Source organism: Streptomyces sp. NBC_01306, assembly GCF_026340465.1.
GTDB lineage: Bacteria > Actinomycetota > Actinomycetes > Streptomycetales > Streptomycetaceae > Streptomyces.
The window spans coordinates 1266376-1362500 of the sequence record NZ_JAPEPC010000001.1; the positions used below are offsets into that span (position 1 = coordinate 1266376).

72 protein-coding genes, 1 tRNA gene and 2 rRNA genes (2 of these 75 only partly in view) are annotated in these 96125 nt (G+C 69.5%); 22 read left to right on the plus strand and 53 right to left on the minus strand.

Features of this window, described 5'->3' with window-relative positions; translation table 11 throughout:
* Positions 1–296, minus strand: partial view of a CcdC protein domain-containing protein gene (locus OG385_RS05325; protein WP_266852301.1) — the 5' portion only. It extends 226 nt beyond the left edge of the window; 296 of the gene's 522 nt are visible here — the first part of the coding sequence; its start codon is at positions 294–296; the stop codon falls past the left edge of the window.
* 168 nt (positions 297–464) lie between these two features.
* Positions 465–2585 carry a type IIA DNA topoisomerase subunit B gene (locus OG385_RS05330; RefSeq protein ID WP_266852302.1) on the minus strand — a complete coding sequence of 707 codons (2121 nt, stop codon included), beginning with the start codon at positions 2583–2585 and terminating at the stop codon, positions 465–467.
* 432 nt (positions 2586–3017) lie between these two features.
* On the opposite strand from OG385_RS05330, the gene OG385_RS05335 reads away from it, so the two are divergent.
* A complete protein-coding gene (locus OG385_RS05335; RefSeq protein ID WP_266852304.1) occupies positions 3018–3248 on the plus strand; it encodes a hypothetical protein in 231 nt (76 codons plus the stop codon).
* A gap of 238 nt (positions 3249–3486) precedes the next feature.
* Here the strand turns inward: OG385_RS05335 and OG385_RS05340 are convergent, their stop codons facing one another.
* The 7 genes from OG385_RS05340 to OG385_RS05370 all read right to left on the minus strand — a co-directional run bounded on the left by OG385_RS05340 (position 3487) and on the right by OG385_RS05370 (position 13723).
* The gene (locus OG385_RS05340) at positions 3487–4314 is read right to left on the minus strand and encodes a trypsin-like serine protease (RefSeq protein WP_266852305.1); all 828 of its coding nucleotides are present in this window, start codon (positions 4312–4314) and stop codon (positions 3487–3489) included.
* Between the two features lie 152 nt (positions 4315–4466).
* Positions 4467–6014 carry an RNA polymerase sigma factor gene (locus OG385_RS05345; RefSeq protein WP_266852307.1) on the minus strand — a complete coding sequence of 516 codons (1548 nt, stop codon included), beginning with the start codon at positions 6012–6014 and terminating at the stop codon, positions 4467–4469.
* A 330-nt stretch (positions 6015–6344) separates the two neighbouring features.
* Positions 6345–7286 (minus strand): FadR/GntR family transcriptional regulator, encoded by a 942-nt coding sequence (locus tag OG385_RS05350; RefSeq protein ID WP_323183633.1) that lies wholly within the window; start codon positions 7284–7286, stop codon positions 6345–6347.
* 105 nt (positions 7287–7391) lie between these two features.
* Complete coding sequence (locus tag OG385_RS05355) at positions 7392–9302, minus strand: ABC transporter ATP-binding protein (protein ID WP_266852310.1); 1911 nt, start codon at positions 9300–9302, stop codon at positions 7392–7394.
* A 100-nt stretch (positions 9303–9402) separates the two neighbouring features.
* The gene (locus OG385_RS05360; protein ID WP_266852312.1) at positions 9403–10173 is read right to left on the minus strand and encodes an NUDIX domain-containing protein; all 771 of its coding nucleotides are present in this window, start codon (positions 10171–10173) and stop codon (positions 9403–9405) included.
* 95 nt (positions 10174–10268) lie between these two features.
* Entirely contained in the window at positions 10269–12194 is a 1926-nt protein-coding gene (locus OG385_RS05365) for a glycogen debranching N-terminal domain-containing protein (RefSeq protein ID WP_266852313.1), read from the minus strand.
* Between the two features lie 233 nt (positions 12195–12427).
* Entirely contained in the window at positions 12428–13723 is a 1296-nt protein-coding gene (locus OG385_RS05370; protein WP_266852315.1) for a DUF4192 domain-containing protein, read from the minus strand.
* Positions 13724–13833: 110 nt separating this feature from the next.
* Here OG385_RS05370 and OG385_RS05375 point away from each other — a divergent pair, with 110 nt between their 5' ends.
* Together OG385_RS05375 and OG385_RS05380 are read left to right on the plus strand one after the other, a co-directional pair.
* Complete coding sequence (locus tag OG385_RS05375) at positions 13834–16002, plus strand: RecQ family ATP-dependent DNA helicase (protein ID WP_266852317.1); 2169 nt, start codon at positions 13834–13836, stop codon at positions 16000–16002.
* Between the two features lie 215 nt (positions 16003–16217).
* Positions 16218–16850, plus strand: coding sequence for a hypothetical protein (locus OG385_RS05380; RefSeq protein WP_266852319.1), 633 nt, complete (start codon positions 16218–16220; stop codon positions 16848–16850).
* A gap of 152 nt (positions 16851–17002) precedes the next feature.
* Here OG385_RS05380 and OG385_RS05385 read toward each other — a convergent pair whose 3' ends face one another.
* From OG385_RS05385 to nrdR, 7 genes are all read right to left on the minus strand, one after another.
* Positions 17003–17665, minus strand: coding sequence for a hypothetical protein (locus tag OG385_RS05385; protein WP_266852321.1), 663 nt, complete (start codon positions 17663–17665; stop codon positions 17003–17005).
* Between the two features lie 96 nt (positions 17666–17761).
* Complete coding sequence (locus tag OG385_RS05390; RefSeq protein WP_266852322.1) at positions 17762–18472, minus strand: ribonuclease HII; 711 nt, start codon at positions 18470–18472, stop codon at positions 17762–17764.
* Between the two features lie 530 nt (positions 18473–19002).
* A complete protein-coding gene (locus tag OG385_RS05395) occupies positions 19003–19932 on the minus strand; it encodes an ADP-ribosylglycohydrolase family protein (RefSeq protein ID WP_266852323.1) in 930 nt (309 codons plus the stop codon).
* Positions 19933–19965: 33 nt separating this feature from the next.
* Positions 19966–20625, minus strand: a complete 660-nt coding sequence (locus tag OG385_RS05400) for a histidine phosphatase family protein (RefSeq protein ID WP_266852325.1) — start codon at positions 20623–20625, stop codon at positions 19966–19968.
* Positions 20626–20677: 52 nt separating this feature from the next.
* The gene (locus OG385_RS05405) at positions 20678–21283 is read right to left on the minus strand and encodes a YdbC family protein (RefSeq protein ID WP_266852327.1); all 606 of its coding nucleotides are present in this window, start codon (positions 21281–21283) and stop codon (positions 20678–20680) included.
* Between the two features lie 301 nt (positions 21284–21584).
* Complete coding sequence (locus OG385_RS05410) at positions 21585–24467, minus strand: vitamin B12-dependent ribonucleotide reductase (RefSeq protein ID WP_266852329.1); 2883 nt, start codon at positions 24465–24467, stop codon at positions 21585–21587.
* A gap of 125 nt (positions 24468–24592) precedes the next feature.
* Positions 24593–25105 (minus strand): transcriptional regulator NrdR, encoded by a 513-nt coding sequence (nrdR, locus tag OG385_RS05415; protein ID WP_266852331.1) that lies wholly within the window; start codon positions 25103–25105, stop codon positions 24593–24595.
* A gap of 554 nt (positions 25106–25659) precedes the next feature.
* On the opposite strand from nrdR, the gene lexA reads away from it, so the two are divergent.
* Positions 25660–26454, plus strand: a complete 795-nt coding sequence (lexA, locus tag OG385_RS05420; protein ID WP_266852333.1) for a transcriptional repressor LexA — start codon at positions 25660–25662, stop codon at positions 26452–26454.
* Positions 26455–26628: 174 nt separating this feature from the next.
* On the opposite strand, the gene OG385_RS05425 is transcribed toward lexA, so the two are convergent.
* The 5 genes from OG385_RS05425 to OG385_RS05445 all read right to left on the minus strand — a co-directional run bounded on the left by OG385_RS05425 (position 26629) and on the right by OG385_RS05445 (position 34932).
* Entirely contained in the window at positions 26629–28599 is a 1971-nt protein-coding gene (locus tag OG385_RS05425; protein ID WP_266852334.1) for an ATP-dependent DNA helicase, read from the minus strand.
* 38 nt (positions 28600–28637) lie between these two features.
* Positions 28638–30443 carry an IucA/IucC family siderophore biosynthesis protein gene (locus OG385_RS05430; protein ID WP_266852337.1) on the minus strand — a complete coding sequence of 602 codons (1806 nt, stop codon included), beginning with the start codon at positions 30441–30443 and terminating at the stop codon, positions 28638–28640.
* Between the two features lie 275 nt (positions 30444–30718).
* A complete protein-coding gene (locus OG385_RS05435) occupies positions 30719–31459 on the minus strand; it encodes a GNAT family N-acetyltransferase (protein ID WP_266852338.1) in 741 nt (246 codons plus the stop codon).
* A 38-nt stretch (positions 31460–31497) separates the two neighbouring features.
* Positions 31498–33456: an IucA/IucC family siderophore biosynthesis protein gene (locus OG385_RS05440; protein ID WP_266852340.1), complete on the minus strand. Its 1959-nt coding sequence runs from the start codon at positions 33454–33456 to the stop codon at positions 31498–31500.
* A 45-nt stretch (positions 33457–33501) separates the two neighbouring features.
* Positions 33502–34932: a diaminobutyrate--2-oxoglutarate transaminase family protein gene (locus tag OG385_RS05445; RefSeq protein WP_266852342.1), complete on the minus strand. Its 1431-nt coding sequence runs from the start codon at positions 34930–34932 to the stop codon at positions 33502–33504.
* A gap of 317 nt (positions 34933–35249) precedes the next feature.
* Here OG385_RS05445 and OG385_RS05450 point away from each other — a divergent pair, with 317 nt between their 5' ends.
* Both OG385_RS05450 and OG385_RS05455 read left to right on the plus strand, forming a co-directional pair.
* The gene (locus OG385_RS05450; RefSeq protein WP_266852343.1) at positions 35250–36476 is read left to right on the plus strand and encodes a serine protease; all 1227 of its coding nucleotides are present in this window, start codon (positions 35250–35252) and stop codon (positions 36474–36476) included.
* A gap of 75 nt (positions 36477–36551) precedes the next feature.
* Positions 36552–37721 carry a serine protease gene (locus tag OG385_RS05455; protein WP_266852345.1) on the plus strand — a complete coding sequence of 390 codons (1170 nt, stop codon included), beginning with the start codon at positions 36552–36554 and terminating at the stop codon, positions 37719–37721.
* A 134-nt stretch (positions 37722–37855) separates the two neighbouring features.
* Here the strand turns inward: OG385_RS05455 and hflX are convergent, their stop codons facing one another.
* From hflX to miaA, 6 genes are all read right to left on the minus strand, one after another.
* Entirely contained in the window at positions 37856–39373 is a 1518-nt protein-coding gene (hflX, locus tag OG385_RS05460; RefSeq protein ID WP_266852347.1) for a GTPase HflX, read from the minus strand.
* 169 nt (positions 39374–39542) lie between these two features.
* The gene (locus OG385_RS05465) at positions 39543–41000 is read right to left on the minus strand and encodes a M1 family metallopeptidase (RefSeq protein ID WP_266852349.1); all 1458 of its coding nucleotides are present in this window, start codon (positions 40998–41000) and stop codon (positions 39543–39545) included.
* Positions 41001–41083: 83 nt separating this feature from the next.
* Positions 41084–43228: a bifunctional (p)ppGpp synthetase/guanosine-3',5'-bis(diphosphate) 3'-pyrophosphohydrolase gene (locus OG385_RS05470; RefSeq protein WP_266852351.1), complete on the minus strand. Its 2145-nt coding sequence runs from the start codon at positions 43226–43228 to the stop codon at positions 41084–41086.
* 139 nt (positions 43229–43367) lie between these two features.
* On the minus strand, positions 43368–44240 hold the full coding sequence (gene dapF / locus OG385_RS05475; protein WP_266852352.1) for a diaminopimelate epimerase: 873 nt from the start codon (positions 44238–44240) through the stop codon (positions 43368–43370).
* A gap of 47 nt (positions 44241–44287) precedes the next feature.
* Positions 44288–44746, minus strand: a complete 459-nt coding sequence (locus OG385_RS05480; RefSeq protein WP_266852354.1) for a hypothetical protein — start codon at positions 44744–44746, stop codon at positions 44288–44290.
* 106 nt (positions 44747–44852) lie between these two features.
* Positions 44853–45791, minus strand: coding sequence for a tRNA (adenosine(37)-N6)-dimethylallyltransferase MiaA (miaA, locus tag OG385_RS05485; RefSeq protein WP_266852356.1), 939 nt, complete (start codon positions 45789–45791; stop codon positions 44853–44855).
* Between the two features lie 182 nt (positions 45792–45973).
* Here miaA and OG385_RS05490 point away from each other — a divergent pair, with 182 nt between their 5' ends.
* Together OG385_RS05490 and OG385_RS05495 are read left to right on the plus strand one after the other, a co-directional pair.
* Complete coding sequence (locus OG385_RS05490; RefSeq protein WP_266852358.1) at positions 45974–46264, plus strand: hypothetical protein; 291 nt, start codon at positions 45974–45976, stop codon at positions 46262–46264.
* 28 nt (positions 46265–46292) lie between these two features.
* Positions 46293–46541 (plus strand): antitoxin, encoded by a 249-nt coding sequence (locus tag OG385_RS05495; RefSeq protein ID WP_266852360.1) that lies wholly within the window; start codon positions 46293–46295, stop codon positions 46539–46541.
* A 188-nt stretch (positions 46542–46729) separates the two neighbouring features.
* Here the strand turns inward: OG385_RS05495 and OG385_RS05500 are convergent, their stop codons facing one another.
* The 3 genes from OG385_RS05500 to OG385_RS05510 form a co-directional block, all read right to left on the minus strand.
* The gene (locus OG385_RS05500; RefSeq protein ID WP_266852361.1) at positions 46730–47440 is read right to left on the minus strand and encodes a class III extradiol dioxygenase subunit B-like domain-containing protein; all 711 of its coding nucleotides are present in this window, start codon (positions 47438–47440) and stop codon (positions 46730–46732) included.
* Positions 47441–47631: 191 nt separating this feature from the next.
* Positions 47632–49134, minus strand: coding sequence for a tRNA (N6-isopentenyl adenosine(37)-C2)-methylthiotransferase MiaB (miaB, locus tag OG385_RS05505; RefSeq protein ID WP_266852363.1), 1503 nt, complete (start codon positions 49132–49134; stop codon positions 47632–47634).
* Between the two features lie 80 nt (positions 49135–49214).
* Positions 49215–49847: a CBS domain-containing protein gene (locus OG385_RS05510; RefSeq protein WP_266852365.1), complete on the minus strand. Its 633-nt coding sequence runs from the start codon at positions 49845–49847 to the stop codon at positions 49215–49217.
* Between the two features lie 243 nt (positions 49848–50090).
* Between OG385_RS05510 and OG385_RS05515 the strand changes: the two genes are divergently transcribed.
* The gene (locus tag OG385_RS05515; protein ID WP_266852367.1) at positions 50091–51086 is read left to right on the plus strand and encodes a TAXI family TRAP transporter solute-binding subunit; all 996 of its coding nucleotides are present in this window, start codon (positions 50091–50093) and stop codon (positions 51084–51086) included.
* Positions 51087–51131: 45 nt separating this feature from the next.
* Here the strand turns inward: OG385_RS05515 and OG385_RS05520 are convergent, their stop codons facing one another.
* On the minus strand, positions 51132–52526 hold the full coding sequence (locus OG385_RS05520; protein WP_266852369.1) for a HAMP domain-containing sensor histidine kinase: 1395 nt from the start codon (positions 52524–52526) through the stop codon (positions 51132–51134).
* Between the two features lie 15 nt (positions 52527–52541).
* The gene (locus OG385_RS05525; RefSeq protein WP_266852371.1) at positions 52542–53231 is read right to left on the minus strand and encodes a response regulator transcription factor; all 690 of its coding nucleotides are present in this window, start codon (positions 53229–53231) and stop codon (positions 52542–52544) included.
* 297 nt (positions 53232–53528) lie between these two features.
* On the opposite strand from OG385_RS05525, the gene OG385_RS05530 reads away from it, so the two are divergent.
* The 8 genes from OG385_RS05530 to OG385_RS05560 all read left to right on the plus strand — a co-directional run bounded on the left by OG385_RS05530 (position 53529) and on the right by OG385_RS05560 (position 60598).
* Positions 53529–54323 (plus strand): amino acid ABC transporter ATP-binding protein, encoded by a 795-nt coding sequence (locus tag OG385_RS05530; protein WP_323183634.1) that lies wholly within the window; start codon positions 53529–53531, stop codon positions 54321–54323.
* A 66-nt stretch (positions 54324–54389) separates the two neighbouring features.
* On the plus strand, positions 54390–55310 hold the full coding sequence (locus OG385_RS05535; protein ID WP_266852372.1) for a glutamate ABC transporter substrate-binding protein: 921 nt from the start codon (positions 54390–54392) through the stop codon (positions 55308–55310).
* 138 nt (positions 55311–55448) lie between these two features.
* Positions 55449–56096, plus strand: coding sequence for an amino acid ABC transporter permease (locus OG385_RS05540; protein ID WP_266852373.1), 648 nt, complete (start codon positions 55449–55451; stop codon positions 56094–56096).
* A complete protein-coding gene (locus tag OG385_RS05545; protein WP_266852374.1) occupies positions 56093–56980 on the plus strand; it encodes an amino acid ABC transporter permease in 888 nt (295 codons plus the stop codon). The genes OG385_RS05540 and OG385_RS05545 overlap by 4 nt, the downstream gene beginning before the upstream one ends.
* A 403-nt stretch (positions 56981–57383) precedes the next feature.
* Positions 57384–59258: an FAD-dependent monooxygenase gene (locus OG385_RS05550; RefSeq protein ID WP_266852375.1), complete on the plus strand. Its 1875-nt coding sequence runs from the start codon at positions 57384–57386 to the stop codon at positions 59256–59258.
* A 47-nt stretch (positions 59259–59305) separates the two neighbouring features.
* Positions 59306–59377: a putative leader peptide gene (locus OG385_RS37355; RefSeq protein ID WP_311136958.1), complete on the plus strand. Its 72-nt coding sequence runs from the start codon at positions 59306–59308 to the stop codon at positions 59375–59377.
* Between the two features lie 169 nt (positions 59378–59546).
* Complete coding sequence (locus tag OG385_RS05555) at positions 59547–60086, plus strand: cysteine dioxygenase (RefSeq protein WP_266852376.1); 540 nt, start codon at positions 59547–59549, stop codon at positions 60084–60086.
* A 104-nt stretch (positions 60087–60190) separates the two neighbouring features.
* Complete coding sequence (locus OG385_RS05560) at positions 60191–60598, plus strand: rhodanese-like domain-containing protein (RefSeq protein ID WP_266860650.1); 408 nt, start codon at positions 60191–60193, stop codon at positions 60596–60598.
* A gap of 118 nt (positions 60599–60716) precedes the next feature.
* On the opposite strand, the gene recX is transcribed toward OG385_RS05560, so the two are convergent.
* The 4 genes from recX to OG385_RS05580 all read right to left on the minus strand — a co-directional run bounded on the left by recX (position 60717) and on the right by OG385_RS05580 (position 64372).
* The gene (gene recX / locus OG385_RS05565; protein WP_266852377.1) at positions 60717–61385 is read right to left on the minus strand and encodes a recombination regulator RecX; all 669 of its coding nucleotides are present in this window, start codon (positions 61383–61385) and stop codon (positions 60717–60719) included.
* A 3-nt stretch (positions 61386–61388) separates the two neighbouring features.
* Positions 61389–62522 (minus strand): recombinase RecA, encoded by a 1134-nt coding sequence (gene recA, locus OG385_RS05570; RefSeq protein ID WP_266852378.1) that lies wholly within the window; start codon positions 62520–62522, stop codon positions 61389–61391.
* Between the two features lie 208 nt (positions 62523–62730).
* The gene (locus OG385_RS05575) at positions 62731–63879 is read right to left on the minus strand and encodes an AI-2E family transporter (protein WP_266860652.1); all 1149 of its coding nucleotides are present in this window, start codon (positions 63877–63879) and stop codon (positions 62731–62733) included.
* A gap of 298 nt (positions 63880–64177) precedes the next feature.
* A complete protein-coding gene (locus OG385_RS05580) occupies positions 64178–64372 on the minus strand; it encodes a DUF3046 domain-containing protein (RefSeq protein ID WP_266852379.1) in 195 nt (64 codons plus the stop codon).
* A gap of 79 nt (positions 64373–64451) precedes the next feature.
* Here OG385_RS05580 and OG385_RS05585 point away from each other — a divergent pair, with 79 nt between their 5' ends.
* The gene (locus tag OG385_RS05585) at positions 64452–65366 is read left to right on the plus strand and encodes a hypothetical protein (protein ID WP_266852380.1); all 915 of its coding nucleotides are present in this window, start codon (positions 64452–64454) and stop codon (positions 65364–65366) included.
* Between the two features lie 62 nt (positions 65367–65428).
* Here the strand turns inward: OG385_RS05585 and OG385_RS05590 are convergent, their stop codons facing one another.
* The 3 genes from OG385_RS05590 to OG385_RS05600 are packed head-to-tail and all read right to left on the minus strand — an operon-like array spanning position 65429 to position 67510.
* Positions 65429–65734 (minus strand): AzlD domain-containing protein, encoded by a 306-nt coding sequence (locus OG385_RS05590; RefSeq protein WP_266852381.1) that lies wholly within the window; start codon positions 65732–65734, stop codon positions 65429–65431.
* Entirely contained in the window at positions 65731–66618 is an 888-nt protein-coding gene (locus tag OG385_RS05595) for an AzlC family ABC transporter permease (RefSeq protein ID WP_266860654.1), read from the minus strand. Before OG385_RS05595 ends, OG385_RS05590 begins: the two co-directional genes overlap by 4 nt.
* Before the next feature lie 16 nt (positions 66619–66634).
* Positions 66635–67510: an AraC family transcriptional regulator gene (locus tag OG385_RS05600; RefSeq protein ID WP_266852382.1), complete on the minus strand. Its 876-nt coding sequence runs from the start codon at positions 67508–67510 to the stop codon at positions 66635–66637.
* A gap of 59 nt (positions 67511–67569) precedes the next feature.
* Between OG385_RS05600 and OG385_RS05605 the strand changes: the two genes are divergently transcribed.
* Positions 67570–72195 carry an ATP-dependent helicase gene (locus OG385_RS05605; RefSeq protein ID WP_266852383.1) on the plus strand — a complete coding sequence of 1542 codons (4626 nt, stop codon included), beginning with the start codon at positions 67570–67572 and terminating at the stop codon, positions 72193–72195.
* A 51-nt stretch (positions 72196–72246) separates the two neighbouring features.
* On the opposite strand, the gene OG385_RS05610 is transcribed toward OG385_RS05605, so the two are convergent.
* Positions 72247–73140 carry an LLM class flavin-dependent oxidoreductase gene (locus OG385_RS05610; RefSeq protein ID WP_266852384.1) on the minus strand — a complete coding sequence of 298 codons (894 nt, stop codon included), beginning with the start codon at positions 73138–73140 and terminating at the stop codon, positions 72247–72249.
* A gap of 256 nt (positions 73141–73396) precedes the next feature.
* Here OG385_RS05610 and OG385_RS05615 point away from each other — a divergent pair, with 256 nt between their 5' ends.
* Together OG385_RS05615 and OG385_RS05620 are read left to right on the plus strand one after the other, a co-directional pair.
* Positions 73397–74263, plus strand: a complete 867-nt coding sequence (locus OG385_RS05615) for a DNA-formamidopyrimidine glycosylase family protein (RefSeq protein ID WP_266852385.1) — start codon at positions 73397–73399, stop codon at positions 74261–74263.
* Between the two features lie 36 nt (positions 74264–74299).
* Positions 74300–75079, plus strand: a complete 780-nt coding sequence (locus tag OG385_RS05620) for an SDR family NAD(P)-dependent oxidoreductase (RefSeq protein WP_266852386.1) — start codon at positions 74300–74302, stop codon at positions 75077–75079.
* A gap of 451 nt (positions 75080–75530) precedes the next feature.
* Here the strand turns inward: OG385_RS05620 and OG385_RS05625 are convergent, their stop codons facing one another.
* The 9 genes from OG385_RS05625 to OG385_RS05665 all read right to left on the minus strand — a co-directional run bounded on the left by OG385_RS05625 (position 75531) and on the right by OG385_RS05665 (position 89673).
* Positions 75531–76001, minus strand: a complete 471-nt coding sequence (locus tag OG385_RS05625) for a Dps family protein (RefSeq protein ID WP_266852387.1) — start codon at positions 75999–76001, stop codon at positions 75531–75533.
* Between the two features lie 126 nt (positions 76002–76127).
* Positions 76128–76511: a helix-turn-helix domain-containing protein gene (locus OG385_RS05630; RefSeq protein ID WP_164266895.1), complete on the minus strand. Its 384-nt coding sequence runs from the start codon at positions 76509–76511 to the stop codon at positions 76128–76130.
* Positions 76512–76620: 109 nt separating this feature from the next.
* Positions 76621–77130, minus strand: coding sequence for a CinA family protein (locus OG385_RS05635; protein WP_266852388.1), 510 nt, complete (start codon positions 77128–77130; stop codon positions 76621–76623).
* The gene (gene pgsA, locus OG385_RS05640; RefSeq protein ID WP_266852389.1) at positions 77127–77783 is read right to left on the minus strand and encodes a CDP-diacylglycerol--glycerol-3-phosphate 3-phosphatidyltransferase; all 657 of its coding nucleotides are present in this window, start codon (positions 77781–77783) and stop codon (positions 77127–77129) included. The genes OG385_RS05635 and pgsA overlap by 4 nt, the downstream gene beginning before the upstream one ends.
* Positions 77780–79243, minus strand: coding sequence for a 30S ribosomal protein S12 methylthiotransferase RimO (gene rimO / locus OG385_RS05645; RefSeq protein WP_266852390.1), 1464 nt, complete (start codon positions 79241–79243; stop codon positions 77780–77782). Before rimO ends, pgsA begins: the two co-directional genes overlap by 4 nt.
* A 48-nt stretch (positions 79244–79291) precedes the next feature.
* Positions 79292–80101: a helix-turn-helix domain-containing protein gene (locus OG385_RS05650; protein ID WP_266852391.1), complete on the minus strand. Its 810-nt coding sequence runs from the start codon at positions 80099–80101 to the stop codon at positions 79292–79294.
* A 230-nt stretch (positions 80102–80331) separates the two neighbouring features.
* Complete coding sequence (locus OG385_RS05655) at positions 80332–83106, minus strand: DNA translocase FtsK (RefSeq protein ID WP_266852392.1); 2775 nt, start codon at positions 83104–83106, stop codon at positions 80332–80334.
* Between the two features lie 144 nt (positions 83107–83250).
* Entirely contained in the window at positions 83251–83931 is a 681-nt protein-coding gene (locus OG385_RS05660) for a two-component system response regulator (RefSeq protein ID WP_266852393.1), read from the minus strand.
* A 255-nt stretch (positions 83932–84186) separates the two neighbouring features.
* Complete coding sequence (locus OG385_RS05665; protein WP_266852394.1) at positions 84187–89673, minus strand: HAMP domain-containing protein; 5487 nt, start codon at positions 89671–89673, stop codon at positions 84187–84189.
* A 268-nt stretch (positions 89674–89941) separates the two neighbouring features.
* On the opposite strand from OG385_RS05665, the gene OG385_RS05670 reads away from it, so the two are divergent.
* Positions 89942–92599, plus strand: coding sequence for a SpoIIE family protein phosphatase (locus OG385_RS05670; RefSeq protein WP_266852395.1), 2658 nt, complete (start codon positions 89942–89944; stop codon positions 92597–92599).
* Positions 92600–92662: 63 nt separating this feature from the next.
* Here OG385_RS05670 and OG385_RS05675 read toward each other — a convergent pair.
* The 4 genes from OG385_RS05675 to OG385_RS05690 form a co-directional block, all read right to left on the minus strand.
* Positions 92663–92735, minus strand: a tRNA-Thr gene (locus OG385_RS05675).
* 95 nt (positions 92736–92830) lie between these two features.
* Positions 92831–93517, minus strand: coding sequence for a DegT/DnrJ/EryC1/StrS family aminotransferase (locus OG385_RS05680; protein WP_266852396.1), 687 nt, complete (start codon positions 93515–93517; stop codon positions 92831–92833).
* Between the two features lie 96 nt (positions 93518–93613).
* Positions 93614–93730: ribosomal RNA gene (gene rrf / locus OG385_RS05685) — 5S ribosomal RNA — on the minus strand.
* Positions 93731–93824: 94 nt separating this feature from the next.
* Positions 93825–96125 (minus strand): 23S ribosomal RNA (locus OG385_RS05690) (it continues 823 nt past the right edge of the window).

The following is a 96125-nucleotide window of genomic DNA, read 5'->3' on the forward strand; positions in this document are numbered from 1 at the left end:
TTCGTGCCCCTGGTCCAGACCGACCCGTCCGGCTCACTCCACACCTTGGTGGTCCAGGCCCAGCCCGCGCCCATGAGCAGGCCGGCCAGCAGCTCGCCCCCGATCACCAGGACGGACAGAGCGGGGTGATGCGCGTCGAGCAGGCCGTGCTGGCGCAGGGCGACGAAGACCAGGATGGCCGGCAGCAGCCACCAGCGCCTGTCGTGATTGACCTGCTGGGGCCGGAACTGCCGCACGAGCACCAGGGCGATGACTGCGACAGCCACCGCGACGTCGGTGAGCGTGGACGCTGACATGGGGGCCTCCGGTGAGCGGGGAAGGTTGATGCCTTCGACGCTACGGAAACCGACGGGTCAGCAGATCGGAGCAGAGGTGGACTCCGGGTGGAGCTTGCGGCTCCACCCACGGGTGGAGACCCCGTGGGTGGAGCAGAGCCAGTGGGTGACTCGGAGCCGGCAAGTGACTCAGGCGTCGATCCGCGAACGGTCCAGCGTCGCGGCCGAGCTGGTGATGAACTCCTTGCGGGGCGCGACCTCGTTGCCCATCAGGAGGTCGAAGACCTGCTCCGACGACTCCAGGTCGCCGATGTTGATCCGTCGCAGCGTACGGAACCGCGGGTCCATCGTGGTCTCCGCCAGCTGATCGGCGTCCATCTCGCCCAGGCCCTTGTAGCGCTGGATCGAGTCCTTGAAGCGGACGTTCTTGCGCTGGAATTCCAGCAGCTTCTGCCGGAGCTCGTTGTCGGAGTACGTGTAGACGTACTTGTCCTGGCCCTTCTTGGGCTGGATCAGCTCGATGCGGTGCAGCGGCGGTACCGCGGCGAAGACCCGGCCCGCCTCCACCATCGGCCGCATGTACCGCTGGAAGAGCGTCAGCAGCAGGATGCGGATGTGCGCGCCGTCCACGTCGGCGTCGACCAGCAGGACGATCTTGCCGTACCGCGCCGCGTCGATGTCGAAGGTCCGCCCGGAGCCCGCTCCTATGACCTGGATGATGGCGCCGCACTCGGCGTTCTTCAGCATGTCCGAGACCGACGCCTTCTGGACATTCAGGATCTTGCCCCGGATGGGCAGCAACGCCTGGAATTCTGAATTCCGGGCGAGCTTGGCCGTACCGAGCGCTGAGTCCCCCTCGACGATGAAGAGCTCGCTGCGCCCCACGTCGTCACTGCGGCAGTCGGCGAGCTTCGCCGGCAGCGACGAGGACTCCAGGGCGGTCTTACGGCGCTGGGCGTCCTTGTGCTGGCGGGCCGCGATCCGGGTACGGGCCGCCGCGACGGCCTTCTCCAGTACCGCACGTGCCTGCGCCTTGGAATCGCGCTTGGTGGAGGTCAGGAAGGCCTTGAGCTCCTTGGCGACGACGTTGGACACGATCCGGTTGGCGGCGGAGGTGCCGAGCACCTCCTTGGTCTGGCCCTCGAACTGCGGCTCGGCGAGGCGCACGGTGACCACGGCGGTCAGCCCCTCCAGCGCGTCGTCCTTCACCACGTCGTCCTCGGCGACCCGCAGGAGCTTCGCCGAGCGCAGCACCTCGTTGACCGTCCTGGTCAGTGAGCGCTCGAAGCCCGAGACATGCGTGCCGCCCTTGGGCGTCGCGATGATGTTGACGAAGGACCTGACCGTGGTGTCGTAGCCGGTGCCCCAGCGGAGCGCGATGTCCACGCCGAGATCACGGGTGACCTCGGTCGGGGTCATATGACCGCGGTCGTCCAGGACCGGGACGGTCTCCTTGAAGGTGCCCTGCCCGGACAGCCGCTGCACGTCGCAGACGGCCTTGTCCTGGGCGAGGTACTCGCAGAATTCGCTGATGCCGCCGTCGAAGCGGAACGTCTCCTCGGTCTTCCCCGCGCCGTCGAGGCCGCGCTCGTCGCGCACGACGAGCGTCAGCCCGGGTACCAGGAACGCCGTCTGGCGGGCCCGCTGGTACAGGTGGTCGAGGGAGAGCTTGGCGTCCTTGAGGAAGATCTGGCGGTCCGCCCAGTACCGGACACGGGTGCCCGTCCTCGCCTTGGGTACGCGCTTGCCCTTGAGTAGCCCGTTGGCCGGGTCGAAGGGGCTGTCGGGGCCCGCCTCGGTGAAGATCCCGGGGACGCCGCGGCGGAAGCTGATGGAGTGGGTGGCACTGCTGCGGTCGACCTCGACGTCCAGCCGGGCGGAGAGGGCGTTGACGACAGAGGCACCGACACCGTGCAGACCGCCGGAGGCCGCGTACGAGCCACCGCCGAACTTTCCGCCCGCGTGCAGCTTGGTCATCACGACCTCGACGCCCGAGAGCCCGGTCTTGGGCTCGACGTCGACCGGGATCCCCCGGCCGTTGTCCCGGACCTCGACGGAGCCGTCCTCGTGGAGGATCACATCAATGTGGTCGCAGTAGCCACCGAGAGCCTCGTCGACCGAGTTGTCGATGATCTCCCAGAGGCAGTGCATCAGACCGCGGCTGTCGGTGGACCCGATGTACATCCCGGGCCGCTTCCGGACCGCTTCGAGCCCTTCGAGTACGAGCAGGTGCCGCGCGGTGTAGTTGGAGCCGTCACGGTCTGCACCGCTCAGCAGCGCAGTGGAAGGCACGGACGTATCGGCGGTCACGCGGTTCGCTCCTCGCTGAATTTATTTTGGGACCCAATGGGTAAGGCCCGGGCGTCGGTCGCCCGTCAGAGCCTACCGAGCCCTGGTAGAGCCGTTGTTACGCCACCCTAGAAGAGACGGGCGCCAAACCTGCACCGTACACCTGTTCGATAGCTCGATGGAGTGAAGCACACATCACGTTCCCTTCGAGGCATGAACCATTTAGGCTCCGGGCACGTCCTCATCAACAACCGGCAGCCAGTCGGGAGGATCAACCGAAGACAAGCAACGCGAAACCGTAAAGCCACCGCAATACGGCTTATTCGCCGCCAACCGGCAGCTGACAGCCACCTTGACAAAAAGTTTCAAGGAAAAGCCCCGAGCGGGAACGTTTTGGGCCTGGTTGGATGTTGACCCTGGTACGACAGCTCGTCGAGCTAGAGAAGAGGCGACGTGACTACTGTTCTGACCCCCGCGAGCCCGCTGACGGCCGCTGACCGCTGCGACCGATGCGGCGCCCAGGCATACCTGCGCGTTGTCCTCACCAGCGGTGGCGAACTGCTCTTCTGCGCCCACCACGGTCGCAAGTTCGAGCCAGAACTCAAGAAGATCGCCGCGGACATCCAGGATGAGACGGATCGCCTGACGGCCGTCCCGAGCCATTCCGAAGAAGAGGACCGCTGACACCTCGCACCCACGACGAGCCAAGGACCGGTATCAGCCCGGTCGACGGGCGGCCCCGCCTGCACTCCACAGGAGAGGCCGCCCGTTCTCATGCCCGGGCCCGGAGAGCACCCACCGGGCCCCCGAGGGCGTCGGCCGGGGCTCTGACGCGTCACGTGCGGCGCCAGGGCCCCACCGCCCGTGTGTCCGGTGGTGGGGTGGCCAGTGACCAGGCACAGCCGCCGCCAGGCGTCCTCCGTCAGCTGTGCGACTCCACAGCCTGAGCCATCGCGGACATCCGCGTGTAGACACCCGGGCTCTTCGCCCTGCCGCAGCCCGCACCCCACGAGACCAGTCCGATGAGCCGCCCCCGAGCAACCAGCGGCCCTCCGCTGTCGCCCTGACACGCATCGTGACCACCCTGAGGCTCACCGGCGCACAGCATGGTCTCCGACTGGAAGGTGCCGCTCGACGACCCGGGGTACGCGGATGCGCACTGCGCGTCCGGCAGCACCGAGACACGGGTGGCGTGCAGCCCCGACGGATAGTCCCCCGTACCGGCCGTGTCCCCCCAGCCGTAGACGGTCGCATCCGTGCCGGGCTCCTCAGCAGGGTCGTGCGGATCGGCGATTCCGATCGCGTACGAGCGGGGCAGCGCCCGGGAAAGCCTCAGCACGGCGAGGTCTGCCGCGTTGCTGACCCGGTCGTACCGCGGGTCGGTCCAGGTGGACCGCACGCGGATCTCACGGCCGGCCGACGTACGCAGATCACTGCGGCCCGCAACGACCGACAGATCACGCACTTGGCCCAGCGGGGCCCCGAGGACTTCCTGGCTCAGGCAGTGGGCCGCCGTCACGACCGCCCGCGGCGACACCACCACTCCCCCGCAGAACTGGCCCGCCCTGCTCCCTCCGAAGCGCTCACGGCTGGATACCGCGACCACCCAGGGGCTGTCGGTCACGGACACCCCCTGGCCACCGATCACCGCCATCCCGGCGGCGGACGCGGACCCGGGCACGCCCAGCGGCAGCGCTGTCGCGGCCAGCGCCAGCACGCCTGTCAGTGCTCGGACGATAGGACGACACATACGACTTCCTGACTCTCCAGTGAACTTGTCTCACTCAGAGTGAATCAGTCTCGTGGCGCATACACCCACACCGGAAACGCGAAGCGGGCCCGCATCTCTCGTTACGGAGAGGTACGGACCCGCTTCGGCGCATCCTGTGACGGACTGACGGACTAGTCGAGGTAGTCGCGCAGTACCTGCGAACGCGACGGGTGCCGCAGCTTCGACATGGTCTTCGACTCGATCTGGCGAATTCGCTCACGCGTCACGCCGTAGACCTTGCCGATCTCGTCCAGCGTCTTCGGCTGACCGTCGGTGAGACCGAAGCGCATGGAGACCACGCCGGCCTCACGCTCGGACAGCGTGTCCAGGACCGAGTGCAGCTGCTCCTGGAGGAGCGTGAAGCTGACCGCGTCGGCCGGGACGACTGCCTCGGAGTCCTCGATGAGGTCACCGAACTCGCTGTCACCGTCCTCGCCCAGCGGAGTGTGCAGGGAGATCGGCTCACGGCCGTACTTCTGGACCTCGATGACCTTCTCAGGGGTCATGTCGAGCTCCTTGGCCAGCTCCTCCGGGGTGGGCTCGCGGCCCAGGTCCTGGAGCATCTGACGCTGGACGCGCGCGAGCTTGTTGATGACCTCGACCATGTGCACCGGGATACGGATGGTGCGGGCCTGGTCGGCCATGGCGCGGGTGATCGCCTGACGGATCCACCAGGTGGCATACGTGGAGAACTTGTAGCCCTTGGTGTAGTCGAACTTCTCGACCGCGCGGATCAGACCGAGGTTGCCCTCCTGGATCAGGTCCAGGAAGAGCATGCCGCGGCCCGTGTAGCGCTTGGCGAGCGAGACGACCAGACGGAGGTTGGCCTCAAGCAGGTGGTTCTTGGCCCGGCGGCCGTCCTCCGCGATGATCTCCAGCTCACGCTTGAGCTTCGGCGCGAGCTTGTCGGCGTTGGCCAGCTTGTCCTCGGCGAAGAGGCCGGCCTCGATGCGCTTGGCGAGCTCCACCTCCTGCTCCGCGTTGAGGAGCGGGACCTTGCCGATCTGCTTCAGGTAGTCCTTGACGGGGTCCGCGGTGGCGCCGGCGACAGCGACCTGCTGCGCGGGCGCGTCGTCCTCGTCGTCGTCGGAGAGGACGAAGCCCTTGGCCTCGCCGCCCTCTTCCTCCTCCTCGCCGGACTTGGCAACCGGGGTCTCCTCGGCGGCCTCGTCGCCGTCGTGAAGCTCGTCGGCGTCCTTCTTGGAGGCGGTCTTCTTGGCCGCGGTCTTCTTGACTGCCGTCTTCTTCGCGGCGGTCTTCTTGGCAGCCGTCTTCTTGGCAGCGGCCTTCTTCGCGGGCTCGGCGTCGTCAGCCACAGCGTCCACACTGTCGGCAGAAGGAGCGGCAGTGGCCGCCACCGTCCTCGCCGCGGTCGTCTTGACCGCGACAGTCCTGGTGGCGGTGCGCTTCACCGGGCTCTTCGCTGCGACGCTCTTGCGGGGGCGCTTCGGCGACTCCGCGGCACTGACCATCAGAGTCACACCCTCTTCCTCGAGGATCTGGTTGAGGCTGCGCAGAACGTTCTTCCACTGGGTGGCCGGAATCTGGTCAGCCTCGAAGGCCCGGCGTACATCGTCGCCGGCGATCTGCCCATCAGCCTTTCCCCGCTCGATGAGCGCCATGACAGACTCGGACTCGGCGATCTCCGGCGGGAGAGTACGGGATGTGCTGGCCGACACGAACAACCTCTCGAAACGATGGAAACGGCTTCCGGCTCCGCCCTTGACGGGCCTGGAACCGACGACCGCCGGCTGGGGATGACCGACGGCGCGGGCTGAGCTTCGGAGCTGTACAGCGCCGCCAACGACGCCTGCATTCCCTCTTCGGCTACCACCTCTTAGGTCATCGCGCTGCCTCAAAGAGTGTTACGCCCAATCCGCGTGGCCCGAGTCACACCCTATTCGCGACATACGGCTCTCCAAGGGACGCATACCCATAATTACGCCGCCGGACCCCCCTGGGATCCGGCGACACCGGGTTCAGCCCCGCACCCCGGCCACGCCGCGGGATCAATGCACGCGCGGCGCGGGAACGACGCGCTCCACCTCCGGGTGGACGGTCAGCAGTTGACGCATGGCCGCCTCCGCGGCCTGCGGGTCGTTCGCGGCGAGCGCGTCGGCGATACGGGCGTGGTGGACGAGCGAGATCTCGGTGGGACGATCACACCCTGTGACGGGGCCGCCTGAGACCTGGAGAGCGCCCGAGACGATGCCCGAGAGGTGCTCCAGCATGCGGTTGCCCGCGAGCTGGATCAGCAAGGCGTGGAACTCGGCATCGGCACGGGAAAAGGTGACCGCGTCACCCTGGGCCAGGGCGTGGCTCATGATTTCGACCATGTCCGCGAGGCGCTGCTGCATGTCCTCACGCCCGTGCCCGGCGGCCAGACGCGCGGCCAGCGGCTCGATCGTCCAGCGCAGCTCGCTCAGCTCCCGTCGCTGGTCGTCACGCTGCGGCCCGAATGCCCGCCATTCGATGATGTCCGGGTCCAGCAGATTCCAGTCGCTGACCGGGCGGACCCGGGTTCCGACATTGGGTCGGGCGCTGACCAGGCCCTTGGCCTCAAGGACACGCAACGACTCCCGCACCACCGTGCGGGACACCTCGAAGCGCTGGCCGATCTCCTCAGGAACGAGCGGGCGGTCGGCGCCGAGGTCGCCGGAGACAATCATCTGGCCGAGCTGCTGAACCAGCTGGCCGTGCAGACCGCGGCCGCGGCTGCCCGTCGCCCGTCGGCCCACCCTGCCCATCTCGGCATCGCCGCCGCCCCAGGGAGAAGCTCCGGCACGGCCGGCGCCGGGCGCCTCTGCGTACGGATGGCGGTCGAGTTCACCCGAGCCTGCGAGGCCGGAATCGGCAGAGCGGGCGGTGGTCATCATGGAGTGCGCAAGGGTAGTCACGCATCCTTTGTCGGCGCGCCTCGGGCCCCCCTTGAGGTCTTTGGTGAAAAGCACACGAAAGGGTGATCATCGACCTCCCTGCAATTGACGCCTTATCGGAAAGAACCGGGCATTCTTCTGGGAGTTGTCTGCAAGGCGTCGCCAAGTGAACCAGGACAGTCACCAACGGGCCCTGCGCCGAAGGCCGGTGACCAGATACGCGCAGAGCAGAGCCGTGAGCGACAGGGCGAGGGCCGCACCGACGGGCTGCGAGAGGAGACGGAGAGCCGCGATCAGCCAGCGGTCCGTCTCGTGGGGCCAGACCCAGGCGAGTTCACGGAGCCTGGCGGGGAGCCCCGCGACCGAGCGGGCCGCGGGTGCTGCCAGGGCTGCCTGCACCAGCGGCACGACGGCGACCGGGACCGACAGCACGGCGGCCAGCCCCGCCGTCGTACTCCTGAAGACGCCGGCACCCAGCAGCCCCGCCCATGCGCAGCCGACGGACAGCCCCGACCAACCCACGGCCAGCGAGGGCCAGTTCTGTGGGATACCCGCCAAGTCGCCGCCGTACACGAGCCGTAGGACTCCTGTGTCGGCCACGGCCGTGAGCAGCGCCAGCAGGAGGGCCGTCGCACCCGATACGGCGAGTTTGGCCACCAGCAGGCCGAACCGCCTCGGGACGCCACCGCGGCCCACCGCCAGCGCCGGATACCGGAATTCGTCGCCGAACGCGAGAGCGCCGAGCAGTCCGGACGCAAAGGCCGCGGGCGGCAGCGGAAGCAGATCGGGCCACGCCATCAGCAGATGGGAGACCGGCGTCCGACCGGTCCTGGCCAGCGCGACGGACAGCGCGATGGAGACGGGGAGGATGATGCTCACGACGAGCAGAGCCGTCCGGACGCCGAAGACTCGCCGCAGCTCGTAACGGAGCGGCCTGCTCGGCCCCCTGGCCGGGAGCGGAGTGATTACCGGCTGCTGCTCGGAGAGTTCGGATCGCGCCGCGATCAGGGACTGGAGCTCCGGGAGTGCGGACCGGGCCGCGAGTACGGGGGCGTCGGGAGCGGGGCCCGCGGAGTCGAAGGGTCCGCGGTCGGATCCGTCGTAGGGGTATCCATCACGGCCACCTGCTTCGGAGTGACCTTGGGGCTCGGCAGGTTCGGGCTCGAATGGCTCGGAGCCGGACGAGCCGGCAGCCAGGGCGTCGGCCCCGCCCGTCGGCCCCATGTCGCCGGTCTCGTCGGCGAGCTGATGGATCAGGACCCCGTTCCGGAACGCCGCCTCACCGACCTCGGCACAGCTACTGCCGTAGACGGAGAGCCTGCTGCCGCTCTCGGTGACGACTTCCACGGAGCGGTGCGCCTCGCGGGCCTCGCGGCCGAGCAGTCCGGCAAGGCGTGCCGTGTGGGGTGTACGTACGGCGACCCGGGGGCGGAGCCGGGTGCGGGCGAACTCGGCTCCTTGCTGGTCCGCCACCAGCCGTCCGGCGTCGATGGTGACGACATGGTCGGCCGTACGGGCCGCCGCCTTGGGGTCGCTTGTGGTGTACAGAACGGTGCCCCCCTGGGCCACGTGATCGTGGAGCAACCCGAAGAGCCAACTGTTGTCGCGTGGTGAGAGCCCTTCAGCCGGTTCGTCCAGGACAAGCGTCTGCGGATCGGCGAGCAGGGCGACGGCGAGCCCGAGCCTGCGGTCCATCCCGTGGGAGAGCGTGCCGAGCCGCTGACCCGCGAGGCTGACGAGATCCACGCCTTCGAGCAGTTCATCGGCGCGCGAGGCCGGCATCCCCGTCACCGCACAGAGCATGCGCAGATGTCCGCGCACGGTACGCGAGGGATTTCCGGGCACATCACCGAGCAGGGTTCCCACTTCGGCGGCCGGGCGGGCGATCCGGTGCAGCGGAAGGCCACGGAAATAGGTGACGCCACGCCCGTGGTCCAGTTCGAGCATCAGCCGCAGGGCGGTGGTCTTGCCGGCGCCCGGGGCGCCGAGAAGCGCCGTGATCTGCCCGGGTTCGGCCTCGAAAGTCAGGTCCTCCACCGCGGACGGCAGATCCCGGCGGGGGTGGCTGGTGAGTCCGATGGCCTGGAGCATCGCTTCTCCCGCGAGTAGCAGGGCCGCCGGGCGGCATGGGCGGCTACCGAAGCAAGATAACTCGACATTTAGGACTTTTGGTGCAGCACGGCGGTAGTTCTCAGACCTCGGGGCGGAGCATCGGGGGGTTGAGCAGCGTCGCACCTCCCGCTCTGAACAATTGGGCGGGGCGACCGCCCTGGCGGGTCGTGGTACTGCCCGAGGGCACGAGGAACCCCGGCGTACCGGTGACCTTGCGGTGGAAATTACGAGGATCGAGGACCACGCCCCACACCGCCTCATACACCCGGCGGAGCTCACCGACGGTGAACTCCTGAGGGCAGAAGGCAGTGGCCAGCGACGAGTACTCGATCTTCGACCGGGCCCTCTCCACACCGTCCGCGAGGATCCGCGCGTGATCGAAAGCAAGGGGTTCGGGCGGCTCGGCAGCCCTGGCTACGGCGCCCTCCTGGCCCAGCAGGACCTCGACGGGCGCCCATCGGGCGCTGTGGGCATCGCCACCGGCCCGGGGCGCGGGCAGATCGGGCGCGAGCGCCAGATGAGCCACACTGACGACCCTCATGCGAGGGTCACGCTTCGGGTCGCCGTAGGTGCCCAGCTGTTCGAGGTGCGCACCATTGCCCGGAGCCGGGACAGGGGCGGAGGGATCGAGGGCGCACAGCCCGGTCTCCTCCGCCAGCTCCCGCGCGGCGGCCGCGCCGAGGTCCTCGTCCGTCTTGACGAAGCCGCCGGGCAGCGCCCACCGGCCCTGATAGGGCGCCTCCCCACGGCGCACAGCCAGTGCGCACAGCGCATGACTGCGCACCGTGAGCACGACCAGATCGACGGTGACAGCGAAGGACGGAAAGGCCGACGGGTCGTAGGGCGACATGCCATGATCATAGTCGTCTCTCTGACGATAAACACGCCCTTCGGCATCCACAGTGTTCTCCAATTCACCCGTACTCCGGCGCTCCTCAAGCGCGTTCACAACCCCAGCTGGAGCCCGGCCGCGGCTTCCTCGACCATCCCGAGGCCCAGCCTGCTGACACGCACGGAGAAGGGCTCCCCAGCCACCGACAGCCCTGACAACTGGATCGCGCCGAGCGGGGCGCTGCTCATCGGCCGGAGTGCGACCGTTCCTGCCGGAACATCGGGACGGACACCCGCGAGAGTCGTGAGCAGATGGATCCCCGCAGCAGCGGAGACAGCCGCCGGACGGCAGGCGGCCGGATGCGGGAGGGGGACACTGTCCTCGGTCCGCTGCACCCCGGCATACATCTCGGGAAGCCTGTGGCCGAAGGTATCGGACGCGGCGAGCACTCCACCCAGCAGCGAGCACGCCTCCTTCTCGAATCCCGAGGCCGCCAGCCCGGCTACCGCGAGAGCCGTCTCATGCACGCGTACGGCGCCGCCCCTGTGCCCGAACGGATTGTGGCCCCGCTCCCTGACGCCAAGGCTGCGGAGCCCCCAGCCCGAATCCATCGCCGGACCGCCCAGCAGTCTGGCAACCTGCTCCGTCCGCACCTTGTCCAGCAGCCCCTCGGCGAATCTGCCACCGCCCAGCAGACCGGTGTCCAGAAGATGAGCCGCTCCCCCGCCCAGCTGCGGAACCAGTTGGCCGGCGGGAGTACGCGCGGCCGCGGGCCTGCCCCCTGTCCGGTCCTCGATCCAGAACGCCTCCCGGAATCCCCTGCGGAGCGTGCCGGCCCATTCACGCCAGCCGTCCGCGCCCGGCCGGCCGCATTCGTCGAGCAGCTCGGCCGCGAGCACCGCGGCGCGGTGGGCGTGCGCCTGGGTCTCCGCGCGCTGCAAGCCTCCGGCTCCGGGCTCGCCGAGCAGGCTCTCCTCGTCCGCCGCCGCGCGGAGCCACGCAAGACAGCGCTCGGCCGCAGGAAGCAGCCCCGCCACCTCCCGCTCGGGCAGGCCCCAGCGCCTGGCCTCCGCCAGCAGCACGGGGAAGAGCAGTGTCGCCTCCACCCCGGTACAGGTGGGCGGCAGATGGGGGCCGGCATCCCTGAGGGGCCCCGGAATACGTCCGGCGCCGGGCCCGGTCCCCCCGAGCTGAGTACGGGCGAGCCGGCGCAACGCTGCGGCGGCGAGACGCGTACCGAGGGGAAGGGTCATCCGGGCGGTCCAGAGGATCTCCGCGGGCGCGAACCCGCAGCGCCATGGCACGCCCGCCACCGGATAGATGTCGGCGGGGTGGCCCGGATCCCGGACCAGCATCGCGCGCAGATCCTCCAGGCTGGTGCGCATCAGTGTCTGCGCCCGGGGATCGTCGCTGTCTGCGCTCGCCGGGGACAGCGCGCCTCCGAGCAGCGGGCCCGCAGGGCGGGGCTGCGCATCCGTGCGGATTCGGAGTTCGATGTTCCTGGAACCTCCCGGAGGCAGTTCGAGCTGCCACCTGAGCAGTCCTGTGGCGGCCAGCGCGTCCTCCGGCGGAGGATCTGCCGTGACGACGGCATGGCACCCGTCTCCCGACCAGCGAAGACCGGCTCCGTGGACACTGGCGGGCAGTTCCGCCCCCGGGGAGCCGGCCGCGACGGCTCCCAGGAACGCCAGGTCGGTACCGAGCCCGATCTCCACCGGTACCCGCAGAGTCCGGTCCGATGCACTGCGCAGGGTGATCCGCTCTGTGCCATCGGCGGAGCGCAGGCGCTCCACGACCAGCTCGGGATCGGGCCCCACCGCGCCGGGCAGACGCACCACAGCGACGAACCGGGCCCGGCCGGCTCCGATCAACCCGCCCCGGACGGCGACCGGTTCACGCCCGGACACGCGTACATGGCAGCGGGAGAGGAGCCGTCGCCCCGACTGGTAGTAGCCGTCGAAGCCCTGGCCGGTCAGTTGCCCGTGCGCAGGGGAAATGGCCAGTCCGGGGAGCCCCACGCAGATCAACGCGTTGTGCACGGAAGGCAGTTCACCTCGTCGGCGCGGACCTGCGGGCGCGTCCGCGGGAGCGGGTCCTGGGGAACGGCCCCCGGCCGCCCCGCGGGTTCCTGAAGGGACGCTGAGAGCCATCTTCCGCCTCCTGAGCGCTACGGCCGGTTGCGGCGGAGCTCCCGGCGCGGACCGCCGCGCACCACCATCCGGATGAACGGCGCTGGACGCGGCCGGGTCACGGCCGTACCTGTGTCCCGCTCTCATCGGCCGGTCCGCGACCCGCGGTGACCGCTGCGGCGGCGCGACCGGCCGCGACCGGCCGGCACCCCGGGCCGGCCGGTCCCCGGGAGGGGGTCCTGGCGGGCGCCCGGCGGTTTGGGATGAGTGCGCCGGCCGCTCTGCGCGGGTGCCTCATTCGATGCCACCCGGTTGCTCCGCTCCCGGCGCAGGCAGTGCCGGAGCGCCTCGGGGTCGAGTCCTTCATTGCACGCCTGGTGAAGCAGCCGGGCGAAAATGTAATCGGGGTCGAGGGCCAGAGCACGCCCCAGGGCTACCCGGGCACTCGGTTCGTCCCCTGTCGACCAGGCCACCCAGCCCGCGAGAGTCAGTGGCGCCGCGGCGTATTCGGCGTACGGGCCGACACAGCGGCGCGCCAGGGCCCGCCACAGCCGCACGACCGACGGGGCGGAGGGCCCTTCCATCCACTCGGCGGCGCGGTCACGGGTCGTACGGTCCTGGAGCCCGAGAAGAACCAGAGCGGCCTCATCGTCGGTGATGAGCGCATCGTCCGCCACATCGGCCTCGGCCCAGCCCGGCTTCTGCGGTGTCCGCCCGATCCGGCGGACGAGTCGCCGGGCCACGTCCAGCGTCTCCCGTCCGACCTGTTCACGGTCGGCACCGGCCAGGATCCTCGGCACCAGAGCGCCTGCCGCCTCATCGAGCGCGCGTTCCTGCGCCGCCGTGCGAGGCGGCTGCCACGGGGTGAGCCTGGCCTCCATCTCCTGGAGGGATCCGCGCACCTGGATTCCCGCGTACGCCGCGGCCGCGGCCATCACCGAAGTGCCGGGCAGGGCCATGGGGTTCCCGTCGGAAGGGCAACACCGGGTGTCGGGGCAGCAGTACGAGAAGAATCTGCCGTCGGAGATGCAGAGGGCCTCGGGAACGGGCACGTCCCGGGCGCCGCAGGCCGTACGCAGATGCTGGGCGAACGGGCGAAGCCGCTCCATGACATCCGCCGGGGTCTCCCCCGGGCCCGGATCCTGGCAGAGGAAGACGATGATGCCCTCCGGTCGCCGGCCTCGGTTCTCACTGCCGGTGACCAGCCCGTCGGCGAGCTGGTCGGCGACTGGCTGCCACTCCTGCGGCGAGCGCGGGATACCGAGCCTGAGCCGTCCGCCGAAACGGCCGCGGGCTCCGTGCAGCGCGACCATCACCACCGAGTCGGTCGGATGGAATCCCAGCAGATAGGGCAGTGCGTCGGCGAGTTCGGCAGGGCCGCGCAGCGTGACCTGTTCCTGGACGGGTGAAGGACCGTTGGTTTCGTCGTGCTTGTTCATGGCTCGAAGGTCCCGCGATCGGCCCGAGTCCGCGACCCCTGTGGATAACTTTATCCACAGGCCGGCTTCCTCATTCGCGCATTGTCAGTGCGATCGGGTTGCATGGGGTCATGACCAACTCAGACCGCTCCGGCCTCAGGGCATCGGCCGATTCCGTACTGGCCCGTCTCGTCGGCGACCCCACTGGTGCCGCCACACTGCGCGAGGATCAGTGGCGGGCCATTGAGGCCCTCGTCGCGGACAAGCGCCGGGCGCTGGTCGTGCAGCGGACCGGGTGGGGCAAGTCCGCGGTCTATTTCGTGGCGACCTCGCTCCTGCGGGCTCAGGGCAGCGGCCCCACAGTGATCGTCTCTCCCCTCCTCGCGCTGATGCGCAATCAGGTGGATGCGGCAGCACGAGCCGGCATCAGAGCTCGCACCATCAACTCCTCGAACACGGAGGAGTGGGAGACAGTCCAGGCGGAAGTGGCCGCGGGCGAGGTCGACGTACTGCTGGTGAGCCCGGAGCGGCTGAACAATCCGGACTTCCGCGACGATGTGCTGCCCAAGCTCTCGGCCGCCACCGGTCTGCTCGTGGTCGACGAGGCCCACTGCATCTCCGACTGGGGCCACGATTTCCGGCCCGACTACCGCAGGCTGCGCACCATGCTCGCGGACCTTCCGCCGGGCGTGCCCGTGCTCGCCACCACAGCCACGGCGAATTCCCGCGTCACCGCCGATGTCGCCGACCAGCTGGGGACAGGGGCGGGTACCGATGCACTGGTCCTGCGGGGTCCGCTCGACCGGGAGAGCCTGAGCCTGGGTGTCGTGCGCCTCCCGGACGCGGCGCACCGTCTGGCCTGGCTGGCCGATCACATCGACGAACTGCCGGGCTCCGGAATCATCTACACGCTGACGGTCGCCGCCGCCGAGGAGGTCGCCGCCTATCTGCGCCAGCGCGGCCACACCGTCTCCTCGTACACCGGCAAGACGGAGAACGCCGACCGCCAGCAGGCGGAGGACGATCTGCTCGCCAACCGTGTCAAAGCGCTCGTCGCCACGTCCGCTCTGGGCATGGGTTTCGACAAACCCGACCTCGGGTTCGTGGTCCACCTCGGTTCGCCCTCCTCGCCCATCGCGTACTACCAGCAGGTGGGCCGCGCGGGCCGAGGTGTCGAGCATGCCGAGGTCCTGCTGCTGCCCGGCAAGGAAGATGAAGCGATCTGGCAGTACTTCGCCTCGGTCGCCTTCCCGCCCGAGCAGCAGGTGCGGCGCACCCTCGACGTGCTCGCCCAGGCGGGGAGGCCGCTTTCGCTGCCGGCCATCGAGCCCCTGGTCGAGCTGCGGCGCACCCGGCTGGAGACGATGCTGAAGGTCCTCGACGTCGACGGCGCGGTGAACCGGGTGAAGGGCGGCTGGACCACCACGGGACAGCCCTGGACGTACGACGCGGAGCGCTACGCCTGGGTGGCCCGGCAGCGGGCGGCGGAACAACAGGCCATGCGTGACTACGCGACCACGGACGGCTGCCGGATGGAGTTTCTGCGCCGGCAGCTGGACGACGAGGAGGCAGCGCCCTGCGGTCGCTGCGACAACTGTGCGGGCGGCCGGTTCACCGCAGAGGTTTCCACTGCGGCGCTCGACGGTGCGCGGGGTGAACTGAGCAGGCCGGGCGTAGAAGTAGAGCCCCGGAAGATGTGGCCGACGGGGCTCGCGGCAGTCGGCGTCGACCTCAAGGGCCGCATCGCCAAGGGCGAACAGGCGCTTCCCGGCCGGGCACTCGGCAGGCTCTCGGACATCGGCTGGGGCAACAGACTGCGACCGATGCTCGCACCACAGGCCCCCGACGGCCCCGTGCCCGACGCTGTGGCGGATGCCGTAGTGAGCGTACTGGCCGACTGGGCCCGGGGACCGGGCGGATGGGCCTCGGGCGGGCCGGACGCGCCGCCCCGGCCGGTGGGCGTCGTCACCATCGCCTCGCACACCCGGCCCGAGCTCATCGAGTCGCTCGGCCACCGCATCAGTGACATCGGACGCATGCCCCTGCTCGGCCGGGTCGAGTACGCGCAGTCGGCCTATGAGCGGATCGCGCCGAGCAACAGTGCCCAGCGGGTGCGGGCGCTGCACGAGGCGTTCACGGTGCCACCCGGGCTGGCGGCGGCGCTCGCCTCTGCCGACGGTCCCGTTCTCCTGGTCGACGACCAGTCGGCGAGCGGGTGGACACTCGCCGTGGCGGCCCGGCTGCTGTGCCGTTCCGGAGCGAAGGGGGTGTTTCCGCTGGTCCTCGCCGTTCAGGGGTGACGACAGGAGTCGCTCGGTGCCACGGTGGGCAGAGATATGTGAGCCGTACCCGCAGATTCCCGTCAGCCGCGTGAATTGCTCGTTGCCGCTTGCCCGTTCGGCAGGAAGAATTGGGGCTGCTCCCCGCACGGCCCGCCTGTGTTCGGAAGGGCTGTGTCCCGGTGCGCCTCACCCGACCCTGCCCGCACCATGGGCGGGTATGCGAAGGGAGGACCGTGACCTTCGGATTCACTCCGTCCGCCGCCCTTACAGCCTCTTCGACGTCCATGGCCGCCGACTCGGGAAACCGGATCGGGCGGCTGCTCGAACCTGCCGAGTGGGCCGCCGCGGGCATACCCCTGCTCCGCAGCCCCCGTGACGTCGTGAGCGGTCTGCACTCCAGACACCGCCCCATCCCTTCGACCGCCGTCGTGGCCGTGCTCGATCATGAGGAACGGCTCGTCGCCAGCGCATCGTTCACACGCCGTTCCACTCCGGCGGACGGCTGGGACTTCCGCAACGCACTCCTCGACCATCTGCGCCGGGTCATCCCGCATGACCTCCGCCGGCGCACGCCGGTCCGCACCGCCGTACTGCTCTACTGCCGCGAGGGGGACGAGCGGTGGACCGAGGAGGACGGTGCCTGGATGTGGGGGCTGCGCGATGCCTGCACGTTGCACGGGCTGCGCTGCGGGGCGTACATCACGCTCACCCGGGGCGGCTGGCAGGTGCTGGGCGAAGGCCGTGGCGGGCGGCGGCCCAACTCGCTCTCCCGCCCAGCCGCTATCGGCGGCAGCGGTAACGACTCGCCCCCGGCGCCACTCCGGTCGGGTGCACCGGGCGCGCTCCACCGGGTCGCGGCCCGCTGAGCCAGTCGCCGATCGCAATCAACGACCGCCGCAGCACAGTCCGTTGCGCACCGTGCCACACGGCGTACGCCCGCGGCCGGCCGGCCGTACCGAACGCGCCTCCGCCCGGCCTGCTCCTTGCGGGAGAGGGCCGGGCGGAGGGGACGTACGTTTCAGACGCCTGCGCCGAGTACGGCGTTGACGCGCTGCGGGTCACCGCAGACGATCAGCAGCGCTCCCGCGTACTTCCTGGCCGCAGGCAGCACCTGGGCCACGGATTCGTCGGTTCCGCCGTTGAGCGCGACCACCACGACGGGACGGGCCTTCGCCCGGCCCACTGCGTCGGCGCTCGCGTAGAAGACGTCCTCGCGGGCATCGTGCTGTGCCCAGTAGGCGGCTTCGCCGAAGGACAACTCGTGTGCTGCCCACGGGTGCTGCTCGCCGGTGGTGAGCACCAGGACGTCACCCGGTGCACGACCGGTGTCGAGCAGCAGGTCGACCGCTTCTTCCGCCGCGTCCAGCGCACCGTCCGCCGAAGCGGGGAGCAGCTGGACCTGCGGCGCGGAAGAGTCTCCCGCAGGGGTCTCGGGACGGGCGTCCGGACGGTTGCCCGGCCGGTTGTCCGCACGCTGGGAAGAGGATGTCCGCTGCACGGGAGGCGCGGTGGGCGCAGGCCTGGCAGCAGGACGGGGCCCCGGACGAGCGGGGCGTGGCACGGCCGCGGGACGCGGGCCGGGTACGGGGCGAGGGGTCGACGCAGTACGGCCGGCGGCCGGAACAACGCGGGGACCCTGGGCACTCTCGTGAATCTGAGACTCCTCGGGGATGAGAGGCATGAATGGATGTCTATCAAACGGCGGCGCACGAGGCACCACCGGGTGGGCACGTCAGTGCGATTCGGACGGGGTTTTCTCCGCCGGTCCACTGAAAGTTCAGAAGTCGAAGCCGAGTTGGCCCCCGCTTTCCAACGCGACGGCCTCCGCGGGGAGACGGGTCTTCTTCAGGTGCCGCCACTGGGGCAGCCCATCCAGATAGGACCAGGAGAGCCGGTGGTACGGGGTGGGCCCCCGCTCCTCCAGCGTCGCTTTGTGCACAGGCGAGGGGTAGCCCGCATTGGCTTCGAAGGCGAAGCCCCCGCACACGTCGGACTCCGCGGCGAGCTCGGCCATCATCGCGTCCCTGCGCACCTTGGCGATCACCGAGGCGGCCGCCACGGCAACGCAGGACTGGTCACCCTTGATCACCGTACGGACCCGCCAGGGAAGACCGAGATAGTCGTGCTTGCCGTCGAGGATCACCGCGTCCGGGCGGACCGGTAGCGCTTCGAGCGCCCGCCCGGCGGCGAGCCGCAGCGCTGCCGTCATCCCCAGATCGTCGATCTCCAGCGGAGAGGCGTGCCCGAGCGCGAAGGCGGTGACCCACGACTCCAGCAGCCCCGCCAGCTCCGTGCGGCGCTTGGGGCTGATCAGCTTGGAGTCGGTGAGTCCGGGCGGCGGTCGACGCAGTCCGGTGACTGCGGCGCAGACGGTGACGGGGCCGGCCCAGGCCCCGCGTCCGACCTCGTCGACGCCGGCGACGGTCTTGGCACCCGTAGTGGCGCGCAGTGAGCGCTCGACGGTGTGCGTGGGTGGTTCGTACGGCATGGCGCCAGCAAGGGTACGCCGCCGGACACCTCCTGCGACACCCCGGTACCGGCCATGAATTCAGCGACCGCTTCAGCGCAGCGGCGACACGTTCACTTCGTCAACCATCCGGGCAACACCACAGTCCAGAAATTTGCATACGCATATAAATAGGCGAAACATCATCAACCCTGGGATCCGATCGCAGACCAGATCACTCACCACGTCCGGACAGCCACCGCCACCCGAAATCCCGCAACCTGCAATGCATTTGAAGAGCCGGACAACGGCTCAGCGGCCCGCTGGATGATCAGCACACGGAAGGGCCTCACCGCAGATTTATCACATTCGTGAAGCACGGCACGCGGTGCAAATTCCGGCGTGGAACGTGCGCCGCGGACCCCGGCCCAGCCGACACAGATCCGCGCCCGCACCACCGTCTCCGGGATGACCGGCCACGAGTCCGCGGCCGCGTCCGGGCTGCTCATCAACACCACGCGGGGGGCGCTGGGCGCCGGCCTCACCCGGGCCACCGGAAGCGCCCCCTCACCTCACGACGGGCGCGAAGGTGTCCACTCGGGCAGTTCCTCGGTCCGTTCCAGCCACCCGGCGGGCGGCATACCGCCCAGCCCAGCGGCCACGACACCCCCCGCGATCGCGCAGGTCGTGTCGACGTCACCGCCGACCTGGGCCGTCGTCCAGAACGTCCGCTCGAAATCGCCGAGGCCCCGCGCGGCAGACCACAGGGCGAACGGCACGGTGTCGTGCGCGCTGGTCCGCCGACCGCACCCCAGCACCGCGGCGACCGTACCCGCGTCGTCGTAGTCCAGCATGTCCTTGGCCCGGCGCAGCCCCGCACCCACGGCGCTGCGCGGGACGAGTGCGATCACGCCGTCCAGCAGGTCGGCGGCGGGCGGGGGTCCCGCGGGATCAGCGGCCAGGGCGGCAGCAGCGGCCACCGCCATGCTCCCCACCACCGCCTCACGGTGCTGATGTGTCGTGTACGCGGAGATCTCGGCCTGGTGCGTGGCCTGCTCCGGATCGTGCGCGTACCAGGCGCCGAGCGGCGCGATCCGCATCGCGGCGCCGTTACCCCACGAACCCTGGCCGTTGAAGAGGCCGCTGGCCAGTTCCCGCCAGTCGCCGCCTTCCCTGACCAGCCGCAGCATCCGGTTGACCGCCGGGCCGTACCCTCGGTCGAAGTCATGGTGCGCGGCGAAGGAAGCAGCGAGTACGTCCTGGTCGATCCGGCCCTCCGAGGCCAGCACCGCCAGCACCGAACAACCCATCTCGGTGTCGTCGGTCCACTGCCAGGGGCCTGCGGGCAGCTCGCGCCGGGCCAGCAGCGGATAGTTGTCGGGGACGAAGAACTGGGAGCCCAGGGCATCTCCGACGGAGAGCCCGCGCAGGCTGGCCCGAGCGCGTCCGAAAGCATCGGGAAGAGATCCGGAAACGGAATGAAAAGCGGAGTCAGCGGTCATCTCACCTCCACTCTAACCGGTGACGCCGTACCGTTAACCGGTGACGCCGTACGGTTCCGGAACGCGCCAGTGGTCGAACGGCCGGTCCAGCGTGTACTTGCCGTCCTCGCCCAGCACCAGCGTCCGCGACTCCCCGTTCCCCGGGTTGGACAGCGCCTCGAACTCCGCGACCGACCAGTGGAACCACCGCATACAGAAGAGCCGCATCGTCAGACCGTGCGTGACCAGCAGGACATTCGGCGGGTGGTCAGGAGCCTCGAAGCTCCGGTGGAGGCTCTCCAGGAACGAGCCGACGCGATCGTAGACATCGGCCCCGGACTCCCCCTGCGCGAACCGGTAGAAGAAGTGGCCGTAGGCGTCCCGGTACGCCTTCTGCAGACGCACGTCGTCGCGGTCCTGCCAGTTCCCCCAGTCCTGCTCACGCAGCCGGGGCTCTTCCCTGACCCGGACCTGTTCCGGATCGAGGCCGAAGGCCCGGAAGGTCTCGTGGGTACGGCGGTAGGGCGAGACATAGGTGCTCACCTGTTCCCGGCCGAAGAGTTCCCGCAGCCGCGCCCCGGTCGCCTCCGCCTGGCGCTGCCCGCTCGGGGTGAGCTTCAGCGCGTGGTCGGGTTCGCGTTCGTACACCGTGTCATCAGCGTTGCCCTCCGACTCCCCGTGCCGGACAAGAACGATGCGTTGTGGTCGAGCCATGCCAAAACACTAGATCGGATCGCCGTCGAGTGCGCCGACGCCCCTCATGCGGCTATACGGTCCAGGACGGTTCCAGCTGTACGACGTCCCCCGCCAGCGCCGCCACGTCCGCGTCGGTCTGGGCACGCAGCGACAGCCGCTCGATCCGCTCCGGCCGGTATTTCCCGCGCTCGGCCGCGGACTGCCACATCGAGAGGACGAGGAACTCGTCCCCGGGCGCCTCTCCGAACATTCCGCGCAGCATCCCGGGCGACCCCGCCATCGCGGGGTTCCAGACCTTCTCCTGCATCAGCGCGAAGTGCTCGGCCCGCTCGGGGTGCACACGGGAGTGCGCGACCCGGACCACGTCCGCATCGCCGAAGCGGGGTTCGAACCCTGTTCTCACATCGAAGCGGTACTCGAAGAGCTTGGCCTGCATGTCCTTGAACGTGCCCGCCTGGGCGGCAGCGAGCCGGTCGTGCGCCCGGGCCATGAACGAGTCGTAGAAGGGCCGGCTCTCCCAGAAGGCGAACACATGCGCCACACTCCGCCGACTGCGGCTCCAGCCGCCCCCCTGCCCCCGGAATCCCGGCTCACCCAGCAGCCCCGCCCACCTCCGCTGCCCCTGTTCGAACCCTCTGGGGTCTGTCACCGTGCAGCGAATCCACTTGACCAGCACCGCGCCATCGTACGGCCAGGAGAGTGACGCCGGGTCATGGTCCGGCGGAGCACATCCGGATCAGCTGCCGCAAACATCCGGGCTGTTTCCAATACCGATCACATAGTTGGGAAAACCGGTCAACCGGGCGACCGCAGCGGTCCGTTCACCTGCCCCAACCACTGCACACCACCGGTCCTGAGCACGGGAGCCGGAACAAGAAAAAGAGGGCGCCGACCAGTGGTCGGCGCCCTCTCCAGCGCGGTTCAGCGCCCTCGGCCGTTGGTGCTCAGAGGCGCATCAGCCGCAATCGCAGCCCGTGTCAGCTGCAGCCGCTGGTCGAGCCGCACCCCTCGCAGAGGTAGCAGCTGCCCGCACGGCGCATCTTCGTACCGCAGGAGAAGCAGAGCGGCGCATCGGCGTTCAGACCGAGCGTGATCTCCATCAGCTCGGTCGAGTTGTGCGCCTGCTTCGGAGCGGGCACCTCGGCGGCAGCCTCCGGCTGCGGTGCGGCCGCCTTCGGAGCCTCCACGTGGCGCGGTGCGGACTGGGACAGACCCTCCACATCCACATCGTCGTCGCCCGGCTCGTACGACCCGGTGTCCAGGTGGCGCTGACGCTCCGATGCCGAGTGGATGCCCAGCGCCGAGCGCGTCTCGAAGGGCAGGAAGTCGAGCGCCAGACGGCGGAAGATGTAGTCGACGATCGACTGCGCCATCCGTACGTCGGGGTCGTCCGTCATACCGGCCGGCTCGAAGCGCATGTTGGTGAACTTCGAGACGTACGTTTCGAGCGGAACGCCGTACTGCATACCGACCGAGACCGCGATCGAGAAGGCGTCCATCATGCCCGCGAGGGTCGACCCCTGCTTGGACATCTTCAGGAAGACCTCACCGAGACCGTCGTCCGGGTAGGAGTTGGCGGTCATGTACCCCTCGGCGCCGCCCACCGTGAAGGAGGTGGTGATGCCGGGGCGGCCCTTCGGCAGGCGCTTGCGGACCGGGCGGTACTCGATGACCTTCTCGGTCTTCGGCTCCGTCTTCTCGGCCCCGTCGGCGGACTTGGACTTGGCCGAGAGCGGCTGGCCGACCTTGGAGTTCTCGACGTAGACGGCAAGCGCCTTGGTACCGAGCTTCCAGCCCTGGAGGTAGATCTCCTCGACGTCCTCGACCGTGCTGGACGCCGGCATGTTGACCGTCTTGGAGATGGCACCGGAGAGGAACGGCTGGGCGGCCGCCATCATCCGTACGTGGCCCATGGGCGCGATGGAACGCTCGCCCATGGCGCAGTCGAAGACCGAGTAGTGCTCCGTCTTGAGGCCGGGGGCGTCGACGACATTGCCGTGGTCGGCGATGTGGGCGACGATCGCCTCGACCTGCTCCGGCTGGTACCCGAGACGCTTGAGGGCCTTGGGGACCGTGTTGTTCACGATCTGCATCGAGCCGCCGCCGACGAGCTTCTTGAACTTGACCAGGGCCAGGTCCGGCTCGACGCCCGTGGTGTCGCAGTCCATCATCAGGCCGATGGTGCCGGTCGGTGCGAGCACCGACGCCTGCGCATTGCGGAAACCGTTCTTCTCACCGAGGCGCAGGACGTCCTGCCAGGCCTCCGTGGCCGCGGCCCAGACCGGGCTGTCCAGGTCGTCGGTGCGCGTGGCCGACGCGTTGGCGTCCGCGTGCTGCTTCATGACGCGCTTGTGGGCGTCGGCGTTGCGGGCGTAGCCGTCGTACGGGCCGACGACCGCGGCGAGCTCGGCAGAGCGCTTGTACGAGGTGCCGGTCATCAGCGAGGTGATGGAGCCGGCCAGGGCGCGGCCGCCGTCGCTGTCGTACGCGTGGCCGGTCGCCATGAGCAGCGCGCCGAGGTTGGCGTAGCCGATGCCCAGCTGGCGGAAGGCGCGGGTCGTCTCGCCGATCTTCTCGGTGGGGAAGTCGGCGAAGCAGATCGAGATGTCCATCGCGGTGATGACCAGCTCGACGACCTTGGCGAAGCGCTCGGCGTCGAACGACTGGTTGCCCTGGTCGTCGTCGCGCAGGAACTTCATGAGGTTGAGCGAGGCGAGGTTGCACGACGAGTTGTCCAGGTGCATGTACTCGCTGCACGGGTTGGACGCGGTGATCCGGCCCGTCTCGGGCGAGGTGTGCCACCGGTTGATGATGTCGTCGTACTGGATCCCGGGGTCGGCACAGACGTGCGCGGCCTCGGCCATCTTGCGGAAGAGCGCCTTGGCGTCGACCTTCTCGATGACCTCGCCGGTCATGCGCGAGCGCAGCCCGAACTGGGACCCGGCCTCGACCGCGTGCATGAACTCGTCGTTCACACGGACCGAGTTGTTGGCGTTCTGGTATTGGACGGACGTGATGTCGTCGCCGCCCAGGTCCATGTCGAAGCCCGCGTCGCGCAGGGCGCGGATCTTCTCCTCCTCCTTCACCTTGGTCTCGATGAAGGCCTCGACGTCCGGGTGGTCGACATCGAGGACGACCATCTTGGCCGCACGGCGGGTGGCGCCACCGGACTTGATCGTTCCTGCGGAGGCGTCGGCCCCGCGCATGAACGAGACCGGGCCGGACGCGTTGCCGCCGGAGGAGAGCAGCTCCTTGGAGGAGCGGATTCGGGAGAGGTTGAGACCGGCGCCCGAGCCGCCCTTGAAGATCATCCCCTCTTCCTTGTACCAGTCGAGGATGGACTCCATGGAGTCGTCGACCGAGAGGATGAAACAGGCGCTGACCTGCTGGGGCTGGGCCGTGCCCACGTTGAACCAGACCGGCGAGTTGAAGCTGAAGACCTGGTGCAGCAGCGCGTACGTGAGCTCGTGGTCGAAGAGCTCGGCGTCCTCCGGGGAGGCGAAGTAACCGTTCTCCTCGCCCGCCTTGCGGTACGTCCTCACCACACGGTCGATGAGCTGCTTGAGGCTGTTCTCGCGGTTGTCCGCGCCGACAGCGCCGCGGAAGTACTTGCTGGTGACGATGTTGACCGCGTTCACCGACCAGAAGTCGGGGAACTCGACGCCACGCTGCTCGAAGTTGACCGAGCCGTCGCGCCAGTTGGTCATGACGACATCACGGCGCTCCCAGACGACCTCGTCGTACGGATGCACGCCGGGAGTGGTGTGGATGCGCTCGCTGCGCAGCCCCTGCCGATTAGCAGCCGCCTTGGTCCCCTTCGCGCGGGAACCTCGTGCCGGGCCGCTCGCCGTCTCTGTCATGCCGCCTCCCATATGCGGGCTAAAACGCCCAAAAGTGCCCAGTTCTTCCCATGGCACTGTGTCTGTCTGACACCTGCGGCGCAGGAAGCACCGCAGGCAGGTCTGTGTCCGCCGGCCCCGGAGGGTCAGTCGGTGGCAGTGGCGGGCACGGGGGCCACAGGGGCCCCTCCGCACTCGCATCCCACTGCGGGGGGCTGCGCGTCGCGGAGTTCCGCGATGGCGGCCTCAAAGTCGTCGAGCGAATTGAATGCCCGGTAGACGGACGCGAAGCGCAGGTACGCGACAAGGTCGAGCTCCTGCAACGGGCCGAGTATGGCCAGCCCGACGTCGTGAGTGGTCAGCTCGGCGCCCCCGGTGGCGCGCAGCGCCTCCTCGACCTGCTGGCCGAGTTTGGCGAGGGCGTCCTCAGTGACCGGCCGACCCTGGCAAGCCTTCCGCACACCCGAGATGACCTTCGTACGGCTGAACGGTTCGGTCACTCCGCTGCGCTTGATCACCATCAGCGAGGCCGTCTCCACCGTCGTGAAACGGCGGGAGCAGTCGGGGCACTGGCGACGCCTGCGGATCGACGTGCCGTCGTCCGTCGTACGGCTGTCGACAACGCGGCTGTCAGGGTGCCTGCAGAAGGGGCAGTGCATGGGTTCCGAGCCTCCTTCGCAGTACGACCGAATAGCCTCGCCGGGCCCGGAACGAGCCCCTCGAAGCAGCACCAAGCATAGGCGATGACCCAGGGCGCGAAAGACCAGGGACCACAACTTCTGGGTGGCTGTTTCAATCCAACCACTAGATCTGGGGTTCAGCTCCGCTTTCACGGCAGAGCGTGTCGCGCTCGGCCGCGGAGGCCGTCCGGCTCGGAAGAGGGTACGGGAAGCGTATCGGCGGCCGGATCGGGGGCCACCCCACGGCCACCGGCAAGCGATGGACAGCGACAGACGAACGACAGGCGCCGACAGACCGGGGTCTCGCCGCGACACTCCGCAGCCGACCGCCCCCGCGGCGCGGAACGCAACCGGCGGACGGTACCGTAATCGACCGAATTGCCTTTCGGCCCCGGCCGCGCTCATACACCCGACACCGCGCTCACGTGAAGGGTATTTTATTTTTTCACTCGAACGTGTGTTTGGCGCAACCTTTCGAAAGCCACTACCGTTGTCCAATCTAGGGAGAGAACATCTCGAGAGGGGCCGACGACGTGACCACGACCGCAGACACCGCTACCATCACCGCCCAGGACCGTTCGCAGAACCGACTCGAGCCGGTGCACACCATGAATGACGCAGCAACGGGCCCCGAGGGCCAGCTGCCCCCGCGCCCCGCACGCTCGCTGCCCGGACGGCCCCCCGGTATCCGGGCGGACAGTTCGGGGCTCACGGACCGGCAGCGGCGGGTGATCGAGGTGATCAGGGACTCCGTGCAGCGCCGTGGATACCCGCCCTCCATGCGTGAGATCGGTCAGGCGGTGGGGCTGTCCAGCACCTCGTCCGTCGCTCACCAGCTGATGGCCCTGGAGCGCAAGGGCTTCCTGCGCCGCGACCCGCACCGCCCCCGGGCCTACGAGGTCAGGGGCTCCGACCAGCCGAGCACCCAGACCACCGACACCACGGGCAAGCCCGCCGCGTCGTACGTCCCGCTGGTCGGCCGGATCGCCGCCGGTGGGCCGATCCTGGCTGAGGAGTCGGTCGAGGACGTCTTCCCCCTCCCCCGGCAGCTGGTCGGCGACGGCGAGCTCTTCGTCCTCAAGGTCGTCGGCGACTCGATGATCGAGGCCGCGATCTGTGACGGCGACTGGGTCACGGTGCGACGCCAGCCCGTCGCCGAGAACGGCGACATCGTGGCAGCCATGCTGGAGGGCGAGGCGACGGTCAAGCGCTTCAAGCGCGAGGACGGGCATGTGTGGCTGCTGCCGCACAATGCCGCCTACCAGCCGATCCCCGGCGACGAAGCCACGATCCTCGGCAAGGTAGTGGCTGTGCTCCGACGCGTGTGAGTACCGCGTCGGCCCTGAACAGGGCTCCGGAACTTACTGCGCCGGTTCCGGGGCCCTGCTTGTTTCCCGGCATTTTCCGCGCGCCCTGGTCTCGGCGCGGAACTCGATGCTTCTTCCGTTTCGCGCTCTGTGCCACCGCTTCTCGCTGCGGCTGCACAGGAGAGCATTCCCGGCCTACTGACCGGCCTCCTTGGCCACAGCGTCGATCGCTGCCAGTGACCGACGAATCTGGTTCCGGTCCGTGGTGAACCAGAAATCGGGCAGCGAAGCCCTCAGATAGCTTCCGTAGCGCGCGGTGGCCAGCCTCGGGTCCAGCACCGCGACGACACCACGGTCCCCCATGGCCCTGACCAGCCGGCCGGCGCCCTGCGCCATCAGCAGAGCGGCATGCGTCGCGGCAACGGCCATGAACCCATTGCCGCCGCCCTCCTCGACCGCTTTCTGCCGAGCGCTCATCAACGGGTCGTCGGGGCGGGGGAAGGGGATCCGGTCCATCACCACCAGCTGACAGCTGGGTCCCGGAACATCGACCCCCTGCCAGAGGGACAGCGTCCCGAAGAGGCAGGTCTCAGGATCGGCCGCGAAATTCTTGATCAACTCACCGAGCGTCTCCTCGCCCTGGAGCAGCACCCGCCTGTCCTGCCTGCTGCGCAGCTCCTCAGCGGCTGCCTGGGCGGCACGCATGGAGGAGAACAGGCCGAGTGTGCGTCCGCCCGACGCCTCCACCAGTTCGGCGAGCTCGTCCAGCATGTCGGTACGCGATCCCTCCCGGCCCGGGGCCGAGAGGTGTTTGGCGACGTACAGGATGCCCTGCTTGGCATAGTCGAAGGGCGAGCCGACATCCAGGCCCTTCCACTGCGGGACGTCCTCTCCCTCGGTGCCCTCCGGTGAGAGTCCGAGTGAGGCACCGACCCCGTTGAAGTCACCCCCGAATTTGAGCGTCGCGGAGGTGAGAACGACCGAGCGGTCGGCGAAGAGCTTCTCCCGGAGGAGCCCCGAGACCGAGAGCGGCGCGACACGCAGAGAAGCGCCGAAACGGTCATGGCGCTCATACCAGACGACGTCGTAATCGGATCCGAGGGTGATCCGCTCGGTGACATCGTGGATGGACTCGACGGACGCCAGAGCCTGTTTCCGTACGACGTCCTCGTCCTGCACGGACTTGTCCCGGGTCGCACCGATGGCGGAAATGACCGTCCGAGCCGCGTCGCGCAGGGACATCAGCGCATATCCGAGGTCTTCGGGGATCTCTTCGAGCCGGCCCGGGAGCGCCAGCTCCATGACACGTTCAAAGGTCTCGGATGCGGTCTGGAGGGCGTCTGCCGCCTTCTCGTTGACAAGCTTCGCCGCCCGCCGCACCGCCCTGTTGACCTGGCCCGGAGTGAGCTCGCCCGTGGCCACGCCGGTGACCCGGGAGACCAGTTCATGAGCCTCGTCCACGATCAGCACCTCGTGCTGCGGCAGGACCGGTGCGCCCTCGATCGCGTCGATGGCGAGCAGGGCGTGGTTGGTCACGACGACATCAGCGAGCTTGGCCCGCTCACGGGCGGCCTCGGCGAAGCACTCGGCCCCGTAGGCGCATTTGCTCGCCCCCAGACACTCCCGGGAGGAGACGGAGATCTGGCCCCAGGCGCGGTCGGAGACGCCAGGAGTGAGATCGTCACGGTCGCCCGTCTCCGTCTCGTCCGCCCAGTCCCGCATACGCAGCAGGTCCTGGCCGAGCTTGCTGCTGGGGGCGGCCGTCTCGAACTGGTCGAACAGTCCGTCCTCCTCTTCCTGCGGTACGCCCTCATGGAGGCGGTGCAGACAGAGGTAGTTGGACCGCCCCTTCAGCATGGCGAACTGAGGGCGCCGCCGCAGCAGTGGCTGCAGGGCTTCGACGGTACGCGGGAGGTCTCGCTCCACGAGCTGCCGCTGGAGTGCGAGCGTCGCGGTGGCCACCACGACGCGCTCCCCATGAGCCAGCGCGGGGACGAGATACCCCAGCGACTTTCCGGTACCGGTGCCGGCCTGGACCAGCAGGTGGGCGTTGTCGTCAACGGCTTCGGCAACAGCCTCGGCCATGGTGACCTGGCCGGGCCGCTCCGTACCGCCCACAGCGGTGACGGCGGCGTGCAGGAGCTCGGGGAGGGAGGGCTTCGTCATAGCGGGACCACCCTACGGGGCAGCACTGACAATCGGGGTCACACCTCGTGCAGAGGGTTGGCGACCGTCCCGTGCACGGCGGCGTGCGGCCGGTTCGGGCGGTCGCGGTAGCCGTCGAGGTGGAGCCGGTTGCGGTTCAGGCAGAGCCGCTCGATCCGCGGGGTGAGCAGGTCGAACGTCTCGTAGCGCTCCTTGAGCTCCGGGAACCGGGCTTGATGGCGGAGGATCTCGGCGCGCACCAGCCGCCAGAAATCCGCCTCCGGAACTCCTAGTTGATCTTCACAGAGCGGGGCGAGGTAACGGAACACACCGACGAAGAGCCCGGAGTGGATGAACTGCGTCAGGAAGGCCGGCTCCTCGGTCAGCAGCACGTCCCGCACGTCGGCGGGCATCGAGTCGTGCTCCGGCAAGGGCTCTGCGCTGACGTTGACGTCGTCGACGAAGTCCTTGATCGCGAGCCGCACGGGGACATCGTGGTCGTCGAATACGACGATGGCGTTCTCACCGTGTGGGGAGAAGACCGTTCCGTAGCGGTAGAGGAAGCGCAGCAGCGGGGGAAGCAGCGCGGCGAAGAGCCGCCCGAGCCAGGCGGCGGGCGCGAGTCCCGACCGGGCGACGAGCTCAGCCGTGAAGGAGCGTCCCTGGATGTCGGTGTGGAGCAGGGAGGCGAGCGTACGAGCCCCTTCGCCGGCGGCCAGCTGCACACCGAGCGGCTCGCGCCAGATGGCGCCGAGGAGTTCCCGGTACTGGTAGGGGACTTCCGGCAGGTGGTCGTACAGAGGGTGCTCGACCGCGACGGAGGCGACTTCGCCCAGCAGGATGACGCCGCACTCGTCGCGCAGGAACGCATCGCTGTCGCGCAGTCCCTGGACCCAGGCGGTCACGGCGGGCGCGGCGAGTGTCCGCTCAGTGGGGAGGCCGCGCCAGACCAGGGTGTTGAGGATCGACAGCGGCAGCTTCACCGTGTGCCGCTCGGGGTGTTCAAGGTTGAGGAAGGTCCGGATGGACTGTTGCGGCAGGCGTAGATCGGCATCGGCATGGAGCGGGATGATCTGGTGGTGGGCAATGGCCGGTGCGTAGAGCGGAAGGATCACTTCGTCCCACTGCCAGGGGTGCACGGGCAGGTAGAGATAGCCGTCCGGGTCCAGCCCGCGGGCCCTTAACTCGGCGGCGAAGGACTCCCGGACCGCGGTGTCGAGTTCGCGGCGGTAGAGCCGGTCGGGTGTCGCGAGGCCGGTGACACCCCGGTACTGGGCGAGGTCCGTGCTGACGGCGATCCACGGCAGCCGGGCGGGCCGGCGGGACTCGGGTGTCCAGCGGGCGGCGTCGGCCGCGGAGAATCCGATCCGGCCCTTGTTGAGAACGAGCCAGGGGTGGCCGGTCTGGTGCCCTTCCAGCCGCGCGTAGTCGAGTTCGGCGAGTTCGGCGGCGGGGAGCGCGGTGTGATCGATCCGGACATCGGCAGCGAGGGTGGTGGTGAGCTCGCGGACCAGGTGCCCGAGAGTCGCCCCGTCCAGAGCGAGCAGCCTGCGCGCCAGGACGAGGAAGCGGAGCGGGTCGCTGAACGGTTCGCCCTGGAGCGCGATGGTGTCCGAGTCGATGTGCCAGTGCCCGTAGGCGCCACGCCGGGCCCGGAAGGTCAGCGGCAGGTCGTCGTCCAGGGTGAGCGTGTGACGGCCGCCGGTCCGTGCCACCGGCTCGATGATCTCTTCGTAGGCGAAGGCGCTGAGCATCTTGGCGAGAAGACGGCGGGCCGCACGGTGCCAGTCCTCGGGGTTCAGCTCGGCGGGAGCGAGCAGCGTCGGTTCTGCTTCGGAGTCGAAGCCAGCAGACGGGTTCAGCACGGGGACTCCTCGGGGTGGAACCGATTCGGGACGGGCGGTGTATCAAAAGCAGCAGGTCGTCAGGGGCAGGGAAGGGATGGGCGGGCAGGAGATGTACGCAAGGGAGGCAGGGGCAAAGGAGGCAGGGGCAAGGGGTGAGGCAGTACGGGGTGCACATGTGCCGGGGCAGAAGCGAGAGGTCCAGAAGTGGCGCGAGGTCCAGAGGTAGGGGGTGTACAGGCAGTCGCACGGAGGTGGTCGCCACGGGGCGGTGGCGGGGGTGTCCGGATCGGGGTTCACATCAGGTCGCGGAAGGCGCGGTCGCGGACCATCAGCGCCGCGCGTTTGTCGGGGAGGTCGACTTCGGCCGAGTAGCGGAATCCCGCACCGAGAAAGGCCGAGACCGAGGGGGTGTTGCGCAGGTCCGGCTCAGCGACGACACGGGTGCAGTGGGGTCGGTTGTCCAGTACGAGGTCGGAGACGGCACGCAGCAGGGTGGTGCCGGTGCCGCGTCCCCGGTCGGCCACACCGCCGATCAGGAGGTGCAGACCGGTGTCGTGGGGGTGTGCCGGATAGTGCCGGGCCAGCGGATCGAGGTCGGCGCGGTAGACCTCCCAATAGCTCATGGGGGTGCCCTGGAGCACTCCGAGGCAGGGGACGCTCCGGCCGTCACCGTCCAGTTGGGGGCGCAGATGAGCACGGGTGACCGACTCGGGGCCCGAAAGCTCCCAGAAGGCGGCGACGGCAGGGTCGTTCATCCAGTGGCTGAGGAGAGAGAGATCGCGTTCGATGTCCACGGGTACGAGTTGGAAGACACCGGCCGGGGTGGCGACCGGCCTCCAGGCGCCGGGGCTGTCCAGCAGGTCGCCGGCGGCGGAGCCGGGAGTCGCGGGCCACGGAGCGTGTGCCAGGTCTCCAGCGCGCAGCAGTGACAGCAGGTCCTCGGACAACTGCAGGTCAAGGGTGTCCTCGGACTCTTCGTCGGTCCGTGGGACAGGTCCTGTCCCGGTCTGGGCGCTCGCATCTGTGGAGGGCACAGCCACGCTCCTCATTCTCTGGTCAGCTATCGGTCGGGTCATGCCCCAGTGGGGTGAAGGGGGTTGGTGAGACGGACATAGACGGACTGGGTGTCGACCGGGCCAATGAGCTCGTCGAGCCCGTGGAGTCGGGTCAGCAGATTGGCCTTGGTACGCAGGACGGGGGTGTCGAGGAGTTGAGCAGGCAAAGGGGAGCCGAGTGCGGTGGCTCGGGTGAGGAACTGCCGGAAGGCAGCGAGCAGCAGCCGTTCGTCGGCCAGTCGTTGGGCGCCGAAGGCGCCGATCAGTCCGAATACGTTGTTGATGGCGAGGTAGTAGGCGAAGCGCTCATCGGTGACGTCGTCGGCAACGAAGGTGTCGCTGACGGCTCCGATCCCGGGGAGGCGCTTCTCCAGTTCGGCACGGTGGGACTCCCGGAAGTAGTAGCCCTGGTTGTCGCGGTACCGGCCGCCGACGGGCCAGCCGCCGGGGCCGAGGATGACGATGGTGTTCTGCTGATGTGCTTCGAGGGCGATGCCGGCGGTGCCGTCCAACCACAGCACCGGGCGTACGACGTGATCGAGATAGCGCAGGAACCACTCGGTGGCGACAGCTCCGGTGGACCGCCCGGTCCTGGCCGCGAGTGCGGTCACGATGTCGGCGAGACGCGAGCGCATGGCTCCGCCGCCGGGGCGGGGATGGATCGCGGTGAGACCTGCGACGCAGACGGCGTCGTCGGTGGCACTGAACGGATTGTGGCGCAGGACGACATCGAAGCCGGGAAGCGGTTCGCCGTCAGGCGTGTTCACGCCCAGCCAGGCCGGGTCACGGACGATACCGAAACCGGGGTGGGCTGCCTGCCATGCACCACCGAGACCACTCCGCAGGACCCGGTGGACCTCCACGCCGCGGTGGAGTTCCTTGCGGAGGTTCTCCCGGCGGGAGTTGGTGATGCGGACCCCGAGGGACAGCTTGAGCATCGCTTCGCCGCCCGGCCGGTGGACGGTGCGTACGGAGGAGGTGGGATACCAGCGGTCGCCGTACGGACCGAGGTCGTGCAGCAGCCCCGCGTCGAGAAGGGCGGCGACCGCGGGGCGGTGGGCCAGGTCCCGGGCCTGCCAGGGATGGAGCGGCAGAAGGGCTGTGTTGCCGGGGTGCTGGACGGCACCCGCGAAGCGGGCGGTGAGCCGGTCGGCGGGCAGCGTGCGTCCCCCCTCCGTCCACGCCGAGTCCTGCGCGAGTACGGAGTGGTCGACGGCCATCCAGTGCAGAGCGAACGAGCCGTGCAACTCCGGCGAGTACAGCCGGATTTCGGCGTCCGAGAGTCCCTCCCGGCTCTTCGGGGTGGGGTGCAGCGGGTGACCGAGCAGGAGAGACTGCTCGGCGGTCAGGAAGAGGTCCGCCTCACTGGACGGCTCGGGGCTGCGACGACGCTCCGAAATGAAGGCGGCGGTCCGGTGTACCGAATCGGCGACCCTGCCGACCAGCTCTGTGCTGTCGCTCTGGCCTGCCTCCCGGCCGAGGAGGGCGGCGACGGTGACGGCGTCGGCACGTGGCGCGCCGATCGATCCGCCTTCGAGCACCGGTTTGCCGAACCGGTGCCAGCCGGTGGCCGACGAGTACAGGACCGGGACGAGCAGCGCGATGCCGCTGGCGTTCAGGGGGATGCGCAGTGTGGGCCCGGTGGGCGCGGACAGGTTGGTCTCCCGGACCCAGCAGCGCAGCAGGTTCTCGACGGCCGCAGCTTCGGCTGCCGTCGTGGGGTCCGATACATCGACGGGGTCTTCGAAGAGGCCGGATGCAGGGTGCCCGTCCGGGGTACGGTCCGCCGTCATCTGGCGCGGCACCGTCTCGGGGCCGGCCGAGAGCGAGCCGGTCGACACCGGGCCGACGGTGAGGGAGTCGGCCCGCAGCGGCTGGGCCGGGAGCGAGTGGGCCGGGAGCGGGCCTGCTGTACGGCTGCTGGGGACGGCGGAGTCACCGGTCTCGGGGGCGTCAGGGTCGGGCGTGGGGTTCACAGGGTGCTTCCTTGCGCGGCCGGGGGAAATGGGGGGGAGGTGGCTTCAATGCGGGCGATGGGTCTCATGACGGCTGCGGATGGCGCGTTCGGCGGCGGACAGGGCGTCGGCCAGCCGGTCCAGAACTGCCTCCGCCTGTTCGTCGGTGAGGGTGAGTGGAGGCAGCAGACTCACAACGCTTGTGTGGCGGCCGGCGAGTTCGACAATGAGTCCCCTGGCCAGACACTCCCGCTGTACGGCGGCCGCGAGTACGGGGTCAGCCGGCGCGGGGCCGGCGGCACCCGTCTCCCGGGCATCCGCAGCAACTGTGGCTTCGGCAGATTCGGCGGCTTCCGGGTCGACGAGTTCCAGGCCGATCATCAGGCCCCGGCCGCGTACGTCGCCGATGGCCGGGTGGTCGGCGGCCAGGCCCCGCAGCCTGCGGATCATGCGCGCGCCCAGGTCGGCCGCCCTCTCGGCGAGCCGGTTCTCACGGACATGGGCGAGGGTTGCGGCGCCCGCGGCCATGGCGAGCTGATTGCCGCGGAAGGTACCCACGTGGGCTCCGGGCTCCCAGCAGTCCAGATCCGACCGGTAGACGATGACAGCGAGCGGGAGGGAACCCCCGATGGCCTTGGACATCACCATCACGTCGGGAACGATCCCGCTGTGCTCCACCGCCCAGAAGGCACCGGTGCGGCCGACGCCGGTCTGCACCTCGTCCGCGATGAGTGGAATGGACCGGTCGGCGGTGATCTTCCGCATACGGCGCATCCAGCTGTCCGGCCCGGGGATCACCCCGCCCTCACCCTGTACCGGTTCGAGGATCATCCCGGCCGACGGGACCACCCCGCTCTTCGGGTCATCGAGAAGGGTCTCGGTCCAGTTACCGGCCAACTCCTGGCTTCGGGCGCCGCCGACCCCGAACGGGCAGCGGTAGTCCTGCGGATACGGCAGCCGGGTCACCCGTACATCGGGGGCGCCGCCGGACGCTGTCGGCGCCCCGGCCGTCATTGCCCCTGCTGTCATGCCATGGTCGGCGCCGGTGAACGCGAGGATTCCGCTGCGCCCGGTGGCGGTGCGGACGAGTTCGAGGGCCGCTTCGACCGCGTCCGTACCGGTCGGCCCGCAGAACTGCACGCGTGCGTGGTCGGCGAATTGTCGCGGCAGCGTCTCGAACAGCTCGGTGGTGAACGCGTCCTTGACCGGCGTGGCGAGATCCGGGACATGCAGGGGAGCACCCGAATCGATCACCTTCCTGATCGCTTCGAGGACCACCGGGTGGTTGTGTCCGAGCGCCAGAGTCCCCGCCCCCGACAGGCAGTCGAGATACCGCCGTCCGTCCGCGCCCTCGATAGTGAGCCCGCGCGCGCGTACCGGCACGATCGGCAGCGACCGCGCGTAGGTTCGGGCTGCGGATTCACGTATCGACTGGCGGCGCAGGATCCCCTCGTGCGCTGTTGTCGCCGCCGACGGTGCGATTTCGGTCACGGCCACTGCTGTTGGTCCTCCCGCTGTACGGATCGGCCGGCACGCCCCTCGTCCCACGACCGTCGCCCCCGGCACTGAACGCAGCCCAAAAGCCCCCATCCGTACCAACGATGAAGTCGTCTCGGGATCACGGGTAAGTCGGAAGATCCTTGCGGGGACGGAACCGCTGCCCTGCCTTATGCCGTCCACATCGGCACCGGCATAGTGGGGCCCGCACTTTGGTTCCGATCAGTTCCACAGCTCCAGTTCCAGTTCCGCAGTTCCGCAGTTCCGCACCACAGCGCCGAAGTCCGTTATTCCGGAGTCCCAGGGGGAATCACCACATGCGACCGCTACGCCCGACTTCCACCGAACGCCGCAGGAGGGGCGCGTCCCGGCGAACCGTCCCCGCCATGGCCGCTGTTGGCCTCACGGCGGCACTCGCCCTCACCGCGACCGGCTGCGGTCCCGGCAACGACAACGCCAGTGACAAGCCGGCCGTCACCGCCCCGTCCTCGTCGTCCTCGGACGGCAAGGTCGTCATACCGGACAACGTCAAGGGCGCGCTGAAGAAGCACGGCATCGACCTGGACAAGTGGAAGCACGGCGAGTGGAAGAACTGGAACAAGGACAAGTGGCTGCGTGAGGCGCAGGACTTCGTCAACCCGGTCATCTCCGGGCTCTGGGACCCGTCCAGGATGCGGCACGCGTCCAAGCCCCCGGAGAAGCCGGTCGACAACGACATCTCCGGTGACAAGGGGGTGACCGACCCGACTCCGGCGCCGGTGACCGCGCAGGGCGTGAACGCCCCGTACCACCAGAGCATTCCGGAGGCGGGCAAGGTCTTCTTCGACAGCCCCGAAGGGTCGATGGTCTGCTCGGCGACGGTCGTGGAGGACCCCGCGCACCCAGGGAAGTCCAACCTGGTGTGGACCGCGGGCCACTGTGTGCACGCCGGGAAGAAGGGCGGCTGGTACCGGAACATCGCCTTTGTCCCCTCGTACAACGACAGTGGCGAGTCCGCCGCCCAGTTGCAGAACGCCAAGAAGGACGAAGTCGCTCCGTACGGCGTCTTCTGGGCGGACTGGGCCCAGACCTCCGAGCAGTGGATCAACGACGGCGGCCCCACCGGCGGTCAGGGTGCCCCGTACGACTTCGCGGTCCTGCACGTCACTCCGGAGAAGGGCAGCACCAAGTCCCTTGAGGAGACGGTCGGAGGCGCACTCCCGGTCAACTTCAACGCGCCCGCGGTGCCGAAGATCCCGAGCCTGACGGCGACCGGCTACCCGGCGGCGCCCCCCTTCGACGGCCAGAAGCTGTTCCAGTGCTCCGACCGTCCGGGCCGTCTCTCGCTCTCCGCGGCCGACCCGACGATGTACCGCGTCGGCTGCACCATGACCGGCGGATCCTCCGGCGGCGGCTGGATAGCCAAGGGCGCCGACGGCAAGCCCGCGCTGGTGTCCAACACCTCCATCGGCCCGGTGACCGCAGGCTGGCTGGCCGGTCCGCGCCTCGGCAAGGTGGCCAAGGGCGTCTACGACTCGGTCAGCAAGAAGTACGCGGCCCAGTAGGCGCGGTTCTTGCCTCTCAGACGGCTGTCCCGCGGACAGCGACAACGATCACGCTCCATCAGGGGGAACAGCTCCATGCGATCCATCCGTCCGATACTGACCGCCACCGCAGTGGCCGCCGCCCTGGCGCTGACGGCCACCGCGTGTGGCGGCGGTGACGACAAGGCTGCCGCTCCGGCCGCCGACAAGTCCGCGGCATCCGCGGCGTCCGGCGCCGAAGCCGCGGCCGGTGTGACTGACGCCCTCAAGCGCCACGGTGTCGACCTGGCGAAGTGGAAGAGCGGTCAGTGGAAGAACTGGAACAAGGACAAGTGGCTCCGTGATGCCAAGGACTTCGCCAACCCGGTGATCAAGGGGCTGTGGAAGCCCGACCGGATGGCGACGGCCAAGGACCCGCAGAAGACCATGGCCTACGGCGACAGTTCGGGCAACCAGAACGGGTCGGACCCGGCGCCCGCTCCGGTGAAGGCCCAGGAGGAGAAGCACCCGTACCACCGGTACGCGGCGCCTGTCGGGAAAGTCTTCTTCGACTCCCCCGAGGGCTCCATGGTCTGCTCGGGCACGGTCGTCAAGGACCCGAAGCACCCGGGCAAGTCCAATCTGGTGTGGACCGCGGGCCACTGCGTCCACGCGGGCGGCAAGGGCGGCTGGTACCGGAACATCATGTTCGTGCCGTCGTACAACGACCAGGGCGAGTCGATCGCCCAACTGCGGAGCGCACCGCCGCAGGAAGTCGCCCCGTACGGCAAATACTGGGCCGACTGGGCCATGACGTCCAGCGCGTGGATCAAGGACGGGGGCCCCACGGGCGGGCAGGGCGCGGCGTACGACTACGCCCTGCTCCATGTGAAGCCGGAGAACGGGGGCAAGTCCCTCGAAGAGACCGTCGGCAACGCGCTGACCGTCGACTTCAATGCCCCCGCGGCCAAGAACATCCCCTCGATGGGCGCCTGGGGATACCCGGCCGCGCCACCGTTCGACGGTCAGCTGATGAACAAGTGCGTCGACCGGCCGGGGCAGCTGTCCGTCAATCCCGGCGCGCCGGCGATGTGGCGCATCGGCTGCACCATGACCGGCGGTTCGTCCGGTGGCGGCTGGTTCATCTCGGGCCCGGACGGCAAGTCGGAGCTGGTCTCCAACACCTCGATCGGCCCGGTCACCTCCGGCTGGCTGGCGGGGCCGCGGCTCGGCCAGGGTGCGCAGCAGCTCTACCGGGCGATGAGCGACCGGTACGCGAACCAGTAGCACGGCAAGGCCGGTGTGATCCCACCGGCGTTCCATCGGCAACGGCCGAGGCCCGTCCTCTCACCGGTGAGAGGACGGGCCTCGGCCGTTGCGCAAGAAGGCCGTTGCGCCAGAAAGCTGTCGCGCTGTCGGCGTCAGGGCGCCACGAGTACGTACGGCGCCAGATCGGCGGCCAGTTCCTCGTGCACCAGTGCCTTGAGGAGAGTGCCCTCCGGGGTGTGCTCCTCGGAGATCACTTCGCCGTCGGAGTGCGCACGGGCGACGAGCTGTCCGTGCGTGTACGGCACGAGCACCTCCACCGACACCTGCGGCCGGGGCAGCTGCTCGTCGATCAGCGCGAGCAGTTCGACAATGCCCTGCCCCGAGCGGGCCGACACAGCGATCGCGCGGCGCTCGATACGCAGCAGCCGCTGCAGGACCAGCGGATCGGCCGCGTCCGCCTTGTTGATCACCACGATCTCCGGGACGTCAGTGGCCCCGACCTCCCGGATCACCTCGCGTACGGCGGCGAGCTGCTCCTCCGGAGCCGGGTGCGAGCCGTCCACGACGTGCAGAATCAGGTCGGACTCGCCGACCTCCTCCATGGTGGAGCGGAACGCCTCGACCAGGTGGTGCGGCAGATGCCGGACGAACCCGACGGTGTCCGCCAGCGTGTAGAGACGACCGCTGGGTGTCTCGGCCTTGCGCACGGTCGGGTCCAGGGTGGCGAACAGGGAGTTCTCCACCAGCACCCCCGCGCCCGTCAGCCGGTTCAGCAGCGAGGACTTGCCCGCGTTGGTGTACCCGGCGATGGCGACCGACGGCACCTTGTGGCGCTTGCGCTCCTGCCGCTTGATGTCGCGCCCGGTCTTCATCTCCACGATCTCGCGGCGCATCTTCGCCATCTTCTCGCGGATCCGGCGCCGGTCCGTCTCGATCTTGGTCTCACCGGGACCACGCGTAGCCATTCCGCCGCCGCCACCCGTACCGGCGCCGCCCATCTGCCTGGAGAGCGACTGTCCCCAGCCGCGCAGCCTCGGCAGCATGTACTGCATCTGCGCGAGCGCGACCTGCGCCTTGCCCTCCCGGGACTTGGCGTGCTGGGCGAAGATGTCCAGGATCAGCGCCGTGCGGTCGACGACCTTGACCTTGACGACGTCCTCAAGGTGGATCAGCTGGCCCGGGCTGAGCTCACCGTCACAGACCACGGTGTCCGCACCGGATTCGAGCACGATGTCGCGCAGCTCCTGTGCCTTGCCCAACCCGATGTAGGTGGCCGGGTCCGGCTTGTCGCGACGCTGGACCACACCGTCGAGGACGAGCGCGCCCGCCGTCTCGGCGAGGGCCGCCAGCTCGGCGAGGGAGTTCTCCGCGTCCTGCGCGGTGCCCGAGGTCCAGACCCCGACCAGCACCACACGCTCCAGACGCAGCTGCCGGTACTCGACCTCTGTGACGTCTTCGAGTTCGGTGGAGAGACCGGCCACCCGCCGGAGCGCCGCGCGCTCCGAGCGGTCGTACTGGTCACCGTCCCGCTCACCGTCGATCGAGTGGCTCCAGGCGACGTCCTCTTCCATCAGGGCATCGGCCCGAAGGCTCTCGTTGAAGCTCTGCGCTTCCGGCTCGTGCGCTTCCTGCTGGTGCGCGTCCTGGGAAGGGGAAGAAGAGGAGGGCATTGGATCCTTACGTCGAGCGGATAGAAAGATTCGTTCGTCAGTCACAACGCGTGACGGTCGCCGATGATTCCCGGAGGATCCCCGGATGATTCCGAGAGGCCCCCCTGGTCCGGCAGCGCCGCCGACGCGTCGATAGTGACACGGTGCGCTCAGGCTCGTCACCCGGGTTTCAGCCCTTGTGCGCCTGCGGGGGCTGGGCGCTCCGCCAGTCGGGGTGGCCGGGCATGGGCGGGGTCTTCTTCCCGTACAGCCAGCCCTGGAAGAATCCGGAGAGATCGCGCCCGGCGATCCGCGAAGCCAGCGCGGCGAAGTCGGCGCTGGTGGCCGACCTGTCGCGGTAACGGCTCACCCAGCTGTGTTCGAGCACCGAGAAGGCCGCCGCCCCGATCTCCTGGCGCAGCGCGTAGAGCACGAGCGCGCTGCCGTCGTAGACCACCGGCCGGAAGATGCTGATCTTCTGCCCGTGCACCGGGGGTTTGGGTGCCGCCGGGGGGCCGCCCGCCGCCCGCCATCCGTCGGACTGGCGGTAGGCGTCGCGCATCCGGGTGGCCAGCGGCTTCCCGTCGTGCTCGTCCGCGTAGAGCGCCTCGTACCAGGTGGCGTGGCCCTCGTTCAGCCAGAGGTCGGACCAGCTGTGCGGTGAGACGCTGTCGCCGAACCACTGGTGGGCGAGCTCATGGACCATGACCGAGTCGACGTACCACTCGGGAAAGGAGCCCCCGGTGAACAGCCTCCGCTCGAAGAGGGACAGGGTCTGGGTCTCCAGCTCGAAGCCGGTGTCCGTGTCGGCGATGAGGACCCCGTACGTCTCGAAGGGGTAGCGCCCGGCCTTCGACTCCATCCAGGCCAGCTGGGCGGGTGTCTTCCGCAGCCAGGGCTCCAGCTCCTTCCGCTCGGCCGCCGGTACGACGTCGCGGACCGGCAGTCCGTGCGGTCCGGTCCGGTGGATCACGGCCGAGTCCCCGATCGACACCTGGGCCAGTTCGGTGGCCATGGGGTGGCGGGTCCGATAGGTCCAGATGGTGCGGCCGGCGCGGGTCGTCCGGGGGCCGGGCAGGCCGTTGGCGACCACGGTCAGCTTCTGCGGGGCGGTGATCCGGAAGGTGAAGAAGGCCTTGTCGGAGGGGTGGTCGTTGCAGGGGAAGACCCGGTGGGCGGCGTCCGCCTGGTTGCCCATGGCCAGGCCGTCGGGGGTCCTGATCCAGCCGCCGTCGGCGGCGCCCCGCGGGTCGCTGGTGTGCCGCACGGTGATCCGGAGCGGGCTTCCGGCGCGCACGGCGCGGTGCGGGGTCACGACCAGGTCCTCGTCGGCGGTGGCGAACCGGGCGGGCTCGCCGTTCACCTCCACCGAGTGCACGGTGCCGCGCGCGAAGTCGAGGTTGATGCGCCGCAGTGACGCGGTGGCCCTGGCGTCGATGCTGGTCACGGCCTCCAGCGGGGTGGTGTTGCTGCCGGGATAGGTGAGGCCGATGTTGTACGAGAGGACGTCGTACCCGGGGTTGCCCAGGTGTGGGAAGAGCGGATCGCCGATGCCGAGAGGGACGGGGGCGGGCAGCGTGGCGGCGACGAGGGCCGCCGATGCGGTCGCGAGCAGGACGCCTCGCGAGCGCCGGGAGATGAACAGCATGGACTACGGCTACCAGCCCGTGCCGCGCGCGCCCCGGCGCAGCGCGCCGGGCCACCCGAACGTGTGGTCAGCCGGTCGTGCGGTCAGGCGGTGGCCGGATGCTGGGCGCGGCTCACGTCGTAGACACCCGGTACGTCCCGCATGGTGCGCATCAGGGCGGGAAGCCCGGCGGCGTCCGGGAGTTGCAGGGTGTAGGTGTGGCGTACGCGTTGCTCGGACGGCGGTTCCACAGTGGCCGAGACGACCGCGACGCCTGCCGTGGCGATGGCCTCGGTGAGGTCGGCGAAGAGCTGCGGGCGTCCGAACGCCTCGGCGACCAGTGTGACCCTGCAGTCGCCTGTGGCACCCCAGTTGACCTCGACGGGGGGCCGTCCCAGGGACAGCATCCGGGTCACCGAAGGGCATCCCTCGCGGTGGACGGTGACGGCGCCGCCGCGCACGGTGAATCCGGTGACGGCGTCGGGCGGCACCGGTGTGCAGCAGCCCGCCAGCCGTACCGTCGCGTTCGGCACGCCCACGACGGCTCCGGCGGCCGCCCTGCGCATCGCCCCGCCGGTCACCGAGGCGCTGGGCCGGGGGGCCGCCGCCGGTACCGCCGCCCCCTCCGGATGGGCGTCGAGCCAGCCGGTGATCGCGATCCGCGCGCCGGCGGTGCGCACATGGCCGAGCCAGTCGGGCGAGGGTCCGGACGCGGTGTCCCCGGCCAGCAGCAGCTGGACGGTGTCGCCGTCGCTGAGCACCGTGCTGAGGGTCGTCAGACGTCCATTGACGCGTGCGCCGATGCAGGAGTGCGCCTTCTCCCCGTGCTGCGCGTAGGCCGCGTCCACACAGCTCGCTCCCGCGGGCAGGCCGAGGGTGCCGCCGTCGGCCCGGAAGACGGTGATCTCCCGGTCCTGGGCGAGGTCGGCGCGGAGTGTGGACCAGAACGTGTCCGGGTCGGGCGCCGATTCCTGCCATTCGAGGAGCCTGGAGAGCCAGCCGGGGCGGCTGGGGTCGGCGCGTCCGACGTCCGCGGTGCCGGCGGCGGCGTTCGCGATGGTGGCGGCGGAGTGCGGGCCGTCGAGCGGTACGTACGGATTGCCGAGCGCGACCACGCCGGCCTCGGCGACCTTGTGCATCAGGTGGGTGCGGATGAGGACTTCGGCCACGTCCCCGCCCGCACTGGCGACGGCCGTGTGCAGCGACTGGTAGAGGTTGAACTTGGGCGAGGCGATGAAGTCCTTGAACTCGGAGATCACCGGCGTGAAACAGGTGTGCAGCTCGCCCAGTACGCCGTAGCAGTCCGCGTCTTCACCGACGAGCACCAGGAGCCGGCCGAAGTCGGTGGGACACAGCTCGCCGCGTTTCATCCTGACCCGGTGGACGGAGACGAAGTGGCGTGGCCTGATGAGGACTTCGGCGGCGATCCCCGCCTCCCTCAACACCCTTCTGACGTCCTCGGCGATGGTGACGAGCGGGTCGGCGGTGGCGTCCTGCGCGGCGATGAGGGCACGCGTGATCTCGTACTCCTCCGGGTTCAGGATCGCGAAGACCAGGTCCTCCAGCTCGGTCTTGAGCGCCTGCACACCGAGTCGTTCGGCCAGCGGGATCAGCACATCGCGGGTGACCTTGGCGATCCTCGCCTGCTTCTCGGGGCGCATCACGCCGAGCGTGCGCATGTTGTGCAGCCGGTCGGCGAGTTTGATCGACATGACCCGGACGTCGTCGCCGGTGGCCACGAGCATCTTGCGGAAGGTCTCCGGCTCGGCGGCCGCCCCGTAGTCGACCTTCTCCAGTTTGGTCACGCCGTCGACCAGATAGCAGACCTCGTCGCCGAACCCCTCCCGTACCTGATCGAGCGTCACCTCGGTGTCCTCGACCGTGTCGTGGAGGAGCGAAGCGGTCAACGTCGTGGTCTCGGCGCCCAGTTCGGCGAGGATCAGGGTCACCGCGAGCGGGTGTGTGATGTAGGGCTCGCCGCTCTTGCGCATCTGGCCGCGGTGGGACGTTTCAGCAAGGACGTACGCCCGCCGCAGCACGGCGAGATCGGCATCCGGGAAGTGCGCCCGGTGGGCCTCGGCGACATGGCCGATGGCATCGGGCAGACCACCGCGCGATGCGGGCCCGAACAGTGCGGCACGGCCCAGTCTGCGCAGATCGATTCTGGCGCGACCGCGTCTGCGGCCCGGGTTGTCCACCGGACGGATCTCCGGGGACGCACCGTTGGGGCTGGCGGCCTCTGCACTCATGGCACCTCCGGCAGTGTCGACCGGCGGTGGACTGGCTGCGACTGGGCGCTCCGGGCCGGTGCTTGATGCTACCGAGCCCACCACGCGGTACCCGCCCGCTCCCGCCCAGCGTGAAACGGATCACCCATTCGAGCGAAGTCTAGGAGAGGGCCGTTTCCCGGAACGAGGCGTCGATCGTGCCCTCGGCGACGATCACCGCGGCGCCCGTCATCTCGATCTCGCCGTCCGGCAGCTCGGTGATCACCAGCCGTCCGCCGGGGAGGTCCACGGTGTATGTCACGGGCTCGCCGGTGAGCGCCGGGTCGGTGCCGTCCCTGCGGGCCGCCGCGACGGCCACGGCGCAAGCGCCGGTACCGCAGGACCGGGTCTCGCCGGAGCCGCGCTCGTGCACCCGCATGGCTACGTGGCGTTCACCGCGGTCCACGACGAACTCGACGTTGACCCCGTCCGGATAGACGGACGCGGGGGCGAACTGCGGTACGGAGAGCAGAGCCCCGGCTTCCGCCAGATCGTCGACGAAGGCGACCGCGTGCGGATTGCCCATGTTCACGTTCAGCGCGGGCCAGGCCCGGTCGCCGACCGTGACGGTCACCCCGTCCGCGGGAAGCACGGCCCGGCCCATCGAGACGGTGATGTCGCCGTTCTTGGCCAGGTGGGCCCGCTTCACTCCGCCACGCGTCGCGATGGCCAGGTCTCCGGCGCCCACCAGGCCGGCGCGCTGGAGGTGGCGGGCGAAGACGCGGACGCCGTTCCCGCACATCTCGGCGGTGGAGCCGTCGCCGTTGCGGTAGTCCATGAACCACTCGGCCTCGCCGGCCATCGCCCGCGCCTCCGGGTGCGCCGCGGACCGCACGACGTGCAGCAGACCGTCGCCGCCGATGCCCGCCCGGCGGTCGCACAGCACGGCGACCGCGGATGCGGGCAGGTCGATGACGTTGTCCGGGTCGGGGATGATCACGAAGTCGTTCTCGGTCCCGTGGCCCTTGAGGAAGGCGATCTGCGAGGTGGTCACCCTGCCATCGTACGAGGCGGCCGCCGTTTCGGGCGGGCGGGTGCGGCTCAGCGCAGCCGGGCCACGCGCCCCACGGCGAGCGCCACGATCACGCAGAACGCCAGGACGTACAGGCCGGCGATCCGCCAGTCCGGGCGCGCCCCCGAGCCTCTGGCGGGCAGCCCCGGCCAGGTGTAGCCGACGCGGCGGGCGGCCATCATGCCCCAGCCGGCGGCGCAGCAGCTGATCAGCAGTCCGAGCATGGCGACCACCGGGCCGCCGTCACCGAACTCGAAGGCGAGCGGGAAGGCGAACATCAGCGATCCGACAGCGGCCAGCACCACGATCGGGGCGAGCTGCCAGATGCGGAGCCTGCGCTGCGGCCGCAGTTCGACCTCGACCTCGGGGGCCACCTCGGGGATGTCCAGCGCATCGGGTCCGTCGGGGCTGAGCCGCGGGGCGTCGGGGTGTTCCGGGGCGCCGCCGCGATCTCCGTCGCGTTCGCTGTCGCGAGGGCCGGCCTCCATCGCCACACGCCCTCCCCACTCGGACTCCACTGTCGATCGCAGATTGATGATGGCACGGCCCCCGGCCGCGAACTGACGGGCTGAGCGTCCCGATGCCATCACGTGATCAGGCTGTGACCGCCCGTTCGACCAAGGCCAGCGCCCGCCCTGGAAGTTCCTTCCGGTCGGCGGCCGCACCGCTGAGCCAGTGCACCCGTGGGTCACGTCGGAACCATGAATCCTGGCGGCGCGCGAAGCGTTTCGTGGCGCGTACGGTCTCGGTGCGCGCCTCGTCGTCGGTGCACTCCCCCGCGAGCGCCGCGAGCACCTGCTGGTACCCGAGGGCGCGCGATGCGGTGCGCCCCTCACGGAGCCCCCGGGCCTCAAGAGTGCGGACCTCGTCCACCAGGCCGGCGTCCCACATCCGGTCGACGCGCACGGCGATGCGCTCGTCCAGCTCCGGGCGGGCGACGTCGACGCCGATCTGCACGGTGTCGTAGACCGGGTCGGGGCCCGGCAGATTGGCGGTGAAGGGCTTTCCGGTGATCTCGATGACCTCCAGGGCCCGGACGATCCTGCGGCCGTTGCTGGGCAGGATCGCCACGGCGGCCTCCGGGTCGGCGGCGGCCAGCCGTTCGTGAAGTTCTCCGGGGCCGTGCTGCGCCAGCTCGTCCTCAAGCCGTGCCCGTACGCCGGGGTCGGTGCCGGGGAACTCCAGCGCGTCGATGGCTCCGCGGACGTAGAGCCCGGAGCCCCCCACCAGGACCGGTGTGCGGCCGGCGGCGAGGAGCCGGTCGATCTCGGCGCGGGCGAGCCGCTGGTACTCGGCGACGCTGGCCGCCTCGGTCACGCTCCAGATGTCGAGGAGGTGGTGCGGAACGCCGCCGCGCTCTTCGAGCGTCAGCTTGGCGGTTCCGATATCCATCCCTTCATAGAGCTGCATGGAGTCGGCGTTGACGACTTCGCCGCCGAAATGCCGGGCGATGGCGACGCCCAGATCGGACTTTCCGGCCGCGGTGGGACCGACGACGGCGATGACCCGCGCTGCGGGAGCTGCACTTCTCACCGCCTCAGTCTCGCAAACCCGGAGGCTTGTCCCCGAATGAGTTACGTGACGGCCGGGTGCCCGGATTCGTTTCCTCTTCCGAGGTTCCGGCCGACGGCTTTCGACCGGTGGCCCCGGTCGGCGCAATCAGGCGCTCCGGGGGGCGAGGAATTTCGCCCACACGAGTACGTTATGGAGTGAATATGGGTATTTTTACAATGTTCCGCCGGAAGGCGAAGGACACCGCCGAGGAGCCGGCCGTGGGCGCCCGGGCCGAAGCTCCGGCGCAGAAGCCGGCTGAGGAGTCCGCCGAGGGGGCGGTCGAGTGCTCGGCCCCGGAGCCGGCGTCGGATGACCGGGCCGGGGAGTCCGTGGCGGACGCGCCCGCGGCGGAGGGCGCCGCGAGCGGCACCGCAGAGGGCGTGGAGATCCCGCGTCAGCAGTCCGCGGCTGCGGCGGCCGACAACGAAGCCGGTGAGGGCGTTCGCAAGTAGAACGCCCTCCGGAGGGAAGTAGGTAGCCATGGGATTCCTGGACAACGTGAAAGCCAAGCTCGGACCGGCCAAGGACAAGGTCGCCGACCTCGCGCAGCAGCACGGGGACAAGATCGGAGAGGGGCTCGACAAGGCCGCTCACACGGTCGACACCCGGACCAACGGCAAGTACAGCGAGAAGATCGAGTCGGGCACCGGCAAGGCCAAGGAAGCCCTGGAGCGCCTCTCGCACAAGGACGGCGGCGACGGTACGACCAAGCCGCCCACCGCTTCCTGATCCGGCACAAAAGGTCCGGCACGGCGGATCCGGCACAGCACGGCGGGCGGTCGCGGAGCACCTCGCTCCGCGGCCGCCCGCCGTGTTTCCGGGTTTGCCGTGCCTCCGGGACCGCTGCGCCTCCGGGACCGCTCTGTGTCTCCGGGACCGCTCTGTGTCCGGGACCGCTGTGCCTCCGGGAGCGACGCTCAGGACCAGGTGGCGACGTAGTACCCGACGCCGTACGGAGCGTCGTCGTAGAGCAGCTGCCCACCCGGCTCCATGCCGTCGGCCGCGCCCGCCAGGACCTGCCAGGGCGCTCGGCCCGAGGCCTTCAGTTCGTACGCCGGTCGGGCATCCAGCGCCTTCAGCGCGGCCACATCGGCCGTGCCCAGGGCCCGTGCGGCAGCGGCGTCGAACCCGGCGGCGCGCTCGTCCAGGTATCCGGGGGCCTTCAGAGTGCGGCAGGCGCTGCCGTCGCCCATGACCAGCAGGGCCACGCGTCCGGCGTGGCCGGCCAGCTCCCGTCCGGCCGCCAGACAGCGTTCCGGCTCCAGCAGTTCACCGACGCCCAGCCCCTCGACCGGTGCACCGGCCCACTCCGCGCGGTCCAGCAGCCAGGCGGCGACCGAGAGGGACGGCGGCAGCCGGCGTCCGGATCCGGCGTCGGACGTCCCCAGCCGCACCCGGAGGTCCACACCGAAGCCGCTGAACGATCCGGTGGCGCCCTCGGCGTGCACACCCTGGTCCGCGGCACCGGCGGGCCCCACGGCGATCAGCAGATCGGGCCGGGCCGCGGCGAGCACCCCGACGGCGTCGAGGCAGGCGGCCCTGGCAGAGTCGAGTTCGGACGCCGCACCCGCGGCCACCTCGGGCACGAGCAGGGGCGGACAGGGGCAGACGGCGGCGGCTACGAGCATGATCCGCAGCCTACCCAGTGCCACGGCAGGCGGGTTTTGCCCCGTCGCAGAGCCCGAGCGGCGACCAGCCGGAAACCCCGGCCTTGACCGGACAGGAACCCGACAGGAGCCGGAACAGGAGCCGGACAGCCGTCCGAGCCCGGCCTGATCCGAACGAAAGTCCCCGAAAGACAGGACCTGAACGAAGGGCCCTAGTCGCAGCCACAGCCTCCGGCCGCGGCCGGCTCCGGCGCCGGTGCGCCGATGCCGGGGAGCCCGAGCATGACACCCGCCGGCTTCGCCGCAGCAGCGGTGTTGCGCTTCTCCCAGGCGTCCCCGGACCGCGTGCGCCGTACGGCCACGACCGGCCCCTCGGCGAGCAGATGGTGCGGCGCCGCATAAGTGATCTCCACCGTCACCACGTCACCGGGGCGCACCTCGGTGTCCGGCTTGGTGAAGTGCACCAGCCGGCTGTCGGGCGCGCGCCCGGAGAGCCGGTGTGTCGCGCCGTCCTTGCGGCCCTCGCCCTCAGCCACCATGACGTCCACGGTGCGCCCGACCTGGGTCTTGTTCTCCGCCCAGGAGATCTCCTCCTGGAGCGCCGAGAGCCGCATGTAGCGCTCCTGGACGACTTCCTTGGGGACCTGGCCCTCCATGGTCGCGGCCGGGGTCCCCGGCCGCTTGGAGTACTGGAAGGTGAAGGCCTGAGCGAAGCGGGCCTCGCGGACCGCGTGCATCGTCTGCTGGAAGTCCTCCTCGGTCTCGCCGGGGAAGCCCACGATGATGTCCGTGGAGATCGCGGCGTGCGGGATCGCGGCCCGCACCTTGTCGATGATCCCGAGGAAACGCTCCTGCCGGTAGGAACGGCGCATCGCCTTGAGGACGGTGTCCGAACCCGACTGCATCGGCATGTGGAGCTGCGGCATCACGTTCGGCGTCTCGGCCATCGCCGCGATCACGTCGTCCGTGAAGTCCCGCGGATGCGGCGAGGTGAAGCGGACCCGCTCAAGACCCTCGATCTTCCCGCAGGCGCGCAGCAGTTTGGAGAAGGCCTCGCGGTCGCCGATGTCCGAGCCGTACGCGTTGACGTTCTGGCCGAGCAGCGTGATCTCCGAGACGCCCTCGTCCACCAGCGCCTCGATCTCGGCGAGGATGTCGCCGGGCCTGCGGTCCTTCTCCTTGCCGCGCAGCGCGGGGACGATACAGAAGGTGCAGGTGTTGTTGCAGCCGACGGAGATCGAGACCCACGCGGCGTACGCGCTCTCGCGCCGGGTCGGCAGCGTCGAGGGGAACGCCTCCAGCGACTCGGCGATCTCGACCTGGGCCTCGCCCTCGATGCGGGAGCGCTCCAGCAGCACCGGGAGCTTGCCGATGTTGTGGGTGCCGAAGACGACGTCGACCCACGGCGCCCGCCGGACGATGGTGTCCCGGTCCTTCTGGGCCAGGCAGCCGCCGACCGCGATCTGCATACCGGGGCGCCTGGTCTTCATCGGGGCGAGCCTGCCGAGGTTGCCGTACAGCTTGTTGTCGGCGTTCTCGCGCACCGCGCAGGTGTTGAAGACGACGACATCGGCGTCCCCGTCGGCGCCCTCCGGCGCACGGACGTATCCGGCGTCCTCCAGGAGTCCCGACAGCCGTTCGCTGTCGTGGACGTTCATCTGGCAGCCGTAGGTGCGGATCTCGTAACTTCGGTTCAGGGCGTCCTGCGCGGTCATGTCACCAGGGTAGGCGGTACCGGGCGGAGCTCCCGCCCCGGCCGTGGAGGCGGTCGGGCCAGGCCTCGTTGCGGAAGGCCCTAACTCCCGCCGGCGCTGTCGTCCACGTCGTACTGCAGGCGCTGGGAGACCTCGACCACTCCGTCCACCCCACGGCACAGCCGCACCGCTGCCGGGATCACGCTCCTGCGCTCGACCAGGCCGCTGAGCATCACATGGCCGTCGCTGACATCCACCGTGATCGCGGAGGGCGAGAGACCCAGGGTCCGGGTCAGGACGCCTTCCAGTACTTCCTCCTGGATGGCGCGGTCCCGGCGGAGGAAGACCTGGAGAAGATCACTGCGGCTGATCACCCCGGCCAGCCTGCCGCTGTCATCCACGACCGGCAGCCGTTTGACGCTGCGCGCCTGCATCAGCCAGCCCGCCTCGACGATCGTCCAGTCCGGGTACGCGACCACCGCCGGACTGGTCATCAGCCCTTCCGCCGTGGTCGCTTCGGTCTTGGAGCGGTGGTCGGACTCCTGCCGGACGGCCGGGAGCAGCGCGGTCAGGCCCAGCTGCTTGCGGAGCAGATCGGCCTCGGAGACCACCCCCACCGGACGGTCGTCGTCGTCCACGACGGGAACGGCCGAAATACGGTGTTCGGTGAGGAGCCGGGCGATCTCCTTGAGGAACGTCCCCCGCTGCACCCGCACGACATTCGTCGACATCATCTGTCCGACGGTTCGGCTCGACGTCACTGCGGTCCTCCGGGGTGCGGTCCAGCGGCAATCGGCTGCCGTCCGGTGATCAAGGATCAATAGTGACAGCCACGAACAAGACCGAATAATTCCGGATCCCGGAACAAGCGCACGGCGACCGCGCCTACGGACCGGGGCCGCGCCCCGCCGCCGTCCGCCGTGTCCGCTGCTCCGCTCCCCTGTTCGCCAGGGGCCTGAACTGGCAGGATCGCGCGCATGCCCAAGGCACTGCCCCGCCTCAGCCGCCGTCGCGCCCTCCAGGGGACGGCGGCCTTACTGGTGGTCTCCGGACTGCTGATGTGGTGGCTGCTGCCCATCGGCCCGCCCTCCCCGCACGGGACCGTGACCTTCAGTACCGGGGTGCGGACCGGCGTCTACCAGCTGTACGGGAAGCTGCTCAGCCCCACACTCGCCCACGACATGCCCGGGGTGGACATACATCTCCAGCCGAGCGAGGGCTCCCAGCAGAATCTCGCCAGAGTGGCGACCGGCAAGTCCGACTTCACCATCGCGACGGCCGACGCCATCGCGAAGTACATCGAGGACGGCAAGCCGGGCGCGGACCGGCTGCGCGGCTGCGCACGGCTGTACGACGACTATGTGCAGCTCGCCGTCGACGACAGCTCCACGGTCAAGCGCGCCGCCGATCTGCGTCACAAACGGGTCGCCGTGGGCCAGCCCGGATCCGGCGTACGGCTGATAGCGGACCGGGTGCTGCGGGCCGCCGGCCTCGACCCGGTCAAGGACATCACGGCCGTACCTGCGGGGATCGACACCAGTCCGGGTCTCCTCCAGGCGGGCAGGATCGACGCCTTCTTCTGGTCGGGCGGCCTGCCGACCGACGCGGTACGCGATCTGGCCGCGCGCCGGCCGATCCGGCTGGTTCCGCTCGACGACCTGGTGACCCGTCTGCACGCGGCCGGCGGCACCACCCGCTACTACCGCTCGGCCGTCATGCCGGCCGACGCCTACCGGCAGGCCCGTAACGGCGCACCGGTGCCGACCATCGCGGTTGCGAACGTCCTGGTCACCACCGACCGCGAGGACCCGAAGCTGACCGAGGGGTTCACCCGCAGCGTGATCCGCAGCCGCGACCGCATCGGGCGGCAGGTGCACGCGGCGCAGCTGGTCGACGTACGGACCGCGATCTACACGGACCCGTTGAAGCTGGACGAGGGCGCACGGCGCTACTACCGGTCGGTCAAGCCCTGATCCGGGCGGCGCCGCACGCGAACGGCCGTGGCCGGGCCAGGAGTTCTACGCGTCCGGGGACGTCCGCGGCACCGTCACGGTCACCCGGAGGCCGTGCGGTTCGTTCTGCTCGTACGAGATCGTGCCGCGGCCCGCTGTGAGCAGGGCGCGCGAGATGGAGAGGCCGAGGCCCGAGCCCTTGATGTTCTGGTGCCGGCCGCTGCGCCAGAACCGGTCGCCGATCCGGGCGAGTTCTTCCTGGCTGAGGCCCGGTCCGCCGTCGGCGACCGTGATCCGTGAACAGGAGCCGCAGGAGGCGGCCTCGACGCGCACCTCCTCCCCGTCAGGGGTGAACTTCAGCGCGTTGTCGATCACCGCGTCCAGGGCGCTGGAGAGGGCCACGGGGTCGGCCCAGGCGGTGACGGCCACGGCGCCTCCCCCGGTGAGCCGGACGCCCTTTCCCTCCGCGACCGGCCGCCAGGCCGAGACCCGCTCGGCCGCCAGCTCGGCGATGTCGGTGAGCCGCAGCTCAGCGGCGGTGTGCTCGGCCAGCGCGAGGTCGAGGAGGTCGTCGAGGACCTGGCCGAGACGCTTGCCCTCGGTGCGCACGGAGGCGATCTCCTCGTTGCCCTCCGGGAGTTCGAAGGCGAGCAGTTCGATCCGCAGCAGCAGCGCGGCGAGCGGGTTGCGCAACTGGTGCGATGCGTCGGCGACGAAGGCGCGCTGCTGTTCGAGCACGTCCTCGACGTTGTCGGCCATCTCGTTGAACGACCGGGCCAGGCGGCGCAGTTCCGGCGGACCGCTGCCCGAGGCGACCCGTGACTTCATCAGCCCGGTGGCGATGCCGTGGGTGGCGGCGTCCAGAGTGCGCACCGGAAGCAGCACCCAGCCGGTGAGCCGGAAAGCTGCGCCCACCGCGAGCAGCATCGCCCCCGCCTCGCCCGCGGCGATGAGCAGCCAGCCGCGGAGGGTCCTGGAACGCATCTGGCCGGTGGGCGAGTCGGTCACCACCACCGCGATCACGTCGCCGTTCCTGACGACGGGCGACGCGACGATCAGCCGCCCGTGCTGCCAGGGCCAGATCTGCGCGGGATCCCGGCTGCGCCGTCCCGCGAGCGCGTCCTCGAAGGCGATCCGGCCCTCACCGCCGGCCGGTACCGGCCAGGACTGCGGGGCCGCGGCCATCGCGACGCGGTCACGGGAGAAGACACCGGCCCGGATGCCGTACACCGTCTCGTAGCGGGCGAGTTCCTCCTGGAGCGTGTCGTGCCGCTCCTGCTCGCTCGCCGGTATCTCGGTGACGAACTGCGCCTCCTCGGCCATCCGCGCGGTGTCGTCGATCCGGTCGACCACGACGTTCTGCTGCGCGGCGGCGGCCACGCTCAGCGCGAGCGGGAAGCCGAGCGCGAGCAGCACCCCGGCCATGAGGACGATGAGCAGCGGAAGCAGTCGGGCGCGCACGGGCCGGAACGCGCCTCAGGCCGGGACGACGAGGCGGTAGCCGACGCCGCGCACCGTCTCGATCAGGGCGGGCAGGTGCAGTTTGGAGCGCAGCGACGCGACGTGCACCTCAAGGGTGCGGCCGGTCCCTTCCCAACTGGTCTGCCAGACCTCGCTGATGATCTGTTCCCGGCGGAAGACGACGCCGGGGCGCTGGGCGAGCAGCGCCAGCAGATCGAACTCCTTGCGGGTCAGCTGGATCTCGCTGCCCTCCACACTGACCCGCCGGGTGGGCAGCTGGATCTCGACGGAACCGACCCTGAGTGCGGCCGCCGGGACCGGCCCGGTGTCCTCGCCGGCGCTCTTGCGCCGGCTGACGGCGTGGATCCGGGCGAGCAACTCGCCCGTGTCATAGGGCTTGACCACGTAGTCGTCGGCGCCGAGGTTCAGCCCGTGGATACGGGACCGCACATCGGCCCGGGCCGTCACCATGATCACCGGGGTCGCCGTGCGCTTGCGGATCTTGCCGCAGACCTCGTATCCGTCCAGATCGGGCAGCCCGAGGTCGAGCAGTATGACCCCGAAGGGCTCCTGCTCGTCCGGCAGGAGGGACCGGAGCGCCTCCTCGCCGTTACGGGCGTGCACGACTTTGAAGCCGTGCCTTGCCAGTACGGCGGACAGGGCGGCGGCCACGTGGTTGTCGTCCTCGACGAGCAGCAGTCTCATGGGCTCCTTCCGTGGTGCGCGCTTCTGTCATCCGTGTGTCTCATCCGTACGTCTCGTCATCCATGCCGATGGCTGCCGTACCAGTCAAGAGGGTTCCGGATTCTGCGGGGTTTCCGTTACGCACCCGGTACTCCGGTCATGATCTCGTTCACCAGGAGTGTCCAGCCCATGTCCGCATGCAACCAGATCGTGATGCTCAATTTCCGCTCAGATGTAATGACGCTGGTAGGAGCGCCTCATTACTGTCCTTCCAACCACGACCGCACTTGCGGTTGAGGAGGACGGAGCGAACAGCCGATGAGCGGAGTGCCAGTGACCAAGTCCGCCGAATCCACCGAAAATCCCTTGCCGGTGTCGGACGACCTGGTCGTACTGAGCAACGTCAACAAGCACTTCGGCGCGTTGCATGTGCTCCAGGACATCGACCTGACCATCGCCCGTGGCGAGGTCGTGGTCGTCATCGGACCCTCGGGGTCCGGCAAGTCCACACTGTGCCGCACCATCAACCGTCTGGAGACTGTCGACTCCGGCGCGATAACGATCGACGGAAAGCCCCTGCCCGCCGAGGGCCGGGAACTGGCCAGGCTGCGCGCCGATGTCGGCATGGTCTTCCAGTCGTTCAACCTCTTCGCGCACAAGACGGTTCTGCAGAACGTGATGCTCGGCCAGATCAAGGTGCGCAAGACCGATAAGACAGCCGCCGAGGAGAAGGCGCGTGCGCTGCTGGACCGGGTGGGCGTCGGCGCTCAGGCCGACAAGTTCCCCGCGCAGCTCTCCGGCGGCCAGCAGCAGCGCGTCGCGATCGCGCGGGCGCTGGCGATGGACCCCAAGGTCATGCTCTTCGACGAGCCGACCTCGGCGCTCGACCCCGAGATGATCAACGAGGTTCTTGAGGTCATGCAGCAGCTGGCTCGTGACGGCATGACGATGATCGTCGTCACCCACGAGATGGGCTTCGCACGCTCCGCGGCCAACCGGGTCGTCTTCATGGCCGACGGGAAGATCGTCGAAGAGGCCGCCCCGGACCAGTTCTTCAGCAACCCCCGCAGCGACCGCGCCAAGGACTTCCTGTCGAAGATCCTTCATCACTGACGAGACAGCAATGCGACAGCTGATGAGACAGACGTCCAACGTGCTCCGAAATAGAGGATGTTCAGCATGAAGTTCCGTAAGTCCGCCGCCTTCGCGACGATCGCCGTGCTCGCTCTCACCGGGACCGCCTGCGGCGGCAAGTCGGGTTCGGCCGGCGACAACGGCAAGGCGGAGCCCGGCGCCGCCAACGCCCCCAAGCTCCCCACGTACACGGTCGCCAAGAATGTCTCCCTCGACTCCCCCACGTTCAAGGCTGCCAAGAAGCGCGGCAAGCTGGTCATCGGCGCGAAGGCCGACCAGCCGTACCTCGGCTTCGAGGACCAGTCGACCAAGGAGCGTTCCGGCTTCGACGTCGAGGTCGCCCGGATGATCGCCGCGGACCTGGGCTTCTCGAAGGACCAGATCGAGTGGAAGACCGTGGACTCCGGCATCCGTGAGACCGCCATCTCCAAGGGCCAGGTCGACTACTTCGTCGGTACGTACTCGATCAACGACGAGCGCAAGAAGCTCGTCGGATTCGCCGGCCCCTACTACAAGGCGGGCGCCTCGCTGCTCGTCCGCAAGGACGAGAAGGCCATCACGGGTCCGGAGACCCTGAAGGGCAAGAAGGTCTGCTCGATCAAGGGCTCCACCCCGCTCGCGGAGATCGAGAAGCCGAAGTACGGCGCGAAGACCACCGAGCTCGCCAAGTACTCCGACTGCGTACAGGAGCTGCTGACGAAGCAGGTCGACGCGGTCACCACCGACGACGCGATCCTCAAGGGATACGCGGCCCAGAACCCGAAGAAGCTCCAGGTGGTCGGCAAGCCGTTCACCGTGGAGCCGTACGGCATCGGTATGAGCAAGAGCGACAAGGCGCTGCGCGACTTCATGGACTCGGCCCTGGAGAAGCACGTCAAGGACGGCACGTACAAGAAGATCTACGACGCCACCCTGGGCCTGTCCGGCTCCTCGTACGTCGCACCGCCTGCCGTCGAGCGCTACTGATCCACCCGGCACCGCGGGCCCGGCCGCCCCAACGGCCGGCCCGTACCGCCTGCCCGTAAGCGCTGAAGCGCCCCGTACCCGGGTACGGGGCGCCACGCCCCCTGTCTTCCAGCTGCTGCCCGCCGACGCGGAGACCTCATGAACGTACTTTTCGACCACTTTTCGGCGTTCCGCGACGGCTTCATAGGGACCCTGGAGATCACCGTCATCAGCACGGTCATCGCCTGCGTCCTCGGCATCGTCATCGCCGGCTTCCGGGTCTCACCCGTGCCTCCGCTCCGGTTCTTCGGGACGGCCTGGGTCACGATCCTGCGGAACACCCCACTGACCCTGCTCTTCCTCGTGGCCACCTTCGTGGTCCCCGAGATCTTCTTCCCGGGCATGAGCCCCTTCCTCCTGGCATCGCTCGCGCTCGGTTTCTACACCTCGTCGTTCATCTGTGAAGCCATCAGGTCCGGTATCGGCACGGTCCCGCTGGGCCAGGCCGAGGCGGCCCGCTCGCTCGGTCTGAGCTTCTCGCAGACCCTGCGGATGGTCGTGCTCCCGCAGGCCACCCGTACCGTCATCGCCCCGCTGAGCAGCATCATCATCGCGCTCACCAAGAATTCCGCCATCGCGGGTGCCTTCAGCGTCACCGAACTCTTCGGCTGGCAGAAGGCCATGAGCGATCTGGGGTACGGGATCGTCCCCATCTTCATCTGGGTCGCCATCGGCTACCTGATCATCACCTTCGCGATCAGCGGCATCTTCCGCCTCGTCGAGAGCCGTATGGAGGTCGCCCGATGAGTGCCAGCGTGCTCTACGACGCACCCGGCCCCAAGGCCGTCGTACGCAACCGGATCTACTCGGTCCTCGGCAGTGCGGCCATCGTCGCGCTGATCGTCGTCGCCGTCGTACGTCTCTCCAGCAAGGGGGACCTCGACGGTGGCATGTGGGACATCTTCAACTACAGCGGCATCCGCACGAACATCGCCGACGCCGTGGTCGCCACGCTGAAGGCGTTCGCGCTGGGTGCGGCGGGTTCACTGGTCCTGGGTGTGGTGCTGGTCGTCGGCCGGCTCTCCGACCACCGCCCGGTGCGGTGGCTGGCGACCGCGTTCATCGAGCTGTTCCGTTCCCTCCCGCTGCTGATCACCATCTACGCGATCTGGGTCGGGTTCCTCACCGACTACTCGATGTGGGCGCTCGCGCTGGGTCTGGCGGTCTACAACGGCTGTGTGCAGGCCGAGGTGCTCAGGGCCGGCATCAACTCCGTACCGAAGGGGCAGCGCGAGGCCGCGTACGCCCTGGGTATGCGGAAGTCGCAGGTCGTGGCGGCAGTGCTGATGCCGCAGGCTGTCCGCGCGATGCTGCCGACCATCATCAGCCAGCTGGTCGTCACACTGAAGGACACCTCGCTCGGCTACATCATTCTCTATCCGGAACTGCTCGCGACCGCACGGCTGATCGCCAGCAACACACCGGTCGACGGGCAGTACCCGTACGTCTCGACGATCGTCGTCATCGGCACCATCTATCTGGCGATGTGCCTGCTCCTCTCGGCCCTCGCCACCTGGATCGAGAAGCGCGGCCGCCGGGCGAAGACGGGGATCGCCGTGGGGCCCTCGGCCGTACCCCCGGAGGTCAAGGGCTCGACCGACGCGGTCGAGGACGGCAAGGTCGGGGTCTGACCTCTGGCCCGTACTCCGCTGCCCCCGGTTCCGCTGCCCCATGCACAGGCGGCGCCGGACAGCAGGGCAGGAGAGCGGCGCGGTCGAGATGAGGCTGCGTCAGGACGCGCTGGACACCTACGCGTTCGAGGCAGAGGCATTCCAGCCACGGATTCGTTCCGGGCACGGACGGCGGGCAGCGGCTGTGGCTGCCCGCCGTCCACCTGTCTCCGCTGCTTTCCGCAGCTCGGGTACCAGCTCAGGGGCCGGTTCGGAGATCGGCTCGGGGGCCGGGGAGCGGCTCCGCCACATCCGGCCGTCACTTGACGCAAGCACGCGCAGTGGGTTGCATACGTTCTGTGATCGCGCACCGGGCTCTATCTGCCATCAGCCACCTCTCCGCACGGGTTCGAGGAGCCGCACCGTGGACCCGGTGATCATCGTCGGCGCGGGCCCGGTCGGGCTCGCGCTGGCCCTGGCGCTCGCCGCACAGGATGTGCCCTCCGTCGTGCTCGACGAGGGAACGGGCGAGGACGGACCGCGCCCCGCCCGCACCGTCGTACTGCGCCCGGAGACCGCCGACTTCCTGGGCCGGCTCGGCTGCACGACAGCCCCGGGTGAGACCGGGCGCTGGGCCGCCTGGCGGTCCGTCAGGCGGAGTCAGCTGATGCAGCGGGTCGTTTTCGACGAGCCCGGCCGGGGCCCCGCCGGTTCGGTGGCGTACGACGGCCGGAGGATCGGCGGCGGAATCGGCGGTCAGGGAATCGGCGGCCCCGGCACGACCGGTAGGCGGGGCGAGCCGGTCGACATTCCGGACACTTCAGACCCATCCGGCTCATTCGGTCCGCACGAGTTTCGCGGGTCCGACGAGACCGGTGGGACGGGTGTGGTCCATGGCACCGGTGTGGTCAATGGCTCCGAGGGGCCGAACGGGCCTGACCCGGCCGAGGGGTTCGGCGGACCCGGTCCGGGTGGGCCCTCCCCGTTCCATCTGCCGCAGCACGCCCTGACCCGTGGGCTGCGGGCCGCGGTGGCGAACCGGGAACAGGTGAGGCTGGTCACCGGCAGCCGGGTGGACACCATCGAACAGGACCGCGGCGGCGTCACCGTGCACACGGCAGGCCCGCAGGGCACCTGGTGGCGCGGCAGTCACCTGGTCGGCTGCGACGGAGCCCGGTCCACCGTCCGCAAACTGCTCGACATCCGGTTTCCCGGCCGTACGGCGGTGGAGCGGCACGCGGTGGCCGCGCTGCGCGCCGAACTGCCCTGGCCCGGCGAGGCGTTGCTGCACCGGCTGCCGCCCTGGCGGACCGGCGGGGAAGAGGTGACGGCCCGTCCACTGCCGGACGACGTCTGGCGGATCGACTGGCTGCTGCCGCCGCGCGCCGAACTGGTCACCCCCGAGGCGCTGGTGGCGCGGGTCCGGGCCGCCCTGGCGGGCTGGTGCGGCGGCGAGACACCTCCGTACGAACTGATCGACACCGGCGTCTACACCCTGCACCACCGGCTGGCCAGGCGCTGGCGGGTGGGCCGGGCGTTCCTGGCCGGGGACGCCGCGCATCTGCTGGGCGCACTCGGTACCCAGGAGCTGGACGAGGGGCTGCGGGACGCCGGCAACCTCGCCTGGAAGCTGGCACAGACCTGGCACCACGGCGCCTCCGAGCTGCTGCTCGACAGCTACCAGGCGGAACGCCGCACCGCTGTCGCCGCCCGGCTGCGCGCCGCTGACCAGTCGCTGCCGATACTGCGCGGCGGTGGTGGGCTGCGCGCGTATCTGCCCGGCAGGGCGCGCGGGCACGACGCCCTCCTCGCGGACGGCCATCTGGGCAGCGGCGCGCTGGGCGCGCCCCCGGTGTACGCCCACTCGCCCCTTGCGCCCCCGCGCACCCCCTCACAGACCGCGGTGGGGACCGCCGCCGGCGCTCCGGTCGCCGATGTACAGGTCACGGCGCCGGACGGTACGGCCGTAAGGCTGCGCGAACGCCTGGGACGCGGGCAGTTGATGGTGGTGCTGATCGCACCGGGTACGGGGGTGTGGGACCGGCGGCACTGGGTGAAGGCGGGTGTGATGCCGAGGCTGGCCGCCGCGGTGAGCGCGCTTCCGGTCGAGGCCGAACTCCTGGTCGCCGAGACCTACCCGGGCGCTTCGGCGCACACGGTGTTGCTGGTGCGTCCCGACGGACATCTGGTGGCGGCCTTCAACGGGGTACGTCCCGCCGAACTGTACGAAGCGGCCGACGCCGCACGGGGCGGGGCGGCGACGGCGGTCCGGGAGGAGAGCACCGCGGACGTCAATTGACCGTCCTGGGCGCACATGGTGTACTGCGGAGCGTGACCGACACCGATGTGCGCCTGTGGCGGAGGGTCCATATGGACCTCGTCCGCTATGCGGGCTGCGTGTGTCGCCCGTCCCGCTGATTCGCACTTTCCCCTTCGTGCCTGCGCCGCCCCGTGCAGTTCCGGGCTGTCCTGTGTTGTTCCGGACCGCCCGTGCTGTTCCGGACCGCCCTCGTGCTGTTCGGACCGCCCTCGTGCTGTTCCGGGCTGCCGCGCCGCACGTCCCCGCGAACCATTCCGGACGGTCATCATGTCTCTCTCCGCACCCCTGCCTGCCCCGGCGCCCGCGCGCTCCGCTGCGCCCACCGCGAGCCGGCTCCTCGACTTCGTACGCCGTACCGCCGCCGACTCCGAACTCATCCGCTCACTCCCGCTCGACCCCGAGGGCCGCACCTGGATCCGGCTGGACGGTCCGGGCGGGAGCGAGGCCTGGCTGATCGGCTGGCCACCCGGCACCGGCACCGGCTGGCACGACCACGGCGGCTCCCAGGGCGCGTTCGCCACAGCGGCGGGCGTACTCACGGAGGACTCGCTGGCCGCACGGCTGCCCACCGAAGGATGGAAGACCCTCGAACTGGCCGACGGAGTCGACCGCACCCGGCAGCTGACGCAGGGCGACGGACGGGCCTTCGGCGCCCACCACGTCCACCAGGTGCTCAATCAGTCGGCCGCCGAGCATGCGGTCTCGGTGCATGCCTACTATCCGCCGCTGCCACTGATGCGCCGCTACAGCCGCAGCGGCCCCCTGCTGCGCCTGGAGCAGGTCGAGCACCCCGGGGAGTGGGAGTGAGCGAGCCGCGCCCCGTGCCCGGACAAGTCCCCGTGCCGGAACCAGTCCCCGTGGCCGAACCAGTCACCGTCCCCGAACCGGTCTCGGTGTCAGATCCGGACCCCCTGCCCGAACCGGTGTCTGTACCCGAACCGCTCTCCGTGGACGAGCTGTTGGAGAGGGTACGGGCGGAGCTCGACCGGATCGGGCCCCGGGAGGCTTTCGACGCCGCGGCGCACGGGGCGCTGCTGGTGGACATCCGGTACGCGGAACTACGGGAGCGCGACGGGCTGATCCCCGGGGCGCTGGTCGTCGAACGCAACGAGCTGGAGTGGCGGCTCGATCCGCAGGGCAGCCACCGTGCGCCGGAGGCCACCGGCCACGGTCTGCGGACCGTGGTGATCTGCAACGAGGGCTATGCGTCGTCCCTCGCCGCGGCGTCCTTGCAACAGCTGGGCCTGTACCGGGCGACGGACCTCATCGGCGGCTTCCAGGCCTGGCGTGCGGCAGGCCTCCCGGTCGTCGCACCCTGAACGCCCGGGCGGCGGCGTGAGCCGTCGCCCGGCTACCCACAGCCCGGCGCCCACAGCCCGACCGCATACAGCCCGGCGCCACAACCCGACCCCCCACAGCCCGGCACCCGCAGTCCGGCTACCCGTCGCCCTGAAACCCCCCGTGTTCCAGGTCTGCCAGGTCCTCGCCTTCCGCCTCCAGTGCCTGCCGCACCACCCGCAGGGCCATGCCCTCCGGGTATCCCTTGCGGGCGAGCATGCCCGCAAGGCGGCGCAGCCGTTTGTCGCGGTCCAGCCCCCGTGTGGAGCGGAGCCGGCGGGTGACCAGTTCCCGGGCGGTCTCCTCCTCCTGCTCGGAGTCCAGCTGCCCGACGGCCTCCTCGATGAGCTCGGAGTCCACGCCTTTCGTACGGAGCTCCCGCGCGAGCGCCCGTTTGGCGAGCCCTCGTCCACGGTGGCGGGACTCCACCCAGGCATCCGCGAAAGCCGCGTCGTCGATGAGCCCGACCTCTTCGAAGCGGGACAGCACTTCCTCGGAGACCTCGTCGGGGATATCCCGCTTTTGCAGTGCTTCGGCCAGTTGCTTACGGGTGCGCGCGGTCCCGGTGAGCAGGCGCAGGCAGATGGCCCGAGCCTGCTCCGCCGGATCCTGCGGCTTCTGCGAGCCCTGGTCCTGGGCCCGCTTCTGCTGCGACCGCTGCCGCCGCGATCCCGCCCCTCCGTCCCCCTGGCCGGCTACGTCACCGGCTCCGGAGCCCCCGGGCCCCCCGGAGCCGGTGGCCTCCGGCCATTCGGTTCTCCGGACCACGGGTCAGCTCTTGGCCGCGGCGGTCTTGGCCGTCTTGGCCTTGCCGCCGGCCGGAGCGGGAACCGTCTTCGCTGCCTCGTCGGCCACACCGGCGCCTGCGGCGTCCGAGGCCGGCTCGGCTCCGAGCTCGGCCTCCCGCCTGACACCGATGCCCAGCTTCTCCAGGATCTTCTTCTCGATCTCATTGGCGAGATCGGGGTTGTCCTTCAGGAAGTTCCGGGCGTTCTCCTTGCCCTGCCCGAGCTGGTCGCCCTCGTACGTGTACCAGGCGCCCGCCTTGCGTACGAAGCCGTTCTCCACGCCCATGTCGATCAGGCCGCCCTCGCGGCTGATGCCCTGGCCGTAGAGGATGTCGAACTCGGCCTGCTTGAAGGGCGGCGCGACCTTGTTCTTGACGACCTTCACCCGGGTGCGGTTGCCGACCGCGTCGGTGCCGTCCTTCAGCGTCTCGATCCGGCGGATGTCGAGCCGTACCGACGCGTAGAACTTCAGCGCCCGGCCACCCGTGGTGGTCTCCGGGGAGCCGAACATGACGCCGATCTTCTCGCGGAGCTGGTTGATGAAGATCGCGGTGGTCTTGGACTGGTTCATCGCGCCGGTGATCTTGCGGAGCGCCTGGCTCATCAGCCGGGCCTGCAGACCCACGTGCGAGTCGCCCATCTCGCCCTCGATCTCCGCACGCGGCACCAGAGCCGCGACGGAGTCGATGACGACCAGGTCGAGCGCGCCGGAACGGATCAGCATGTCGACGATTTCCAGCGCCTGCTCGCCGTTGTCCGGCTGGGACAGGATGAGGTTGTCGATGTCGACGCCGAGCTTCCTCGCGTACTCGGGGTCGAGTGCGTGCTCGGCGTCGATGAAGGCCACCTGGCCGCCGAGCCGCTGCGCGTTCGCCACCGCGTGCAGCGTCAGCGTCGTCTTGCCGGAGGACTCCGGCCCGTACACCTCGACCACCCGGCCGCGCGGCAGACCGCCGACACCGAGCGCGACGTCGAGGGCGGTCGACCCGGTGGGGATGACCTCGATGGGCTCGTTGGGCCGCTCGCCCAGGCGCATCACCGCGCCCTTGCCGAATTGCCGTTCAATCTGGGCGAGAGCGGCGTCCAGCGCCTTCTCGCGGTCGTTGCCTGCTGCCATGGGTTCCACCCGATTTGCTTGAGTCGATCGCTTCACGTCAATGACGCTAACCCCTGCCACTGACAATGGGCTCCGAAGCCCGTCCCGCCTGTGGATAACTCGGCGGACAACTCGGTGGACACCGCAGTCGACGACTCGTCCGAGTACCCGGCCAGAACCCCATAAGAACGGCTGTTCGATTTTACTGTCAAGCGCACCACGCGGATGTTCAGCCGTCGGTGTCCTCGGCACCGATCCCCGGTCGCGGGACCCGCCCCTGGAACACCGCAGCCGCGTCCCGGAGCCCCCGTACGTCACGGAGTCCGCGCCTGCCGTGGACGCGCGGATCGTCCGTCACGTCGTACCGCTTCACATAGGCGCCCAGGAACGCCTGGAGGGTCGCCACCGCCGGAATGGCGATCAGCGCACCGACCGCCCCCAGCAGCGCGGTACCCGCGATGACCGAGCCGAAGGCCACCGCGGGGTGGATGTCGACGGCCTTCGCCGTGAGCTTCGGCTGGAGCCCGTAGTTCTCGAACTGCTGGTAGATCACCACGAAGACCAGCACCCACAGCGCGTACCAGGGGTTCACCGTGAAGGCGAGCAGCATGGGCAGCGCACCCGCCAGGTACGTGCCGATGGTCGGGATGAACTGGGAGACGAGGCCGACCCACACCGCGAGCGCGGGGGCGTACGGCACACCCAGCGCGACCAGCAGGATGTAGTGCGCGATGCCGGAGATCAGCGCCATCACACCGCGCGAGTAGAGGTAACCGCCGGTCTTGTCGACCGCGATCTCCCAGGCCCGCAGCACCTCGGGCTGCTTCGACGGCGGCAGTACGGAGCACAGCGCGCGCCGCAGCCGTGGGCCGTCGGCCGCGAAGTAGAAGGCGAACAGGAAGATCGTCAGAAGCCGGAAGAGGCCGCCCAGCACGGTGGTCGACACGTCGAGCACACCGCTCGCACTGTTCTGGACGTACTTCTGCAGCCAGTCCGAGTGCAACAGGCTGTCCTGGACCTGCACCCGCGACAGCTCGCTGTGGAAGGTGTGGTTGGTCCAGTTGATCACCAGGTCCAGGTACTTGGGGAACTCCTCGACCATGTCCACGATCTGTCCGGCCAGCATCGAGCCGAGCAGGAAGACGAAACCGGCCGCCGCGAGCGCCACCCCGAAGAAGACCAGGAAGGTGGCGAGACCGCGGCGCATGCCGCGCGCCGCCATGCGTCCCACCGCCGGCTCGATCGCGAGAGCCAGGAAGAACGCGATGAGGATGTTGGTCAGCAACCCGATGAGCTGGTAGAACGCCCAGCTGCCCAGCTGGAAGCAGGCGACGAGGGCGAGGGCGAGCACCATCGCCCTGGGCAGCCAGCGGGGCATCGCCGCCCGGCCCGTCGCACCACGCCCGGCGGCGGGAGGGGGCGGCACGGAGCCTGGGGCCCGGTCCGTAGTCGTCGTCCCGTCCGCGGGCGTCCCGTCCGCGGGCGTCCCGTCCGCGGGCGTCCCGTCCGCGGGCGTCCGGTCGGCGTTCGTCCGGTCCGCGGCGGTCTCGTCCGGGGTCATCTGGTCCTCGGCAGTCTCATCGGTCATCGGTCGGTGGCACAGACGGTCGGTGGCACAGGCCCAGTCTCGCGTACCCGTGTGACAACCGGCCGCACGCCCCCGGACCCGCGGGCGCTCAGCGCCGGTCCTCGGGGATGTCCGCCGCCGCGCAGACACCCCGCCAGACGTCCCTCGTCTCCCAGCCGGCGGCCAGTGCCTCGTGCACCGTACGGCCGCCCAGCTCCGCCATCACATGGTCGCGGGCGAACGAATCGGCGTACCCCTCGCCGAAGTGCTCCGCCATCCGCTCCCAGAAAATCGTCAACCGCATGACTTCAGTATCCAGCCCCTGAGAGTGCAGCCTTGCCCGGCGCCCTTGCCCTGGGCTCATTCCGCTCTACCTTCGGAGCATGGCTGGAACCGGACTATCTCCTCTCGCACGCGCCGAGCACTTCATCTGGCTGACGGCCCGGGTGCTGGAACAGCGGCGGTTCGCGTACCACTTCCTCGACGGACGTGCCGACGCGGTGGAAGCCGCGCTCGCCGCCCACCTCAACGAGGACGGCGGGTACGGACACGCACTCGAACCCGATCTGCGCGGCCCGCTGAGCCAGCCGCTGCACACGGCGCACGCGCTGCACGTCCTCGACTCCGTGGGGCGCTGCGGCGGTATGCGGGTGGAGCGGGTGTGCCGGTATCTCACCGAGGTGTCCACCAGGGACGGCGCGCTGCCCGCGGTCCACCCCTCGCAGCGCGGCTACCCGTGCGCGCCGTTCATCCCGGTCGTCGACGACCCGCCGAGCGAGCTGCTGGCCACCGGGCCCGTGGTGGGCGTGCTGCACCGCAACGAGGTCTGGCACGCCTGGCTCTTCCGGGCGACCGATTTCTGCTGGAACGCGGTCGACGCGCTGGAGCACTCCCACCCGTACGAGATCCAGGCGGCGGTCGCCTTCCTGGACGGCGTCCCCGACCGGTCGCGGGCCGAGGCGGCTGCCGACCGGCTGGGCCGGCAGGTGCGGGAGCAGCGGCTGGCCGTGCTGGACCCGGAGGACCGCGCGTCGTATCCGGTCGCGCCGGGGTACGCGCCGGGGGAACAACACTTTCCGTACGACTACGCACGCGTGCCCGGCTCCCTGGCGCGCGGCTGGTTCACCGACGAGGAGATGGCCCGTTCGCTGGACTTCCTGGCGGGCGAGCAGCGCGAGGACGGCGGCTGGCCGGTCAACTGGCGTTCCTGGGCGCCGGCTCCGCAGATCGAGGCGCGGCCCATGGTGACGGTCCAGGCGCTGCTGACGCTGCGGGCCCACGGCCGCGACGTCGTCTGACCGCCCGCCCCCGCGCGCGGCGGTGCGGGGGTGGGCGTGAGCAGATGTCCGGTGTGCCGGGTTCAGCCCAGTGCGCGCACCCCGGCGGTGACTGCCACGGCGACTCCGACGACCACCAGGAAGGGGGCGCGCAGCACCAGTGCGAGCGCCGCCGCCGCGACCCCCGCGCCTCGCGCGTCCAGTACGAGGTGGTGGCCGTCCGCGAAGGTCTGCTGAGCGGTGAGGGCCGCCAGCAGCGCGACCGGGAGCAGCGAGGACAGCCGCTTGACGACCGGCCGCTCAAGCGTCCCCGCGGGGACCAGCAGACCGAGCAGTTTGACGAGGTAGCAGCCGACGGCCGTCGCCCCGATCGCGATCCAGACGCTCAACGCTCCTGCCCCTTCTTCTCTGTCTCTTCGAGGTCCTTCTGGTCCTTCTGGTCCTTCAGGATTCTCTGGTCCTTCAGGATTCTCTGGTCCTTCACATCCTTCTGGTCCTTCAGGTCCGTCCGGCCCCTCCGGTCCGCCCGGCCGCCCCGGACCCGCATCGCCACCCCGCTCGTACGGCTGACGCCGCGCCCCTTGAGGAACAGCACAGCCGGTGCCGCGAGCGCGGCGATCAGTACCGGCACCCCGCCGGGCACCAGCGGCAGCAGCCCGAGGCCCAGCACGACGGCCAGCCCGGCGACCGCCCGCTCCGTCGTCGTCCGCAGCATGGGGGCGAGGAGGGCGAGGAAGACCGCGGGCCCGGCCGCGTCGAGGCCCCAGGCCCCGGTGTCGCCGAGCGCTTCCGCGCCCAGCGCGCCGAGCAGTGTGGTGAGGTTCCACAGCACATACAGGGTCAGCCCCGTGGCGGTGAATCCGATCCGGGCCGCACGCCGGGTCGGCTGGGCCAGGGTGACGGCGGTCGTCTCGTCGATCACCCAGTGGGCGGCGAAGGGGCGTACGGCGCGCGGCAGGGCCAGCAGCTGGGACAGCCGCAGCCCGTAGAAGGTGTTGCGGACGCCGAGGAAGAAGGCTCCCGCAGCGGCGGCGAACGGGCTGCCTCCCGCCGCCAGCGCCCCGACCAGCGCGAACTGTGAGGCGCCGGTGAAGACCAGCAGGCTGAGGAGACAGGTCTGCAACAGGCTGAGACCGGAGCCCGCCGAGGTCACACCGAAGGCGAACCCGGAGAGCCCGACCGCGACGCCGACACCGAGCGCGTCCCTGATGACGGCCGAGTCCGCTCTCTGTTCCGGATCTGCGCCGGAGTCCGTAGGTACTGTCCGTTCCACTGCCACCGGGCAGACGTTACGAGGAGGATTCCGGTCCGGTCTTGTACGTTCTTGCGCGGCCCCGCTGGTACGCGCCCGGCGGCACCCCTACGATCCGGCTGAAATGCCGGTTCAGATGCGGCTGATCGGTGAATCCGACGGCGGCCGCCGCCTCCGCGGGTGTCGTGCCCGCCTCCAGGAGGTGCCTGGCCCGCCGCACCCGCGCGTCGGTGAGCCAGGTGTGCGGCGGCATCCCGTACGCCGCCCGGAAGGCGCGCAGCAGGGCGAACGGGCTGGTGCCGAGGTCGGCGGCGAGCCTGTCGAGGGATGGCGGCCGCACCATCCGCTCCTCCAGCACGGCCCGCGCGCGGGCCGCGTTCTCGGCGCCCGCGCTGCGCGGCGAACGCTCGGGGAGCCCGCCCCCGTGGGTACGCAGCAGCCGGGCGACGGCGAGCCGCAGCAGGCTGTCGGCGGCCAGCGCGTTGCCCTGCTCGGCCGCCCGGTGCACACCGACGACGAGGCGCGCGGCCTCCGGGTCGTCGACGACCGGTGAGGTGAAACCGACAGAGCCGCGCAGGGTGCTGATATCGGCGGCGACCTCGGCGATCAGTTCGGCGGACGGGTAGAGCGTGCGGTAGATCCAGCCCTCGGGCACGCCCGCGAACCCGGTGTGCGCGGTGTCGGGGTTCACCAGAGCGAGCTGGCCCGGCCCCGCCCTGACCAGCTCGGTGCGGTAGTGGAACGCCTCCACGCCGTAGGTGATCGCGGCCATGACGAACGACTCGTGCGTGTGCCGGGGGAAGGACTTGCGGATGTAGCGGGCGTGCAGCAGATCGACCCCGGGCAGCTCGTCGAGCCGCCAGTGCCGTGCACGCTCCTCGCCACCCGGCGCCGGTGTTCCCCATGGCTCCATGACTTCATTGTTTCCCCAGGTCCGGGCGGTTGTCAGTGGTGGGGTGCACGATGGGGGACATGGTGAGGTCAGCGCTCGACTCCTTCTCCCCCGCGACCCGCGGCTGGTTCACGGGGGCCTTTACCGCGCCCACTCCGGCCCAGGACGGTGCGTGGCGGGCGATCGGTGCCGGGTCCGACGTGCTGGTCGTGGCCCCGACCGGCTCCGGCAAGACGCTCGCCGCGTTCCTGGCCGCCCTCGACCAGCTGGCGTCGGCGCCACCACCCGCCGATGCCAGGAAGCGCTGCCGGGTCCTGTATGTCTCGCCGCTCAAGGCGCTCGCCGTCGACGTCGAGCGCAATCTCCGCAGCCCGCTCACCGGCATCCGCCAGGAGTCGGTGCGGCTCGGACTGCCCGAGCCCGATGTACGGGTCGGTATCCGCTCCGGCGACACCCCGGCCGCCGAGCGGCGGTCCATGGCGCTCCGGCCGCCGGACATTCTGATCACCACCCCCGAGTCGCTGTTCCTGATGCTCACCTCGTCCGCGCGTGACGCGCTGGCGGGCGTCGAGACGGTGATTCTCGACGAGGTCCACGCGGTGGCCGGCACAAAGCGGGGTGCCCATCTCGCCGTCTCGCTGGAGCGCCTGGACGAGCTGCTGCCGCGCCCGGCCCGCCGGATCGGTCTGTCCGCGACGGTCAGGCCGGTGGACGAGATCGCCCGTTACCTCTCGCCGCAGCGCAAGGCCGAGATCGTGCAGCCGCCCTCCGGCAAGGAGTTCGACCTCTCGGTGGTCGTCCCCGTCGAGGACCTCGGAGAGCTGGGCGGTTCCCTGGCATCCGACACGGACCCGGACAAGGCCGAGAAGCCCTCCATCTGGCCGCATGTCGAGGAGCGCATTGCGGATCTGGTCCAGGCGCACCGCTCGACGATCGTCTTCGCCAACTCCCGCCGTCTGGCGGAGCGCCTGTGCAACAGGCTGAACGAGATCGCGTACGAGCGGGCCACCGGGGAGGTCATGCCGGAGGCCCACTCCCCCGCCGAGGTGATGGCCGAGTCGGGCGCCGCCAAGGGCGCGCCCGCGCTGCTCGCCCGCGCCCACCACGGCTCGGTGTCCAAGGAGCAGCGCGCCCAGGTCGAGGAGGATCTCAAGGCGGGCCGGCTGCCCGCTGTCGTGGCCACCTCCAGTCTTGAGCTGGGGATCGACATGGGAGCGGTGGATCTGGTCATCCAGGTCGAGTCGCCACCATCGGTGGCCTCCGGCCTCCAGCGGGTGGGGCGCGCGGGGCACCAGGTGGGCGCCGTCTCCACCGGTGTCGTCTTCCCCAAGTACCGGGGGGACCTGGTGCAGGCCGCCGTGGTGACCGAGCGGATGCGCACCGGCTCGATCGAGGCGCTGCGGATCCCGTCGAACCCGCTGGACGTACTGGCCCAGCAGCTGGTCGCGATGGTGGCTCTCGACAGCTGGCAGGCCGACGACCTGCTGGCGGTGGTGCGCCGCGCGGCGCCGTTCGCCGCGCTTCCCGAGTCCGCTTTCACAGCGGTCCTGGACATGCTCGCCGGACGCTATCCGTCGGACGCCTTCGCGGAGTTGCGTCCGCGCGTGGTGTGGGACCGGATCGCCGGTACGGTCACGGGCCGCCCCGGGGCGCAGCGCCTCGCTGTCACCTCCGGCGGCACCATCCCCGACCGCGGTCTCTTCGGAGTCTTCCTCGCCGGGGCCGACCCCAAGAAGGGCGGGGGGCGGGTCGGTGAGCTGGACGAGGAGATGGTCTACGAGTCCCGGGTGGGCGACGTCTTCACCCTCGGCACCACGTCCTGGCGTATCGAGGACATCACCCGCGACCGGGTGCTGGTCACCCCGGCCCCCGGGGTGCCGGGCCGGCTGCCGTTCTGGAAGGGCGACCAGCTGGGCCGCCCGCTCGAACTGGGCCGCGCCGTGGGCGCGTTCCTCCGCGAGGTGGGCGGCCTCGCTCCGGACGACGCCCGGCTGCGGCTGCTCGCTGCCGGGCTCGACGCCTGGGCCGCTGACAACGTCCTGTCCTACCTGGACGAGCAGCGCCGCGCCTGCGGCCATGTGCCGGACGACCGGACCATCGTCGTGGAGCGGTTCCGTGACGAACTGGGCGACTGGCGGGTGGTCGTCCACTCCCCGTTCGGCGCGCAGGTGCACGCACCCTGGGCGCTCGCACTCGGCGCCAAGCTCTCCGAGCGGTACGGGATGGACGCGCAGGTCATGCATGCCGACGACGGGATCGTGCTGCGGCTCCCCGACGCGGATCTGATGGGCCTCGACCTGCTGGACGGCGACCCGGCCGCGCCGGGCGTCGAGTACGACACCGAGCAGGCCCCGCTCGGAGCGGCCGATGTGGCCTTCGACAAGGGCGAGATCAATCAGATCGTCACGGACCAGGTCGGCAGCTCGGCCCTCTTCGCCTCCCGATTCCGCGAGTGTGCCGCCCGCGCCCTCCTCCTGCCGCGCCGCAGCCCCGGCAAGCGGACACCCCTGTGGCAGCAGCGTCAGCGGGCCTCCCAGCTCCTCCAGGTCGCCAGCGAGTTCGGCTCGTTCCCGATCGTCCTCGAAGCCGTCCGCGAATGCCTTCAGGACGTGTTCGACGTACCGGGCCTCACCGAGCTGATGGGCGACATCGAGTCGCGCCGCGTCCGCCTCGTCGAAGTCACCACGGCCGAGCCCTCACCGTTCGCGCGCTCGCTGCTGTTCGGCTATGTCGCCCAGTTCCTGTACGAGGGCGACTCCCCGCTCGCCGAGCGCCGGGCGGCGGCTCTCTCGCTGGACTCCCGGCTCCTTGCCGAGCTGCTGGGCCGGGCCGAACTGCGCGAGCTGCTGGACGCCGACGTGCTGGACGAGCTGGAGCGCGAGCTCCAGTGGCTGACGGAGGACCGTCGGATCAAGGACGCCGAGGGGGTGGCGGACCGGCTGCGGCTGCTCGGCCCGCTGACCGACGCCGAGCTGGCCGAGCGCGGGGCTGAACCGCAGTGGGCGCCGGACCTCGCGGCCGCCCGCCGGGCCATCCGGGTCCGTATCGCGGGCACCGACCACTGGGCGGCTATCGAGGACGCGGGCAGACTGCGGGACGCGCTCGGCACAGCCCTCCCGGTGGGCGTGCCCGAGGCCTTCACCGAGCCGGTCAAGGACCCGCTGGGCGATCTGCTCTCCCGCTTCGCACGGACGCACGGCCCGTTCACCTCGTCGACGGCGGCGGCACGCTTCGGCCTGGGCAGCGCGGTCACGGACGGCGCGCTGCAGCGGCTCGCCGCCGCGGGCCGGGTCGTCCAGGGCGAGTTCCATCCGTCCGGCATCGGCCAGGAGTGGTGCGACGCCACGGTGCTGCGCAGACTCCGCCGCCGCTCCCTCGCGGCCCTGCGCGAGGAGCTCGAACCGGTACCGCCCGAGGCGCTCGCCTCGTTCCTGCCGCAGTGGCAGCACCTCGGGGCCGGCAGCCTGCGGGGCATCGACGGCCTGGCGCGCGCCGTCGAGCAGCTCCAGGGGGCGCCCGTCCCCGCCTCCGCCCTGGAGAGACTGATCCTGCCGTCGCGGGTGTCCGGTTACACACCGGCGCTCCTCGACGAACTCACCACCACCGGTGAGGTCGTCTGGGCCGGAGCGGGCGCGCTGCCGGGCAAGGACGGCTGGATCTCCCTCTTCCTCGCGGACAGCGCGCCGCTGCTCGTCCCACCGCCCCACCCACTGGAACTGAGCGCGCTGCACGAGTCCGTGCTCCAGGCGCTCGCCCCGGGCTACGGACTCTTCTTCCGCCAGCTCAAGGACCACGTCCGCGCCACCACCCACCCGGACTGCACCGATCCCCAACTGGCCGACGCCATCTGGGACCTGGCCTGGTCGGGGAGGCTGACCAACGACACCCTGGCCCCGCTCCGTTCCCTGCTCGGCTCGGGCCGGACGGCGGGCTCCACCGCCCACCGCGCCCGCCGGACGGTCCCGCGGGGGCGGTACGGCACTCTCACCGGCGCGGCGCGCCCCGCTTCGCGTACCGGCCCGCCGACCGTGGCGGGCCGCTGGTCCCTGCTCCCCGCCGCCGAGCCGGAGGCGACCCACCGCGCTCATGCCCTGGCCCGCACGCTCCTGGACCGGCACGGCGTCGTCACCCGTGGCGCGGTATCGGCCGAGGGGGTCGAGGGCGGCTTCTCCGCGGTCTACCGCATCCTCTCCGCGTTCGAGGACAGCGGGCAGGCGCGGCGGGGCTATGTCGTGGAGGGCCTGGGCGCGGCCCAGTTCGCTATGGACGGCGCGGTCGACCGGCTGCGCGCGGCGGCCACCGCCCGCGACCGTACGGATTCGGGGGCACCGGGCCGGGCGCTGGTGCTCGCCGCGGCGGATCCGGCGAACGCCTATGGAGCGGCGCTGCCCTGGCCGGAGTCCCCGGGCGGGGTGGGCCACAAGCCCGGCCGCAAGGCGGGCGCTCTGGTCGTCCTCGTGGACGGAGAGCTGATCCTCTACATGGAGCGCGGCGGCAAGAGCCTGCTGGCCTGGCCCACCGAGCCCGACCACCCCGGACTGCTGGCCGCCGGACAGGCGCTCGCCGCGGCGGCGGCTTCGGGGGCGCTGGGCACTGTGACCGTGGAGCGCACCAACGGCGCGGCCGCTCTCACCTCCGACATGGGCCGGACCCTGGAGGCAGCCGGTTTCGTCGCCACCCCCAGGGGGCTGCGGCTGAGAGCCTGACTGCGGCGGCCCCGCATCGGCGAGGGCTCAAGCCCCCCATTGCCGGGCAGTCTAAATTCCTGCGGCCTCCTGGGCCGACGCGGTGATGAGTTCGTCGGCGACCCACCGTGCGACATCGGCGGGGTAGGGCGCCGACAGCGCCAGGACGATGTGCTGGAAACCGGCCGCGGTTGCTCTGCCGATCGCGTCCCGGGTGGTGCCTGGATCGTCGTAGGAGACCGACAGCACGAGCGAGCGGGTGATCGCGGCGGGATCGCGCCCGATTTCGGTGCAGTAGCGGTCCAGCAGTGCGCTGCGGCCGATGGCGTCATCGATGTCGCCGCCGGGGTAGTTCCACAGGTCGGCGTGGTCGGCCACCACGCGCAGCGTCGAGGACGCGCGTCCGCCGATGAGGATGGGCGGGTGCGGGCGCTGAACCGGTTTTGGGTTGCCGAACGCACCGGTGAGCTGGATATGGGCGCCGTGGAAGTCGAACGGTTCCGGCTCGGTCCACAGCCGCCGGATCACCGTGCACGCTTCGGCGAGACCGGCGACGGCATGGGCGGCGTCGTGGAAGGGCAGGCCATGTGCTTCGTACTCGCGCCGGGCCACCGGGTGACCGGGCCGTGAGCCGGCACCGATGCCGAAGTCGAGCCGTCCGCCGGAGATGACGTCGACGGTCGCGGCGATCTTGGCCAGCATCGCGGGGGGACGGAAGCGGTTACTGGTCACGAGCACCCCCAGACGCAGTCGCCGGGTCTGCGCGGCGAGGGCCGAGAGCAGCGTCCACCCTTCGTAGGCCACCCCGTTCGGGTCGCCCCAGATCGGCATGAGGTGATCGAAGAGCCATGCGTGCTCGATCTCCGGGATGGCGTCAGCCTCTCGCCAGACCCGCAGGATGTGTTCGTAACCGACCTGCGAGGGGGCGGTCATGATCCCGAAACTGGGCTGAGGTGATTGCGGCATGGGGCCACTGGTCCTTTCAATGTCGGCGGCGCCGGGCAGGAGCGCCACAGGATCCACGACCGGAACAGCCAAACGGAACACCGTTCCGCCAACAATACGGAACAAGGTTCCACTTGGCAATCACGCGCAGCTCACCGGCGCCGACCCAGAACAGCCCCACCCGCACCGCCGCACCGCCGCACCGCCGCACCGCCGCACCGAAGGCTCACATCGAGGACACACAGGACTCACACGGAAGAACCCGCATCATGGAGACATGCCCGAGGGAGACAGCGTCCACCAGGCCGCCCGGCGACTGCACACAGCGCTCGCGGGTGGCACCCTCACCCGGTTCGACCTGCGCGTCCCCCGGTTCGCCACCGCCGACCTCACCGGGCGCACCGTCCTCGACGTCACCCCGCGCGGCAAACATCTGCTGATGCGCGTCGAGGGCGGCCTCACCCTGCACAGCCATCTGCGGATGGACGGCACCTGGAAGGTCTACGTACCGGGCGAACGCTGGCGCGGCGGCCCCTCGCACGAGATCCGCGCCGTCGTCGGGACCGCCGGACACACCGCCGTCGGGTACCGCCTCCCCGTACTGGAACTGCTGCGGACCGCCGAGGAGAGCACGGTCGTGGGACACCTCGGCCCGGACCTCCTGGGCCCCGACTGGGAACCGGACAGGGCACTCGCCAACCTGCTGGCAGACCCGGGCCGGCCGCTCGTCGAAGCCCTGCTCGACCAGCGCAACCTCGCCGGTATCGGCAATGTCTTCGCAGCCGAGATCTGCTTCGTACTGCGCGCCACACCCTGGCTGCCGGTCGGCGAACTCCCCCGGCCGGAAAGGGCGGTGACCGTCGCGAAGAAACTCCTGGAGGCCAACCGCAACCGCCCCGTCCGCACCACGACGGGCCGCCCGAACCAGCGTCTGTACGTCTACGGACACGCGCCCCGCCCCTGTCTGCGCTGCGGCACCTCCGTGCGCCGCGCCAACCGGACCGACAGCGGCAACGGCACCGGCACCGGCAGCCATGAGCGCCCGACGTACTGGTGCCCCACCTGCCAGACAGGCCCCGCCAACCCCACCACCCCCGGCAACCACGCCGCCCCCAACCAGCCTCAGCCTCCACCCACCGCCTAGTTGACGCCCCGTCAGATTCAGTCGTACGGTCCCGTCATGCCCGTCATGGCTTACGACCTCACCGACCGCATCGCGTTCGTCACCGGCGCCGCGAGCGGCATCGGCCGCGCCAGCGCGGTACTTCTGGCGGAAGCAGGCGCCACCGTCCACTGCGCGGACCGCGACGAAGTGGGGCTGCGCGAGACCGTGTCCGCAATCGCCCGAGCGGGCGGCGCCGCACATCCGCATCCACTGGACGTCTCCGACCGCGGCAGCGTGGAGGCAGCCGTCGAGGCGGCCGCCTCGGCCTCGGGCCGGCTGGACATCCTGGCCGCCGTCGCGGGGATCATGCACAGCAGTCCGGTCCTGGAGACACGGGACGAGGATCTGGACCGCGTCCTCGCCGTCAACTTCAAGGGCGTGCTGTACGCCTGCCAGGCCGTAGCCCGCAGCATGATCGCGACGGGTACGGCGGGAAGCATCGTCACGATGGCGTCGGGCGCCGTGGACACCGGCGGACCGGGGCTGCTCTGCTACGGCGTGACAAAAGCGGCCGTCTTCCAGCTGACGAAGACGCTCGCGACCGAGGTGGGCCCGCACGGGATCCGAGTCAACGCGGTCGCCCCCGGCTGGATCCGTACGCCCATGACGGAGCGGCACAACAACAGCGAGGCCCAGGCACACACCGCGGCGCTGATGTCCCGGATGTCACCGCTCGGCCGGGTGGGCGCCCCCGAGGAGATCGCACACGCCGTACTGCACCTGGCCTCCGACGCCGCCGCCTTCACGACGGGCCAGATCCTCCGCCCGAACGGCGGCGTCGCCATGCCCTGGTAGACCGGCGCTCAGCAGACCGGCACCGCCACACCCCGACGGAACGCGAAGAACGCACAGACCGCACAGACCGCGAGGAACGCAGAGAAAGCGTGGACGGCACCCGCCGCCGGACCGGCGAGCGGCCGCCCGGAAACGCGACCACATGCACCGGCAGCAGGCTCAGCCCCCATCCCCCGACGGCGACAGCACCCTCCAGCGGCCCGGACTCACCGGGCGCCAGCACCAGTCGCAGGACTGCCCACCACCACAGACCGCCCACTATTAAAGCCGGCATCACCGCCGGCACCCACCGCCGCACCATGGCCGCCTCCTCCGGCTGACGCCGGTACCGCACCCGGAACGGCTCACCGGGACACAGCACCCGGGAGCCCCTTCGGACCGCGGCACCGACCCGGGCCCATCACCCGGCGGGAGAACGCATGAGGCGCCCGCCCGGCGCGTATCCGCACGGTTACGCGTTCTCCGCCTGGTACATCCAGGCGTGCTTCTCCAGGGCAGCGGTCACTGCGATGAGCAGATCCTGAGTCACCGGGTCCGGGACATCGGTGGCCGCGATCCGCTCCCGCATCCGTGTGATGACGGCCTCAAGCGCGGCCACCAGCGTCCGCACGGCGTCGGTGTCGCTGATCCGCCCGTCGGGGACCTCGCGGATCGCGCTCGTCCTGGAAACCGTCGCAGCCCGGCCGTCCGGCGTCACACCGATCGCGGAGGCCCGCTCGGCCACCGTGTCCGTGTACTGCCGCGCGGTGTCGACCACCTCGTCGAGCTGGAGATGGACCGACCGGAAGCGCGGTCCGACCACGTTCCAGTGCACCTGCTTGGCGACCAGCGACAGATCCACCAGGTCCGCGAGCGCGCCCTGCAGCGCGTCTCCGACCACTTTCAGATCGGCTTCGGGCAGAGAGCTCTTCACGCCGGCCATGCGAGGTCCTCCCATATGTTCGTACGTTTCCATCACCATGGCACAAATATCCGCAAAGCGGACACCCAGGGCAGAAAAGTGGCTCCGGCCGGCCCCTAAGGACCGGCCGGAGCCAGAAAGCACGTACTAGGCCGCTACTACATTCACGGCCTCGGCGGGCGCCTTGATCGTTACCCGCTCGGTAGGAACACCCGTGACCGACGTCACGGAAACGGAATTGAGCATCGAGCGTACCGGCACAGGTACGGGCTCAGTCGACGCTGCCGACTCGGCCAGCTCCGCGAGCGACAGCTCGTCGCTCACTTCCCGCATGAGCTCGGACATCCGTACGTCAAGCGCGTCGCAGATCGCGGAGAGCAGCTCGGAGGATGCCTCCTTCTGCCCCCGCTCCACCTCGGACAGATAACCGAGAGAGACTCGGGCGGACGAGGAGACTTCGCGCAGAGTACGGCCCTGGCGCTGGCGCTGCCGACGCAGCACGTCACCCAACAGGCGACGGAGCAGAATCATCGGTGGCTCCCTCCTCGGACCGCGTAGCCGCATCCTTCACGCCCCACCGTACCGCCTTGCGCCGCGGCCGTGCGGGGAGCGATGTCGTGTTCACTCAGGGCTGCAAACATCAATTCCCCCCGTTCTCTTCCGTATCCTGTGCCCGCGCATTCGCGCGAAGTTCATCGCAGAGCAGTCCGAGAACACCCAGCACGCTCTCTCTACGGATTTCCTCCCGGTCCCCGTTCAACCGCAGCGAGGCCATATTCTCTGCCCCGCCCGGCCCGGAAACCGCGACGTACACCGTCCCGACGGGCTGCCCGTCCTGCATGTCGGGGCCGGCGACCCCGGTGGTGGCCAACCCCCAGTCCGCGCCCAGCACCCGCCGCACCCCGGCCGCCATCTGCCGGGCGACCCCCGGATCCACCGCACCACGCTCGGCCAGCAGAGCCCCGTCGACGCCGAGGACTTCCTGCTTGAGGGCCGTTGCGTACGCCGTGACGGACCCGCGGAAGACCCGGGAGGCACCAGAGACGGACGTGAGCTCGGCGGCCAGCAGACCGCCGGTCAGCGACTCGGCGACGGCGAGGGTCTCCCCCCGGTCCGCCAGGAGCTCCAGCACCCGGGCCGCCGAGGTCACCGGGCGGCCCGCTCGGCCGCGAGCCCCTTGCGGCGCGCGGTCACGGCCTGCTGCACGTAGTCGAGCCCGGTCACGACCGTCAGCACCACGGCGACCGCCATCACCCAGAACCGCATGGTCGCCAGCGGACCGGTCAGAGCCAGGACGTACATCCCGACCGCCGTGCCCTGCGCCAGCGTCTTGATCTTGCCGCCGCGGCTGGCCGGAATGACCGCGTGCCTGATCACCCAGAACCGCATCAGGGTGATCCCGAGCTCCCGGAACAGGATCACGCCGGTCACCCACCAGGGCAGATCGCCGAGGTACGAGAGACAGATCAGCGCCGCCCCCATGATCGCCTTGTCGGCGATGGGGTCGGCGATCTTCCCGAAGTCGGTGACCAGGTTGTACGTCCGTGCCAGATGGCCGTCGAAGACATCGGTGATCATCGCGACGGCGAAGGCCGCCCAGGCCCAGGCCCGCCAGACCGGGTCGTACCCGCCGTCGTGGAGCAGCAGCAGCACGAACCCCGGCACGAGCACCAGCCGCACCATGGTCAGCAGATTCGCGACGTTCCACAGGCTGACCTGATTGACCACCGCAGCGCCCAGCTTTCCGGCGGGCGCCGGCTTGGCACCGGTACCGCCCGTAGCGGATGCCGGGACTCCGGTCATCTGGCTGCCTCCTCGCCAAGACATTCGGCCACCAGGTCGACACCTTCGGTACCGACCACCTTTGCCACGACCATACGGCCGGGGACCAGGCCCTCGCTTGCCGTGAACACGACCTGCCCGTCGGTCTCGGGCGCCTGGTGGGCGGCCCGGCCCACGGCGCCGTCCTCGCCGTCCACGGACTCGACGAGCACCGAGAGGGTTTCTCCCAGCCGCTCCTCGGCCCGCTGCGCGGTCAGCTCCTCGGCGAGCCGCGAGATGTGTTCGAGCCGTTCGGCGATGACCTCGGCATCCAGCTTGTTCTCGTAGCCGACCGCCTCGGTGCCGTCCTCGTCGGAGTAACCGAAGACGCCGATGGCGTCGAGCCGCGCGCCGGTGAGGAAGCGCTCCAGCTCGGCCAGATCACTCTCGGTCTCGCCGGGGAAGCCCACGATGAAGTTGGAGCGCGCTCCGGCCTGCGGCGCCTTGCCGCGGATCGTGCCGAGCAGTTCCAGGAAGCGGTCGGTGTCCCCGAAGCGGCGCATCGCGCGGAGCACACCGGGCGCCGAGTGCTGGAAGGAGAGGTCGAAGTACGGGGCGACCTTCGGCGTCGACGTCAGGACGTCGATGAGGCCGGGCCGCATCTCGGCGGGCTGCAGATAGCTGACCCGGATCCGCTCGATGCCCTCGACCTCGGCGAGCTCGGGCAGCAGCGTCTCCAGGAGCCGGATGTCGCCGAGGTCCTTGCCGTACGAGGTGTTGTTCTCGGAGACCAGCATGACCTCCTTGACACCCTGCTCCGCCAGCCAGCGCGTCTCCCCGAGCACATCGGACGGGCGCCGCGAGATGAAGGAGCCGCGGAAGGAGGGGATGGCGCAGAAGGAGCACCGCCGGTCGCAGCCGGAGGCCAGCTTCACGGAGGCCACGGGGCTGTTGCCGAGTCTGCGGCGCAGCGGTGCCCGCGGTCCGGAGACCGGGGCGACTCCCTCCGGCAGGTCCTCGGGCGGAGTGTCCTGCGCATGGCCGGGAAGCGCCACACCGGCCGTCTCCTGGCGCTCGGCCGGGCTGATCGGCAGCAGCTTGCGGCGGTCGCGCGGGGTGTGCGAGGCGTGGATCCCGCCGTTCAGAATGGTCTGGAGGCGGTCGGAGATATCGGCGTAGTCGTCGAATCCGAGGATCCCGTCGGCCTCGGGCAGCGCTTCGGCAAGATCCTTGCCGTACCGCTCGGCCATACAGCCGACGGCGACGACGGCCTGCGTCCTGCCGTGATCCTTGAGATCGTTGGCTTCGAGCAGGGCGTCGACGGAGTCCTTCTTGGCGGCTTCGACGAATCCACAGGTGTTGACGACGGCCACGTCCGCGGCGGCGGCGTCCTCGACGAGGTCCCAGCCGTCCGCTGCCAAGCGGCCTGCGAGCTCCTCCGAGTCCACCTCGTTACGGGCGCAGCCAAGAGTGACAAGGGCGACGGTACGGCGTTCGGGCATGGGCTCAAGACTACTTTGTCCCGGCCCACGCCCGTTCCGCGAGGGTGATCAGCCCGCCTCGGGGTCGCCCTTGGTGTACGAGAGCCGCTCGACCTGGCCGGTCTGGAAGTCGTTGTGGACGTCCTTGCCGTTGACGAACAGCTGGATCGCGCCGGCGTTGCCGAGGATCAGATCGACCTGCTGGGCGTCCGTGAAGGTCTTGGACTCGCCCTTGGCCAGCACGCCGTCGAAGAGCAGCTTGCCGTTGTGCGCCTTCGCGGAGATCCAGCTCTTGTCGTCGACGGCGGACAGCTTCACCGTCACCTTGTCCTTCGGCACGGCCGCGATGGCGCTGTCCGACGCGGTGGGAGAGCTGGGCTTGGGATCGGCCGGCTTGCCGGGCTTGTGACTGGGCTTAGACGTGGCGGTCGTGGGCCCTTCGGCGACCTGATTGCCGCCCTTGCCGCTGCTGCCGCCGCTGAACGCGGTGAACCCGACGAAGCCGACCACGACGACGATCGCCGCGACCATGGCCGCCGTCCAGTTCGGACGGCGGCGCTCCGGCTTGATCCGTTCCGCTTCGAAGAGCGGCGCGACCGGGGTGGGTTCGGGACGGCCGCCGTGCTCCGCGTCGTACTGGGCGACCAGAGCCGCCGGGTCGACGGCGACGGCGCGCGCCAGCGTACGGATGTGGCCGCGGGCGTACACATCGCCGCCGCAGCGGGAGAAGTCGTCCTGCTCGATCGCGTGCACGATGGGGATGCGCACCCGTGTCGCCGAGCTGACTTCCTCAACCGTCAGACCTGCGGTGATCCGGGCCTGGTGGAGGGTGTGACCGATGGAAGGGCGGTCGTCTTCGGGGGAGTTGCCGATGGACACGGGGGCGCCTTTCGAGCGTGAGCCACCTGCTGGATGTTCAGTCTAGGGGGGTGGTGAAAGGGTGGGGCAACCTGAGCGCGCACTTTGTACGCCATCAGGTCGGCGAATCACTGGACGACTCGCCGGGCGGGCCGGGAAACAACCCGAGTGCGGGACATCTCCGGCCCTTTTCTCTCCGGTTCCTGTCCAACTTGACGTACGACCGGGGGAAACGGTTGCCCTCCGATGGGCTACGGCTCGGTCTCTCCGCGGATGACCGCGAGCACGCCGTCCACTTCGTCCGGTTTCACCAGCACGTCGCGGGCCTTCGAGCCCTCGCTGGGCCCGACGATGTTCCGCGACTCCATCAGGTCCATCAGCCGGCCCGCCTTCGCGAACCCGACGCGCAGCTTGCGCTGGAGCATCGACGTCGAGCCGAACTGAGTGGAGACGACCAGCTCGGCCGCCTGGCACAGCAGGTCGAGATCGTCGCCGATGTCTCCGTCGATCTCCTTCTTCTTGGCCGTCCCGACCACCACGTCGTCACGGAAGACCGGTGCCATCTGGTCCTTGCAGTGCTGGACGATCTCACCGACCTCCTCCTCGGTGACGAAGGCGCCCTGCATACGGGTCGGTTTGTTCGCCCCCATCGGGAGGAAGAGCCCGTCGCCCTTGCCGATCAGCTTCTCGGCGCCCGGCTGGTCGAGGATGACCCGGCTGTCGGCGAGCGAGGAGGTGGCGAAGGCGAGGCGCGAGGGCACGTTGGCCTTGATCAGACCGGTGACGACGTCAACCGACGGCCGCTGTGTGGCCAGCACAAGGTGGATGCCTGCGGCGCGCGCCAGCTGGGTGATCCGGACGATGGAGTCCTCGACGTCACGCGGCGCGACCATCATCAGGTCGGCCAGCTCGTCGACGATGACCAATAGATACGGATACGGGGAGAGCTCGCGCTCGCTGCCTTCGGGCGCCTTGGCCTTGCCGCTGCGCACGGCCTGGTTGAAGTCGTCGATGTGCCGGTACCCGTACGCCGCGAGGTCGTCGTACCGCAGGTCCATCTCGCGTACGACCCACTGGAGCGCCTCGGCGGCGCGTTTCGGATTGGTGATGATCGGGGTGATCAGGTGCGGGATGCCCTCGTACGCGGTCAGCTCGACGCGCTTGGGGTCGACCAGCACCATCCGTACGTCCTCGGGCGTGGCCCGCACCATCACCGAGGTGATCAGGCAGTTGATGCAGGAGGACTTTCCGGAGCCGGTCGCGCCCGCGACCAGGACGTGCGGCATCTTCGCCAGGTTGGCCATCACATAGCCGCCCTCGACGTCCTTGCCGAGCGCCACCAGCATCGGGTGGTCGTCCTCGGCCGCGTCCGCGAGGCGCAGCACATCACCGAGGTTGACCATCTCGCGGTCGGTGTTCGGGATCTCGATACCGACGGCGGACTTCCCCGGGATCGGGGAGATGATCCGCACGTCGGGGCTGGCCACCGCGTAGGCGATGTTCTTGGTGAGCGCGGTGATCCGCTCGACCTTCACGGCCGGGCCCAGCTCCACCTCGTAGCGGGTGACGGTCGGGCCGCGGGTGAAGCCGGTGACGGCCGCGTCGACCTTGAATTCCATGAAGACGTTCGACAGCGAGGCGACGACCGCGTCGTTGGCGGCGCTGCGGGTCTTGCCCGGGCCGCCGCGCACCAGCAGGTCCAGTGAGGGCAGCGAGTAGGTGATGTCGCCGGAGAGCTGGAGCTGTTCGGCGCGGGACGGCAGCGGCTGGGACTCGGGCGGCTTCGGGGACTTCTTGGTCAAGTCGGGTACGGCGCCCGCCCCTCCGGACTTCGCGGCCCCCGCCGACTCACGGGCGGACGGCACGGGCGCTGCGGCCGAGGCGCCGGACGGGGTGGCCTCGGGGCGTTCGACGGAGACGCCCTGGGTCAGATCCGCGACGAGCGGGGAGGGCGGCAGCCCGTTCAGCACGGCCCCGTCCAGCGCGGCGGCCGCGGCGGCCGCGACGTCGACCGCGTCCATTGGCCGGCCGGGCGGTGGCTGCACGGAGGGCCTGCGCGGCTTGCTGCGGCGCTTGGTGAGCGCCTGCTCCTCGGCCGCTTCGGCGTCGTAGAGCTCGGGGGTGCGGCCGCGCGGTGCGGCCTGACGGCGGCCGGCCGGCAGTGACTCGCGCCACTGGTCCTCGTACCGCTCGTCGTCCTGCTCGTCCACCCCGTCGGTGGCGGGCTCGGGGTCGACGATGCCCAGCCGGGCCCCGAGCGTCCTGAGCCGGTGCGGAATGGCGGTGACGGGGGTGGCTGTGACCACCAGCAGCCCGAAGACGGTCAGCAGCAGGAGCAGCGGTACGGCGAGGACATCGCCCATCAGGAAGATCAGCGGCTTGGACGCGGCCCAGCCGATCAGGCCACCGGCGTCCTGCATGGCCGATGTGCCGTCCCCGCGCCCGGGAGCACCGCAGGCGATGTGGACCTGCCCGAGCACCCCCAGGACCAGTGCGGAGAGCCCGATGACGATCCGGCCGTTCGCCTCCGGCTTCTCCGGGTGGAGGATCAGCCGTACGGCGATGGCGCCCAGCAGTATCGGGACCAGCAGGTCGAGCCGGCCGAAGGCACCGGTGATCAGCATCTCGACGAGATCACCGACCGGGCCGTGCAGATTCGACCAGGTGCCGGCCGCGATGACGAGCGCCAGGCCGAGGAGCAGCAACGCCACCCCGTCCTTGCGGTGGGCCGGGTCGAGGCCCTTCGCGCCCCGGCCTATGCCGCGGAACATCGCCCCGACGCCGTGGGCGGCCCCGAGCCAGACGGCCCGTACGAGCCGGTACACGCCCCCGGTGGGGGACGGCGCGGGTTTCGGTGCGGGCTTCGCCGCCGCCTTCTTGGCGGGCGCCCGCTTCGCGGGGGCGGTCTTCTTCGCAGCGGCCTTCTTCGCCGGAGCTGCCTTCTTGGCTGGGCCGGTACGGCCGGCACGCGGCTTGGCGGTGCCCGCCGCGCCTGGGGAACCCTTGCCGGACGTACGTGAGGCCATGGAGCCGAGGTTACCTGTGTCCGCGGCGACGGACACGTGTGCTGACCGCTTCACCCGTTCGTGTCGCCGGGGTGAACACGCCTTCTTGACGCGCCGTGACGTGTGGTGACACGCCCTCAGCAGGGGCGGTCACCGGACAGACCGTCAATTCTGCGAGGGGAGCGCGGCAGTCGGGCCGCCCGTGCCCGGCTCCAGCGCGTCCAGAGCCCTGCGGAGACCGGTGAGTTTGCGCTCCAGATGGGCGGCGGTGGCGACCGCGGCAGCGTCCGCCGACTCCTCGTCGAGCTGCTTCGAGAGCGCCTCGGCCTGCTCCTCAACTGCCGCGAGACGTGCGGACAGTTCGGCCAGCAGCCCCGCGGGCTCCTTGGTGTCGCCGACGGCCGGAGCGCTGCCGTCGAGCTGGAGGCGCAGCAGCGCCGCCTGCTCGCGCAGTTGGCAGTTCTTCATGTAGAGCTCGACGAAGACCGACACCTTCGCGCGCAGCACCCACGGGTCGAAGGGCTTCGAGATGTAGTCGACAGCCCCCGCGGCGTACCCCCGGAAGGTGTGGTGCGGCCCGTGGTTGATCGCGGTGAGGAAGATGATCGGGATGTCCCGGGTCCGCTCCCGCCGCTTGATGTGCGCGGCGGTCTCGAAACCGTCCATGCCCGGCATCTGGACATCCAGCAGAATCACTGCGAAATCATCCGTCAGCAGCGCTTTGAGCGCTTCCTCCCCGGACGATGCCCGCACCAGTGTCTGATCGAGCGCGGAGAGAATGGCCTCCAGCGCCAGCAGATTCTCCGGCCGGTCATCGACCAGGAGGATCTTGGCCTTCTGCACCATGGCCCGTCCTCCTCGTCCCGGCAATGCACCGGGCGCCGCCCCAGGGGACAGCTCCGTAACGCCGTCCGTCCTTGTGCCGGTCATGGTAACCGCACCCCGCCTGTCGCCACACCCTGTCACCGCTATGTCACCGCGATGTCACGGCACATGTAGCAGAAACGCGCCGGGAGACCAGAAGGTTCCCCGAATACGCCCGCCTCACACGCCTTCGGCCACAGTCAGTCAGCAACTCATGGAGATTCACTCATCAATCGATCACTCACCGCGCATCCACTGCTCCATTACTGTGAGCAAATGATCAGGATCCACAGGCTTGGTGACATAGTCGGAAGCACCGGATTCGATGGCCTTCTCCCGGTCGCCCTTCATCGCCTTCGCGGTGAGCGCGATGATCGGCAGCCCGGCGAACTGCGGCATCCTGCGGATGGCCGTCGTCGTCGCATAACCGTCCATCTCCGGCATCATGATGTCCATCAGAACGAGCGTCACGTCGTCGTGCTGCTCCAGGACTTCGATGCCCTCACGCCCGTTCTCCGCGTACAGCACCGAGAGACCGTGCTGTTCGAGGACGCTGGTGAGCGCGAAGACGTTGCGGATGTCGTCGTCGACGATCAGTACCTTCTCGCTGTTGAACTGGAAGACCCGGCGCGGCTTCGCCGTCTCCTCGGTCTCCTCCACCCACGTCTCCGGCTCCGAGGTCGCTGCCTGCACACCTGAACTGGCGGGCAGCGCGGGCCGTCCGCCGGACGACCCCAGCGACTTGCGGCGCCGCCGGCGGAACAGCTCCGCCGGGCCGCCCTGGCCGTCCGTGGGCGCCATGCCGGGCGCCTGGCCCGCCTCGGCACGCACCCCTTCGTCCGTCCCGCCGGGCGCCCGCTCCAGGCCGCCCGGGGTCAGCTGCGGGTACCCCTGGGGAGGCAGCTCGCTGGCGTGCAGCGGCAGATAGAGCGTGAACGTCGATCCGCGCCCCGGCTCGCTCGCCGCGTGGATCTCACCGCCGAGCAGCCGCGCGATCTCCCGGCTGATGGACAGACCGAGCCCCGTACCGCCGTACTTGCGGCTGGTGGTCCCGTCCGCCTGCTTGAAGGCCTCGAAGATCACCCGCATCTTGCTCGCCGCGATTCCGATCCCGGTGTCGGTGACCGAGAAGGCGATCAGATCCGCGTCGGCGTCACGCAGCGAGCCCGCTTCGAGCAGTTGCTCACGGATGGCGTTCGGCACATTGGCGTTGGCGGGCCTGATGACCAGCTCCACCGCCCCGGTGTCGGTGAACTTCACCGCGTTGGAGAGGAGGTTCCGCAGCACCTGCAGCAGCCGCTGCTCGTCCGTGTGCAGCGTCGCGGGCAGTTCGGGCGAGACCCGTACGGAGAAGTCCAGGCCCTTCTCGGCCGTGAGCGGCCGGAAGGTGGCCTCGACGTAGTCGACGAGCTGCACCAGCGCGATCCGGGTCGGGCTGACATCCATCTTGCCCGCCTCGACCTTGGACAGATCCAGAATGTCGTTGATCAGCTGGAGCAGATCCGAACCCGCACCGTGAATCGTCTCCGCGAACTCCACCTGCTTCGGGGAGAGATTCCCCTCGGCGTTGTCGGCGAGCAGCTTCGCGAGAATCAGCAGTGAATTGAGCGGTGTACGCAGCTCGTGCGACATGTTCGCCAGGAACTCGGACTTGTAGCGCATCGAGACCGCGAGCTGCTCCGCACGCTCCTCCAGGACCTGCCTGGCCTCCTCGATCTCGGTGTTCTTCACCTCGATATCGCGGTTCTGCTGGGCCAGCAGCTCGGCCTTCTCCTCCAGTTCGGCATTCGAGGCCTGAAGTGCCTTCTGCCGGTTCTCCAGTTCGGCCGAACGCTCCCGGAGCTGCTCGGTCAGCTCCTGCGACTGCTTGAGCAGCACCTCGGTCTTCGAATTGACACTGATGGTGTTGACGCTCGTCGCGATCATTTCGGCGATCTGGTTGAGGAAGTCCTTCTGGATATGTGTGAAGGGCTGGAAGGAGGCCAGCTCGATCACCCCGAGGACATTCCCGTCGAAGAGCACCGGCAGCACGATCACATGCGCGGGCGGCGCCTCACCGAGACCGGACGAGATCTTCAGGTACCCCGGCGGCACGTTCTCCACCAGGATCGTGCGCTTCTCCTCGGCGGCCGTGCCGATGAGCGTCTCCCCCGGCCGGAACGTCGTCGGCATGGAGCCCGCGGAGTAGCCGTAACTGCCGTGCATCCGCAGCTCGTACGCGTTCTCGGCGTCCGCGCCGCTCTCCGCGGCCGACCCGGTCGGCACCGCCAGGAAGAACGCGCCGTGCTGGGCCGAGACCACCGGCGTGAGCTCGCTCATGATGAGCGACGCCACATCCACCAGTTCCCGGCGCCCCTGCATCAGACCGGAGATACGGGCGAGGTTGCCCTTCAGCCAGTCCTGCTCCTTGTTGGCGACCGTGGTGTCACGCAGGTTGGCGATCATCGTGTTGATGTTGTCCTGGAGCGCCTGGATCTCGCCGGCGGCGTCCACATCGATCTTGAGATTGAGATCGCCGCGGGTCACCGCGGTGGCCACGGCCGCGATGGCGCGCACCTGACGGGTCAGGTTCCCGGCCATCTCGTTCACCGACTCGGTCAGGTCACGCCAGGTGCCGTCCACATCACGCACCCGCGCCTGCCCGCCCAGCTGGCCCTCGGTGCCCACCTCGCGGGCCACCCTGGTCACCTGCTCGGCGAAGCTCGACAGCTGGTCGACCATGGTGTTGATGGTGGTCTTCAGCTCCAGGATCTCGCCCTGGGCATCGATGTCGATCTTCTTCGTCAGATCGCCCTTGGCGATGGCCGTGGTGACCGTGGCGATCTGGCGCACCTGCCCGGTCAGATTGGACGCCATCGAGTTCACCGACTCGGTGAGGTCCTTCCACGTACCGGCGACTCCCGGCACCCGGGCCTGCCCGCCGAGCGAGCCGTCCGTACCCACCTCACGTGCCACCCGCGTCACTTCGTCCGCGAACGAGGACAGCGTCGTCACCATCGTGTTGACCGTGTCCGCGAGCTGCGCGACCTCGCCGCGCGCCTCCACGGTCACCTTCTTGGTCAGATCGCCGTTGGCGACCGCCGTGGCGACCTGGGAGATGTTCCGCACCTGGCTGGTCAGGTTGTTGGCCATCAGGTTCACGTTGTCGCTGAGGTCTTCCCAGATGCCGGTGACCCCGCGCACCCGTGCCTGGCCGCCGAGGATACCCTCGGTACCCACCTCACGTGCCACCCGCGTCACCTGCTCGGCGAACGACGACAGCTGGTCGACCATCGTGTTGACGGTCGTGACCAGTTCGAGGATCTCACCCTTGGCGTCGACAGTGATCTTCTTCGACAGATCGCCCTTGGCGACCGCCGTGGTCACCTCGGCGATGTTCCGCACCTGCGAGGTCAGGTTGTTCGCCATGAAGTTGACGGACTGGGTGAGGTCCTTCCAGGTACCGGAGACGCCCTGGACCTCCGCCTGGCCACCCAGGATCCCCTCGGTGCCCACCTCGCGCGCGACCCGCGTCACCTGCTCCGCGAACGACGACAGCTGGTCGACCATCGTGTTCAGGGTGTTCTTGAGCTCCAGGATCTCGCCGCGCGCGTCCACGTCGATCTTCTGCGACAGGTCACCCCGGGCCACCGCGGTCGCGACCTGCGCGATGTTGCGGACCTGAGCGGTGAGGTTGCCCGCCATCCCGTTCACCGAGTCGGTCAGATCGCGCCACACCCCGGCCACACCGGGCACCTGCGCCTGACCGCCGAGCCGGCCGTCCGTACCGACCTCGCGGGCGACCCTGGTCACCTGCTCGGCGAAGGCGGACAGCTGATCGACCATCGTGTTGATGGTGTTCTTCAGTTCGAGGATCTCGCCACGGGCGTCCACGTCGATCTTCTGCGACAGATCACCCCGGGCCACCGCGGTGGTCACCTGCGCGATCTGGCGGACCTGCGACGTGAGGTTCCCCGCCATGAAGTTGACGGAGTCGGTGAGTTCCTTCCACGTACCGCTGACGCCGTCCACCCGGGCCTGCCCGCCGAGCCGGCCCTCCGTGCCCACGTCGCGCGCCATCCGCGTCACCTGATCGGCGAACGAGGAGAGCTGCGCCACCATCGTGTTGACGGTGTTCTTCAGCTCCAGCATCTCCCCGGCCACGTCCACCGTGACCTTCTGCGACAGATCACCATTCGCGACCGCGGTCGTGACCTGCGCGATGTCCCGCACCTGGCCGGTGAGGTTACGGAAGGCCGTGTTCACCGAGTCGGTGAGGTCCTTCCAGGTACCCGCCGCGCCCGGCACCTCGGCCTGCCCGCCGAGGCGCCCCTCGACCCCGACCTCACGGGCCACCCGCGTCACTTCGGAACCGAAGGACTGCAGCTGGTCCACCATCGTGTTGACGGTGTTCTTCAGCTCCAGCATCTCCCCGGCCACGTTCACCGTGACCTTCTGCGTCATGTCGCCGTTGGCGACCGCCGTGGTCACCTGGGCGATGTCCCGCACCTGCGTCGTGAGGTTGCGGAAGACGGTGTTGACGGAGTCGGTGAGATCCTTCCAGGTACCCGCGGCGCCCGGCACCTGCGCCTGGCCACCGAGAAGTCCCTCGGCGCCGACCTCGCTGGCCACCCGGGTCACTTCGTCCGCGAAGGTACGCAGCGTCTCGGTCATCTGGTTGATGGTCTCGGCGAGCTGGGCGACCTCGCCGCGCGCGCTCACCGTGACCTTCTGTGAGAGATCGCCGTTGGCGACCGCGGTGGTGACCTCCGCGATACCGCGCACCTGCGACGTCAGGTTCCCGGCCATCGTGTTCACCGAGTCGGTGAGGTCCTTCCACACGCCGGCCACACCGGGCACAGCCGCCTGACCGCCGAGCTCGCCCTCCGTACCCACCTCACGCGCGACCCGTGTCACCTCGGACGAGAACGAGGACAGCTGATCGACCATCGTGTTGACGGTGTTCTTCAGCTGGAGCATCTCTCCGGCCACATGGACAGTGACCTTGCGTGACAAATCACCGCGGGCCACAGCGGTCGTGACGAGAGCAATGTCACGCACCTGCGCGGTCAGCCGGTACGCCATGGTGTTCACCGAATCCGTGAGGCCCTTCCACGAACCGGACATACCGCGCACCTGGGCCTGACCGCCGAGCTTGCCCTCGGTACCGACCTCCAGCGCGACGCGCGTCACCTCGTCGGTGAACGCCGACAGCTGGTCGACCAGGTTGTTGACGGTACGGGCGACCTTCAGGAACTCACCGCGCAGCGGCCGCTCCACGCCGTCCATGGCCTGCGAGCGCAGGTCCATCCGCTGTTCGAGGTCGCCCTCGGCCACCGCCGACAGCACCCTGCCGACCTCGGAGACCGGCCGTGCGAGATCGTCCACCAGCTCGTTCGACGCATCGATCGCGACGGCCCAGGAGCCCTCCAGGGCCCCCGTCTCCAGCCTTTCGGTGAGCTTCCCCTCGCGGCCCACCATCCTGCGCACCCGGGCGATCTCACCCGTCAGGTGGAGATTGCGGTCGGCGACCTCGTTGAAGACAGCCGCGATCTCGGCCATCGTGCCGTCGCCGGACACCGTCAGACGCCGCCGGAAGTTCCCGTCGCGCATCGCGGCCAGAGCGGTCAGCAGTCTGTCCAGGGCGGCGGTATCCACTTCAGTTGTCCCGTGGTGTCGCTTTTTTGGCGACTGTCCGCTTTTTGCGCGCGTGTTCTTGTCACGCGCCGCCGTGCCAGACTCCACCGTGTCCCTCCCGCAGGGGTTGGCCGTACTGCCCGGGCTGTAATCGAGAAGCTAGCCCAGTGTTTCACCATGGCAGGACCAGGCCATAACAGTTCGGCAGCTTTGCATACCGTCCCCGCAGACTCGGTGCGGAAACCCAGTAACCGGCATCCAAACGGACAGCGAAGGTAAGTAACCTGGCATCCGGCTGTCCAACCGTCCCGGTCCGCCCGGCGGGGGCGGAGGCACCAGCACTACCAACCGGGCAGCGAGGGGCGGGCCGACAGACATGGCAGAGCCGGGCGTCGAGACGCGTACGAGGAGTTCTGTGATCACCGCGCGGGCGGCTGCCAGTTTCGAACCGGTCGGACGGTCGGTAGCGACCGCCCGTACTTTTGTACGTGACACCCTCCAGGGGTGGGGATATTCCGACGTCGTCGACGACGCGGTCGTCCTCACCAGCGAACTGGTCACCAACGCGGTGGTCCACGCGGGCACCACCGCCGACGTGCTGTGCCTGCGGACCGCGGACGGGATCCGCGTGGAGGTCGCCGACCACTATCCGGAGCGTGAGGTCCCGCTCCAGGGCAGCGGCCAGTCCTTCGGGAGCCCGGACCGGGAGGGCGGCCGCGGACTGCTGCTCTGCGCGGCGCTCGCCTCCCGCTGGGGCGTCGACTACACGCCCACCCAGAAGCAGGTGTGGTTCCAACTCGACCTGCCGCAGCGCCCGGTGGGCGCCCGCTCGGCGGGCCCCCTGCTCCCTGTGGATCTTCTCCCCGTGGCCGACGGACGGGTCCGGGTGGCCGTGATCCAGATCGACCGGACCGGCGCCGTCTCCTCCTGGAACGAGGACGCGACGGAGCTCTTCGGCCACCCCGCCGAGCAGGTCGTCGGCAAGCAGCTCACCGATTTCGCCGCCTGGCCGCACACCCCGGGCACCAACACCGGTATCGCCGACGCCCTCCAGCTGTCCCGCTGGGAGGGCAGCTACGGCATCCGCGCCGCCGACGGCAAGGTCGTCCCCGTCTATGCCGCGCATCTGCGGGTGCGGGACGCACAGGGCGAACCGAGCACCGTCTGCCTCCTGGTCAACGACTACGAGCGCGCGGTCCTCCAGACGCCGGCCCGCACCCCGCAGAACGACTCGAACTCCTTCTCCGACCACCGCACCACCGATCCGTTCGAAGTCTTCATCGGCTCCCCCGCCCCCGACGACCTCGACGGCCTCCTCCAGCGCACCGTCGAGCGCGCCCGGGACATGCTCGACGCCGACGCCGCGTTCCTGCTGCTCGCGACGGACGACGAGACGGAGCTCGAAGTACGGGCCACGACGGGGCTGCCATCCGCCCGCCAGCGCTTCGCCCGGGTCCCCGTCGAAGCGGGCACCGGACGGTACGGATCGGCGCGGATGCCGGCCGTCCATGAGGACCTGGCGGCGGTACCCGGCGCCGTACCGCTGCTGAACGGCACGGGCATGCGCTCGGTCGTCACCGTCCCGCTCAAGGTCGAGGGCCGCCTCACCGGCTCCCTCGGCGTCTCGACGGAGGCTCCGGGCCGGTACTCCAACGAGCAGGCGCTGCGCCTCCAGTTCGCCGCCGACCGCATCGCACTCGCCGTCGAGTCGGCCCGGCTCGGCGAGCTGGAGAAGCTGCGCCGCGGCTCGCTCTCGTTCCTCGTCGAAGCGTCCGACCTGCTGGCGGGCACCCTGGACCGCGACCAGACCCTGGCACTGATGGCACAGATGACCGTGCCGACGCTGGCTGCCTGGTGCGCCGTCTACACGATCGCCGACCAGTCGTCGGAGCCGTACCTCTCCTACGTCCTGCACGAGGACGAGGAGCGCATCGACGGCCTCAAGGCCCTGCTCTCCCGGATCAGCCCGCCCGAGCCGGTCCCGACCCCGGGCGCCCGCAGCTGGGCCGCCCCGGGTGAGGCGGCGCACCAGGCGGCACTGACGTCGTCCATGCGCAGCCTCGGCCTCGGGTCGAGCCCGGCGCTCGGTTCGGGCATCGGCACCACGCTCGCCACAGCTGCCGCGGTCGGCGGCGAGACGGTCGTCCTGCCGCTGGTCGCCCGGAACCGCGTCATCGGCATGCTCACGCTCGGCAAACCGTCCGACGACCACTTCCGCCAGGAGATCCTGGAGCTCGCCGAAGACCTCTCGCGCCGGGCGGCGCTCGCGCTCGACAACGCCCGCCTGTACTCGGAGCGCACCGCCATCAGCCAGGCCCTGCAACGCAGTCTGCTCCCGCCGGGCCTGCCGGACGTGCCCAATGTCGAGGTGGAGGTCATCTACCGGGCGGCGGGCGAGGGCAACGAGGTCGGCGGCGACTTCTACGACCTCTTCCCCATCCGGGACGGTGCCTACGGCTTCGCCATCGGCGACGTCTGCGGTACGGGCCCCGAGGCGGCCGCCGTCACCGGCCTGGCCCGCCACGCGCTGCGGCTGCTCGCCAGGGAGGGCTTCGGCGGCCCCGCCGTCCTGGAGCGCCTCAACGCCGCGATCCTCGACGAGGGCGCCCGCAGCCGCTTCCTCACGCTCCTGTACGGCGAGCTGTGGCCCCAGGAGGACGGCAGCGCCCTCCTCAAGGTCGTCTGCGCCGGGCATCCGCTCCCCCTGCGGCTGCGGCAGGACGGCACGGTGGAGCCCGCGGCGGAACCGCAGCCGCTGCTCGGCGTGATGGAGGACCTCGAACTCTACGAGCAGAGCGTGACCCTCGAACCGGGCGACGTACTGCTCTGCGTCACGGACGGCGTCACGGAGCGCCGCGAGGGCACCCGGATGCTCGGCGACGACGGCCTGGCCGACGTGCTGAGCACCTGCACCGGTCTGACGGCGGGCGCGGTGGCCGGCCGCATCCTGCGCGCGGTCGAGCGGTTCGCCGCCGAACCGGCGTCGGACGACATGGCGATCCTGGCCATGCGCGTGCCCGAGCCGCCCAAGTAGCGCGGACAGGCAGGCAGATACGCGAAAGGCCCCCGCCAACCGGCGGGGGCCTTTCGGTGTGAGAGCCCCAATACGGAATCGAACCGTAGACCTTCTCCTTACCATGGAGACGCTCTACCGACTGAGCTATTGGGGCGCAGCAACGAGATAGATCATACCCGAAACCGACGGTGCTTCCCGCCACCACGCCCTCTCCGCTCCGCCGTCCTGCGCCCGGTCCAAGCCGCCTGCTCAGAAAGCCGGTTGGAGCAGGCCACCGAGCGCGTTGCAGGAGGAGACCATGCGCTGGAGCTCACGCCGGCGCAGCGAACCGTGCACGGGAAGCGCGAGGGTCTCGTCGGCGGCCCGCTCGGTCTCGGGCAGCCGCACATCACGGCGGAAGGCCGGCATACGGTGGACGGGCGTCGTGACCGGCACCTCGCACCCCACACCCTTGCGCCGCAAGGCCTGGGCGAACGCGTCACGGTCGGGGCGCCCGTTGCCCGGCACACGCACGACGTAACGCTGGTACGTGTGCGCCGCGTTCGGCGCCGGTGTCCGCACCCCGGTCAGCCGGTCGCCCAAGTACGCCGCGTAGGAACGGCGCTGCTCGACTTCGTCCGCGGCGACGGTCTCCCCGAAGGCCTCCCCGGGCCCGACGACCAGGAGCCCGTGAATACGCCCGAGTTCACTGATCCGCGCCAGGTCCGGCGGGTGCCCGAAGGCAGAGACAGCAACCACTGCGGTGGTACGTGAGGTGAGTACGGCTGCGACCGCGTCCGGGTCGAGGCAGTAGCTCTCGGGATCTATGTCGGCGAAGACGGGCCTGGCCCCGGCCATCACCACGGCCGCGGCCGCTTCGGCATCACCGAACGCCGGCACGACGACCTCGTCGCCGACCCGGACGCCTGCGGACTTCAGGAACCTCGCGGTACTCATGACTGCATGCTGCTGGCCGCACGTGAACACCAAGTAACAGGGCATAAAAAAACGTCGGCCCCTGAACCGAAGTTCAGGGGCCGACGTTGAAAGATTGTTCGGCGGCGTCCTACTCTCCCACAGGGTCCCCCCTGCAGTACCATCGGCGCTGAAAGGCTTAGCTTCCGGGTTCGGAATGTAACCGGGCGTTTCCCTAACGCAATGACCACCGAAACACTATGAAATTAACCAACACCGGCCGTATCTAATGAGACACAGCTCACGGTCGTTCGTTATTTCAGAACTAACACAGTGGACGCGAGCAACTGAGGACAAGCCCTCGGCCTATTAGTACCAGTCAGCTCCACCCGTTACCGGGCTTCCACATCTGGCCTATCAACCCAGTCGTCTACTGGGAGCCTTAACCCCTCAAAGGGGGTGGGAATACTCATCTCGAAGCAGGCTTCCCGCTTAGATGCTTTCAGCGGTTATCCTTTCCGAACGTAGCCAACCAGCCATGCCCTTGGCAGGACAACTGGCACACCAGAGGTTCGTCCGTCCCGGTCCTCTCGTACTAGGGACAGCCCTTCTCAATATTCCTACGCGCGCAGAGGATAGGGACCGAACTGTCTCACGACGTTCTAAACCCAGCTCGCGTACCGCTTTAATGGGCGAACAGCCCAACCCTTGGGACCGACTCCAGCCCCAGGATGCGACGAGCCGACATCGAGGTGCCAAACCATCCCGTCGATATGGACTCTTGGGGAAGATCAGCCTGTTATCCCCGGGGTACCTTTTATCCGTTGAGCGACAGCGCTTCCACAAGCCACTGCCGGATCACTAGTCCCGACTTTCGTCCCTGCTCGACCCGTCGGTCTCACAGTCAAGCTCCCTTGTGCACTTACACTCAACACCTGATTGCCAACCAGGCTGAGGGAACCTTTGGGCGCCTCCGTTACTCTTTAGGAGGCAACCGCCCCAGTTAAACTACCCATCAGACACTGTCCCTGATCCGGATCACGGACCGAGGTTAGACATCCAGCACGACCAGAGTGGTATTTCAACGACGACTCCACAACCACTGGCGTGGCCGCTTCAAAGTCTCCCACCTATCCTACACAAGCCGAACCGAACACCAATATCAAACTGTAGTAAAGGTCCCGGGGTCTTTCCGTCCTTCTGCGCGAAACGAGCATCTTTACTCGTAGTGCAATTTCACCGGGCCTATGGTTGAGACAGTCGAGAAGTCGTTACGCCATTCGTGCAGGTCGGAACTTACCCGACAAGGAATTTCGCTACCTTAGGATGGTTATAGTTACCACCGCCGTTTACTGGCGCTTAAGTTCTCAGCTTCGCAACCCCGAAAGATCACTAACCGGTCCCCTTAACGTTCCAGCACCGGGCAGGCGTCAGTCCGTATACATCGCCTTACGGCTTCGCACGGACCTGTGTTTTTAGTAAACAGTCGCTTCTCGCTGGTCTCTGCGGCCACCCCCAGCTCATGGAGTAAATCCAATCACCAAGAATGGCCCCCCTTCTCCCGAAGTTACGGGGGCATTTTGCCGAGTTCCTTAACCATAGTTCACCCGAACGCCTCGGTATTCTCTACCTGACCACCTGAGTCGGTTTAGGGTACGGGCCGCCATGAAACTCGCTAGAGGCTTTTCTCGACAGCATAGGATCATCCACTTCACCACAATCGGCTCGGCATCAGGTCTCACCCACATGTCATCCGGATTTACCTGGATAACGGGCTACACCCTTACCCCGGGACAACCACCGCCCGGGCTGGACTACCTTCCTGCGTCACCCCATCGCTTACCTACTACCACCTTGGTTCAGCGGCTCCACCACTCCCCTTTCCCCGAAGGGTCCAGGACGGCTTCACGGCCTTAGCATTAGAGGATTCAGTATTGGGCGTTTCAAAGCGGGTACCGGAATATCAACCGGTTGTCCATCGACTACGCCTGTCGGCCTCGCCTTAGGTCCCGACTTACCCTGGGCAGATCAGCTTGACCCAGGAACCCTTAGTCAATCGGCGCACACGTTTCTCACGTGTGTATCGCTACTCATGCCTGCATTCTCACTCGTGAACCGTCCACAACTCGCTTCCGCGGCTGCTTCACCCGGCACACGACGCTCCCCTACCCATCCCAGCCCCCGTTAGGGGTATGTGCTGGAATGACACGACTTCGGCGGTACGCTTGAGCCCCGCTACATTGTCGGCGCGGAATCACTTGACCAGTGAGCTATTACGCACTCTTTCAAGGATGGCTGCTTCTAAGCCAACCTCCTGGTTGTCTCTGCGACTCCACATCCTTTTCCACTTAGCGTACGCTTAGGGGCCTTAGTCGATGCTCTGGGCTGTTTCCCTCTCGACCATGGAGCTTATCCCCCACAGTCTCACTGCCGCGCTCTCACTTACCGGCATTCGGAGTTTGGCTAAGGTCAGTAACCCGGTAGGGCCCATCGCCTATCCAGTGCTCTACCTCCGGCAAGAAACACACGACGCTGCACCTAAATGCATTTCGGGGAGAACCAGCTATCACGGAGTTTGATTGGCCTTTCACCCCTAACCACAGGTCATCCCCCAGGTTTTCAACCCTGGTGGGTTCGGTCCTCCACGACC

Excerpts from the sequence above, each read along its gene's own strand:
- OG385_RS05615 (WP_266852385.1), top strand. The coding sequence starts at position 73,397 with ATGCCCGAGGGAGACAGCGTCCACCAGGCCGCCCGGCGACTGCACACA.
- OG385_RS05530 (WP_323183634.1), top strand. The coding sequence starts at position 53,529 with ATGAGCGGAGTGCCAGTGACCAAGTCCGCCGAATCCACCGAAAATCCC.
- OG385_RS05480 (WP_266852354.1), bottom strand. The coding sequence starts at position 44,746 with ATGGAGGCCGGCCCTCGCGACAGCGAACGCGACGGAGATCGCGGCGGC.
- OG385_RS05450 (WP_266852343.1), top strand. The coding sequence starts at position 35,250 with ATGCGACCGCTACGCCCGACTTCCACCGAACGCCGCAGGAGGGGCGCG.
- OG385_RS05400 (WP_266852325.1), bottom strand. The coding sequence starts at position 20,625 with ATGGCTCGACCACAACGCATCGTTCTTGTCCGGCACGGGGAGTCGGAG.
- OG385_RS05495 (WP_266852360.1), top strand. The coding sequence starts at position 46,293 with ATGGGATTCCTGGACAACGTGAAAGCCAAGCTCGGACCGGCCAAGGAC.
- nrdR (WP_266852331.1), bottom strand. The coding sequence starts at position 25,105 with ATGCACTGCCCCTTCTGCAGGCACCCTGACAGCCGCGTTGTCGACAGC.
- OG385_RS05375 (WP_266852317.1), top strand. The coding sequence starts at position 13,834 with ATGACCAACTCAGACCGCTCCGGCCTCAGGGCATCGGCCGATTCCGTA.
- OG385_RS05455 (WP_266852345.1), top strand. The coding sequence starts at position 36,552 with ATGCGATCCATCCGTCCGATACTGACCGCCACCGCAGTGGCCGCCGCC.
- OG385_RS05500 (WP_266852361.1), bottom strand. The coding sequence starts at position 47,440 with ATGCTCGTAGCCGCCGCCGTCTGCCCCTGTCCGCCCCTGCTCGTGCCC.
- OG385_RS05425 (WP_266852334.1), bottom strand. The coding sequence starts at position 28,599 with ATGACGAAGCCCTCCCTCCCCGAGCTCCTGCACGCCGCCGTCACCGCT.
- OG385_RS05580 (WP_266852379.1), bottom strand. The coding sequence starts at position 64,372 with ATGCGGTTGACGATTTTCTGGGAGCGGATGGCGGAGCACTTCGGCGAG.
- OG385_RS05515 (WP_266852367.1), top strand. The coding sequence starts at position 50,091 with ATGCCCAAGGCACTGCCCCGCCTCAGCCGCCGTCGCGCCCTCCAGGGG.
- OG385_RS05510 (WP_266852365.1), bottom strand. The coding sequence starts at position 49,847 with ATGATGTCGACGAATGTCGTGCGGGTGCAGCGGGGGACGTTCCTCAAG.
- OG385_RS05390 (WP_266852322.1), bottom strand. The coding sequence starts at position 18,472 with ATGCCGTACGAACCACCCACGCACACCGTCGAGCGCTCACTGCGCGCC.
- OG385_RS05655 (WP_266852392.1), bottom strand. The coding sequence starts at position 83,106 with ATGGCCTCACGTACGTCCGGCAAGGGTTCCCCAGGCGCGGCGGGCACC.
- OG385_RS05360 (WP_266852312.1), bottom strand. The coding sequence starts at position 10,173 with ATGTCGCCCTACGACCCGTCGGCCTTTCCGTCCTTCGCTGTCACCGTC.
- OG385_RS05610 (WP_266852384.1), bottom strand. The coding sequence starts at position 73,140 with ATGCCGCAATCACCTCAGCCCAGTTTCGGGATCATGACCGCCCCCTCG.
- OG385_RS05680 (WP_266852396.1), bottom strand. The coding sequence starts at position 93,517 with ATGAGTACCGCGAGGTTCCTGAAGTCCGCAGGCGTCCGGGTCGGCGAC.
- OG385_RS05540 (WP_266852373.1), top strand. The coding sequence starts at position 55,449 with ATGAACGTACTTTTCGACCACTTTTCGGCGTTCCGCGACGGCTTCATA.
- miaB (WP_266852363.1), bottom strand. The coding sequence starts at position 49,134 with ATGACCGCGCAGGACGCCCTGAACCGAAGTTACGAGATCCGCACCTAC.
- OG385_RS05620 (WP_266852386.1), top strand. The coding sequence starts at position 74,300 with ATGCCCGTCATGGCTTACGACCTCACCGACCGCATCGCGTTCGTCACC.
- OG385_RS05605 (WP_266852383.1), top strand. The coding sequence starts at position 67,570 with ATGGTGAGGTCAGCGCTCGACTCCTTCTCCCCCGCGACCCGCGGCTGG.
- OG385_RS05395 (WP_266852323.1), bottom strand. The coding sequence starts at position 19,932 with ATGACCGCTGACTCCGCTTTTCATTCCGTTTCCGGATCTCTTCCCGAT.
- OG385_RS05600 (WP_266852382.1), bottom strand. The coding sequence starts at position 67,510 with ATGGAGCCATGGGGAACACCGGCGCCGGGTGGCGAGGAGCGTGCACGG.
- OG385_RS05370 (WP_266852315.1), bottom strand. The coding sequence starts at position 13,723 with ATGAACAAGCACGACGAAACCAACGGTCCTTCACCCGTCCAGGAACAG.
- OG385_RS05535 (WP_266852372.1), top strand. The coding sequence starts at position 54,390 with ATGAAGTTCCGTAAGTCCGCCGCCTTCGCGACGATCGCCGTGCTCGCT.
- OG385_RS05465 (WP_266852349.1), bottom strand. The coding sequence starts at position 41,000 with ATGCTGTTCATCTCCCGGCGCTCGCGAGGCGTCCTGCTCGCGACCGCA.
- OG385_RS05525 (WP_266852371.1), bottom strand. The coding sequence starts at position 53,231 with ATGAGACTGCTGCTCGTCGAGGACGACAACCACGTGGCCGCCGCCCTG.
- OG385_RS05660 (WP_266852393.1), bottom strand. The coding sequence starts at position 83,931 with ATGGTGCAGAAGGCCAAGATCCTCCTGGTCGATGACCGGCCGGAGAAT.
- rimO (WP_266852390.1), bottom strand. The coding sequence starts at position 79,243 with ATGCCCGAACGCCGTACCGTCGCCCTTGTCACTCTTGGCTGCGCCCGT.
- OG385_RS05340 (WP_266852305.1), bottom strand. The coding sequence starts at position 4,314 with ATGTGTCGTCCTATCGTCCGAGCACTGACAGGCGTGCTGGCGCTGGCC.
- OG385_RS05625 (WP_266852387.1), bottom strand. The coding sequence starts at position 76,001 with ATGGCCGGCGTGAAGAGCTCTCTGCCCGAAGCCGATCTGAAAGTGGTC.
- hflX (WP_266852347.1), bottom strand. The coding sequence starts at position 39,373 with ATGCCCTCCTCTTCTTCCCCTTCCCAGGACGCGCACCAGCAGGAAGCG.
- pgsA (WP_266852389.1), bottom strand. The coding sequence starts at position 77,783 with ATGACCGGAGTCCCGGCATCCGCTACGGGCGGTACCGGTGCCAAGCCG.
- OG385_RS05490 (WP_266852358.1), top strand. The coding sequence starts at position 45,974 with ATGGGTATTTTTACAATGTTCCGCCGGAAGGCGAAGGACACCGCCGAG.
- OG385_RS05355 (WP_266852310.1), bottom strand. The coding sequence starts at position 9,302 with ATGCTCCAGGCCATCGGACTCACCAGCCACCCCCGCCGGGATCTGCCG.
- OG385_RS05670 (WP_266852395.1), top strand. The coding sequence starts at position 89,942 with ATGGCAGAGCCGGGCGTCGAGACGCGTACGAGGAGTTCTGTGATCACC.
- OG385_RS05385 (WP_266852321.1), bottom strand. The coding sequence starts at position 17,665 with ATGCCTCTCATCCCCGAGGAGTCTCAGATTCACGAGAGTGCCCAGGGT.
- recA (WP_266852378.1), bottom strand. The coding sequence starts at position 62,522 with ATGGCAGCAGGCAACGACCGCGAGAAGGCGCTGGACGCCGCTCTCGCC.
- OG385_RS05545 (WP_266852374.1), top strand. The coding sequence starts at position 56,093 with ATGAGTGCCAGCGTGCTCTACGACGCACCCGGCCCCAAGGCCGTCGTA.
- OG385_RS05585 (WP_266852380.1), top strand. The coding sequence starts at position 64,452 with ATGGCTGGAACCGGACTATCTCCTCTCGCACGCGCCGAGCACTTCATC.
- OG385_RS05470 (WP_266852351.1), bottom strand. The coding sequence starts at position 43,228 with ATGAGTGCAGAGGCCGCCAGCCCCAACGGTGCGTCCCCGGAGATCCGT.
- OG385_RS05555 (WP_266852376.1), top strand. The coding sequence starts at position 59,547 with ATGTCTCTCTCCGCACCCCTGCCTGCCCCGGCGCCCGCGCGCTCCGCT.
- OG385_RS05630 (WP_164266895.1), bottom strand. The coding sequence starts at position 76,511 with ATGATTCTGCTCCGTCGCCTGTTGGGTGACGTGCTGCGTCGGCAGCGC.
- OG385_RS05410 (WP_266852329.1), bottom strand. The coding sequence starts at position 24,467 with ATGACAGAGACGGCGAGCGGCCCGGCACGAGGTTCCCGCGCGAAGGGG.
- OG385_RS05575 (WP_266860652.1), bottom strand. The coding sequence starts at position 63,879 with ATGCCCCGCTGGCTGCCCAGGGCGATGGTGCTCGCCCTCGCCCTCGTC.